Source organism: Levilactobacillus andaensis (genome assembly GCF_016861695.1).
Classification (GTDB): Bacteria; Bacillota; Bacilli; order Lactobacillales; family Lactobacillaceae; genus Levilactobacillus; species Levilactobacillus andaensis.
This window is the reverse complement of record NZ_BOLP01000004.1, coordinates 1-114,185: the sequence shown is the minus strand read 5'-3', so window position 1 is coordinate 114,185 and position 114,185 is coordinate 1. Positions and strand designations below refer to the sequence as shown.

Here is a 114,185-nt window from a genome sequence, read left to right as displayed (position 1 = left end):
CTTGACTAGTAGTGGGGCGATTTACGTGAAAAAAATCGTACCGGCACCTAGTGAAACGGGTTACGTCTTCGCAGCCGCCGCAACGGTCGATGAGTTCTCCGAACACTTGCGGGCCATTGCTGGCTTGCCGTTGGCTGAACCGCAGATTTTGACGCCAGCCGTGACGGCTTCATTTACCGCCGGTCAGTTGAACGCCATGCGGACGCAGTGGCAATTGAAGGCCAACTGGCACTTCAACTTCTATCACCTGCGTCACCAGCAAGACAACGAGACGATGGGGCACATCGCCGTTCAGGGGCCGTCAGTGAAGCCGATTTTGGATCAGCTTGACGACACCGGCATCTGGTCGGAAAACGCGGATAACGCAGAATAAGTTAAATAAAGTACGAAACACTGGGCGCTGTAGAATTCTCAAGTGAGAGTCCTTCTACAGCGCCCTTTATGTGGCTTTTAAGCGGTGGAATATCAGAATGTTTATCGTATTTTGGACGGGTATTTGTTAAGCTTAATGCGTAAATGCGTAAATGCGTAAATGCGTAAATGCGTAGATGCGTAAATAGAATCCGTTGACGACTTATTTATCTGGCCAATCCAGCAGTAGCGGGCGTCCAGATGACAAGCGGCCTGCGAGCGACAATGCTGCAGGCGAACACCACGTAAAATTTTAAAATATCGACCGGAGTCTCAGCAGAACGTATGTTTTTTTGGTATACTATTCAAGACTAATTACAGAGAGGATTGTGTTCAGGGTGGCAGGAGAAGAATTGTTAACTGGCATGAACGATAAACAAACGGAGGCCGTCCTTCAGACCGAGGGACCGCTGCTGGTGCTGGCAGGTGCCGGTAGTGGGAAGACCCGAGTGTTAACGCACCGGGTCGCCTACTTGATCGAACATAATAACGTGATGCCGTGGCGGATTTTGGCCATTACATTTACGAACAAGGCCGCTAAGGAAATGCGTGAGCGGGTCATTAAATTATTGGGGCCTGACGGTAACGATGTCTGGGTCTCCACATTCCATGCTTTATGTGTCCGTATTTTACGGCGAGACGCGGATAAGCTGGGCTACAACCGGGCCTTCACCATTGCCGATCCCGGCGAGCAACGGACGCTGGTCAAACGGGTCTTGCAACAGCAGAATTTAGACGTGAAGAAGTTCGATCCCCGTTCCGTTTTGGGTGCAATTTCTAACGCGAAGAACGCCTTACAGACGCCAGCGATGATGAAAGAAGCCGCTGGCAATCCCTTTGAAACAACGGTTGCCGACGTTTACGACAGCTACCAACGGGAACTATTGGCCAATCAAGCGATGGATTTTGATGACCTGATCATGTTGACCATCAAGCTGTTCAATCAGGACAAAGAGGTACTGGGCTATTACCAAGAAAAGTTTCAGTACATTCACGTTGACGAATACCAAGATACCAACGATGCACAGTACACTTTGGTTAACTTGTTAGCAAAGAAGCATGGCAATCTCTGTGTTGTTGGGGATGGGGACCAAAGTATCTATGGTTGGCGGGGTGCCAACATGGAAAATATCCTAAACTTTGAGCACGACTATCCTAACGCGCACGTGACGTTGTTGGAACAGAACTATCGGTCAACCAAGACTATTTTGAAGGCCGCCAACGATGTGATTCAAAAGAACGTGAACCGGAAGAAGAAGGACCTCTGGACGGAAAATCCTGACGGTGAAAAGATTTCCTATTATCGTGGGCAAAACGAAAACGATGAGGCCCATTACGTAGTAGCTAAGATTCAAGAGGAGAACCAAAAGAACCATCACGACTATGGTGACTTTGCCATCCTTTACCGGACCAACGCCCAATCGCGGGTGATTGAAGAAACCCTGGTTAAGGCCAACATTCCTTACACCATGGTCGGGGGCCACAAGTTCTACGATCGTAAGGAAATTCGCGACGTCTTGGCTTACCTGACGTTGATTGCCAATCCAGCCGACTCCATGAGCCTGGAACGGATCATCAACGAACCTAAACGGGGCATCGGGGCTACCAGCATTGAAAAGTTGCGCGATTTTGCGGACTTTAACGGCTGGACCGAGCTGGAAGCCACGCAGAACATTGCGTTGGCCACGAATCTGGGTGCCCGGATACGAAACGCCATGGAAAAATTCGGGATGACGTTGAAGGCTGTGCAGGATAAGGCGGCAACGATGAGTGTTTCCGATATTACCAATGAACTGCTGGATCAGACCGGCTACATGGCTGCTCTGAAGGCGTCCAAGAACCTCGAGGCCGAGACACGAATCGAAAACATCGAGGAATTCTTGTCCGTGACGCAAAAGTTTGATAGTGATTGGGACAATACTGACCACGACGAGGACCAGGACAACCGGTTGGTCGAATTCTTAGCTGACTTGGCCTTGGTTTCCGCACAGGATGACGTTGAAGAGGAGCCATCTGAAGTAACCTTGATGACGTTGCATGCCGCCAAGGGGTTGGAGTTCCCCGTTATCTTCTTGATGGGCTTGGAAGAGGGAATCTTCCCGTTGTCACGAGCCATGCTGGAAGACGACGAACTCGAAGAAGAACGCCGGTTGGCCTACGTAGGAATCACGCGTGCCCAGACCAAGCTTTACCTGACCAATGCTTACTCCCGGATGTTGTACGGTCGGCGTCAAGCCAACCCACAATCTCGATTTGTGACCGAAATTGATCCAGAGTTACTGCACTTAGATTACAGTGAAACCAAGTCCGGATTGACACCAAGTCGGCGCGACGTGCCATTTGCACGGCGGACGGCCAGCGCTGTGGCGAATCCATACCATGGCAAGACCGGGCGGGTCAGCGAACCCACTGGCACTGGTGCTGAAAAGGTCAGCTGGAATGTTGGCGATAAGGCCAGTCACAAGAAGTGGGGCGTTGGTACGGTGGTCAAGGTCAACGGTACCGGTGAAGACGCCGAATTAGACATTGCCTTTCCAGAACAAGGTGTTAAGCGGTTGTTAGCCGCCTTTGCACCGATCAAACGTGTTGAATAAAGAAAGTTAACGTGGGAGGAAGAAAATGACTGATCAACCCATTGATGCTTTAACTGAAGAACAGGCCGCTACTGAAGCAGCCGACTTGCGTCCCCAACTTTTGCAGTGGGGGCAACAATACTATGATGCCGATGCCCCGGCCGTTGAAGACGATGTGTATGACCGCGTCTATGCGCGCTTGGTTGCGCTGGAAACGGCCTTTCCCGCTATTGTGACGCCGGATTCGCCGACACAACGCGTGGGGGGGAGTACCCGTGGTGACTTGCCAAAGGTCACTCACGACATCCCCATGCTGTCGTTAGGCGATGTTTTTTCCATTGACGAACTCAAAGAATTTGATGAACGCTTACGGTCGAATGTTGACGATGACTTCGATTATAACTGCGAGCTTAAAATCGACGGTTTAGCCATTTCGTTGCGGTATGAAAATGGCGAATTTGTACAAGGGTCTACTCGGGGTAACGGCCAAATTGGGGAAGATATTACCGCCAATTTGAAGACGATTAAATCAATTCCGCAAACGTTGAGTCGACCGTTGACCATTGATGTGCGAGGCGAATGCTACATGCCTAAGGCCGCTTTCCTGGCGTTGAATGAACGGCGAGAGGCTGCTGGGAAGGCGCCGTTTGCCAATCCCCGAAACGCTGCGGCCGGGAGCTTACGCCAGCTCGACACGCAGGTTACCGCTGATCGTCAGTTGGCAACGTTTATGTATAACATTGCCGACTACGAGCCGTTGAACACGCGGACCCAGAGTGGATTGCTAGATGAGTTGGCCGAGCTGGGGTTCACCACGAACGCGACCTATCAGGTAGCACACAATATGGACGCCGTGGCGGCTTACATTGATCAGTATCAGGGAAAACGTTCCGACTTGTCCTATGGGATCGACGGAATCGTCATTAAAGCTAATTCGCTACCCTTACAACGGTCGATTGGCGCCACGGTCAAGGTGCCACGGTGGGCGATTGCCTACAAGTTTCCCCCTGAAGAGGTCGAAACGGTCGTTCGTGACATCGAATGGACGGTCGGCCGTACGGGTATCGTGACGCCAACGGCCGTGATGGACCCCGTTGCTCTGGCTGGGAGCACGGTTGCTCGCGCCTCCCTCCACAACCCAGATTATTTGGAAGCTAAGGATATTCGACTTGGCGACACCGTGTTGCTGCATAAGGCGGGGGACATCATCCCCGAGATCTCGCAATTTGTTGCGGCTAAACGCCCGGCGGATGCGCAACCGTATCCGGTACCAACACATTGTCCGTCCTGTGGCGCCGAATTGGTCCATTTGGATGAAGAGGTCGCGTTGCGTTGTATCAATCCGCGGTGTCCTGCGCAGCTGGCCGAGGGGATGAATCACTTTGCCTCCCGAAATGCCATGAATATTGCCGGGTTAGGGCCACAGATTGTGAGCCAGTTGTTTGACCGTAAATTGGTCGATGACGTGGCTAGTTTGTACCACCTAACGACCGACCAATTATTAACTTTAGATAAATTTGGGGAGAAGTCGGCCCAAAACCTCTTGACAGCCATTGATAATAGTCGCAATAATTCATTAGAACGTTTGTTATTTGGTTTAGGGATTCGTCACGTGGGCGCCAAGGCAGCCCGGTCGATTGCCGCTGAGTTTGGCGATATCGATCATTTAATGGCCGCCGATAGCGAAAGCATCTCTGCCATTGATACGGTGGGCGGCATCATTGCCGACAGTGTCGTGACCTACTTTGCCAGTGACCAAGTCCAACAACTGATTGCCGAGCTCCGCGAGGTGGGCGTCAATTTGACGTTTACCGGGGAGGTTCCAGCTAGTGATGGCGAGGGCCAGTTTGCTGGTCAACGGGTAGTTCTGACGGGAAAGCTGCAAGAGCTGACGCGTCCAGAGGCCACCGAATGGTTGGAACGACACGGAGCTACGGTCACGGGAAGCGTCTCAAAGAAGACGGACCTGTTGATTGCGGGCGAAGCCGCCGGTAGCAAACTGACCAAGGCCCAGTCGCTCAACGTTCCAATTTGGAATGAAGCGCAGCTGCAAGCCGCTATGGACGAAACGAAATGATGACTTTAGGAGGAAACAAGTCGTGAAACGGTTACGAACCTTTATTGCGTTAGCTGCGGTACCGCTCTTTTTGGCCGCATGTGGCAATTTAAGTAGTTCCAGTATGTCTGGAAGTTCTGGGAACAGTAAGAATGGAACTACCGAGTTGACTGGTCAGAGCAGCGATGGTGATTATGAAGGGGTCATTAAGAGTGGCCACTACCAGACGAGTAAATCGCGTGGGGTCACCAACAGCCAGGATTCAGGGAACACGTATAACCTGAAGAGCTTTGAAAATGGGATGTTGAACGTCTCTAAGAAGATGTATTCGACGAAGAAGTACGTCTTCCAAGAAGGTCAGTATTTGAGTGCCAACACGGTGCAGAACTGGTTAGACCGGAAGAGTAAGTCGAATGCGACCGGGTTAAACCCCGTCAGCAACGGCTCAACTTCCGCAACCAAGCGAAATCCCATTTACATTCAAGCCCTGGAAGAACAGGACTACATGATCCAAAAGAACAATAAGCTGACCTTGGGCGGCGTGACAATCGGTATCGCCGTGAACTCAGTGGATTACTACAAGAAGACCCAATACGGGGCCACCTTTGAAACGAAGATCGATAAAGCGACTGGTGAGGCTTACGCCAAGAAGGCAGCCAATACAGTTCTCCAACGGCTACGCAAGAAGTCAGCCTTGAAGAACGTGCCGATCACGATTGCCATTTACCGTCAGGCTTCTAACGATAGCCTGGTCGGTGGCGACTTCATCGCTTATTCCGAGAATAAGGCAGGAGCCACGAGTGTGTCGAGCTGGAAGGCCTTGGATGAAAAGAACTACGTCTTCCCAATCGAGAGTGGGTCAAGCAGTCCAAACAGTAACGATGAAACGTCCTTTACCAACTTCAAGACGCAAGTTCAAAACTTCTTCCCGAACCTGAGTGGTGTCACGGCTCAGGCTCATTACAACGGTAAGAATTTGACCGGGATGCACGTTAATATTCAGACGCAATTCTACAGTCAAACGGAAATCATTAGCTTTACGCAGTACCTACAAACTGCGGCACAAAAGTACTTGCCATCTGGGGTACCAATCGACATCACCGTATCTTCTACGGACGGTGTTCAGAGCTTCCTTTCACGTAGCACTGGCGACAAGAAGTTCTCGAGTCACGTCTTTAATAGTTACTAAACCGACTAGAGCCACAATGGTTACTGGTAGTTACGTGCTCAATATAAATTAGACTAGGTTGCTCGCTGCGCTTTTAGCAAGGCGGGCGGCCTAGTCTTTTTTAGATAATGATGATTATAGGTCGCCAATCATGGGCTGTGAGTTGCTATTTGCTAGACTGGTTTGGTATGATACAGATTCTAATCACCGAAATGAGGGGGATGCAACCCGTTGCCGCAGGCGAAAGCCAATTCGACGGGGCGTAACCCGGCTAGCTAAATGAAATTTAACAGATAATGTTTAGCCGATTCGTTACTTTGCAACTAGTTTTGCCGGTATCACCGCCATAATTTGCCAACAGAATCTTTGGCGCAAGCCAGATATATGGTAAAATAGCAATGTATGTTTATTCTCGACTGAGTCCGGGATAAACGGTGAATGCGGATAAATCAGAAAGAGGGATAATTGATGGCTAATCGAATTAATCGAGAACAAGTTCAACACGTTGCCGGTCTGGCAAAACTTGAATTTACGGATGCCGAGTTGGATGCGTTTACGCCCCAACTAGATGACATTATCGGTATGTTTGAAACGCTGAGTGAGGTCGATACTGATGGTGTCGAAGTGACCAGCAACGTTTCTGATCAACTCAACGTGATGCGTGAAGATGTCGCCGATAACTGGGGACAAAGTGCAGCGTTATTAAAGAACGCGCCGGACGCAGCACGGGGCTTTATCAAGGTACCGGCCATCATCGATGAAAGCGAGGATAACTAACAGATGAATTACTTCAAACAAGATCTCGCCAGTCTCCACGCCGATTTGGTGGCGAAGAAGATCAGCGCCAAGGAATTGACGCAGGCCACTTTTGACAATATCAAGGCCACCGATCCTAAAATCGATGCTTTCTTAACCTTAAATGAAGACGCGGCTTTAAAGCAAGCGGATGCCATTGATGCACAGGGTATCGCCGCCGACCAGCCTTTAGCTGGGATTCCAGTTGCCTTGAAGGACAACTTGGTCACGAAGGACTTAAAGACCACGGCCGCTTCAAAAATCTTAGAAAATTTTAACCCCGTCTACGATGCTACTGCCGTTAGCAAGTTAGCTAACGCCCAGATGGTCACAATCGGGAAGACCAACCTGGATGAATTTGCCATGGGTGGGTCAACGGAAAACTCCGCCTTCAAGACGACCAAGAACGCTTGGGACCAAACCAAGGTTCCCGGTGGTTCTTCGGGTGGTTCCGCTGCCGCAGTGGCTTCCGGTCAAGTGCCCGTTGCTTTGGGTTCCGATACCGGTGGTTCCATTCGGCAACCCGCTGCTTTCAACGGTATCGTTGGGATCAAGCCAACTTACGGCCGGGTTTCCCGTTGGGGCTTAATCGCGTTCGGATCTAGCCTCGATCAAATTGGGCCAATGACGCGCAGCGTGAAGGACAATGCCACGATTTTAAGTGCCATTGCCGGTCATGATGACCACGATTTGACCAGTTCCACGCAAGCTGTTCCTGACTTTGCTGCCGACCTGAATGACGCAACCAGCGTTAAGGGCCTGCGAATTGGTTTGCCTAAGGAATTCTTGGCCGAAGGGGTCGATGATGGGGTGAAAGCCGCTATCTTGGCCGCTGCTGACACTTATCGCAAGTTAGGTGCCACGGTCGATGAAGTTTCCTTACCGCACAACAAGTACGGGGTCGCTGCCTACTACATCATCGGTTCCTCCGAAGCCTCATCTAACTTACAACGGTTCGATGGGATTCGTTACGGTTACCGAGCAGACGACGTGAAGAACTTGGAAGACGTTTACGTGAAATCACGTTCCGAAGGCTTCGGCGAAGAAGTTAAGCGGCGCATTATGTTAGGGACCTTCTCCTTATCGGCTGGGTTCTACGACGCCTACTTCTTAAAGGCTGCCAAGGTTCGTACGGTCATCATCAACGACTTTAAAGCGGTCTTGAAGGACCACGACTTTATCATGGGTCCCGTTGCGCCAACTACGGCCTTTGGGATTGGCGACGAAATCAAGGATCCAATCACGATGTACATGAACGATGTCTTGACGATTCCTGTCAACTTAGCTGGCCTTCCAGGCTTATCCTTGCCTGCTGGCTTCAGTAACAATTTACCAGTCGGGATGCAACTTATCGGCCGGCCGTTTGACGAAAGCACGCTGTACAAAGCGGGTTACGCCTTCGAACAAAACACTGACTTTCATTTACAATTACCTACGTTAGGAGGCCAAAACTAATGAACTTTGAAACGACTATTGGGCTGGAAGTCCACATTGAGTTAAAGACCCATTCAAAGATCTTTAGCCCATCACCAGTTGCCTATGGGGCCGACCCTAACGCCAACACCAACGTAATCGACTGGGGATACCCAGGGGTTCTGCCAACCACCAACAAAGGGGTCGTTGCCGACGGAATCATCGCCGCACTGGCCTTACACGCCACGGTGGAAAAGCACACCCACTTCGACCGGAAGAACTACTTCTATCCGGATAACCCGAAGGCCTACCAAATCACGCAATCCGACAAGCCAATCGGTCACGATGGCTGGGTCGAAATTGACGTGGATGGTGTGAAGAAGAAAATCGGGATCGCCGAAATGCATATCGAAGAAGATGCCGGGAAGAACACCCATGAACGGGATTATTCCTACGTTGATTTGAACCGGCAAGGGACACCGTTGATTGAAATCGTGTCGAAGCCAGACATCGCTTCACCTGCCGAAGCTTATGCTTACCTGGAAGCCTTACGTCAACGAATCCAATTTACCGGGATCTCCGACGTGAAGATGGAAGAAGGGTCCATGCGGGTCGACGTCAACATTTCCGTCCGTCCTGTGGGCCAAGAAAAGTTTGGGACCAAGACTGAGCTGAAGAACTTGAACTCCTTTAACTACGTGCAACGTGGGTTGGAGTACGAAGAACAACGGCAACAACAGGTCTTGATGTCCGGTGGGGCTGTGCAACAGGAAACCCGGCGCTTTGATGAAAAGACCGGCGAAACCATCCTGATGCGGGTCAAGGCCGGCGCTGACGACTACCGTTACTTCCCAGAACCAGACTTACCAGCCTTGAACATCAGTGATGACTGGATCAAGGAACTGGGCGATGCCATGCCAGAAATGCCAACCAAGCGGCGTGAACGTTACGTCAACGACCTTGGCTTGACGGACTATGATGCCATGGTTATCACCCAGACCAAGGAAATGTCTGACTTCTTCGATGCCACGGTGGCCTTAAAGGCTGATCCAAAGATGGCGGCGAACTACCTGCAAGGGGACGTTAACGCCTACCTGAACGAAAAACAAGTCGACTTACAAGCAACGAAATTGACACCGGCTAACTTGGCTGGCATGATCAATTTGATTTCCGATGGGACCATTTCTAGCAAGATGGCCAAGAAGGTCTTCAAGGCGATTACGGATGGTGAGGAACCTAAGGCCTACGTGGAAGCACATGGCCTGGTTCAACTTTCCGATCCTGCTAAGCTGCAACCGATCATCGACGACGTGTTATCAGCCAACCCACAATCCATTGAGGACTTTAACAATGGGAAGAAGCGGGCAGTTGGTTTCTTAGTCGGTCAAATCATGAAGCAGACGCACGGTCAAGCGAACCCGCAAGTTGTCAACAAGTTGTTGATGGCGGCGTTGCAACAATAGAATTAATGGAGGCACATCATGCGTAAACGGGCACGGGTCATTTATAATCCAACTTCAGGACGCGAGGCGTTGAAGAAGGACCTGATCGATATTTTAGCGGTGTTTGAACGGGCGGGGTACGAAACGAGTGCCTACGCCACAACGCCGGCGCCAAACTCGGCGCGCGATGAAGCAACGCGGGCGGCTAAGGCTGGCTTCGAACTCATCGTGGCGGCTGGGGGCGACGGGACCATTAACCAGGTCGTCAACGGTATTGCTGGACTCCCTCATCGTCCCAAGATGGCCATTATTCCGGCCGGTACCACGAATGATTATGCCCGGGCGCTTCACATTCCGCGCGAAGATCCGTTGGCGGCAGCGAAGGTGGTCTTGAAGGACCAGACAATCAAGATGGATATTGGTGAGGCAGGTGATACCTACTTCATCAACATCGCCGGTGGGGGACTCCTAACCGAGTTGACCTACGACGTCCCATCGAATTTGAAATCGATTTTTGGTTACTTGGCCTACCTGTTAAAGGGGGCCGAGTTGCTGCCACAGATTAAGCCAATCGACATGGACCTGACTTACGATGGCGGTCATTTCCGCGGCAAGGCGTCGATGTTCTTGCTGGCGCTGACCAATTCCATCGGGGGGTTCGAACAGATTGTGCCGGATGCGGCGCTCGATGACGGGAAGTTCACGATGATCATCGTCAAGACGGCCAGCATGCCAGAAATCTTACGGCTGATGGGCTTGGTCTTAAACGGTGGGAAACACATCAACGACTCGCACATCATCTACGAGAAGACCAGTAAGGTCATTGCCCGGCCAGTTGAAGACCGGATGATGATCAACCTGGATGGCGAATACGGTGGTGACGCACCGATGAAGTTCCGCAACTTGCGGCAACACATCGAAATGTACGCCAACCTGGATGCCATTCCAGACTCCGCGGTCACCAGCGAATCTCCAGAGCTACTTGAGGCGGAACAAAATTTCGTTAAGCAAGTTGAAGAGTTGCCGGACACGGATCAAACAAAGGAAGATTAAGACGGAAGGGACTTTTGCACAACAGGCGGCAAAGTCCCTTTCTTTCACCACGATAGTCCGTTTCTATTGGCGGTCGACCGCTGTGGTGAAGGCTTTGGAAATTATAGGTGGTCGCGGTTATTGGTAATTAACCGTGTTACTCAGTCCGTTACTAATGACGATGAAAATCTATTAACCCGGTCATAGTTTCGCAGCTATCGGGTTCCAGTGGTAGACGTGGCGCCCGTTTCCATGTATGATGGCAGGTGCAGTGAAATTTGGCTCGACCGGTGATTGCAGTGGCCGGAGTCGATATTTCAGAATAAGTTGTCAAATATTGTCTTAGAACAAAAAGAATAAGCATTAAAGAAATTGAGGTTACTATGAAAATTAAAGCACCAGTAAGTAAAAACGAACAACTCGACGTATCGATTATGGATCTGACTTATCAGGGGATGGGTGTCGCTAAGGTCGATGACTTCCCACTGTTTATCGAAAACGCCTTACCTGGCGAAGAGTTGACGATTCAGGTCACCAAAGTTGCTAAGAACTACGGTTTTGCGCGCGCCATTGCTTGGAAGAGCGAATCACCTGATCGGGTCAAGGATGTCGACAAGACGTACCGCCAAACGGGGATTGCCTCTCTGCAACACTTGACTTACCCGGCGCAATTGAAGTTCAAGCAACATCAGATTGCGGAACTCTTTAGCAAGGCGCACCAAGACGTTGAGGTGGCCCCAACCTTAGGGATGGAAAACCCAACCCAATACCGGAACAAGGCGCAAGTGCCCGTTCGGATGATCAAAGGGCAACTGGAGACCGGTTTCTACCGTCAGCACAGCCATGACTTGATTCCATTGACCGACTTCTACATTCAAGATCCAGCCATCGATGCCGCCATCATCAAGGTGCGCGACTTGCTGCGTCAATTTGAAATTCCAGCCTACAACGAAATCAGTGACAAGGGTGTTCTCCGGAACATCATGGTCCGTCGGGGCTACTACAGTCACGAAATGATGATCGTCCTCATCAGCCGGACGCAAAAGATTCCAAGTCAGGCGCAACTGGTTGACCAGATTCATAAGGCTTTGCCAGAAGTGACAAGTATCGTGTTAAACGTGAACGCCAAGAAGACCAACGTCATCATGGGGAACGTTACCCGGGTCCTTTACGGGAAGCCAACCATCGAAGACACGTTGATGGGCTTAACGTTTGCCATTTCCGCGCGTTCCTTCTACCAAGTTAACCCACAACAAACCGAAAAGCTGTACCAAATGGCTATCGACAAGGCCGGCTTGACTGGTGAAGAGACCGTTATCGATGCTTACTGTGGTATCGGGACGATTTCATTGGCATTAGCTAAGCATGCCAAGCAGGTTTACGGGGTCGACATCGTGCCCGAAGCCATTGAAGATGCCAAGGTCAACGCTCAGAAGAACCATTTGACCAACGTGGACTTCTTCGTGGACAAGGCTGAAGACCAAATGATCCAGTGGCAAGCGGCGGGCGTCAAGCCGGACATCGTGGTGGTTGATCCGCCACGTAAGGGCCTGGCTGAAACCTTGATCGAATCCACTGCTAAGATGGGGCCTAAGAAGGTTGTCTACGTTAGCTGTAACCCAGCTACACTGGTTCGCGACGTGCAACACTTCCAAGACCTGGGCTACGTTATCGACGGCCCAATTCAACCCGTTGACCAATTCCCACAAACGCCACACGTGGAAAGTGTCACGGTACTGGTTAAGAAGTAGGACGACTTACCGCGAGAGTGATTCTTTCGGTTGTCGGTTCATTATATGAGCAAAAATGTGAGCAGTCATCTGAACCAAGGTGACTGTTTTTTTATTACGATTTTTTACATATAAAATTGAATTAAAAAGGATAGTATAATCCGATGGAAACTGCCTTCCTAGACAAATTGTAGTTTACAAGATTCTATTTTAATCTACATTTTTTTGTTTAGAAATTGTCATCTATTGATGCGGATGGGAACGCCCCCTAGCAAAATTGTTTGAAATGGTTGATAATGAAATAGGCACGTTTTAAGCATCTTTTTGAGAATTAGTTATTGGCATAAGGTATGCGAAAGTGACCACTGGTAAAATGGTTTCAATATATCTGAAAGCGGTTGCAATGATGGGAGGGACCTCTGGTGAATGTGGGAACGTTAGCCAGCACATCGTTTTTTAGTCAAGTTCACCCGGCAGTCGTTGCCGTTTATTTCATTGAATTATTTACGCTCTTATTAGTCTTCAATCATTTAATTTTATCTCTAGCATTGTTTGGTGGGTTATTAGCCATCAGCTGTTGGTACTTTAGCCACCAGCGAATTGTGTCAGTCCTGAAGGGGATTGGCTCACTGATGGCGGTCATCGTGGTGTTCAACCTGCTCCTGAATCAGAACGGGCGCGGCTTGCTCTGGCACTTGACGTTGGGTCCTATAACGTTTCGGTTGACCCGCACCGGCCTACTCTATGGTTGCACGATGGCGATTCTGCTGGGGGCCATGATTCTAGCATTTATTCTATTTAATGGTATTCTGACCACCCCCAAGCTCAGCTATCTTTTATTTCCAGTCGTTCCGCGGCTCGCAATGCTACTCACGATTTCCCTACGACTGGTCAGCCTGTTTACCCAGAAGTTTCGCCGGCTGGTCATGTTACAAAAGACGCGGGGGATTGTCGTCACCGAAGGGTCTTGGGGTCAACGGATTCAAAAGACCGGCCGCCTCATGCGTATTCTACTGATCGATTCCGTCTCGTCTGCGATGGAAACCGCGGTCTTGATGGAAGCACGGGGATTCGGTGCGCATAAGCGGAGTCACTATCAAACCTATTTCTGGCAGCCACTTGATGCCATCTTTGGGCTCGGCGGGTTGTTCCTATTTCTTATCATTATCAGTTTTCGGTGGCAAGGCTTCGGCTGGACCACGGATGTTTATCAGATGACCGCCAGTTCCAGCACAGATTGGTGGTTGGTATTGCCGTTACTCGTGTTTGTTGGTCTGCCAGTATTAGGTGAAGGGGTGTATCGTTTATGGGAGAATTAATTAAAATTGACCACCTCGCGTTCACCTATCCCGGGCAAACGAAACCAACGTTGAATGATGTCTCCTTGTCCATCAAGGCGGGGGCGTTCGTGACAATTGTTGGCGCTACCGGGAGTGGTAAGACGACACTCCTCAAGCAACTCAAACCGGAACTTCAACCGGCTGGCGAACAATCTGGAGAGGTTAGCTTTCACAATCAATCTCTGATGGCTCTTTCCAGTGATGCCAGTGCCCAGCAATTGGGCTACGTCGCGCAGGACCCGCAAACGCAGCCAATCATGGCAACTGTGATCGAAGAACTGGCCTTCCCCTTGGAAAACCTGGGTTTTGATTCGGCGGCCATGACCATGCGCATCGCTGAACTGTCGAACTTCTTGGGGCTAGATAAGCTGTTACATCAGTCAATAGACAGTCTTTCTGGCGGGCAACTGCAGCTGGTCAATCTGGCATCAGTCCTAGCACTTAAGCCAGAGGTCATTTTGCTTGATGAGCCCACGGCCCAGTTGGATCCGACGACGGCGCAGAACTTTCTGACCATTTTACAGCAGGTGCATGACGAGTTAGGAATCACGATCATCCTGACCGAGCATCGGTTGAGTCGAGTTCTGTCAATGGCCGATCAGTTGGTCTTACTGACGGCGGGGCAGGTCGCTTACGTTGGCCCAGTATCGGCGGGGTTACGTCAAATGCACCAAACGCCAGAGCTCCGGGCGTTCGTACCACCAGTGCCCGAATTCTTTCTGGCACACGACTTACCCGTTCAGCCCTTACCCTTAACCGTGACGGCTGGTCGTCAGGCATTGCAGGCGGGTAACTGGCAGTTTAGCGCCCAGAATGACACGACCAAGCTTAAGGTTGCGACCAATCCTTTATTGACGGCTAAGGAAATCACGCGGCACTATGATGGTGGCGCGGCCGTGCTCCGCCAACTCAGTTTGACCGTGAATACCGGCGACTGGCTGGCGATTATCGGAAAAAATGGGTCGGGAAAATCGACGTTGTTAACGATTCTAGCTGGTCTACAGAAGCCACAACACGGTAAAGCTCGGTTGAAGCAGCAAATCGTTTGGAAGCTGAAAAACAACGAGCGGCTCGCCCACATCGGCTACCTTTCGCAGAATCCCACAGAACAATTCAGCGGGGATACGGTGGCGTCAGAACTTACGGCCCAGGCCAACTTGCTGGGGCGGACCGATGTTGAGCAGGTCGTGCACGACATGTTGGTCACCTGTCATTTAACTCGGGTGGCTGATCAAAATGCCTTTGACTTGAGTGGAGGCCAGCAGCAATTGTTAGGGTTAGGTCTAGCGCTGATTGCGCAGCCGGAGCTCCTCTTGCTGGACGAACCCACGAAGGGCCTTGACCCGGACACCAAGCAACACATTGGCCGCATTCTGCAACAGGCACATCAGTCCGGATTAACGGTCGTTATGGCCAGTCATGACATGGACTTTTGCGCGGCGTTTGCGACCAGCTGTACGTTCATGTTTGACGGCCAGGTCAGTAAGCCACAGCCCACACGGACATTCTTCACAAATAACTTTTTATCGACGACGGCCGTCAATCGCTTGCTGCGACAGCAGGTGCCGAGTGCACTCTTTTGGCAGGACGTTCGGCGAACCACGAAGGGAGGTGAGTTACAATCGAACAACGACGACAAGTTAACTGGGGCCTGATTGTGCCGGTCACATTGATGCTGGTCTTGTTAGCGGGGATGCTCCTGTTAAAGGGGAAGCACTACCTCTGGTTCAGCTTTGGCTGTCTGGCGGTTAGCATTCTCCCGGCCTACTGGCACTTTGAGAAGCGAGAAATGAGTACGCGGTTGCTGGTGTTCTTGGCGGTGATCGTGGCATTGGGCGTCTTGGGACGGGTTCCTTTGGCCGCGATTCCGAACGTCCAATTGACTAGCTTCGTCGTCATCGTGAGTGCCGTAAGCTTGGGCCCGGAAATGGGTTTTGTGAGCGGCTCGATGATGGCGTTAGTGTCGAACCTGTTCTTAGGGCAGGGGCCGTGGACGCCGTGGCAAATGTTGGCGTGGGGCCTGATGGGCCTGACGACGGGATTATTACGGCGCAGTCAGCTTAAGGATAATGTCTGGTTACTGGTCGTCTGGGGAGCACTATGGGGATTTTGGTTTGGCTGGATCATGGATCTCTGGTACGCCTTGGCCTACGTCCGGCCGTTGCGCCTCACGAGTTTTCTGTTGGCATTTGCCGGCAGTTTTCTCTTTGACGCCCTCCACGCCGCCACCAATGCGGTCAGCATTCTCCTGCTTTACCGGCCATGGCGTCAACTCATGGACCGATTGATTACCAAGTATCAGATTTTACCTAAGAGCATGACGAGTGGTCATCAGCGTCACAGTTAAGCCGCATGTGCTAGTGTAGCGGGGAAATGACTACGCTGGCATGTGGGAAATGGGCGACTGTTGGATGGCCGGATATTGTTCTTGGTAAGTTCCACCGCTAGTTATTAGCGGGCGGGTCTAATGGTTGACTGGATAATTGATTAGTAGGCAGTAGCTATTGTCTTTTTTCGGAATTCAATCGTTGTTAGAACTGGTGTGGCAAACATTAAAAGGTAACACGTGGTTTACAACTACACTAATTGTAGTCGTAGGCTGATAGGTACGGAACCCTGTGGATGTCGTCTTAGACCGGAGACCGCATTTGGGCTCCAGGTCTGCCTCACAGGGTGGCGTATCTACCAGCCGTAGACGACTATGACCAGTGAAATTTAATTTAAAGGATGATGGGATAATGTTTAAGATGAATAAAGTAATGACGGCTTCACTAACTGCAGTATTGGCTTTGGGAACCTTAGTACCAGTCGTTGACGCAGGGGCTGCAAGTGTCAAGACTGCTAGCAAGAGTTACCGGACCAGCAAGACCAAGTCTGCAACTACATACGCAAAGAAAATGATGAAGGCCAACAAAGATGGCTTGACTAGCAAAGCTAAGATTTTTAGCAAGTCCGCTTATCCAACCACGGGTGCCGCTGCCGGTTACTCCGATTTCCTGTTGGGTTTGAAGAAGCAAGGCTACAAGTTTACGACTAGCCAGAAGAAGTTAGTTAAGAAGAACTTGGTCGTTTCCAGCAAGAGTGATCCAGCTACCTTGGCCAACGCCATCATCGGTTTACAGGCCATTGGCGTCAACCCAACGAAGTACACGCCAGCTGGTGCCAAGAAGTCTATGAACTTGGTCAGCACGCTGTACAAGAAGTCAATGAACAAGCAAACGGTTAACGTTCAAAGCACGACTTTGATTGCCGTTTCTTCTAACAAGACCTTCAAGAAGCCTAGCAAGGCCGCTTTCTCTAAGTCTTCATTAAGCTTGAAGATTGCTAAGAGCCAACAATCCAACAAGGGGTGGGCTTACAACAACACCGTTGCTAGTGTCGACAGTGACACGACTGCCGTTGCTGTCAATGCCTTAGCTATGGGCAAGAGCAAGAACAAGACGGTCAAAACCGCTGCAACTGCCGGCCGGAGCTACCTGAAGAAGGCCGTTTACAAGAGTGGTGCCTTTGGTTACGTTTACAACGGTAAGGAAAACCCCAACGCCAACTCGACTGCCGAAGCTATCATGGGCTTAGCAACGACGAAGGCAGCTTTCAAGAACATCAACAAGACGGCTTTGACTAGTGGTCAAACGGCAACGCCATTACGCGCAATGTTGAGCTACGTGAAGTCTGACGGTACTGTCAAAGATGCTTTCAGTATGACCTTAGCTTACGGTCAAGTGAGCTTAGCTGCTAGTGCCGCACATAACGGTACGTACACCAACAAATTGGTCTACACGTTCAAATAAAGGTTAAGGAGCGTCAGTCATGAAAAAGTCAGTCTGGATCATCGTGGCGGTCGTCGTCACCATTTTCACTATGGGAACGGCGCTGGCCATGCAGCAGCATGCACAGCAGTCCACGGCGCCACAGACGAGTTCGTCATCAAGTCGGAGTTCATCTGCAAGTCAGTCGGCGTCTTCTTCATCGCAGGCCAAAAAGGTTGCGGCGAAAAAGGACGCGCACAAGAAGTCATCGTCATCTAAGCGTAAGGCCAGTTCTAAGGCCAGTTCTAAGGCCCGTGCCAAGGCCACCAAAAAGTCTAAACGGTCGACCAAGGCCGCTAGTACGGCCAGCGTTAAGGCCAAAAAAGTGACGACGGCACGGTCCACTAAGAAGTCGACGGCGGCCAAAAAGACGGCTAAGGCGACGCAACCGACGACCAAGCGGGAAGCGGCTGCGACAACTAAGAAGTCAACGCCTAAGTCGCAATCGACTGGGAAGGTTCATTTGACGGTGTCGGGCTACAAGAAGACACTCTTCAATGACTCAGTGGCCATTTCCAAGAATGCCACGGCCTTCTCAGTCCTGAAGGCGTCTAAGCTGAAATTGGTCTATCAAAGTGGTGTGGCTGTGTATGTCAGCAGCATTAACGGTCTCGCTGAAAATGATGTAAAGGTCGGTAGCGGTTGGAAGTACAAGGTCAATGGTAAGTTCATTGATGAAGCCGCGAATGCCAAGCACGTGACCAACGGCGACGATGTGCACTGGTACTTCACGACAGCGGGGTACTAAGATGAAACGAGCGATGTTTATTGGTGCCATTGGCTGTGGTAAGACGACTCTTTTGCAACGGCTGAAGGATCTGACCATTCATTATGACAAGACGCAAGTGCTAGAATTTTATCAGAACATTGTTGATACACCGGGAGAATATATTGAGCATCGGCGGATGTATACAAGTTTGGCCACAACTGCGATGGACGTTGATGTGGTCGTTATGCTACAGAGCGCCACGGATCAACGTTTAATCTTTCCGGAAGCGCTCAGTACGATGTTTGCTCGACCGGTAGTGGGTGTGGTCACTAAAACAGATATTGCTGATCAGACTGCAATTGTTTGGGCGAGTGACCAGCTGAAACGAGCTGGCGCACAGCAAATATTCAAAGTGTCCGCTTTGACTGGTGAGCATACGGAAGCTCTTCGTAAATTCTTGGATGATTAACAGATTTTGTCTTTAAAATATTCAAAATCTGCCGTTTATTTGAGTTGCGTTCTTGATTAGTGCTCTACCAAAAAAGATATGGCATCCTCGACGTGAGGGTGCCATATCTTTTTTATCTAATTTATCTTCTGTGTACAGTCAACCTTAGTTTTTAGTGGAGGCTTATTAGCTTTGGCGTTGTACAACAAGAGCTAGTAATTGATAAATGGTTAGTCAATTTTAACAGGTGTGTCAGCTGGTTTACCATGAATCAGCTCACAGTTATTATCGAATGCTTTAAGTACCATGTTACGCACAGCATGTGTCGTGTAGAATGCTGTATGTGGTGTGACGAGAACATTTGAACGGTGAATTAAGTCTTCCAGGCGTTTGTCAGGGAAGGTCTTATTCCGCCAATCAGCGTTAAAGATACCGACTTCGTCTTCATACGTGTCCATAACGAAACCAGCAACTTTGCCCTTATCTAGGGCTTTAATCACAGCATCAGTATCAACTAAAGCACCACGTGAACAGTTTACCAAGACAACATCGTCCTTCATCTTGGCAATGGAACTACTGTTGATCATGTGGGTATTCTCTTTGGTAGCAGGGACGTGTAGGGAAATTACATCGGATTGTGCGTAAAGTTCATCTAAGGTATTTACGTAGTAACCTTTGGCTTTTAGTTCGGCGTTTTCATAAGGGTCAAAAGCAATGACTTTAGCGCCGAAGCCTTCCATAATTTGCATGTAAACACGGCCAATATGACCTGTACCGATGACACCAACAGTTTGGTCACGGACTTCACGGCCGATAGTTGGTGCCCAACGCAGATCACCATTTTCAATTTTTTCATCCAAAACCTTTGTTTGACGCAGAATCCGGGCAGTTTGAATAGCGGCGTGTTCTGCAATAGCGTTTGGTGAATAAACTGGTACGTTGGTGATTTCAAAGCCAAGTTCCTTAGCTTTATCTAAATCGACGTTGTCGACACCGACATTCCGCAATGACATCTTTGTAATCCCTTGATCTGCAAGTGCTTGAAGTGTTTCTGCTGTGTAGGAGAGTTGTTGATAAACAACGACCCCATCGGCGCCTTCAGCGTATTTTGCAGTTTTTGGAGAGAGCAATTCATCGGTATAGCCAACTTCGATTTCTGGATGACTCTTTGCCCATTCTTTAACATAGGGTTCTTCATCCTTACGAATACTAAAAGCGAAGATGCGTTTCTTACCGTTTGAATTGGAACTCTTTGCAGGAGACGAACTGACTTGGGATTTAGATTCAGCGAGAACTTGCTTAATCACTTCTCTGATTAGATCTTCATTTACATCTGACATTAAAAGTTCCTCATTTCTATTATTCAGTACATACCTAAAAAGCCAAGTATGATGTTACTAGTCGATTATTGTGCAGTATATCCACCATCGACTAAGAATTCTGAACCAGTGCTAAATGATGACTCGTCTGATGCAAGGAACAAAGCCATGTTTGCGACTTCACTTGGTTCAGCTAAGCGACCCATTGGGTGCAGTGAAACTAAGTGATCGGCAACCTTAGGATCAGTCTTTTCGAGGTTTTCAACTAATGGTGTGTTGACGTAGCCTGGGTGGACGGAGTTAATCCGAATATCATAGCCTTCGCGAGCACAATGCAATGCGGCGGACTTGGTCATCAAGCGAACGCCACCTTTAGAAGCATTGTAAGCGAGTAAGTCGGGGTCACCAATTAAACCTTCTACGGAACAAAGGTTGATAATGGAGTTCTTTTCGTGATTGTTCTTCATGACCTTAATCCCGTATTTGACACCCCACATTGTCCCTGTAAGATTAACGCCGATCGTAGAATTCCAGTTTCTCTCATCCATTTTTTCAATATCAGAAAAGACACCGATTCCGGCGTTGTTTACGATAATATTGATTTTGCCAAATTTTTTCATCGTAGCACTGATGACCCGGTCCCAGTCATCCTTTTTTGAAACATCCTGTTGCATAAATACCAGCCGGTTTGGAATTAATTCCTTTTCCAATAAGTCGCCAGCTTCTTTTTCAATCGCCGTAAATACGACTTTAGCACCCTCTTGAGCAAAACGTTCAACGATGGACTTACCGATACCCTTTGATCCACCAGTAACTAATGCAACCTTACCTTGCAAACGTCCCATTATAAAGCCTCCGTTCTAAAGTTTGTTACAAAGGTATTATATAGCACCCGATTATTGTATGTAAAGCGCTTTCTTTTTCGTAAAATCAGTATTTCTGAGCATTTTGCTTAAAAGAGATTGGTCGTCTATAGAAGGATTATGCGGCTGTAACGTTGTAATGGTAAGCGGTTTCAGACGGTGGATTGTGAAAAAAATAAGTTATTATTCTCGGATAACTCTAAAGTAATAATACTTGTTTTAAATGATAATTTGTCATTATTGTTAGTATTTTCAACGAAAAAATGACAAAAAAGCGACAAAATTTTCATAATTTCCGAAAATCTCACCACTTTTTTTGAAATACCATTTGTCTTAGGAGAGTGTGACGTAGATCCATTGGATGACAGATTTATTTTTAACATAAGTTTCGCTTGGAAAGATTTGAGGTTGAACGCCATCCACTAGGTAGATCCAGCCCTTTGTGTTGCTTAAAGAAGACAGACCATCGATGGCAACGATGCAAGGCCGGCCATTGATACTTTTTTCTTTTAAGACAATCCCTTCTTTTTGAAAGTAGTGTTGAGATGCAGCATAAACTGAAATATTGTCGTTCCACTCTAAGTCGCGGTTGATGGTGTAAATTTTCTGAGCACCGCTATACCGCTTGCGGAATTGTAATGGGGTTAGGCTGGTGGTTTCTTTGAAAACCTTGTTGAAATAGTTTGCTCGAGCAAAACCAATGGTATTCGAAATATCGCTGATGGGGTTGTCAGTCGAAATTAATTGTATCTGGGCTAGAGCAATTTTTCTGATTCGAATATAACTTGAAAAGTTAATTTTAAAATGTTCTTTGAATAGTCGGCTTAAATATGCTGGTGATAAATAAGAATTTTTTGCCACTGTGTCTAGTGTGAGCTTTTGATCGATATTTTGATCTATGTAAGATAAGGCGATGTCAATATCATTGATGCCTTTACTATTGTTGACGTCCTGGGATTGTTTAAGCTTGTTAGTTGGATTTTCAATTTCATTTGTCGATCCGGAGATAATTAAATTGAGGAGTTGACGGCCCTTCATCAAGTCCTCTTTGGTCAAGGGGGACAGGACGCTAATCTCTTGATAGTAAGCATTTAGGACACTGATGGCAATATTTTCCAAGGCCTCCTGATGTAAGGAAGTTGTATTAACAGGAATATTATTTTTATTTGTAACAAACAAGCCATTGAATTGCCCGTTTGTAGTCAAGGGAAAGAATAGTGAAAGATTTTTTTGGTGAAAAAAGGTGGTAACTTTGCCAGTATCTAGGAACACGCCATCGTTTGTGACAAGGTGTAATGAGGCGTCAATAAAGGCAAGATGGGTCTTCGTTAGCTGATAAAATAAAGTCAGAATCTGCTTGATACGAATGTAACGCGTCTCTTGTGAATTAAAATTCATAAAAAAGTCTCCTTTTAGAGGTCACTAACCTTGTTAGTGAGTACACAATAGCTTATTTTATGATAAAAATCAAATATCCGTACTAAATGAGGGTAATATCTTATGAACTGCCACAATTTATAAATGAAAATGACTAAGAAAATTTAAATCACTTGTTATATAATAGCCGTGTAATAAAAAAGTAAGCGTTTTCAAACGTTTACTGACATTAGGAGGCTTTCTTTATGGAACAAGAAGCGCTTGGTATGATTGAAACGAGAGGTTTAGTACCTTCAATTGAAGCAGCAGATGCAATGGTTAAAGCTGCAAACGTTGCCTTAATCGGTCAACAGAAAATTGGTGCCGGTCTTGTAACTGCCATGGTTCGTGGCGACGTTGGAGCTGTTAAAGCAGCTGTAGACGCAGGAGTTCAGGCTGCAGGGAACGTCGGTGAGGTTGTTTCCAGCTATGTCATCCCTCGTCCACATACGGATGTTGAGAAAATTCTTCCACACAAAGAATAAAGAATAGTCATTAAAATTGGTTCTTATTTTGTTTGAGTGGAGGACAAATAAGGACCTTTTTATTAGTAGTAAGCAATTTAATTGAAAATTCTCCGTTACAAAATATTAGGGGGCAGTCTTATGATTGACTTTTTGAATTCCACCAGTGTCGCACCGGAGTTCGTGGGTGCCGATGCAGCTGGGGATACAATTGGGTTATGTATTCCCAACGTAGATCCAGAGCTCCTAGAAAAGATGCACGTTAAAAAGCACTATTCAGTAATTGGAATCGTCAGTGACCGTACCGGTGGCGGCCCACAACTCTTCTCAATGGATGAAGGGATTAAGTCTACCAATACTGAAGTAATTGATGTTGAATGGACGAATGATACCAAAGGTGGCGGGGGACAAGGTTGCATGATCGTCATTGGTGGTTATGATCCATCAGATGTACGTGAGGCCATTAAAGTAACTTTTGAAAATCTGCATCACTACTTTGGCGATGTATATGGGAACGATGCCGGTTACGTGGAATTACAGTACACTGCTCGAGCTGCTGGCTGTTTAACTGAAGCCTTAGGTGCTGAAGAAGGCAAAGCCTTCGGAATCATCAATGCTTGTCCTGCTGCAATTGGTATTGTCATGGCAGATACAGCATTAAAGACCGCTGGTGTAAACATTATTTCGGTGGCAACGCCAAGTCACAATGGTAGTCCTTCCAACGAAGGGACGTTGACCATTAGTGGCGAATCGGGTGCAGTTCGTCAAGCCGTTATTGCTGCTCGCGAACGCGGACTAGAGTTGCTGGGACAAATGGGAGATAAGCCATCAAATGATTATCCCTCCTACATTCAGTAAAAACTTTATTCTAAGGAGGATTACTTAATGAAACGTCAAAAAAGATTTGAAAAGCTAGAACAGCGTCCAATCAATAAAGATGTCATTGTTAAAGAGTGGCCTGAAGAAGGATTCGTTGCGATGAAGAGTCCTAATGACCCTGAACCAAGTGTTAAGGTTGAAAATGGGATCATTACCGAAATGGACGGGAAAAAACGTGAAGACTTTGATTTGATTGATATGTACATTGCCAATTATGGGATCAACATTGAAAATGCTGAAAAAGTAATGGCAACGGACTCCGCTAAGATTGCTAAGATGTTAATTGATCCTAACGTTTCTCACAAAGAAGTTCTGAAGTACACGACGGCCATGACGCCTGCCAAGGGTCAAGATGTTATCTGCCAACTTGACTTTGGTGAAATGATCATGGGTGCTAAGAAGATGCGTGAACGGCGCAAGCCAGCTAACCAAAGTCACGTTACCAACTATATCGACAATCCAGTCGAATTAGCTGCTGACGCTGCTGAAGCTGCTTTGAGAGGATTCGCTGAAGAAGAAACGACCACTGCTGTTAGTCGGGATGCTCCTTTCAACGCGCTTTCAGTATTGGTTGGTTCGCAAACAGGCCGGCCTGGTGTTCTTCACCAATGTTCCGTTGACGAAGCAACCGAATTGCAATTAGGGATGCGGGGCTTGACCTCTTATGCCGAAACCATTTCTGTTTATGGGACTGACCGTTCATTTACCGATGGCGATGATACGCCTTGGTCTAAAGGGTTCTTGGCATCTTGCTATGCTTCTCGTGGAATTAAAATGCGCTTTACGTCTGGTTCTGGTTCAGAAGTTTTGATGGGCTACCCAGAAGGTAAATCAATGCTCTACTTGGAAGCACGGTGCATCTTGTTATCGAAGGCTTCTGGTGTACAAGGGCTACAAAACGGGTCACTCAGTTGTATTTCAATTCCAACGGCCGTTCCGAATGGGTTACGTGAAGTTTTAGGTGAAAACCTGTTGTGCATGATGTACGACTTGGAAGCCGCAACTGGGAGTGACCAATCGTTCTCTCACTCCTCAATGCGTCGGACTTGGCGTTTCATGGGTCAATTTATCGGTGGGACCGACTTCATCTGCTCAGGATTTGGTGCCGAACCAAACCCAGATAACACTTTTGCTGGTTCTAACGAAGATGTCTATGATTACGATGACATTCACTTCCTGTCACGGGATTATGGTCAATCATTTGGGATTCATTCAATCAAAGAAGAAGATGCCATTAACGTTCGTCGGAAAGCCGCTAAGTCGTTGCAAATCGTCTTCAAAGGTTTAGGTTTACCTGCTATTACCGATGAAGAAGTTGAAGCTGCAACTTATGCTGATGTTCATGAAGACATGCCAAAACGTGATAAGGTTGCTGATATGAAGGCTGCCCAAGATATGATGGACAGAGGAATTACAGCCGTTGACGTTATTAAGGCGTTAGTTGACGGTGATGTTAAGGATGTTGCGGAAGCCATTCTGAACCTTCAAAAGCAAAAAGTTGTTGGGGACTATCTCCAAACGTCGGCTATTTTCGATGACAAATGGCATGTTGAATCTGCCGTCAACGAAGGGAACGACTATCAAGGACCAGGTACTGGTTACCGTCTCTACGACGACCCTGAAGAATGGAAAAAGGTAACGGATATTCCACAAGTTATCGATCCAGAACACTTCGATATGTAAGGGAGGAGGTATTTTTATGACTGAAATTGATGAAAACTTAGTTCGTAAAATTGTCCGTGAAGTCCTAGCACAAACACAAACTGATCAAACCATTGATTTTCAGAAGAAAGGTAGCGCTGTAGCTACTTCTGAAAGCACTTCATACACTGGGGATGCAGTCCCAGAAAAGGACGTTGCTTGGTTCCAATCAGTTGGTTTAGCTAAGCCAGGTTATTCTAAGGATGAAATTGTGATTGCTGTAGCACCTGCCTTTGCAACGGTGCTGACTAAGACTGAATCTGGCGTTTCTCATCAGGAAGCATTACGTCAAATTATTGCTGGAATTGAAGAGGAAGGGCTAAAAGCACGGGTCATTAAAGCTTACGATACCTCTGACGTTTCATTCATGGCCGTAGAGGCTGACCATTTGTCAGGTTCCGGGATTTCCGTTGGGATTCAATCAAAAGGGACTGTGATCATTCATCAGAAGGATCAAGAAGCTCTAAACAACTTGGAATTATTCCCAGAGGCACCCGTTATCGATGCCAAGATGTTCCGTCAAATCGGTAAAAATGCGGCTCGTTATGCAAAGGGTGATTCTCCAGAGCCTGTTTCACAACCAAACGACCAAATGGCTCGGCCCAACTTCCAAGCAATCTCTGCCATCTTACATATTCGTGAGACGCACCAGGTTGTTCCTGGTAAGCCAGCAGAAGAGATCAAAGTCACATTTTAAGGAGAGGTATCAATGAGCGATATTAACGATTTAGTTGCAAACATTTTAAAGCAGGTTAATAATTCTGATACCGCGTCTACTGGATCAACTAATTCATCGAGTACCAGCGTTAGTGACGGTAAGCAGTATGGTGTCAAGGATTATCCACTATATGAAAAACATCGGGACATCATTAGAACACCTTCTGGTAAGGCATTGAATGATGTCACCCTTGATGACATTCAAAACAATCGGGTTGACCGGAAAGACTTACGGATCACGGCCGAAGCACTTAAGATGCAGGGGGATGTCGCCGGAGATGCTGGGCGGAAGACGTTGCAAATGAACTTTGACCGCGCGGCAGAATTGACTAAAATTCCTGACGACCGTTTGCTGGAAATGTACAATGCACTGCGGCCATACCGTTCTTCTAAGGATGAACTCCTGAGTATTGCCAATGAATTACGGACTAAGTACGATGCTAATATTTGTGCGGCATGGTTTGAAGAAGCCGCAAAATACTACGAAAGCCGTAAGAAGCTTAAAGGAGATAAGTAGGAAAAGTCGAAAAAGGGTGTTTAGGCATGGCAATGAAAAATGTGATTGGTGTTGATATTGGAAATTCGTCAACTGAAGTTGCACTAGCTAATGTTTCCGATAGTGGAGAGGCAAATTTTATTGGATCAGGGATAGCTGCAACAACGGGTATTAAGGGTACCAAAGAAAATTTAGTTGGTATTCGTGATTCAATCAATCAGGTGTTAGATAAGACTAATTTATCAATTAATGATATTGATTTAATTAGAATTAACGAAGCCACTCCGGTTATCGGGGACGTGGCCATGGAAACGATTACGGAGACAATTGTCACGGAATCAACCATGATTGGCCATAACCCTGACACACCAGGTGGCATGGGAACTGCATCCGGGGTTACAATTCCAATTTTAGATTTAGCTGAGGAAAATGATAAGAGTCGTAGTTACATTGTAATTGTTCCCAAGGAACTCGACTTTGAAAATTGTGCTAAGTTGATCAATGCGTACATCGCGGTTGGTTACGATGTAACAGCTGCCATTCTACAAAATGATGATGCGGTCCTTGTTGATAATCGGTTGAATAAGCAAATTCCGATTGTGGATGAGGTTGCTCTGATTGATAAGGTGCCAGTTCGAATGCTAGCTGCTGTTGAGGTGGCTGGACCAGGACAAGTTATTTCCCAATTAGCTAATCCATATGGGATTGCTACGCTGTTTAACCTTAATTCTGAAGAAACCCGAAATATTGTTCCCGTTTCGCGTGCTCTGATTGGTAACCGTTCGGCGGTCGTCATTAAGACGCCAGAAGGCGATGTTAAGGCCCGTGTAATTCCTGCTGGTAAAATTATCATTGATGGTGAGACTGGAAAAGAAGAAGTTGGTGTCTCAAGGGGTGCCGACGCAATTATGAAAAAGGTTTCCAATTTCCGCCACATTAAGGATATTACCGGGGAATCCGGGACAAACATTGGTGGTATGCTGGAAAAGGTTCGTCAGACGATGGCGACTTTAACTGGCAAACAGAATAAGGATGTCGCGATTCAAGACTTATTGGCAATCGACACTCAAGTTCCAGTAAAAGTTACGGGGGGCTTGGCAGGAGAATTCTTGAATGAATCAGCTGTTGGGATTGCTGCGATGGTTAAGTCTGATCACTTGCAGATGGAAGTGATTGCTAAACTGATTGAGAAGGAACTCAATGTTAAAGTCGAAATTGGTGGTGCAGAGGTTGAATCAGCCATTCATGGTGCGCTGACAACACCTGGCACGTCTAAGCCGATTGCAATTCTTGACTTTGGAGCTGGATCTACGGATGCTTCCATTATTGACAAGGAAGATAAGATGATTGCGATTCATCTTGCCGGTGCGGGTGATATGGTTACTATGATTATCAATTCCGAACTGGGCTTGTCTGATCCTTACTTAGCCGAGGATATTAAACGCTATCCATTGGCTAAAGTTGAAAATCTTTTCCAGTTGCGACATGAAGATGGTTCTGTTCAGTTCTTTGAACATCCTTTGCCATCCGAATTGTTTGCTCGAATTGTGGTCATTAAGCCAGATGGCTATGAACCGGTTACGGGTAATCCAAGCATTGAAAAGATTAAGTTGGTTCGGCAAAGTGCCAAGAAGCGTGTGTTCGTAACGAATGCCATTCGAGCACTAAAGTATGTCAGTCCAACTGGAAACATTCGGGATATTCCGTTTGTGGTTATTGTTGGGGGATCAGCGCTTGACTTTGAAATTCCACAATTAGTTACGGATGAGTTGGCCCATTACAATCTAGTTTCTGGTCGCGGAAATGTTCGTGGCATTATGGGACCACGAAATGCCGTTGCAACTGGATTGGTTCTTCGTTACGCTGAAGAGAGAAGGCTAAGCAATGGCTGATACGCCTGAACGCCCAACAATCGTCATTGGTGTAGATGGAGAGATTTCTACTGCACAGGCTCAATTACAACCGCTCTTGAATGGTATTGAAGAGGAACAGATTCCGAGTTCGATACAAGATATTGCAGTTAGTGATGTTGTTTCTCGGGCATATCAAGCAGCGCTATCTTCCAGATTATCGGTAGGAATTGCATACGATGATCATCGTTATGTGATTCACTATAAGAATTTGCCGGAACACGAGCCATTGTTTGATGTGACGATTGATGATGTGTCGACGTTACGAATGCTAGGAGCCAACGCTGCTCGGTTAGTAAAGGGAATACCCTTTAAGAAATTATCATGAATGGGGATAAAATTATGGAAGCGTTAGGATATGTAGAATGTAACGGACTGTCCAGCGCAACTGTTGCCGCTGATCGCATGTTAAAAACAAGCGACGTTAAACTTAGTAGAATTCGTAATGCTGAAAATGGTTGGATTACACTAGAGTTTACGGGTGACATAGCTGCGTTGAACGTTGCTGTTGAAACTGTCAAGCAGACTTTGCCCAAGGAATACATTGCTGGTCTGGTGATTGGTAGTCCTGCTGATGGATTGAATAAATTAGGAAGTTCGGGGGCCAGTGATGTGGCACCACAGGGCTTTAATCCTGAAAAGTATAATCCGGATGGCTCGATGAAGGAGTCAGCCATGTTTGGACCACATCCTGAGCACCATGTTATGAAGACTCAAAATGCAGTGCAAAAGGTGAATGTTGACCCCCAAGCGAAGACAGCGAGAATTAGTACGGATGATAGTCCGAAGACGCAAGCAACTGGTGAGTCTGGCGATGATCAACCTAGTGATCGGCCCACTTGTAACCTGTGTGGCGATCCAAAATGCCCTCGTAAGTTGGGTGAACCACATAACAAGTGTATTCACTATAATGAGCTGGAGCATAAAGTTGAACTGAATAAAAAGGATAAACCCAAGAAGAATTAGGAGGAAGAACAAATGAATAATGCTTTGGGAATGATTGAAACTAGAGGATTAGTACCTTCGATTGAAGCTGCAGATGCCATGGTCAAAGCAGCTAACGTTCAATTGACTGGCCAAGAAAAAATTGGTGCTGGCTTAGTTACTGTTATGATTCGTGGCGATGTTGGTGCTGTAAAGGCTGCTGTTGATGCAGGACTTCAAGCGGCTCAATCTGTTGGTGAGGTAGTTTCATCATACGTCATCCCTCGTCCACATAGTGAGGTTGAAAATATCTTACCGGTTGTTGCAGACATCCCTGCAGAATAACAATCTAATTATATTTAATGGGCTGGAGGTGTGCTGATGGATGACTTAGTTCAAAAAGTTATTAAGAAATTAAAGGAGAGACAAACTGCGAATACAGTTCTTTCCCTTAATGAGTTGCCATCTCCACAGGATAAGCAGGTGTTTGTTGACTATGGTAGTGTTATTTTAGACAATGTTTCCATCCAGTTCATCAAGGATCTCTATTCGCTAAAAACGGACAATGCCTCGGTGTTATGGGTCTTAAATGGCATTAATTATGGTGTCTGCTTCTATCTGAAAGTTAACGCACATGTCATTAATTTTATTCCTCGAGCAATGGTCTTAGACTGGCCAATCAAATTTATCGTTGGTCGTAATTCGCTTATTGTAGGAAGTTATCACAAAATTATTTCTAGAAGAGAAGTCGCTGCTTTACCAGACAATGCAATCCTGATTAAGACTGCCGGACAAGCTCTGACTGATGAGGGATTAGAAATTTGTGATAAGAAGAATATTAAAATAAAGATTAGGACTGAAGAAAATTGTATATGGCTAGAGTAATTGGTAGTGTTGTATCTACCCAAAAAGACCCGTCATTAGTTGGCAAAAAGTTAATGATTGTTCGTCCAATTGATTCGGAACAAAAAGAGATTCGGTTTGAACAAGTTGCTTCCGACACAGTCAACGCTGGTATTGGTGATAATGTATTGGTCACTAGAGGTGCAGGTGCTCGCAGGGCAGATGGTGATTCTCAACGGGATGCTGCGGATGTTAATGACTGTACAATCGTTGGTATCATTGATCGCTTTGACAAATAGAATTTGATGTTAAGGGGTGAGTCTTAGTGGCTATCTACACTAAAGGCGGTGACAAAGGTAAAACGAGTCTATTTGATGGTTTGCGAGTTGAAAAGGATTCTATTCGTGTAGAAACATACGGAACGTTTGATGAACTGAATGCGAATATCAGTCTGGCAGATAAGTTCTGTAAGAGCGAAAAGAATAAAAAAATTTTGCAGACTGTTGAATACCGCATGTTTTACCTTCAAGGCGAAATCGCCACCAAAGACACAGAAAAGTTCTTAAAGCAGAGTCAATTCATCACCGATGATGATACGCATGCACTGGAAAAGGTCATTGATGACTATACTCAGTCATTGCCAACCATCCATAGTTTTATTTTGCCTGGGTCGAGTAAAGCTGGTGCCCAGCTCCATGTTTGTCGAACCATTTGTCGGCGGGCTGAAAGATCGTTTGTCAAACTGTCTAAAAGTATTGAATTTCGTCCGGAGTTGGAAAGATACGTCAATCGGCTCTCAGACTTTCTCTATATCATGGCCCGGTCTGAAGACTATGAGGATTTAATTGACGATGTTACTGAGAAGGTCATTAAAGTCTATTCAAAAATTGAGGACGGTCGTAAAGATGAATGAAGATCAATTAAGCAGTGTGATTAAACAGGTAATTGCGAAGCAACAGACGAATCACTTCTCTTTGAGTAAGATGGAGAAGGTCATCGAAGCCGCTGTACAACGTGCGGATGAATTCAATATTGGTGTTACTATTGCTATTATGCGTAATGATCAAGTGCTTCAGATGAGTTATCATATGCCGAATGCGAACTTAGTAAGTAGTACGCTGGCACCTAAGAAAGCCTGGTCTGCGTTAGCAATGAAACAACCAACAATTGAGATATCCGAGCAGGTTCAACCAGGAGCTGAACTGTACCAGATTGAAACCATGATGGGCGGTCAGCTGACTTCCTTTGGTGGTGGAATCCCTTTAGAGATTAATGGCGAAGTCATTGGCGCCATTGGTGTTAGCGGTGGGGCTGTTAAGCAAGATCAGGCTATTTGTGAAGTGGCTGTTGATACTTTTGAGAAGGAGAGTGATTAGGATTATGGATCAAGGAAAAATGGAAGCGCTTATCCGTGACATTATTGCACAAGAAGCTGGCCGTAGCACGAACCAGCAATCTGGTGGGACTAGAGCCAATCTAGATGATAGCAATACATCACCACTGCTGAGAGACTTGCGTGATTCAGTACTGGAGAAGATTAAAGGTGAGTCTGCCGATGTGGATAACTCTCCTTTATTAGAGGGTATTAAGCAGGATGTAGAGAATAGTATCGGTTAGCGAGGGATGTTCTATGGGTCGTGATATTGAACGAACAATCCAGGAGTACGTGCCCGGTAAGCAAGTGACGTTGGCACACATTGTTGCTAACCCCACTCCTGATATTTATGAAAAATTAGGTATCCAGACACCGAAAAATGCACTGGGAATTTTAACGATTACACCTAGTGAAGCGGCAATTATTGCTGGAGATATTGCCACTAAATCTAGTAATGTGACGCTTGGATTTATCGATCGATTTAGCGGCTCGGTAGTTATTGTTGGTGAAGTCTCAGAGGTTGAATCTGCCTTGAAAGAGGTCATCACGAAGCTGCATGAGCTTCTAGGCTTCGACATTCCAAAGATTACGAGAACTTAAATAAGAGAAAAGGGCCACAGCGTTAGGCCGCGGCTCTTTTCTTATTGAATCTACTAATTGACGTGGGTGGAGTTAGTAATATGTGGCAGTGAGCAGTGTCTAAGGGGGGAATATCCATGCAAGTTGCGCAAGAGATTAAGTTGAATAATGGCTTCAATTGCCGTGATTTAGGTGGATATCAAGCCTCAAATGGATTGACAATTAAGCGGCATCAATTAATTCGTGCAGGTTATTTGTCCGATTTAGATAGTGCAGACCAAAAGGTACTGCATGATTATGGCGTGCGTAGTGTTATTGATTTGAGATCACCAATGGAAGTTATGAGGTATCCGGATCATCTGGGCGGAATCGCACGTTATTTACGAATTTCAGTTTCTAGGCAGGATTTGACGGAAAGTACAGCAAATCTGAGAAATTTGGCTAGCCAATTAAACGACAAAAAAGCTGGATTTCAGCTGATGATGCGTAGTTATCGACAATTAGTCGTCAGTACCGAGGCACAGCAAGCTTATCACCGGTTCTTCAAGTCATTACTCAGTGCTACTCCCGGAGGAATCCTTTTCCACTGTTCTTCTGGTAAGGATCGAACAGGGGTATTAACAGCGCTGATTTTAATGGTACTGGGTATTTCTGACGAAGTGGTTAAAGCGGATTACCTAAATAGTAATTGGGTTTCTGCAGTGAGAATCAATAACCGACTCAATGGTGCTAAACTAGTAAGTGACAATTTGGCTTATCTGCAATCGATTTTTGACTTGTCCATTGTTCGAGAAGAATACTTTGAACAGATGCTTTCAGTTATCAACAATGAGTACGGCGGGATTAGACCGTATTGTCAAGGCCAGCTGAAACTCAGTGAAGGTGACCTGACTAAACTCAAAGAACTTTTTTTAGAGTAAGATATGAAGGACCGTATCGATATTAAGAGCAGTTTTGCTAACAGAAGTAAGACTGCGTACATAGAAGAGCACAAGCACCAGCTAGACAACTACTAAGGAAGTGGCACTGATGACTAATATTGGCATATTGGTTGGGAGTCTTAGTCAAAAATCTTATAGTCAAAAAATTGCGAATCATTTGATGAAGATACAATTATCGGCAAAATTTGTTCAAGTGAATTATGAAATTTTACCGCTTTATAATCCAGATTTAGAGCAAACGCCGATTTTGGAATGGCAAATTTTCCGCAGTGTAATTGATCATATGGATGCTCTAGTTTTTGTGACACCAGAGTATAATTTTTCTATCCCTGGTGGACTAAAAAATGCGCTTGATGTGTTATCAGTGCCGTTACCACCATCGCATATTGTTCATAAACCAGCTTTGGTTATTACCGATTCTTCTGGTGAACGTGGGGGAGCCAATGCAAATGCCCACATTCAGCAGTTGCTACGTTATATGGGAATGAATGTTAGAAATGATTTTATCACCATTGGTAAAGTTCAAGAATCATTTGATGATCAGGATAGATTACTTAATCAGCAAGTGTCAAAGGAACTAAATGAAGCGATAAAAAACTTTGTCGATATGATAGAACTACAAAATAATTAGATAGATTAAGATGAGGTGACACGGATGGTTCAGCGTAATCGGAAATTATTGACACAGGCAAATCAGCAACTCCAACAGTTTGCCCAGGTGGTGAACAGTGATAAGGCAGTTCGTCCGGTCGGTAAGGATGAGTCCCTACGTGTGGGAGTTGACTTAGGGACTTCGAGTATTGTGATGGTTGTCTTGGATGAAGACAACCAAGTTATTTACGGTAACTTTGAATACGATCACGCTGTCCGAGATGGCTTAGTTGTGAATTTTATGGATTCTGTCCATATCTTAAGTCGATTAAAGAAACAAGCAGAGACTATTTTGGGAGTATCTCTAACTACTGCTTGTGGTGCAATTCCACCTGGAACGGGGGCTGGCAGCGCTAAGATTGTAGCAAATGTGATTGAATCGGCTGGATTCGTTTGTCGAGAAGTAGTTGATGAACCAACTGCTGCCGCGAAGTTTTTACGGGTGACAAGCGGAACAGTCGTAGACATCGGTGGGGGAACCACTGGAGTTAGTGTTTTTAAGAATAAAAAATTGATGCAGGTCAGTGATGAAGCCACTGGCGGATTTCATATGTCACTTGTAGTAGCTGGACATAATGGCTGGGATATGGATAAGGCTGAACAGGCAAAACGGGATCCAGTTCAAGAAGACGATGTGTTTGCATTAATCCGGCCAGTGGTTGAGAAGATGGCAGCTATCACCAGTGATGTTACCAAGGGGTCTCCGCAGAATCCAGTAATCGTCGTTGGTGGAGCCATCAACTTTAAGGACTTTATTGATACATTTAGTAAAGCATTGGGTACGCCAGCCTACAAGCCAGACTTTCCCCAGTTTGTGACACCGATTGGAATTGCAATGTACGATCATGAAGCATAATTGTTTGCCGTAAAAGACCACTTAATGGGTCGATAACGACGGTGTAAGTTAAGGCAGGTAGTTTTCCCAGATAGGGTTAGTTTACCTTTAAACCGGGTTTTATAGGCAGAAAAAGTAATTATGAATCGAATGAAAAAGTAGTAACGCCACGACCCCATCGGTCACCGCGTTACTACTTTTTGTCAGTCCTGATTCTGTTGTTTAAGCTGTTCCTGAGCGAAGAGGCGGACGGCTAATTGTCGACTGGGCGTCAGTTGTAGATAAGCGACATCGAACGCTGCATCCTGCGTGAACAGGGTGTCGCTGAAGCGTGGATCGATAGCCGATTTATGTACACCGAGGACGTCGGCAAGCAACTGTACGTTCTCTGGGCTGGGGGTTGATCGTTGTGCGAAATATCCCGAAAGTGTCGAGGAGGGAATGCCAGTTTTGGCGGCAAGGTCGCCTTGGGTCATGCCCCGTGAGGCCGTTTTTAAATTTTGAGCAATAAGTCGTCGAATATTTTTTTCGAATGAAGACAATTCATGGCGGGGCATCGCACTCACTCCTTTACGTATAAGTATGGGTCTAAAGGTTACTCGCTACTTTTGGAAACTAGATCTGCGCAAAGCCAGTCGTTTGTATAGAATAAAAGACTAACTTCAGTTCGGATAGTTGGCTAACAAACGGCACAGATTTGGCGACAGTGTGCGTCAATTTTAACCACGGCCAAGTGGCTGACTGATCCCATGACCAACAAGAAATTGGCCTTAAACAAGAGTAGCTAAAACTTTTGAACCTTTAGTTTGGTCAAGTAAAACATATAAATGGGTAACATAACAGCAAATTGCTTACGGCCAGTGCGTAGATAGTGCTCCTTGGGTTAACTGCTACGACGGAGGTGTTCGCAAGACCGGTCGTGAACGATGAGTTGTCATTTATGTGACCCGGAAACCGCATTTTCCAGACTGGGAAATAATCCGCTGTCGTCATTATAACGAATAGATTGCGCGCAAGCAAACTTATTTAGTTGATTAACTGCTGAAAGTAATTGACAAAACGAATAAACTCGCTTAATATACAAAAGTGTTTGTAAGGAGGTGTGCGTGATGGAGAAAGTGCAGATTACACTTGACGCCGCTCGCCACAATGCGGGTTACTCGCAAAAAGAGGCTGCGGCACGTTTGGGAATTCACTATCAAACGTTGGCATCCTGGGAACGTGATAGCTCCAACTTAGGTTTAGCCACCATCGAACGCCTATCTCAACTCTATCAAATTCCAAAGGCTGTCCTTTTTTTGGCAAGAAAAACGATTTTATTCGTTCTTTGCGCGAACGGGCTGCTAGGAACTAAATAGGCGTTCTAGGGGGGACCGGGCTGATCCGGTTACAAAAACAGAATTAGGATCACCGTCGCCGAGGAGCAGCTCCAAGGCGATATTTTTTTTGAAAAATTTTTGCTAAACAAATCGAGTAGGTTTAGGGTCAATCGGGTGAACTAGTTGGGCATCCCCAAACTCGGAGAAACGTTGTGGTTGTAGGATTGTTGTTAGTAAAACGATAAACCTAAAAAGCTATAAACTATTTGTGCGGTATCACACAATTCAGGGGGTTGCTGAACGGAAGTGCATAAAAAGGCTTTACAATTGTGCACGAATCCGGTATGCTATTGATGATAAATGAAAGGGGTTTCATACAATGACATTAACTACTGAACAACTCGCTAAATACATGGACCACACTAATTTAAAGGCAGATGCTACCGAAGCAAGCATTAAGCAAACTTGTGACGAAGCTGCAAAATTTAACACGGCTTCAGTCTGTGTGAACTCTTACTGGATTCCGTTCGTTGCTGAGCAATTAAAAGGCACAACTGTTAATCCAATCGCCGTTGTTGGCTTCCCACTAGGGGCAATGGCAACCGCTAGTGAGGTTTTCGAAGCGCAAAAGGCGATCGACGATGGTGCCGAAGAAATCGACATGGTGATCAACGTTGGTGAATTGAAGTCTGGTAACAATGATGTTGTTGAAGCCGACATTAAGGCATTAGCAACCGCCGTTCATGCTAAAGGTAAGTTGCTCAAAGTTATTCTTGAAACTTGCTTATTAACTAAAGAAGAAATCGTTCTTGGTTGCCAATTAAGTGAAAAGGCCGGTGCCGACTTTGTTAAGACGTCCACTGGGTTCTCCACTGCTGGTGCCAAACTAGAAGATGTTAAATTGATGCGCGAAACTGTCGGCGACCGTTTAGGCGTTAAGGCCTCAGGTGGGATCCACAGTCGCGAAGAAGCATTGGCCATGATCGATGCCGGTGCCAGTCGTTTAGGTGTTAGTGCGACGGTGGCTATCTTAACGGGTGACGCTGCAAGTGCTAAGGCTGGTTATTAGAATTTAATTTGTGAAAGCGGGGATACAGGTATGAAGTTCAAACGAGTTTTTGGTTTAGTTATGGATTCAGTCGGTGCAGGTGCTGCACCCGACGCCGCCAAGTATGGCGATGAAGGTTCCGACACTTTGGGCCACGTTGGTCACCATTTCGCTGGTAAGCTGGCACTGCCTAACTTAGCTAAAATTGGGTTATCTAACCTGCGGGACACGCCTATCGAAGGAGTTCCCGTAGCCGACGATCCTCACGCGTACTATGGTAAGATGCGTGAGATTTCTGCAGGTAAGGATTCGATGGATGGTCACTGGGAAATGATGGGCTTGCCGGTTCGCAAGGCTTTGAGCACGTTCCCTAATGGGTTCCCCCAAGACATCATCGATAAATTGGAAGCGTTTTCCGGTCGGAAGGTCATCGGTAACCGTCCAGAATCTGGGACCAAGATTATTGCTGAACTTGGGGAACAACAGATGGAGAAGGGCGATTTGATCGTCTATACCTCTGGCGACTCCGTTATCCAGATTGCGGCGCACGAAGATATTATCCCGCTCGACGAACTCTACAAGATCTGTGAGTACGCGCGTTCATTAGTTAATGGTCCAGAATACTTAGTTGGCCGGATCATCGCTCGTCCCTATGTTGGACCAGATGCCGATCACTTTACCCGGACGGCTAACCGGCGGGACTTCACGTTGGAGCCAACTGCTGAAACCGATATGGATCGTTTACAAGCAGCTGGCGTTCACGTCGTTGGTGTTGGGAAGATCAACGATATCTTCTCTGGCCATGGAATCGACGAAGGCTACCACAACGAAAGCAACATGGATGGAATGGACCACGTCGACCACGTCATGACGGAAGACTTTACTGGCTTTTGCTTCATTAACTTAGTTGATTTCGATGCCATGTACGGTCACCGGCGGAACCCAGAAGGCTTTGGGAACGCCCTGATGGACTTTGATAAACGGCTCGGCACCGTATTGGACAACATGAACGACGATGACCTCTTGATGATTACCGCCGACCATGGGAATGACCCAACATTTACGGGTTCAGACCACACGCGTGAACAGGTGCCATTACTGGTTTACTCACCAAGCTTTAAGCAAGGTGGGAGCTTAGGCGTTCGTTCTCCATTTGCTGATTTCGGGGCAACCGTCTTAGATAACTTTGGCGTGGCTGGTAACGGTGAAGGCCACAGTTTCTTAGCAGACTTGAAATAGTTAACCACAACCATTTTAGGAGGAACTAATCATGAGTAACCATATCGAAGCGAAAATGGGCGACATTGCTGATACTGTTTTGATGCCAGGAGACCCATTGCGGGCGAAATACATTGCGGAAACCTTCCTGGAAAATCCTGTTTGCTACAACAAGGTGCGGAATTGCTTCGGCTATACCGGGACTTACAAGGGCAAGCGGATCTCCGTTCAGGGGACCGGGATGGGGATTCCTTCAATCTCCATCTACACCAACGAGTTGATCAATGACTACGGCGTAAAAACCTTATTCCGGGTCGGCACTTCTGGTGGGATGAGTCCTGATGTCCATGTTCGCGACGTGGTCTTGGCGCAAGCAGCTACCACGGATTCTGCCATCATTCACAACACGTTTGGTGGCGGCATCTACTACGCACCAATCAGTGATTTCGGTCTGCTAGACACCGCTTACCACGTTGCCCAGGACCTGAAGATTCCGGTACAAGTCGGTAACATCTTGGCCGAAGACCGGTTCTACAACGACGAAATGGACCGGCAAAAGCTGATCGATTACGGTGTTATCGCTACCGAAATGGAATCCGCAGCGCTCTTCATGTTAGCAGCGAAGTACCATGTGCGGGCACTGTCCGTGTTGACCATTAGTAACCATTTGATTACTGGTGAATCTACTACTCCTGAAGAACGGGAAAAGTCATTTAACGATATGATCAAGGTTGCCTTAGACACAGCCGTTAAAGCATAACTAACCTGGCGGGTGCGGACAATTATGGCTGCACCCGCCGCTTTAGCTATTGTTGGCAGGATTAGTATTTGTGGCGGGTTTCTTCTACAGATTAGGTAGAGAGATAACTTTAAATGTCATAGACCTACAATCAGAGCCGTGAGGTCGGTAAATATGGGATCAGGCGCATCGTTCTGCTGGGCCAACGGGTGGTTTTCCCGCTGGTGTAGCAGAAGGCCAAGCTTGGAGACTCGGTTTCTTCGAGGCATCAAGTTGTGCCCGCACCGTTCCAGCCCATATTTACCGACCGGTAAGGCGGAAGGTTTTAGAAAATCAATTAGAGGGGGCAAGGACGTGGCAGAGACGACGGAACAACGGTTGGCACAAGGACTGACCGTCGCTAAGATGTATTATCAGGGCGACCAGAGTCAAAGCCAGATTGCCCAGAAGCTAGGAATATCACGACCAACCGTTTCGCGGTTGCTCCAGTTTGCACGGGAACAGGGTCTGGTACGGATTCAAATCGTCGACCCCGTTCAAGACGTCCAGACGCTGGAGCAAGCCTTGAAACGAGCGTATCACATTGAGGTGCACGTGGTCCCGACGCAGTTAACGACAGCCGGTGAGCTGCTCAACGCGGTCGGTCAATACGCTGCCCGCTATCTGGAAGACATTGTGACGGAACACGATGTTATCGGGATTGGCTGGGGCAAGACCATTTACGCCATTGGGTCCAATTTACAACCAGACACGCTAACGGGCATCGAGGTGATTCAACTCAAAGGGAGCGTGAGTTATTCCACGGAGCACACGTACGCGTACGAAAGCATCGACGCCTTTGCCAATGCCTTTCACGCGGTGCCCCAGTACTTGCCATTGCCGGTCATCTTTGACCACCAACAAACTAAGGAATTGGTGGAAGCTGAACGGCACATCCAGTACCTCCTGAAGTTGGGTGAACGGGCCAACATTGCGATCTATTCGGTTGGTACCGTGCGCAATACCGCGTTGGTTTTTCAGCTAGGCTACCTGCAAGAACAAGAAAAGCAGTTTCTCCAGGATCATGCCGTGGGGGATATTTTCTCCCGCTACATAGACGAAAATGGTGAAATCGTCGATCAGCAGTTGAATCAACGGACAATTGGCATTAATCTCGATAGTTTACGTGAAAAGGAACATTCAATTTTAGTGGCAGCCGGCGATGCCAAGGTTCCCGCAATAAAAGCGGCCTTGCTCGGGGGCTACCCGAACTGCCTCATCATCGATCAACATGCAGCAACACAACTACTGAAGCTTACACCGTCGGCCTAGAGCCGGTGGTGCAACTGACTTAGAAATGGAGTGGCTTAATTATGAGAATGGTTGATATTATTGATAAGAAACGTAACGGTGGCGAATTAACTAAGGAAGAAATCCAAACGTTCGTTGACGGCGTTGTTTCCGGTGAGATTCCTGATTACCAAACCAGTGCTTTCCTGATGGCAACTTACTTCAAGGACATGACGGACGCTGAACGTTCAGAGCTCACCATGGCGATGATGAAGTCCGGGGACCACTTGGACCTGTCCAGCATTCCTGGCATGAAGGTCGACAAGCACTCAACCGGTGGTGTTGGGGACAAGACGAGTATTCCACTAGCACCAATCGTTGCCGCATTAGGTATTCCAGTACCCATGATCTCTGGCCGGGGCTTAGGTCACACTGGTGGGACGTTGGATAAATTGGAAGCGATTCCAGGATACCAAGTTGAAATCAGCGAAGACGCCTTTATTGAACAAGTTAAGGACAAAGGCTTAGCCATCGTTGGAGCTACCGGGAACATTGCGCCTGCCGACAAGAAGATCTATGCCTTACGTGACGTGACTGACACCGTGGATTCAATTCCATTGATTGCCAGCTCCATCATGAGTAAGAAGATTGCTTCCGGGACCGATGCCTTGGTTATCGACGTTAAGACCGGTGCCGGGGCCTTCATGAAGACCTTGGATGATTCTCGTGAATTGGCAAAGGCCTTAGTTGGTATCGGAAAGGGTGTTGGCATGGACTGCATGGCCATCATTTCCGACATGAACCAGCCACTGGGGAACGCCATTGGGAACGCTTTGGAAATCAAAGAATCCATCGACCTGTTGAAGGGCGAAGCACCTGCCGACATTACCGACCTGGTCTTGACGTTAGGCTCACACATGGTTGTGATGTCGGGTAAGGCTAAGACCTTGGATGAAGCGCGGGCAATGTGTGAAAAGACCATTGAAGATGGCTCCGCATTGAAGAAGTTCGGCGACATGGTTGAAGCTCAAGGCGGCGACCGTAGCGTGATCGACCATCCAGAAATCATGCCACAAGCTAAGTACAAGATTCCATTGCCAGCCAAGGCTAGTGGGGTCGTTAGCAAGGTCGAAGCCGATGAAATGGGTATCGCCAGCATGTTGCTTGGTGGTGGCCGGCAAAAGGCTGACGACAAGCTCGACTACGCGGTTGGTATCATGATGAACAAGAAGGTTGGCGACACCGTCAAGGAAGGCGACACCTTGTTGACCATCTACAGTAACCGTGAGGACGTTGAAGACATCAAGAAGCGCTTATACGACAACATCGAAATCAGTGAATCAGCAGAACCATTTACGCTGATTCATGAGACGGTTCGTTAGACGGTAATGAAATAGTAACTGAGCTATTCTGCAGCAACTCCCCCCGGTCCTTCATGGATCAGGGGGAGTTGTTTTTTCTGCAGAGTGAGGCGGTACTTGTAACCTACCAAACATTGTCGATGTCAGGTCACTAAATAGCCATTTAAGGCCGTTCAGTATTGGCACAGTAAGTTAGGGACGGTGCTGATGAAATAACGCAGTGGCCGCCAATTTGTCAGAAGTGACTTTTTTTGTAAAAATTCGGACAATATCAGTGACAGAACGCCTGTTTTTGTTTACACTTTAGGTTAAGTCAAACATATTGAAGGTCAGGGGATGTTGCCGCCATGCTAGACAATTTATTAGCGGTTATTCGCGAAGAGAACTTATCAGAACAACTTTATCACAGTCTCGTGGGGCTTGAAATTGAAGAACAGCGAATTGACCAGCATGGTCGGTTGAGTCGCCAACCTCATCCAAGTAAGTTGGGGTCACGGACCTTTCACCCGTATCTTCAAACGGACTTTACTGAAACGCAGTTGGAAGTCATTACCGATCCCAATCCTAATATTGGCGGGACACTGGATCAACTGGATACCTTGCAAACGGTCGTGTACCGGTCGCTCGAAGGAGACGACCGCATCTGGCCGCTGAGCATGCCACCAGTGATGGATCCCGACGATTTGAAATTTGTGGCGGGACACTTTGATCGACCAGCAATCCGGCCATACCGGGAGTATTTACTGAAAAAATACGGCATTCAACATGGTTGTTTGACCGGCGTGCACGTTAATTATAGTTTGCCGGACCCCGTGATTCATCGGCTTTACAGTCACTATACCAAAGAGTTTGAGTCGCTAGTCGGGTTTAAAAATGCCTTGTACTTCCGAATCACCCAGAACTTTGTGCGCTATCAGTGGCTGCTGACCTACCTCTTTGGGGCGAGTCCCATCGCCGAAAAGGGCTTCTTTGAAACGGTGCCGGATGCGTTGAAGCGGCCGGTTCGAAGCATTCGCAACAGTCGCTATGGTTTCGTGAACTTTCCGCAGGAGCAGGTGACGTACGCCTCACTGCCAGCCCATCTCACGCAGCTCCAACACTTGATCGACAATGGCACCTATTTCTCCGCCCACGAATTTTATGGACCGGTGCGGCTCAAGGGACAGGGGAATGCCCGCGACTTCTTAACCGGTGGTATCCAGTATCTTGAGTTGCGGGACTTCGACAACACGCCGTTTACCGCCAATGGGGTCAGTCGGCACGCGTTGTATTTCCTGAAGATTTTCATGATTTATTTGTTGACACGTGACCTTCCCGACGATTTAAATGCCGCCTTAGATGCCGCCCGTGATCAGAATCAGGCGGTCGCCTTAGAGAATCCACTGGCGCCGACTCAGTATCAGGCGGCCGGTGAACGTGTCTTCAAGGAAATGCGGGCGATGGCCGACCAGCTTCAGGCACACACGGAGCAGTGGAGTGTCATCGATGACCTCGAAGAAGTCCTGATGCACCCCGAACTGACGCCGGCTGCCAAGCTGATGGAACACGTTGAGCAGGATAGTCTGATGACGTATGGTCAGGCGGTTGCTCGGCGCTGGTATCACGAACGATTAGGTACCGACCAGTTATTGCCGCGGCTCAAGCAGTTGAGTGACCATGCGCAACGTTTCGTGTTGGTTGCCATGCAAGACGGGATTCGCTTCTTCCAGGTTCGTGACGAGGATGGCGAGGACCTGTTGATGTTCACCTTTGATGGGGTCACTCAGGTCTTACAGGACCGCGATACCAAGGTCGCTGATCCAGACAAACGGTTACGACAGTTGTTCCCAGATTTGCCACCGTTGCCAGCACCTTTACACTATTAGAAATTAAAAAATCGAGAGTGAGACAGAAGGCGGTTAGTCAATGAGCATTAACGTCGATAGACGAATAATCCCGGTTTTGGATTGTTTGTCTATCGGGGTTAAGCGGAGTTGACTGCCTTTTGTCGCATGTTTCCGCCATATACGTTCGGAGCGCAAAACGGGTCTGGGACTTTTGTCCCAGACCCGTTTTTTTTAATTTGTGCGTTTTTGATGCCAGAAATAAATGGGCAAGCCAATCGCGGTGAGGGCGAGGCCCGTCACGGCCAGTCCCGTTTCGGTCACCAACGTCGTGACGATAATGAAGATACCACCAACCAGTGCAATCAGCGGAATTACGGGATACCATGGAACCTGGTAAGGCCGATTGAGTTCGGGTTCCTTGCGTCGCAATTTGAACACGGCCAGGAAGATGAGGCAGTTGAAGACCCACATGACGAAGACCAGCATGTCGGTCAAAACATCGAAGTTGCCCATGAACATCATGATCAGGGCAATGCCGAACTGAACGCTTCCCGCAAAGTAGGGCACATAGGTCCGCCGGGAGAGCCGCCGAAAGTATTTCGAGAATGGCAGGCTATCTTCTTCCGCCATGGCAAATGGCACGCGCATCCCGGTCAACGTATAGCCGTTGATGGCACCATAAACGGAGATGAGAATCCCGATGGTGACCAGTTTGCCGCCAAGTTGGCCAAATAGCTTCATGGAGGCGTCGGCCGCTGCATTTTGATTACCCGCGATCAGGTCGATCGGCAGAGTCTTCAAGAAGACCAGGTTGATCAGCGTGTAGACCACGGTGATCAGGGCCAACCCTAAGATAATGGCTCGTGGTAGGTCGCGTTCCGGATGCTTCATTTCACCAGCAATGTTCCCAATGCTGATCCAGCCATCGTAGGCGAACATCGTGGCCAACAGGCTGGAGGAAAAGGCACTGCCCCAACCGATATGGTCGCCAGTGCTAATGGGCCAAAGCTGAATCGTCGTCTGTGCCGGAGCGAAGAGTCCAAAGACGACAATGACGATGATGGGAATTAATTTAAAAATCAGGGCGATAGACTGGACGGTTCCACCGACTTTGGCACCCAGAAAGTTGAGGCCGGTAATACTGAGGCCACACAGAATAGCCACGGGTAGCTGCCAAGCCGCTGCCAAATGGAAGAGGGCAACGAACTGCACGCCAAAAATGATGGATAGCGCGGCAATGTTGGCCGGGTAGTAGACCAGCATTTGTGCCCAGCCCATCAAAAAGCCCACGGGTTTGCCGTAGGCGTACTCGAGGTACCGCATGGCGCCACCGGTCCGCGGAATAGCCGCCGCCAGCTCCGCACTGGTCAGACCAGCACAGATAGTCAGGAGGCCACCTAAGATCCAGGCGGCGAGGGTCATGTTAGCGGAGTGGTTGGCGGCCACCACACTAGCCGTTTTAAAGAATACCCCACCACCGATAACGGTTCCCATCACGGTCGCTAGGGCGGTAAACGTGCCGATTTCACGGCGTAACTCCTTTGCCAAAGTAAAACTCCTCTCTCTGCTCTCAAATGACTGATTCAACCATTATAGCACGTAATCTAAACGTCTTGCGGAGGACTTTGTGAAAATTCACTAAGAAATTTTGGTGATTGGTTCAGTGCGAGATTGACTAGAATTGTTCGCCTGCGTCTGCCAGGAATTACGCTTGCTGTGTGGGACGCTTCAGCCTGAGAAGCGGGCTTCAAGTCGAACGTGCTGTAAACTGGCCGAAAACGCCAGTTAACACCACCTCCATCTCTGGCCTCCTTCGGCTAAGGGTGAGCTTTACTGCGACCGAGCGTTAAAGATTAGGGGCGCGTTAATTTTCAAGATGTCTCTGGCAGTTTGATTGGTTTGCACTGATATTATTGTTATGGGAAACATTTTCAACTTGTACTACTAGTGGGGGTGATGGCCATATCGCTTGGGTTGCAGAGATGGTACGGCGCACACGGGGATTAACTGCATAGAGAACGGATAATTCACCGTTTAAATACGGCTGGTAATTATGGCTATGTGTGATATTGGTGACCAATTACCAATTCAAGTCAGAAATAGATAACACTATAAGAGGGGATGATTACCCAATAACTAGTCGACTAGTTAAGACCAATCTGTCGAGTGAAGGCGACCGACTTCTCATTTAAACTAGTTTATTGCGGACGTTCAATACGTATCTATCGAGTTGAAGCGGAACGGTTTAATGTCGGACTGACAATGGTTCTAACCCATGTTATGGTAGAGCACTATCAGAGCCAGAGGAGGACAGGGATGCAGCCAGCCGTGGTAATGGCGTTGGTCGGAATTCTTTTCCGACCTACACCATGGGCGTCTTTGAAGACACGTGGGTTTTACGTGGCTTCAAAACGAGCGAGAAGACTGGTGTTCTTCCAGGCTGAAGCGTCCCCACAGCAGGCGTAATCCTTGGCAGCCGGAGTGCGGCCATTTTTAGTCAATCCATCACTAACACCACCAAAAAAGGGTCAGGACCTTTGTCCCAACCCTCATAAACTCGAATTGATCTGTCAGAAATTAGAATTTAATGGAATGCCATGTTTAAAATCAGCACGATCAGTATCCCGACGATGGAAATCACGGTTTCCAGTACCGTCCAAATACTCAACGTTTGCTTAACAGTTAAATCAAAGTATTCTCTGAACATCCAGAACCCGGCATCGTTCACGTGAGATGCGGCTAAGGAACCAGCACCAATGGCCAGAACCATCAGAGCAGGGTCAACACCGGATTGGGCCATCAGTGGGGCCACAATCCCGGCAGCAGTCAAAGCAGAAACGGTTGCGGAACCCAAAGCAACACGGAGAACCACGGCGACTAACCACCCTAAGATCAGTGGGGACATGTTGGAGTCAATGAAGAGTTTAGCAACTTCTTTACCAACACCACCATCGATGAGGACTTGCTTGAAGGCCCCACCACCACCGATAACTAACAGCAGCATAGCGATTGACTTAACGGCGTTTTCCAAGGTTGCCATGATGTCTGCGGTCTTACGGTTCCGACCCCAGCCCATGGTAAACATGGCAACGAGCAGTGAAATCAACATCGCGATGGCTGGGTCACCAATCAAGGCAACGATTTGATCCAACAGCGAAGCGTTCTTGGTAGGTGTTGCCCCACCGTCGACCGTCATCTTGTAGATGGTCGTGATGGCCATCAAGATAACTGGGAAGAGGGAAGTCAGTACGGACAGGCCAAAGCTAGGTGCTTCGGAAGGCTTGAAGGTCTTAACTTCACCCAATGAAGATAAGTTACCTTTACGTTCAAAGGCAGCTGGTGCAAACTTTTGAGCAAGCTTGGTGAACATTGGCCCGGCAACAATGGCTGCAGGAATCGCAACGACTAAACCGAACAAGAGAACCTTACCATCGTTGGCGCCCAAGACTTGCGCAATGGCAACTGGGGCCGGGTGAGGTGGTAAGAAACCGTGGGTAACGGACAAAGCGGCCGCCATGGAAATCCCCAAGTAGAGAATTGGCACTTCGGCTTCAACGGCAATGGCGAAGACGATAGGGATCAACAGAACCATCCCAACTTCGAAGAACAAAGCAATCCCAAGAATAAATGATGCTAACATAATGGCTAATTGCAGTCGTTGTTTCCCGAATTTATCGATCAGCGTCGTGGCAATTACGTAGGCCCCACCGGCATCGGCAACTAACCGACCCAGCATGGCACCAAATCCAAAGACTAAGGACAGTTCGCCAAGTTGGCTCCCAATCCCAGCCTCAATCGTCGTGGCAATTTTGGTAAGGTCCATTCCCAACAGCATCGCTGTCAGAACAGAGGTAAGAATCAGGGAAACGAAAGTATTGATCTTAAATTTGATGATGAGGACCAATAAGAAGATGACCCCGATTAAAAGTGCTATAAGCTCCATTATAAGTAAGCCCTTTCATTTAGTAAATTTTGAAAAGCCAGCGTGAAAACACTGGCTTTTCAATGTGATTAACCACATTGTACTTGATTGGTAAAGTTTTGTATACAATTTAGTTTCAAAACCCATAATTTTATCGGGTTAGTTTTCTGAAAATACTAAATTGGCAAAACTATTTCTTCTCTGATTTGTGAACGTACTTACGCTGATATTCAGCGATGTTCTTGTATTCAGATTGTAACTGCCGACTTAGGCGAATGTAGATTGGAACCAAGGCCCGGTATGCGGGGAAGGTTTCTGGATTAGGGTGGTGGACGTTGGAGACACCGATGAAGTTCTTCACGGCGGACAAGTCATCGATCATTCCTAAGGCATACATGCCTAACGTAGCGGCACCCAGAGCAGTTCCTTCGGGACTCTCTGGAATCGTGACGTCTTGTTCGAAGATATCAGCTAACATCTGACGCCAAAGCGCAGAGCGGGCGAACCCACCGGTTGCTTGGATACTAGATGGCTTACCAACGACTTCTTCGAGGGCCAACATGACGGTGTACAGGTTGTAGACGATTCCTTCAAGTGCGGCACGAACCATGTGAGCCCGAGAGTGGGTCCGGGTCAAGCCAAAGAAGGAACCACGAGCATTAGCGTCCCAGATTGGGGCCCGTTCGCCACCCAAGAAGGGGTGGAAAATGAGACCGTCGGAACCAGCAGGAACCTTCGCTGCAATTTCAGTTAAGAGATCGTAGGAGTCAATCTGCATTTGTTCCGCCGTCAGCTTTTCTGGAGCGAAGAGTTGGTCACGGACCCAACGGAAGACGATCCCACCGTTGTTGACCGGCCCACCAACGACCCAGTGATCTTTGGACAGATAGTAGCAGAAGACCCGACCCTTAGGATCAATCTTCGGCTTATCAGTAACGACCCGGACAGCACCGGAAGTTCCGATGGTCACGGCAACGACACCAGGATCGATGGCGTTGACACCCAAGTTAGCCAGGGGACCATCAGAGGCACCCATGATAAATGGCGTTTGTGGGTCCATGCCGATCACACCAGCATAGTCGGCCTTCATCCCAGTAATCTGGTCAGTGGTGTCAACTAGCTTAGGTAATTGGTCACGGGTAATCCCAGCAACTTCGAGGGCTTGGTCATCCCAGTCCATGTTGAAGATGTTGAACAGCCCAGTTGCGTTGGCAATTGAGTAGTCTTCTTGTAAGACACCAAACAACTTGTAGATGACATATTCCTTGATACCAACGAACCAACGTGCTTGGTTGAACAGGTCTGGTTGTTCGTTGCGTAACCAGATCAATTTGCTCAACGGCGTCATTGGGTGAATTGGTGTCCCAGTCTTTTCGTAAAGTTGTTTGCCGACGCCGTTTTCGCGCAATTCATCTGCGTATTTAACGGCCCGGTTGTCGGCCCAAGTAATTGCTCGGGTCAAAGGCTTATGATCATCATCTAATAAGATCAAGCTGTGCATGGCAGCAGAGAAAGAAACGCCGTGTAGCGTGCCGTTCTTCAAGTCTGCTTTGCGCATTACCGTGGTCATCCCATCGATAATGGCGGAGAAGATTTCATCTGGATCTTCTTCGGCCATGTCGGGCACATCTTGATAGAGGGGATACAGGTTGTTTGAATAGCCTTGCATCTTACCCGCAGTATCGTAAAGTACGGTCTTGACACTGGTCGTCCCAATATCGACCCCAATCATGTAGTCCATAATGCTCTTCCTTTCGTGTTACGAGTTACAAGTGGTTTCTTTTAAAGGCTTACTTGTCAGCCTTGTCCATGGCGTGGCCACCAAAACCGTTACGTAAAGCTGAAACAACTTTACCAGTAAAGGTGTCATCTTGCATAGAACGGTAACGCATCATTAATGATAAAGCGATAACTGGCGTTGGTACGTGGCTGTCTAAACCTTCTTGAACAGTCCATTGACCTTCACCAGAAGCATGCATCCGACCAGCAATCTTGTCTAATTCTGGGTCAGCAGCGAAGGCTTCTTCAGCAAGTTCCATGAGCCAACCGCGGATAACTGAACCGTGACTCCAAACCTTAGCAACGGCTTCGTTGTCGTAGTCGAACTTGGAAGCTTCGAGGACTTCGAAACCTTCAGCGATGGCTTGCATTTCACCATATTCAATCCCGTTGTGGACCATCTTCAAGTAGTGACCTGAGCCGGCCTTACCCGTATAAAGGTAACCATCAGCTTCGGAAATATCGTCGTACAATGGACGAAGTTTCTCGAAGGCAGCGGCGTTGTCTCCACCGATCATGAAGTTCCCGTGTGAACGTGCGCCTTCCATACCACCTGAAGTCCCACAGTCAAAGAAGTCGATGCCCTTGGCTTTAAGGATTTCGTTGTGACGTAAGGAGTCCTTGTAGTAAGAGTTCCCACCATCGATTAAGATGTCACCCTTGCTTAACAAGTTGCTCAATGATTCGATCGTTGAGTCAGTTGGCTTGCCGGCAGGTACCATTACCCAAACAATCTTAGGAGAAGGTAACTTAGCAACCATTTCTTCCAAACTGTTAGCGCCTTCAGCACCAGCAGCGACAGCCTTGTCGACAAAGTCCTTGTTTAAGTCAAAGCCAACAATTTCGTGCTTATGGTCCATTGCGTTTTCTGCAAGGCTAAGCCCCATTTTACCTAATCCAATCAATCCGAGTTTCATGAAATTAATCTCCTTTGCAAGATGCGAAATTTTTCTGACAGGGAATATTATATGTAAAAAAGTTTCACATTTCAAGTCATATGATGTAAAATGTTTACAAAAGCTGAAATAATTTTAAAATTAATATCGAGGAAGGGGGGCGGCGACCATCGCACGCTCAACGACGGGGAAGATTCGCGGAACGTATGATCAGTTGTCCCGCACGGAAAAAAAGGTGGCCCAGCTGGCATTAGACAATCCAGCATTGGTCAGTGAAATGACCATCAAGGAGTTGGCTAGCGCCACCGGGGTGTCGACAGCCACGATTTCAAGGTTCGTTAAACGAATGAACTACGCTAACTACCGGGAGTTTACCATGGCATTGGCCCATACGGCAACCGAGGAGACTCCACAACAGCCTAGTTCGTTTCCAGAACTTGCAGAAGGGGATTCGTTGGCCATGATTGCCAACAAAACTTTTGGTTTCTCCATTAGTTCCTTACGCGCTACGAATGAAGCTTTGAACGAAAAAGATCTCGCCCGGGCGGTCTTAAAATTGATCAACTCCCGTAACGTGGCCTTCTTTGGTCTCGGGGGATCATCCGTGGCGGCATTGGACGGGTACCACAAGTTTATTCGGACGTCATTGAACGTCATGTATCATCCGGATTATGACATCCAGTTGATGCAAGCGGCTAAAATGACCGATGAAGACTGTGCGATTGTGATTTCTCATTCAGGTCGGAATCACGAAACGCTACATATTGTTAAGGAACTTCAACGCAGTGGGGTGACCATTATAGCAATTACTAGTTACAGTGGATCGCCGTTGGCCCAGGCTGCAGACGTGACTTTCCTCTCATTGACGGATGAAGTGAAGTACCGGTCAGAGGGGATGTACTCGTTGATTTCGCAGTTGACGATCCTTGACAGTCTTTTTATGATGACCATCTTGCGCATTTCTTCACGGACTGATAAGGTCATGACGCGGGTCCGCAATGTGATCGAACAGACCCGCCACGAATCCTAATTGGCATGGTATAATAGAAATATTCCGCTATCCGGTGACTAGGCCGGGGAGCGAGCCAGGTTAGGGGAACGGTGATTGACGGTGAAACGAAGCGACTATCAACCAATATATGAGAATACCTTTCATCGGCATCATCGACGTCGGTGGTGGGCCTTATGCGCCCTGATTATCGTCTTGCTGGTAGCTGGTTTTGGCTGGTTCCAGTGGCAAGCTCACCAGAAACAGCAATTGGCCAACTACCCGGTCCGTGGCGTCATTGTGAACCAGGATAGCGGCTATCTCGACTTTCAACAGTTAGCCAAGCACCATCAGTTCGTTTACCTGCAAGCAACCTCCGGGGCGACCTATACGGACGATGACTTCAGCGATAACTATTCGCGTTCGCAGGGGGCCGACATTAAGGTTGGCGTCATGCACACATTTAGTTTTACCACGACGGCGCAGCACCAATTTGAACACGTCGTTGAAACGGTTGGAACCGACTCGGGGTCGTTGCCATTGGCCATCAATGTGAGTTACTATGGCGATTACAATAGTGGCAACACGACCATGGCGGCTCAGGGACAGAAGTTAAAACGGTTGGTTGACTTGCTCCAGCAACATTACCAGCAGGGAATCGTCGTTTTAGCCAATCGTCAGGTGTTGAACCAGTTCGTGAAGCCGGTTCTCCCGCAACAGGACTACTGGATCGCCGGTGGTCACTTGGTCGGGCACGCCGCACAAATTCGGTTCATCGAATACGATGCCAACGCCTCAATTACACAGGATGGTCAGGAACACGCGGTGGCCGTCTCTGTTTTCAACGGAACGCATCAGGCCTGGACGAAGTATACGGAATAATTTAATTAAACAGATGAAAAAGGTGTTACTGAAGAGGTTGACTTCTTCAGTAACACCTTATTTTGTCTGAATAATTTTGAGCGGTAACCTTTTGTTTGAGCTGTAATCGGGAAAATGTAGAAAATTACGGGTGATCATTGATTGCCTATTCAGCTAGCAAACTGCGCGTGCTCCTAGGTTTTCAAAGTAGATAATGGTAGAAAACAATTTAATCCAATAAAAAAGTTAGAGCCTGAGACCCTAACTAGTCATCCTTGTCAGTCAGTGGCTTGACGGCGTAGGTGCAGTCGTCGGCTTCATCGAAGAAAGAAATTGGTTGGCGCTCGTTGGCGTGAATCGTCAAATGATAGCCAAATTTATCCTGAAACGTCAGCTGCTGCTCGTTGAGGTCCTGAACCCGCACCTGTAACTGGTGATCATCGATTTGCACGTCAAGATTAGGACTAATTTCTAACCGGTGACGCCGTTGATTGTGGGGGTCAACAAACTGCCACGTGCCCACATAAAATAACGGTGACTCGCTTGGCTGGGGCTGCTTTTTCTTCCGTAACGAAAAGCCACCCGTTAAGCCAGCAACGAGTGAAATGCCAAACAGTGCGATTTCCCGACCTTTCACCGGTAATCCCTCCCTTGAATAGATTTCCATCTTCAATATACCATTTTTAACCGCGAATGCCTTAACAATTACCCCGGTTTAGCGGAAAATTAATTCTAAAGCTATCGCGACGCCGGTCCGACTGTTAGAATAGAAAAAGACACCTAGTTCTGTGGCTGGATAAGTTCAGCAGGTCACCGTGATGAGACCATTCTGGCAATGGTCAACGGGACTAAATTGAAGCACAGCTAGGTGAACGACCTGTCTTTCGGCGACTTGGTTTTCACGACAGGGCAGGGGCACTGCAAAAGGTTAACAACATCTAAAAGAAATAGTCAATTCTGGAGGGATTATGATGATTCGAATTGGAACGGTAGGGACTAACTGGATCACGCAGCAACTGGTTGAAGCGTTGGCTTTGTCGCAGCAGTTCGCGTTAGCCGCCATCTATTCACGCCACGCAGAGACGGCGGACGCATTTGCTACCAAGAACCACGCCGAAGCGAGCTACACGGACTATGATGACATGTTAGCGCAGGCCAACTTGGATGCCGTCTACATTGCTTCGCCCAACAGTCTGCATTTTGACCAAGCCATGGCCGCAATTGCTAAGGACATCTCGGTCATCGTTGAAAAACCAGCGTTCAGTAACCAACGAGAAATGATTGCCTTCAAGGCAGAACTGGCTAAGCATCCGGCCGTACGATTCTTTGAGGCGGCGCGGCACGTGCACACGCCAAACTTCAAGGCGATTGAGACGGCACTGTCAGGACTGCCGACCGTTCAGGGAGCTAGCTTCACCTATATGAAGTATTCTTCCCGTTACGACAAGGTCTTAGCCGGCGACCGACCAAACATTTTCACCCGGGAATTTTCCGCCGGGGCCTTACAAGATGTCGGCGTTTACCCCATTTACGTGGCCGTGGCCTTGTTTGGTCAGCCAAGTCACGTCGACCTGTTCCCCACGTTGGTTGAGACCGGTGCGGATGGCAAAGGGGTCGCAATTCTGCGGTATGGCGACTTCGACGTGACCGTCAGCTTCGGTAAGACCAGTAACGCGTACGGCCTCTCTGAAATTTATGGTCTCAAGGAAACCATCACTATTGATAGCGCTGGGGAACTGACCCACGTTGAACAACGGGCTGCGGATGGCCAAGCAACGGATCTGAGTCAAGGTGACTTGGCTAATCCGATGTTGCCAGAGGTCATGGACTTCGCCCGGGTCTTGCAAGCACCAGATGATCCGCAAAATGTGCGTGATTATCAACGGTGGTTGCAGTGGAGTCTGACCGTCAATCAAGTGCTTTACAGTTTGCGGGTTTCGGCGAACCTGAGTTTTCCAGCCGACGCGCACTAACAGAAAGGAAACTGTATGTTAAAACAATATGAAGCTCATTTTAAAGATTTGGGCTACACGGAACAAACGGCCATTCAAGCTGCGGTCTACGAACCGTTAGCCGGTGACCACAACGTCTTGGGGCTAGCCCCAACGGGTTCCGGCAAGACGGTGGCGTTTACGTTGCCCGCCTTGGCGAACCTTTTACCCGGTGATGGGACCCAACTGATCGTGTTGGAACCTTCACAGGAACTAGCGATTCAAACCAGCCGGGTCATGCGTGACTGGGCAAAATTACTGGATTTACAGGTGCTTGCCCTGACCGGTGGTGCCAACGTTAAACGGCAGACGGAACGGTTGAAGAAGCGGCCAGAAGTCATCGTGGGGACGCCCGGTCGGGTTCTGAACCTGGTAAGTGATCGGAAATTAAAGCTTCACTTGGTATCGCTACTGATCATTGATGAAGCCGACGACTTGTTAACGGGGGACACGTTGGATACGGTTCGCTCAATCGCCCAAGCCGCACCAGCAGAAGTGCAATTAGGCTTCTTCTCGGCCACCGACACGCCAATCTTACACGAGCTCGACCAGTGGTTTGGCCAAACGGTGGAACGGATCGACGTTCGCCAACAAGACCAGACACAAGGGGTCGTTCGTCATGGTTTACTTGAAGTCGGAATGGGCAAACGGGACCAAATGTTGAAGCGGATGTTGGCGATGCCTAATTTCCGGGCGTTGGTCTTCTTCAAACAAGCCAATACCTTGCGTCAAACGGCGACCCGTTTCTACCATGAACACATGTCAGCGGCCAGCTTAACCAGTGACTTGCGACAGGTGCAACGGGAAAAGGCGTTACAGGACTTCCGGTTGGGCCGTATTCGCTTGCTGTTGACCACCGATGTTGCGGCGCGGGGCTTGGACATTCCCAAGTTACCAGCCGTTATCAACTATGATTTGCCTGGCTCCGTGAACGAATATGTTCACCGGGTCGGTCGGACTGGTCGGATGGGTGAACCAGGTCAGGTCATCAGTTTGGGTGACGACCACGATTTGCGGGACCTGAAGAAATTATTAAAGGACACGGACTATGATTTAGTGCCCGTCTACTTCAGCGGCCGGACGTTGACGACAGAACGGCCAACGGCACCAGCTAAGGCGCCAGTGGCAATACAAGCGCAGAGCCAAGCTGGTGCGGCAGAAACTGCCAAGACCGACGTATCGGCAACCGCATCAGTAGCGTCACAGTCCACTGATCAACCAACGACGAAGAAGGCTGCTAAGCCAGCTAAGGCCGTTGTCAGCAATCCTAGCAAGAAAAAGAAACATAAAAATCGGCACACGAAAAACAAGGGGATGCGCAAGAAGTGGCGGGACCACGATGAGCAGAACCAGAAGTAACTCTTTACAATTTGAAAGATCCGTGTGAAAATTGGAAGCGGATCTTTTTTTATGGCCCTATAGCACAACTGGATAGGGCACTCGCCTCCTAAGCGAATGATCCCGGTTCGAGTCCGGGTGGGGCCATATTTCTTAAACTGGTGTCGTCCTAAACCGTTTCAAATCGTTGATTTGGAGCGGTTTTTGCTTTTCCTAAATAGCTAGAAAACGGTACAGATAGAGATTTTGGTGAACAATTTGGTGAACATCACCCGTTTTTAGCCCTTTTGTTCGCCAACTTGTTCACCGGACGGTCCATCTCGCTTAGAGCCACAAGGGTTTTGTCAGCCTCGACTTTTTCCATTTCTCGAATCATATGGGAATACACTCGAATAGTTGTTGAGTAATTTGCATGTCCCAGTCGTTCAGAAATATAGTAGATTGAGACACCTTTATAAATTAAATATGAAGCGTGGGTATGCCGCAATCCATGGAATGTAATATCTTTTGCACCAATTGTTTTTAGCACCCGATGAAGTGTTTGATTAGCAGCAGTATCGTCAGGGACCTTGCCGATTTGACTCAGAAAAATTAAATTGAGTGGGTTATCGATTTCAAGTTCTTCTAACTTAATTAGTTGGAGCTTGTGGTAGTTTCGTAGAATCTCACTCATATGGGGCGTGATTTTAATGACTCGCTTCGACTGTGGATTCTTGGTGTCGGTGAAGTCCTTTTTACCAAGGGTATCCCAGGCCTTATTAATTCGTAACGTGTTGAACTTCTCTGAAAAGCAGTCCCAAGTTAGGCCGGCGACTTCACTAAATCGTGCTCCAGTCTGTAAGGAGACTAGAGCCATGAGTTTGGTAAGGTGGGCAATATTGATGTCGGATTCTAGAGCTCGGGTAAGCTTGTCAGCGTCACCAGCGTCTAGGTACTTCATCTCCTTAGGTTTTTCCGGGCGGCCACTTATCTTAGTGTGAGCAGTGAAATCACGCTTGATTAGGCCATCTTCAACGGCATCGCGCACGGATGCCCGAATTTGGACGTTAACCTTTTCAGAACTACTTAAAGATCGTTGCTTCTTTTCTTTGCCGTCTACTGAGAGGGGATTGGCGTATTCGTTTAGAAATTGCTGATACTCACTTCTAGTGATTTCATCGAGCCGTTTGCCTGCAAAGTTGTTCATGATGATACCAATAGTGTACTGGTAGCGTAGTCGGCTTGATTTAGCCAGAATTGGCTTCTTATACGTTTCATACCAATTCAAAAAGTAGTCGGTGAATAGTTGCTTACCGCCCTTGAGATTACTGCCATTTGAAATGTCTAGTTCATTCTCATTGGCCCAGTACTGGGCTTCTTTCTTAGTTCGAAAGCCACCCTTTGTTACGAATTCGCGAACGTCGTCCTTATAGTAGCTAATCTTTGCGGTCCATGTTTTACCGCGCTTTTGAAAACTTGCCATTTTGATTATCTCCTTAATTTATAAATTCACCTAGGCGGGTAGATTTACGGTTAAGGTTGTGGCAACACCTCCTTTAGTTGTAGAATTGATGAAAAGGGTACAGCTATGTATTCTTAAAACAGCTTGTAGATTCGTCCACAGGCTTATATGTTTTGGCGAGCGCATCCAACTTCTTGGCGGGAGGGGATGCGCTTTTTTATTTTCTGAATTAAATATCGAGAAGCTGGGCTTTCTTTTTATCGAATTCTTCTTGGGAGATTACTTCGGTTTCGAGTAGTTCTTTGAGGCGCTTGAGTTCAGCTACTGTGGTGTCATCTAGCTCATGATGATGGGTAACAGGACTGGTAGTTTTAAAGTTCAAAAAGTCTTGGTAGTCTTTTTGAAGTGCCGAAAGACCAATAGTGATGTTGTCGTCATTACTTTTGTTGTGAAGCACAAGAGTTAAATTAGCTGGCACTTCAACAGTTTTAGTTGTCGTCTGACTTTTACTGCTTGTTTTATCCTTGCCCATACCATGGCCAGCAACCGCACCGGCAACAGTACCAACTCCCGGGGCAATGGCAGTTCCAATTACTGTGCCAGCTAATCCGTGACGTTTCTTTTTAGTTTGACCGTTACCCGTTGTCTCAGTTACTTCCTGGTATTGCGGTCCCTCAAAGGTGATATTGTTCAAGTCAAAATGTGTAGGATCGGTCAAGGTAAAGATGACCTCATCATTGTTTAGCTGAAATATTTTGCCAGTGGAAGAATGGCTAGGGTCTACTAATTCTTTCCCAGATATGAACGTAATCTTCTTTTCCTTAACCACCTCATCCTTTAGTGATTTCACAGCTTCTTGATTTGCCTTCATCGTTGCAACCGTTTCTTCACGATTAAACAACAGTCCTTGAATCTGTGGGAAGTACCAGTATGCGAATGCAGCTATGATGGCAACAATCGTAACGAGACTCGATCCGCTACCGTTAATCAGGTATGAGACGATTTGAAAAACGACATCAATAATCAAAAGAACAGCAATACTTCCTAAAATACTACCTCTTTTTTTCTTCATGGTGTAATCCTCCTGAATAGGGTTATGTATTTTGCAGCTTTTAGAGCCGTCAGCATGTTGGGCTAGAATCTACAGAGCTTTGGTCAGTTCCTCGCGACACATTTTCTCAAGATGCGAGGGGACAACAAAAATATTCATGAACTCGTTTACATTTACGTGTTCCCTATCACGGTCGGCTAAGTAATAGGGGATGAGCATTTTAATTGCAGTCCGATTAGCATTCAATTCCATCTTGTAGTCAGCTTGCAGTGGGCTGAAATATAGAGGATGGGTAGCATGATCGCCATTAATGATATGAGCAATTTCATGTGCTAAATGCAAAGGCAGTTGTTGTGGAAGATGCCAGTTAGTATTAATCAGGATGCTCCGTGTTTCAGAATCAGCCACAGAGGGTGTGTATGGTGACAGTTCAGAGGACAGTTTGACCGTTATGTGTTTCTCCCACATAGCGTAGTTTATTAGTTCTGTCATGATATTATCCATAATCACTTACCTCGCAGTAGTCGTTTTATTAGTTCTCGGTCTTCTTCGGGAATCGGTCGACCCTCAAACGTAAGGAAGGCGTCGTCATCGTTCAGGTCGACAGACTTTTTAGATTCGTTACGTTCCTCAGTGTTTCCAAGCAAGTAGTCTACAGAAACATGGAGTACATCGGCAACTTTTTGTAGATTTTCAGTACTTGGGGTCTGATTCTTCCATTTGTAAATGGCATTTTTACCTAAGTGAGCAGTATCGTTTAGCCTTAAAAGGCTGATTCCTTGTTCCTTCGCTAAAGTTTTAACTCTTTCTAACAGCGTCATATCAGTATTCTCCCTAACATGACAAATTAAATTTAGATAATTAGCTTGATTTATTTAGCCAATTGTCTTATTATGAATTCATCAAGTAATTAAGCAATCAAAAACGAATGCTTACCACGAACACTTTGGCGGGTGATGATTGATAAGATAGTTTTTAAATGCTTATTTCGTATGCACTTATTATAGACGATTGTCTAAAATAATGCAATAACTTGATGAATAAATAACGTTAAGGAAGTGAGTGAAAGTGACAGAGCAAAATTTAGTAGATGGCGTTGAAGCGATTTACACGCAAATTAAGATTGCCTTGTTTAAGAAACATATGAGTCAAGTTGAACTAGCAAGCCTTATCGGCGAAGGGCCCCAGCAATTAAGCCGAGCCATTCACGGTGACATGCAGCCAAAGTCTAAAGAGATTCGGCAAAAGATTTATCGAGTCTTAGACATCAAAGAATAGGGGGTTAGAAGATGAATGATTTAGTAATTATGAAAAATCAGCAAGCAGTCACTAGTAGCCTACAAGTAGCAAAGACGTTTGGTAAGAACCATCAGCACGTTTTACGTGACATTGATTTATTAATTTCAAAATCAGAGGGGGTGTCCAATTCTGGACAGACCCTCATGGACTCACCAATGTTTTCCCATTCAATGTATGTTCATCCACAAAATGAACAGAAGTACCCAGTCGTTTACATGAATCGCGATGGCTTCACACTGTTAGCAATGGGGTTCACCGGATCGAAAGCATTGGAGTTCAAACTTAAATATATTCAAGCATTCAATGAAATGGAGAAGCAAGTCAACCGGTTCGAGGTTCCAACAACCTTACCTGAGGCTTTACGAATGGCAGCTGATCAAGCAGAGCAAATCACCATCATGAAGCCTAAAGCAGACTATACCGACCAGATGCTTGCTAATCCGGGGTTGGAAGCAACTTCAGTTATTGCTAAGAACTACGGCTACTCAACGCGAGAATTCAATAAGCTACTCCACGGACTGGGTATCCAGTATAAGCAAGGTAAGACGTGGCTACTGTACGCGACATACCAAGACAAGGGGTATACCCACATCGAACCATTTCCGTACAAGGATAGTCACGGGTTAGAACAAGTCAGAAACACGATGAAGTGGACACAGGCTGGGCAGAGATTCTTGTACGACTTTCTTAAGTCAAAGGGTATCGTTCCCAAAGTCGAGCAAATCACTCAGGAGGCATAGTCATGGTAATACTAATGAGATTCGCCTTGGTCATGCTCATCGGCTGGCTAGTCGGTCACTATGGCAACGAACTTTTCGACTAGGAGGTGTTGAACTATGAATGACTTAGTCCAAGGGCTAGCCGCTCTATTCAAACAGGCTTACCTGAAAGGTGTTGAAGACGGTCGGAAGGAAGTAACTGTCAGCACGAAACTTCTTGATCGCAAGGATTTGTACCCGGAGTTTGGCATCAAGCCAGATACGGCCGACAAATACTATCTGTACCAGCCGGATTTTCCATTCGTGCAGCAGGGCAACAACCGAAAGTATTATGCACCAGCAGTACATCAATGGTTTCTTGACCATCAGCAAACAAGCAACTAATACCTAGGCGGGTAGTGATGGTTAAGAAAGATTGGAGGCTACGCATTGGAAGCAGTACTAATTTTTGTAGCAGTGTTCGGACTAGGCGGCTTGCTGAGAGTCGGATATGAAAGGTGGCGAAAATAATGGAGCCTAAGCTTAAGTTTACAATTAGAAACTTGGATGAGTTGAAAAAGCTGCTCATTCTTGCTGAAGAGCAAACAAAGCAGCTAGATGAAACCATTAATAAGATCAAAGAGTTTGAACCAGTTATCAAATCCTAACTTGTTGGTGATGAAAGGTGGCGAAAACAATGGATTTTGAATTACAGCACATTGTTAGAGACTACTTGGTTTCGTTGATTAAGACCGAAAATAAAAGCCCCGAGATGGCTGCAACCATCACGAAGCTTTATGAATTGTTACGTTAGAGTTCAAAAAAACGGAAGGGGCTAATCACTTGATAGAATATCTAGCATTGATTGTGTCAATAATTTCTCTGGTTGTAGCAATTCTGGTTTTTCAAGAAAACAATCACTAGGTAAGAATTTGAATTCAGCACTTTTCATAAAATCTTTCCGGAACAACTTCATTACTGGCCACAGCAATCTACGTTTTGCATACTTCCAGTGGATAGATAAAGGTGAAACGCTGTTCAGTTTGTTCCAGTCAGATACCTGAAAGAAGACCTTGACATCAATTACGCCATACGCTGGTACGACAAAATCTGCATTTTCATACAAAGGTAGAGACAGTAATTTTGATTGTTCAAGGTCATTCTTGCTCAAAGCAAGATATAGTTTATCTTTTTGAGCATTTCCAGCATTGGAGGTTAGCAGTGGAGAAAAAAGTGCTGAAGAAAATTTCTGATTAACACCTAGGTCATATATATTAATTGCCTTCGAGGATGGGTTAACAACTTTAAGCTGGACAAGTATTCCTGAATCGAAGAAAAAGAAAGAATCACCGCTATTGATGCGAGATGCTCTGTACGAAAATAATCCATGTTTTGGAACTTTATCAATGTGGGTGCTTAGAACGATTGGAACGGGACTGTCTCTGAGATATGAAAGAATTGCAATTGTTGCTGCAATTGTTGCAATTATCAGGCTGAGTAAACTGATTTTCATGCTACTAATCACTCCATACTATGTTTACGAGAAGTATATCACAAGAGAAATGAGGAAAATTAATATCACAATTTTAACGAAACATTTGTGGATAATTGCACTCCAAGCGTTCAATCCACAGACGAAGAAAAAGCCCGTTAGCGTTGCACCGCTAGCGAGCCTGAGAAAAACATTTATTTATCACTATCGTAATCGAAAGCGAGGTATTTTTCAATGAAGAAAAGTGAATACTGGTACCAGAAATTCTTAAGAACCCCAGTCGGGTATGAGAACTTAGCCGCTTACCGGTTTCAGCAATACGAAAAGTATTCGAAGGAGGAACATGTATGGCTAACGAACTAGCAATCGTTGAACCGGTAATTGACGTAAAGCCAATGCCAATCACAATCAACAACTTAGATCAGGTCCAACAGGCGGTTACGGCAATTGTCTCCAAGTACAACCAAGATTTTGTGGTTACTGTGGACAACGTCAAAGACGTTAAAAACATGCGGGCCGAACTGAACAAAGTGTCTAAGGCGATTGATGAAAAGCGTTTAACTATCAAGCGGCAGTACGCGGAACCGGTCAAGACGTTTGATGCTCAAATGAATTTGTTCAAGGAGCAGATTGATTCAGTAATCTCACCACTCGATACAAAGATTCGTGAAGTCGTTGCCCAAGAGCGGGCGGCTAAGCAAGAACGGGTTGAAGGGTTGATTGCTGAAATGGCTCCCAACTATGGTGTGGAAGCTGAGTCGGTTGATATCGAACCATCATGGCTAAATAAGTCAGCTACCAAGAAGCAGATTGTGGAAGGCATTGCCGGCACCATGACGCTGATGAAAAAACATGCTGACCAACTAGCAGCCGACTGCTCAACCATCACCAAGTATGCCGAAATTCAGAAAGTTGACCCGGCAGGTTGGGTTGACCAAGTGAAACAGGGACAAGACGTTGAATACCTGATGAGAGCTATCGACAACCAAGTAGAGCGGCAAGCCGAGAAGCAACGTAAGCTGGAAGCCAAGGCCGCTGAGGAACGCACCCACCAGCAAGCTAAGGGGGACACGGTAGTTGATACCAACACTGGCGAAGTGGTCTCACGAGCCGTTGTGCTGAAGATTACAGCTACCATTCCACAGATGAAGTTGCTCAAGAGTTATATGGATTCTGAGAGTATCAAGTATGAACGGGAGGGATAGCCGTGGAAATCCAACACGCAACTGATATTAAACGCGGTGAAGATTTCTCAGTGCTGATTTATGCGCAACCTGGTGTGGGTAAGACTTCCACACTACGTTATCTCCCCGGTCGAACACTAGTCATTGATGTTGATCGAACGACCAATGTTTTAGCAGGGGTACCCAATGTTGATGTGGTTAAGCTGGACACGAAGCACCCGCTAGAAGGGGCCCGCAGTTTGCTTGGCGAAATCTATAAGACGCAGCTCAGCAATTACGATAACATCGCGTTCGACAATATCAGCGAGTTTGAGCAAGCATGGCTAGGCGAAAAAGCCAATGAAGCTAAAACCAAGTCGGGTGCCGATATGGGTATCCCCCAAATGAATGACTACAATCAGTTTGGCTTCTATCTACCTGATATGATTCGGTTCATCAATTCATGGCCGGGAGTCAACAAGGTCTATACGGCTTGGGAAACTACCCGACAAATTGATACGCCGACCGGTCAGACTTACAACCAGTTCGTGCCGCAAATGCGGGAGAAGTTAGTGACTAACGTGATGGGATTGATGAATGTAGTTGGTCGCATGGTTATTTCTGATAAGACGGGTGCCCGGGGATTTATTCTCAAACCGTCAAACGCCGCCTTCGCTAAGAATCAGTTAGACGACCGGCAGTTTGCACTACCTGAGACACTCTTTACTGAGATTGGTGGTGATGTGAATGTATCAACTCCATCCGTACCAGACAAAGCTAGTCAATCAGGCACGACAGGCACTAGCAAAGGGCAATAAATAAGTGTTACTGCAAAGTCCGGCCGGGTCCGGTAAATCGGTTATCATTGCAGAAATAGCGCGGCTAACGGTAAGTAAGGGCGGTTCAGTGATGTTTATGGTCCACCGTAAGGAACTAGTTGAGCAGATAACTAATTCGTTCCGAGAGAATGAGGTTGATCTCACTCGATGCACGATTCTGACGGTTGGTAAAATTGCTAACCGATTAAGGATTCTCCCACGGCCGGCGCTGATAATCACTGATGAATCGCATCATTCTCTAGCTAAGACCTACCGAAAGATTTATGACTACTATGCGGGGGTGCCACGACTAGGCTTTACTGCAACGCCGTGGCGTCTAAACGGTAAAGGCTTGCATGATGTTTACGATGATATGGTTCTAGGCCCGTCAATTGATTGGCTGATTGAGAATCACTATCTGGCCCCCTACAAGTACTTCTCGGTGAAGCTGGTCAATGATGAAAAGTTGAAGAAGTCGAGTACCGGTGACTACACCAACAAGTCGATTGATGATGCGGTGGGCCGGACTATCTTTGGGGATGTTGTTAAGACCTATCAGGAGAAGGCAGCGGGCCAGCAGGCTATCGTTTACGCTCACTCGGTAGAGTTTTCCAAGGAAGTGGCGGAAGCCTTTAGAAGGGCTGGTATTGGTGCTGAACATGCCGATGCTAAAACACCCGCAGCAGAGCGAGAGAAAATTATGGCTGATTTTAAGTCTGGTGAGCTCAAGGTTCTCTGCAATGTAGACCTGATCAGTGAAGGCTTCAACGTTCCTGACTGTTCGGTGGTTATCATGCTCCGACCAACCGAGTCACTGGTGCTCTATATTCAGCAGTCGATGCGGTCAATGCGCTACCGACCGAACAAGACGGCGACCATCATTGATCACGTTGCAAATTACTCGCGGTTCGGGCTACCAGATGATGATCACACTTGGACGCTTGACGACCGAAAGAAACGTAAAAGCAAGACGAGTGATGCCCCACCAATCAGAACCTGTGAGTTCTGTTACGCGGTGATTCCAGCTTCGTCCACAGTCTGTCCGGTGTGTGGAAAAGCTATCCAGCGGACGGAAACAGAGATGGAGGTTGACCATGAAGTGAAGCTTGAACAGATTCATGGTCGGCTCGATATGAAGGCCGAGTACAATTCGGTCCGGTATGGTCGAATGAAGCCCAGTGAGGCGCAGACCATGGAAGACTTGCGGGGAATTGCGAAAGCCCGGGGTTATAAGCCAGGCTGGGCATGGTTCCAAGCTAAGCAAAGAGGATTAATTAAAAACTAGGAGGATACACGATGCAGAAAAACACAATTGCCCACTTAAGAATCGATGTTGTGGGCGTTGCAATGCTGCTACTGGCTTCAAAGATTGAACGACTCAATGTTGGCCAAGTGATGACGGAGAGAGATGTTTCGAAGCTAAATGAATCACTTCAACTTTTAGAGAATGCACTTAAGGAGGAAAAATAATATGGCAGATTTTATGAACACGGATTACTCAAATAACACGGGTGGCGACTATGATGCACTTCCCGCAGGCAACTACGAAATGATCATCAACAATGCGAAGGAAGACGCCACTAAGAACGGGGCGGAAACTTTGCAGATTGATTTGCTAGTGCGGAATGACTTGGACAAAGTGCCAGATTTGGCTGAAACCAATGCCAAGTTTCACAACCGTCACATCTTCGTGGATAACTGGAAGCGTAAGGCAACCAACCAGTACGACCTAGATGGATTCCAGTACATTCTGCAAGCGGCGGGAGTGCCGGAAAATACGCCACTACACACGGTAGATGACTTTATCAAGCTCATCAGCGGTGCAGCAGTGCGAGTGTTCGTCAAACAAGAAGATAACACGTACAACGGCACCACGACCACGGTCAATCGGGTCGCTCCATGGAACTTTGAGGTTACGCAATTCCCTCAAGTACAGCATACGTACAAGGATAAGAAGAGTGGACCTACAGCAGGAAAACCAACGCCACCACCCGCTACGAATACTAGTGACCCATTCGCTAATACTGGCGATTCGATTGATATTCCTGACGACGATTTGCCCTTCTAAGGAGGAGTGCTGATGTATGAACGAATTCCCGAGGAACTCAAGTCCCTAAAAAGGTGGGGGCTTTACAAACTCAAATGGCAACCAGAGAAGAACAAGTATGCCAAGTACCCTAAGAATCCATACAACGGTGGGGATGGGAAGTCCAACGACCCGTCTACATGGTCGGATTTCGATACAGCGTTGCAAGCAATGGGTGACTACGGCATGGACGGATTGGGATTTTACTTCCAGCCTCCCTATGTGGGAATCGATGTTGATCACTTGGAACAAGACCTAGAGCGTTGGCAACGTGGCGAGACGGATGATAACGAGGTTCAGCACTTCCTAACTATCACCAAGTCTTACGCCGAAACTAGCGTATCTGGGACTGGCATCCACATCATCATTAAGGGCGAGATTCCTGGTGACCGGCGGCGGTCAGGAAATGTAGAAATGTACACTTCTGGCAGGTTCTTTGCCATGACGGGTAACCAGATTGGACCACATGACGGTATCAACCAGCCAGAACCCAAGCTGATTAAGCTACTGTATGACCGGTACCTAAAGCCCACTAATGTGGTAGCAATGCCGAACAACCAGCTTCCACAAATGAATGACCTGTCTGAAACGGAAGTCATCGCACGAGCCGAGGCGTCCCAAACAGGTCAGCGATTCAAACTTTTCATGGAAGGTGGCTGGGAGCAATTCTATACGTCACAATCCGAAGCAGACCTAGCGTTTGCTAACGACCTAGCCTTTTGGACAGGCCGGGACTTCGCGAAGATGGATAGTATTTTCCGGCAGTCTAGCCTACTCCGAGACAAGTGGGATGAGAAGCATGGTAAGACGACCTATGGGGTTGCCACTCTGAACAAGGCGATTAACGAAACGCGAGACGTTTTCAATCGTGGTAAGGCACCACTCAAATATGATTTTGAATTTGCTAACCAGGCAGAAATGAAGAAGGATGCACCGCCCCGTAGCTGGGACGACACGGGGAATGCAGATCGCTTTATGGACCGATATGGCGAACTCATCAAGTATTCCTTCACAGATAAGACGTGGGTAGTCTACAACGGGAGTTACTGGGCAACCGATGAGACTGGGCAAGTCCACAGCTTGGTGGACAGGGTAGTTGATGACCTTAAGCACGAAAATTTAGTTGTACCACCTGACAGTGGATTAACTGAGAAAGATGCGGAGAAGAAGTTTCAAACGCACATCAAGAAGTCTCGTTCTAATGCGGGTAAGAAAGCCATGATGGAAGAGCTGAAGCACCGGGTTCCTGTTCTCCACGGTGAGTTTGATAGTGACAAGACGCTTCTCAACGTAGCCAATGGTTATGTGGACCTATCAAGTGGGATTTTGAAGGATCACGATATCAAGAAGCTATTCTCACGACAGGCGGCGGTAGAGTATACCGATACGATTGACGCACCGGAGTGGACACAATTTCTTGACCAGATTTTCGACAGTGATTCGGAGCTGATTGACTATGTGCAGAAGGCGGTAGGCTACTCGCTTACTGGTTCCACAAAAGAGCAAGTCATGTTCATTCTTTATGGGAACGGCCGTAACGGTAAGTCAATTTTTATTGATACCATTGCAGATACACTGGGCAACTACGCCCGGTCGATGCAGGCCGATTCAATCATGGTCAAGAATAATAGTTCCGCTGCTAACTCTGACATTGCCCGACTTGAAGGAGCCCGGCTAGTCACATCTAGTGAACCTAATGATGGGTTGCGATTGGATGAAGGGTTAGTGAAGCAACTGACTGGTGGTGACACCGTGACGGCCCGTTACCTTTACGGGAAAGAATTTGAGTTCAAGCCAGAGTTCAAACTATGGCTGGCGACCAACCACAAGCCAATCATTCGGGGAACTGATGATGGTATCTGGCGGCGACTCATGCTGGTGCCATTCGCAGTTAAGATTCCGGACAACCGAGTGGACAAAGATCTCAAGTACAAGTTACAGCGCGAAGAGGTCGGCATTCTTAACTGGGCTGTCGAAGGTGCGCTTAAGTGGCAACGCGAGGGATTGAAACCGCCAGAGAGTGTGGTTCAGGCTAGCCAAAGTTACCGAAACGAAATGGATGTAACGACCGAGTTCATGGAAGAATGCTGTGTGGTTGGTAAAGGAGAGATGGCGCGGGCTTCCGAGCTGTATCGACGCTATAAATCTTGGGCTGATGATAATTCTCAGTACTTGATGAATTCGACTAAGTTTGGCAAGGAGATGGCTGACAAATATACCAAGAAACGTGATTCACAGGGCGTTTACTACGTCGGAGTTAGCTTAAAAGCTTTCATAAAACCGTTTGATATAGTAACTAGCCATCCCCGAAAACGATGAATGTAGGGTATGTAGGGTTGTGTAGCCATGTGTAGGCACTCGAACCCCTTGTCCCCGTTGAGCTGTGTATAGTTATGTATACTTTCTTCTATATATCATTAATTAATAATAATAAACGTATATAAAAGAAAAGGATAAAAGTGACTACATTCGCTACATTGCCTACATAGTCCATGTGTACCAAGGGATACAGGCTGTGTAGGCACTAAATTAGCCCTGCATTCGGCTACACGAAATGGAGGTAATCCTATCGAAAGTGAGGAAAAGTGGAGACCGATTGACGGTTTTCCAGATTATGAAGTTAGCAACAAAGGAAGTGTTCGAAGTAAGGGGATGTATCGGCCGTCTAAGAATGGATCATTTTCTTTTCATCGAGGAACGGTACTGCACCCGGCCACATTGAGGACAGGGTACCAAAATGTACTTCTTTACGGCCATGGAAAACGCAAAAACAAGACGGTGCATAGGCTTGTTGCAGAAGCATTTATTCCAAATCCTGAAAATAAAATACAAGTGAATCATTTGAATGGTGACAAAACCGACAATCGGGTGGTTAATTTGGAATGGGCAACACGCTCTGAAAATATTGTTCATGCTGTTAAAAATCACTTAACTTCTAAACCCAAGACTATACTGAAATTTACGCTTGATGGTGAATTCGTGAGTAGCTACTACTCGTTACGAGAAGCGGCTAGAAGTATGGGAGGACAATCTTCCGGTATTTGTGATGCTGCTAAAGGCAAGAAACGTGGTCATCGGTATAAGGGCTTTGTCTGGAGGTATGAACATGGAGAGTGAACATTCCTTGCAGAATAGAATCATGTTGGCACTATCGCAGAACGGCTTTACCGTTTTTCGCAGCAATGCTGGCCGAGTTCGGACTGAGTCAGGAGCGATGATCATGTTATTTCCCAGAGGGTTCCCAGACCTCTGTGGGTTCCGTCATTCGGATGGTCGATTCTTCTGCCTAGAGATTAAAAACGAAAAGGGGCGGTTGCGCCCAGATCAGAAGCTATTTGCACAATTTATTAAACCTTTTCCGGTATTGTACGGAGTGGCTAGGAGTGTGGATGATGCCCTGACAATCGTTGGAGGTGATTGACATGTCACTGAACGCAGAACTATTGGCCCACATCCAGGCAGCTGAGGACGAGTACGGCCATGTAAGCAATTGGCCGGATTCGGTGTTGAAAAAGGCTCGTAAGCTGGCTGACCGCTACGGAAACGAGGCGGGGTTCAAGCTGGAGGAACTTGCGGACGTTCGTAACCTGGCGGAACGGGGATTCTTTGTCACACACATCGGGATCAAGTTACACCACAGCAGAGGTTGGGTGTTGAACCGTATGCCAGAAGACTTCGAGTACACTGCTACTGAGGAAGACCAGCGATTGCTGGAAATCTATCAGGACAAGAGCGTGAGAGAAGTTGGCAGGCTGCTGCACCGCGATTTGAGCTGGGTGCGGGAAATGAGACGTAAGTACGGGTGGACGCAGGAACAGTTAGCTCAGGAGGATGAATAAAATGGCAAAAAAATATTTGTTGATTAACGAATTTAAATTGAAAAAAGTAACCGTGCCGGTCACGAAGGCTATTGTTATTGAGCAATCCAGTGTGGATGGAGCAATTGCTAGTTTAGCTTATGAATTGACCACCAGTGATTCACTTTTAGCGCAGGAGGTTCGGAGTGGTGACGCGACCAGTGAAGTGACGGCAGCTTATGAGCTAGCATCTGATCGTAATCTTTTGGAGGAGGTGCAATGATGGAAAGCTTAAAGGAAGCACCACAGCAGTGGGATAAGCACCCCTGCCCCTACTGTGGGGGCAAAGTTGTGTACGCCAGTAACGCTAATATTTACGGGGGCCGGGAGTTCGGTAATGGTCGCTGCTACTTCTGCCTCAATTGTCAGGCAAGTGTGGGAGTTTACAGCGATGGGGCCGCCAAGCATCCAACGCGTATGCCGCTAGGGATTTTAGCGACGCCGGAGATGAAGGAGTTGAAAATGCTATGTCATTCTCGGTTCGATAAAGTCTGGCGGTCACACTGGCTATCACGGAGTCGCTGCTACAAGCGGATGGCCCACCTTATAGGCATTGACTTAGATTGCTGCCACTTCGGGTATTTCAACGAGACTGACCTAATGCGGGCACTAGCGATTATGGAAACTAATGACTGGTGGGATAAGGACCGTGAAGATTAAATCAAGGAATGGAGCTGGTAAGCATGAATAACCAAGGCATCCAAAAGTACTATAAATTATGTGGTAATCAGAAGATTGAAATTGTCTTAGACAAGAGCGGAATACACCCAAAAGGGGCACAGAATATTGCGGCCCCGGTGATGATTGGATATTACTTGATAGACTACTTTAGAACTAATCCATCTGGGATTGGAGCAGAGTCGATGATTGGGGTACTTATCCGAGTTCTTGCAGGATTTAATTTAGAGGTGAAGTGATGATTGTCTACAATCACTTGTACGCCGGGTCCGGCCGCCGGGTTCAGGCGCTCGATGAACTGCCATTCTTAGTTTCTAAGCTGTGCGCAGAGATTGGTGATCCTATCCGAGATATTCGGAAGATAGAGCATGGTTTCAGCCACCGGCTCTCGAAGGAGTACCCAACGTATGAGTTTGAAGCAATTCACGAAAAGAAACTCATTGATGGTCGGCTATTCCGTGAGCATGTGGTATTTGAAGTGATTAGTGATGAACGTTGAAAACGTATTACAAACCATGATTGAAAAGGGGCAGGAAAGTGATTCCAGAAACTGGGAAAATATTTACGCTAAAGGCTGACAACTCGATTTTTATCATGGTGGATGACAGGTCCTCAACAAAAAAGGTGACACCACTGGTCTTTATGAGGCCCGAGGGATTCTGGATGAATCTGACGCCAAGAGGAAAGTCTAACTTCTGGCATCGTCAGCTGAGTAAGGGATTCGAGTATCTAAGTGTGGAGCAGCTAGCTAAGCGAGCTGCAGACGAACATTGGGCAGACAATTTGGGCAATTTACTGGAGGAGTTCTAATGAGCAAACAGCGAAAACATACGAAAAAATCAACTTTACGCAAGAAAAAGCGGCGTATGGCGGAACACGCACGGGAACACGCGAAAGGGGAGCGGACTAATGTACAGTTACAGTAGTCGGCCAAGCTGGATTATGACTGAGGACAACAATGGCAATCGAGTGTGGGTAAACCTAAGTAAAATCAGTTACGCAGTCGAAAACAATACTGGTTGGACGATGCTTCTTATCGGTGATATCAAACTACTGGTCAATATTAGTTTTGACAAGTTCGGCAAAGTTTTAGTAGGGGGGGCAGACAAGTGAAATACGCTGAGTTTAAAGAAATTGCGTTGTCAGAAGGTTTTGAGCCACACGTTGCGCCGGCAGAAATTGTAATGTTTGAAGACATGGGGCGCTGGGTAGTTACCATCAGCAAGGATAAGTGCAGTTACTGTGTCCGCTCATTTTACTGGAAGCAAGTATCACCCGAGTTTGCGGCGACCATAGCGGAGTTTGCTGGAACAAACTGGATTGACCGTGAGATGCCAGATGAGGAGGAGGGGGAACCTGAATGACACAGTACGAACAGGTAGCGTTAACTGAACCTAAAGTGATTGAGAGCACGCTAGGCATCGCGGACAACCACGATGGCACTTACACAGTGACAGCGGCCAAGCAATTTACACGGAAAAATGATCAGGTTCTTTCGATGAAGTTCACGAAGAATGGACTAGTAGTACTGACCGGTTACCTGAGAATGATTACGGAGACAGAATAATTAGCAGAAATTCTTATTTTATGTAGGAGGAAAAATCATGAAAAAGTATTTGGTGATTAACGAGTTTACACGGCCTGACGTAGCAGACAAGGCCTTTACGAAAACAATGGTAGTCGATGCTGATGACGCCAATGGGGCTTTGCTACAGGTGGCCCATGATGCCCTGTTCAATAAGAACGGTGACAAGTGGGACATGGCAGCTAACGATGGCAGACTGGATCAGTCTACCGTTGGAATTTACGAACTAGTATCGGGCGAGAATGAACTGCCTGCAATGGTTGAATAAAATTTCTGATTTACCTAGGAGGGAAGCTAATGACAACCGAAGAATTCACTAAAGCCATGAGAGCGTTTGGCTATGAGGTGGTACCGTCGGGCAATGACCTATTGTTTGAGAAACGTGATTGTTGTCCGGCACCGTATGGCTTCGTTGACACACGTTCAGTCAATGGGTTCGAGGTGCGAGAAGTTCCTAGTCAGGTTTTGCAAGTAATCTTAAAGTATGCCGGTACTGCTATTGCAAAACGAAGTCATATTTAAAGGAGGTACTAACAATGGGTGATTTAATTAAAGAAATTCAACTGTGGTCAACCGAACGCGGTCTGAATAAACAAGCACCAGCCAAGCAGCTACTCAAACTAGTTGAAGAGGTTGGCGAGCTGTCAGCGGCCTACAACAAACGGCATACTTTGGACGAAATCGACAGTGTAGGTGACATTCTGGTGGTGCTGACTATCTACTGCCAGCAACGCGGATTATCCATTGAAGACTGCTTAGAAGCTGCCTACGAAGAGATTAGCGAGCGTAAGGGAAAGATGATTGACGGGGTGTTTGTAAAAAATGCAGATTTGGGGAAATGAAACTAAGTGTATTCGGTGTGGCACAGATATTGCAGAAGAAGCCACTCCCAAGAATGACTTTCACTACAAGTTGATGTCGGTACGGGAAAAAGGAACTGACGACTATCAAGCTGTGGAAGAAACATCAGCTCACCTGTGTCGGAAATGTTCTTATGAGTGCCTAGCGTGGCTAAATAAGGGGGTAGAACGATGACTAATGATCAGATTACGTTTCGTAAGTATCTGCTACACATTTTCGTTGACCAGCGTCACGATATCATTAGCTCGCTAGTTTGGATTAGCAACCACTACTATCGGCTACCGTATCATTTTCAGTCGGCTTATCGGGCGTTGAGTGTCGATGAACGTAATGCAGTGATCAGGGAGGTGCTAATGAATGGCGATTGATTTGTCGGACGAAACTATTGGGAAGATTGTGGATGGACTGATTACACGGGGGCACAAGTTCTCTAAGGTTGAGTCTGAGGAAGAGCTGCGGAATACGAAGTCATTATTGTCGCACTACCAGCTTTTAGAGAATCATCTGACGGTAGAGCTACCGGAAGTGGACGAAGACGTGCCATTATCACAGTATGAGCGGAGTCTTTACTCTTTGCTTGGGTATCGGGTACGGTCTAAAGAGATGATGGAGTTCGTCAATAACATTCTTACACGGTATCAGGAAATCTGTACGGCGGGGACGTTTGAAGACCAGCGCCGGTATGACGTGATTAAGAAGCTGTATCTAATTGATGGTAAGCAGACACGGTTACAGCTTGCGGACTTTTACCGAGTTGATGAGAAGACCATTCGGCGGGACGAGCGTAAGGCTATTGATGATCTGTCGATTATGATTTTTGGCATCGATGCGTTTAATGATATGTCCAAAACGCGCCGAACAGGTGTCCAGAAAAGTCCGAACTAAAGAGTTACTATGTTAGTGTGAGATAAATTAAAAAAACGATAATGCGTATCGCGGTGGCGGAATAGGTAGACGCGGCCGATTATGGAACTGAAACATATTTTCAGCACTTTCGTATGTTGTAATTTCTATAGACGGTTTGCAGCTGTAGGGTGCAAATCCTTACCCGCGATGTTGCTGTGATTGATAACCACGGCAAAAGATGATACTAAGTTGAGAAGGCCTAGATGCGTAGGCTAGAAATACCACGACGGTGAGAATTAAGGCTTGGTATTACCCACGTGGCTGTAGTAGGTATGTGGAAGGTTCGAATCCTTCCAGCCATATTATGTTCAGTATTCAAGACTGAACGTTACAATAATTGAGATACATCTCCTTCAGACTGACCCTAGCAGTAATGCTGGGGTTTTGTTATGCTTATATTCAGTATAAACATGCAAGGGGGATAACGTATAGTGTCTTGGAAAACCTTTATTCAACCGGCGGTCGTTTCGATCATTGTTTCTGCAATTACAACTTGTTTTGTTGCTCCGTGGGCAGCTTCAAAGTTTAGTAGGAAAAACACTAAGGATCTTGAGAAGAAAAAAGCACTTATTGATACAATTGGCCAATTGATTGGCATAATGGAAAAGATTAATGCTTATTTATTTAGGTTCGAAGGATATGCTATGAGTACGATTCGTGTGAAAGGTTATCGTGAACCAATGATAGACGCTGAATTTGTGGAGCGATTTGGGGAATCCGTATCAGAACTAACTATCCTAGTTTCTAATGCTTCTCTATTTTGGAAAGAACATGAGGATTATTTTGAAAATATTGGCGACGAAAAAATTATTAAAGAAGTTAACAGATACTTAAAACTTGTGAGAGAGATAAGGAGAGACGTCCATACCGGGGTTGACGATGTTGCTGGGAAAAAGAAAGAAAAAGTTCTTTACCCGGAGATTCCGCCCGATATTTTCTTGTTTGAACCATCTGTCTTATTGGGTAAACTCAGATGGAGACTGATTGATAAATATTAAAAAGGAGGCCTGCAAAATGCAGAAACTAACAGTAAAACAGCAGAAGTTTGCTGACGAATACATCATTAGCGGCAATGCAACGCAGGCCGCTTTGAAAGCCGGTTATGCCAAGCGAAGTGCTCGATCTGTTGGGAACGAGAACCTGACAAAACCTGACATCCGGACTTACATCGATGCGGGGCTCAAAAAGCTTCACGCTGAAAAAGTAGACTCCCAAGAACAGATTATGGAGTTCTTGTCAGCTGTTCGACGTGGCGAAGTCACTGAGTCAGTCGCGACTGCTAAGGGCGTCTTCGATGATGTGCCTGTCGGTGTGCGTGATCGGGTTAAGGCAGCCGAGCTAATCGGCAAGCGTTACGCTATGTGGACGGAGAAGCGTGATGTAACCGCCACTGTCGGTCCCGTACAGATTACCGATGACATCCCCGCTGGGAGTGATGAAGATGGCTAGAATCAGTCTCGCACATTCAATGGCACCGAGCTTCTACCAGCTTCACCAAGACATCAAGCACCACAAACATTCAAATTATTGGCTATCAGGAGGACGTGGGTCGACCAAGTCCTCTTTTATTTCGCTCGAAATTGTGTTGGGTATCATGAAGGATCCAGACGCCAATGCTGTGGTTATGCGGCGGTACGCGTCTAACCTTCGCGAATCAGTCTACGACCAGTACTTATGGGCGATTGACACTTTAGGCGTCTCTAGCCTGTGGGCAGACTCAGTGAGTCCTATGCAGCTGACGTACATCCCCACAGGTCAGCAGATACGTTTTAAGGGTGCCGACAAGCCGGAGAAGATTAAGTCACAGAAGTTCCGGCACGGCTACACGAAGTTCAAGCACTTTGAAGAAGTTGCTGACTTCAAAGGTTGGAAGGAAATCCGGAACATCAACCAGTCTCTCAACCGGGGTGGCTCAGATATTGTGACTTTCTACAGCTACAACCCGCCAGCCTCAGTTAATTCATGGGTCAATCAAGCTCGCGAGGAGCAAGGTCGACGTGATGACACATTGGTGCATGAGAGCGACTACCTTAGCGTGCCTAAACAATGGTTGGGGAAAGAGTTCCTAGCTGACGCCGAGCAACTTAAGAAGGACAATCCGAAGGCCTACGCCCATGAGTATCTGGGTGAAGTTACAGGGACGGGCGCTGAGGTCTTCAACAACTTAACTATTCGTGAGATTACAGACGAAGAAATTTCACACTTCGATAAAATCTATCACGGCATGGACTTCGGTTTCGCCCATGATCCACTAGCCTACGGGGATGCGTACTGGGATTCAGCGCGTCGCCGCATTTTTCTGTTCAATGAAATTTATCAGGTTGGCATGACCAATCGTGAAGCAGTGGCTGCTATCAAGAAGCTTAATCCGATGAATGAAGTTATCACTGCTGACTCTGCTGAGCCACGGACGATTGCTGAGTTCCGAGACTATGGGCTTAACGTCGTTGGAGCTCGCAAGGGACCGGGGAGCCGTGAGCACGGGTTCAAGTGGCTGCAAGACCTACGTGAGATTGTGATTGACCCGGTTCGGTGTCCTAATACGGCCCGTGAGTTTACCAGCTATGAGTTAGCTCGTGACCCTAACGGTAACTTCAAGGCTGGCTATCCTGATGGGAACGACCACTCGATTGATAAGACCAGGTACGAACTCGAATCACTTATGAAGAAGGGAGGATTCAGACCGTGGAAATAGATGCAATGAAGAAGCTACTAAAGAACACAGATAGTCGACGGGTTAAGTTTGCTGCCAATTTCAATAAGTCGTTACATTACTACTTCAACGAGAATGACATTACCAACAGAAATAACGGTGAGTCTAAGTTGAATGGGGATGGAAAGGACGAACCACTACGCCGGGCAGACAACCGGGTATCAAGCAACTTCCACCAACTTTTAGTGGACCAAGAAGCGGGCTATGTTGCCACTGTGCCACCTACTATTGATGTAGAGGACGATACGCTTAACGATAAGATTAAAGACACGTTGGGTGACAACTTCAACCTCCGACTCAACCAGATGGTAGTGGATGCTGCTAATGCGGGAGTTGCTTGGCTGCATTACTGGATTGATGAAAACGGTCAGTTCCGTTATGGCATTGTACCGCCTGATCAGGTTGTGCCCATCTATTCTAGCGACTTAGACCGCAAATTACTGGCGCTGAGACGGACGTACAAGCAGCTTGACCCCAAGACTAGCAAGTTCTTCAAGGTTCACGAATACTGGACTGACAAGGACGTGACTGTGTTTAAATCCGAGATGGCAGACTACAGCGACCTATCGCTATATGATGACCGCTTCACTCTCTATGATGTGATGACCGGGGATGAGACGGGGACTGGAGCAGTCCTGGAGCACAAACTGGAACGGATTCCATTCATTGCGTTCCCTAAGAATAAGTACCAGCGACCAGACCTATTGAAGTACAAGGGCCTGATTGATGTGTACGATAACGTCTACAACGGGTTCGTGAACGATGTTGATGATATCCAGCAGGTTATCTTAGTATTGACTAATTACGGTGGTGAGTCGCTCTCTGAGTTCATGAAGGCACTCAAAGAGGACCATGCCATCAAAATGGATAGCATTGGGCCTGGTGATAAGTCAGGCGTTGACAAGTTGACCATTGATATTCCCGTGGAAGCACGGAACTCGCTACTGGAGGTCACTAAGTCAGACCTATTTGTGGAAGCTCAAGGGATTAACCCGACTGACTTCAAAGAGATTGGCAATGCATCAGGCACAGCCATTCGTGCGCTGTACGGGCACCTAGAGTTGAAGGCATCTATCACTGAGTCTTACTTCCGGGATAGTCTCACTGAGCTGGTGCGGGCTATCCTTCAATGGCTAGGCGCCGCTGACGCCGATGGCCGAAAGATTACGCAGACGTGGACTCGGACAGCCATTCAGAACGACCTGGAACAGGCGCAGATTGTGTCACAGCTCGCTCAGTACACAAGTGATGAAGCTGTCGCCAAGGGCAATCCATTGGTTGATGATCCACAGCAGGAGCTACAAGACCGGCAAGACGATGTGGTGAAGCATGACGGCTACGATAACCCGAAGGCACTCGATGACGTAGGCGGTGAAGAGGATGACGAAGAAGCTTAGTTACTGGGAGCGTCGGCACCTCCAGACCAAGGCCAAAGAGATTAAGTCTACTGAGGCCTACGAGAAGGCGTTGCAACCCGAACTAAACGGCTTATACCGTGAGCTGCATGGTGAGATGGAAAAGTGGTACGTCCGGTATGCCAATACAGGGGGTATCGGCAAGGATGAAGCCAAGAAAGCTATGGCTGGCATTAATACTAAGCACTGGCAACTAACGCTCAAGCAGTTTGAGGAGCGAGCCAAGTCTGGTGGGTACCAAGACCAGTTGGACGCCGAGTATTTCCGTAGCCGAGTTGCTCGATTGCAGGACTTGGAACAGCAGTTACGGCAATTAACACAGTCTTTTGCCAATCATCGTACCGAAGTTATGCGTGATGCATTAGCCAATCAGTATGACGATACCTATATGCGGACTACCTACAACATTCAAGCTCAAAAGGGTGCGTTCACTGCTAACTTCGCTCACTTCAACGAAGCACAACTGTGGATAGCCGTTTCCCAGCCATGGGGGCAGGATGGCAAGGACTTTTCCAAACGTATCTGGAAGGATTATCAACAGGAACTTCCGAGTTATCTAATGGATGCCGTTCTTCGTGGCACAGTGCTTGGTTGGAGTCCACAGAAGGTCACCCAGATGTTTCATGCCCGTTTTCAGGATGTTAAGCGGAACGATATTCACAGATTAGTCGTTTCTGAAATGGGGCATGTTGCCGAAGAGGCGGCTTTTCAGAGTTACGAAGAAAATGAAATTGAGCAGTATGAGTATATGGCAACATTGGAATCTCATACCTGTACAACTTGTGCAGTGCTCGATGGCAAAGTATTCAAGGTGTCTGAGCGAGTCGTTGGTGTTAATTATCCACTCATACACGCTCGTTGCCGCTGTACAACAGTGCCTTACATTGAGGACTTACCTGACGTAACTGAACGCTGGTCCCGGGACCCTGAGACTGGTAAGGGAAAGATGATCAAGGACGTTAAGTTCAACGAATGGAAGCGGATGGTCGTTCGTGAACGTGAAATGGCTTCAAGTTCTGGTGAGTATGGAGCCAATTTGAATTATGTTCGTAGTCAACAATTTGTGGATAAACTAAAGCGCAACCCCAGAACGGCGCCCATAAGCGATTCAGTAGCAACAGTCGCTAGGCATATGCTTCAACATCGTAATGGGACACCGTTTGAGGATTACTACTTGTTAGACAGTGAGACTGGAAGAACAATTGCTGTGTCTAATCAAGCTAGAAAAACTAAGGGTGTTGTGTACAATGGTCAAGTCAAACAAGCGTTTCGGGACGGACGAGAGGGACAATATGTTTCCATTCACAATCATCCGTCAGGTTTTCCACCATCGCTAAGTGATATTGCTACTTTATCGTTGAAATCAAAGGAAGGCACAGTTGGTTTAGGATTAACGATTGGTCATGATGGGAGTGTCTACTGGTATACTGCAAATAAAATTCCATTCAAAATATTTGATGGTCAGCAATACGATAAAACGATTACAGAATACGTGAAGATGGGCTATAATGAAGTTGGAGCGCAGGAGCTGGCTTTAGATAACTTTGCGCGAAAATTTAAATTTGAATTTGGAAAGGTGGATTGAGTAGTGATGGTGAGTAATGAAAGAAAAAAGTGGATTTTAAATCAAGTTCGGCACACTAAACAATCTGACTTGCCAAGCTTTGAATTTGAGGACGATAGTCATGAGAGACCAAAGTGGCTTGATGAATTAACGCTAGAAGAGCTTAATTGGTATGGCGAATGGCTTGATAGTATTACAGAAAATGAATTTAAAAATATGTTAATGAAAGAGTAAGGCACCCGACAAAAACGTTGAGTGCTATTTTTATACCCATTTTGTCCTCAGCATGACGTAAAACTGCTTTTTGTTTTGCCTCAATTCGTGGTCGCACCACGTAAATCTAGCGAGAGAGGATGTTTGAAATGAAACGAGAATTTTTAAAGGGTTTGGAATTGTCAGAAGAACAGATTAACGCCATCATGGCTGAGCATGGTAAAGATGTGGAGGCCTCGAAGTCACAGCTGGCTGAATTGACCACTGAAACTGAGAGCCTAAAGACTCAGATTGCCGACCGTGATAAGGATATCAAAGGGCTCAAGAAAGACGCCGGCGATAATGAAGGCTTGTCTAAGCAATTGACCGACCTTCAAGACAAGTACAAGACAGACACCGAGACCTTAACCCAACAGTTGAGCCAAACTAAGCTAAACGGGGCGCTGACCACAGCACTGACGGGTGCCAAGGTTCGTAATCCTAAGGCCATTGAAGGTTTGCTCGATATGGATAAGGTTAAGCTGACTGACGATGGCAAGCTGGAAGGCCTGGACGACCAACTCAGCGCGCTTAAGAAGTCTGACGGGTACTTGTTCGATGGTGGTAAGCAAGCTAACTACGACCCCGCTGGTGGTAATGGCTCTGACGATAATAACCAAGTTCAAACCCTAGTTGACGCATTCAAATAACGGAAAGAAGGAAATGAAATATGGCAACAATTAATTACGCTGAGGCTTATCAAGCCGCAACTCAGCAAGCATTCTATGATGGGCACTTGTTCTCAGCTAGCCTGTGGAACTCCCCATCTAACAGCACTATCAAGTTCGACGGTGCCAAGCATATCAAGGTACCTCGCCTGACAATCGATGAAGGTCGTCGCGACCGAGCTCGGCGGACTATGACACAACCAGCTGCTAACTACTCCAACGATTGGGATTCATATGAATTGAAGAACGAACGGTACTGGAGCACGCTGGTTGACCCATCCGATGTGGACGAATCCAACATGGTCATCTCTATCGCCAATATCACTAAGCAATTCAATCTTGACGAAAAAATGCCTGAAATGGACCGTCAAATGTTCTCCAAGCTCTATCAGGAAAAGGTAGCAGCCGCTGATGGTGGTATTCATACTGACACGCTTGATGAAAAGAATATCCTGACTGCTTTCGACGACATGATGGTTAACTTCGATGAACAACGTATTCCGCAAAATAGCCGGGTGCTGTACCTGACGCCTAAAAACAACGCCATCTTGAAGCGTGCCGAAGCTATGAACCGTGAGCTGAACCTGAAGGATCCTAACAACGTTCAGCGCACGGTCTACAGCATTGATGATGTGACGATTGTGGTTGTGCCATCTGACCTCATGCAAACGGAATTCGACTTCACTGTCGGCTCTAAGGCTGTGGATGACGCCAAGCAAATCGAGATGTTCCTAATCTACAATGGTGTTCAAATTGCACCACAGAAGTACAGCTTCGTTGGTTTCGACGCCCCTAGCGCCGCAAACTCTGGTAATTACCTGTACTACGAACAGTCTTACGATGATGTTCTGCTGTTGAAGACTAAGACAAAGGGTATCGAATTTGTTACGTCTGATAAAGTCGCAGCCCCAAAAGCTTAGCGGCTCCCACCACAATTAGTGTGAGTCCAAGTGAGGGTGGAGCCGATTTTACAGCAAGCCTATAGGCAGGAGGTAGATTATGATTCTAAACGTATATCAGGGCGAGACCCTGGTTGGTTCGGGTGAAGGTAAAGTTCACGTTGATTTGCCAGCTAAGGCTTATGCTGCTGGTGAGTTCACTGGGGAACTAGTCGATGGTGATGGCACCAAGACTGCTCGATTCGATTTCCCGGCAGTCACTGTCACAGCACCAGCTGTTTTTGATCCATCCGGTGACACTAAGCCAACCGACAGCAATACGGTGGCTGAGATTACCAGCTGGCTAGACTCTCACAGCATCGACCATAGCGGTAAGACGTTGAAAGCCGACTTGCTGGCGTTAGTGGGGTGATCTGATGGATAAGCATCCACGGAGAGAAGAATTGCTGAAACAACTTGGGCTGTTTAACCCTGACGATGGGAGTAATCCTAGCTATCAGGTCATCCTGGAGTTTGCTTTCGACAAAGTAGTTCAGGATGTCGCCAACTATACGCACTTGCCAGTTACTGAGCTCCCTGTTGAGCTTGATACGGTTCTGTTGGGCTTATGCCAGCAGTTCCTAGCCACTCACCAGTTGTTGACGCCGGTAGCCGACCGTGACGGAGATGTGAAGAGCCTCAATGAAGGTGACACGTCCGTTACCTTTAAGTCAGTTGGTGAGGTGTACGCGGAGCTACAGTCGGTAAACTCACTGACTGATAACTACACCGCCCAACTCAACAGTTTTAGGGTGGTGAAACGATGAAAGCTGCATTTAATCGAATGGGCGGCCAGCTCACTAAGCTATGGTTTGACCGAGTGACCATTACCGGTGTCAAGACGGTCAGGGACGGTGCCTTCACTGACACTGTGCCTGTGACTATCGTTGAGAATGAGCCAGCTAAGGTGATTCTCAAAGGACTCAAAGCTAGTGATCAGACGTTCTTCGGAACGGACGCTTATGACGCCAAACTACTCATCAGAAATGGCTTAAAAATCCCCGCTGGTGCCGATATAGATGTGACTAATGTAAATGGTCAGCTCACTCACTACAAGCGTGCCAGCAAAGGATATGCCGGGTATGCGAGCCATCAAGAAGTAGCGATGGATCGGGATGAGAAAGCAACTGAGGAGGCGGAATAGATGGGAGCATTCAAGATTGACGATGCAGAGTTTCAAGCATGGGCTAAAGAAGTCCAAGCTAAGGCGTCCAATCCCGCACAGCTAAAGTCTGAATTACAGCAATCGCTTAAGAGAGTTGGGGTTCAGGCTATGAGACGTGTTAGCAATTCTACTCCCGTTGATACTGGTAACTTGCGGCGAGGATGGACCATTGAGGGGCCATTCATTGGTGGAGCTATCATTTCACTTCAACTGTCCAATAATGTTGAGTATGCGCCGTTCATCGAAAATGGTCACCGAACGAGAGGCGGGGGCGGTTGGGTCGAAGGGCGGTTCATGTTACGCGATACCGTGGAAGCTATTTCTGGTGAGCTGCCGGGGCTATTGACCCCAGGGTTTATGCGGGCGATGGAGGGGCTGCTGTAAATGAATATTATCGAACGAATTGGACAGCTGCTGGGAACTATTGCTCCAGAGCTACCCGTTTATCGTGAGAATCAGAAAGGCGGTTTTAAGGAACCGTCTTTTTATGTGTCGGCGATTGGTACCCGGAGTAACCCGGAGCTGTTTGACCGGCAGAGACGGACGCATGGCTATCAGGTAGTTTACTTTCCAGATCCTAACAAGCCGAATCAGGACATGGAGGCGATGGAGCAACTACTACTAGACCGTTTTTTGACTCTCCCTGAGTTCGCCCATATTCGGAATCGTAACTTTAACCGGGTGGATGGGACACTGACAGTAGATTTCAATGTTGTGCTCTGGGCCAAACCTGTGGAAGATGATACGAAGCTCAAGTCTATGGAGTATCACGGAGGTGTTGTATATGACAAAAAGCTTTAGTAAGGCATCGTTGATTGACAGCAAAGTGTTCAAGCCTATCGAACGCGATATCCTTTCGATGAAACTTGTAGATAGCAAACAGTACTCAATCAATGAAGCAAAGAAGATTATTGAGAAATTTAAAGGAGGCATTTAAGTATGGCTGGAGGAACATGGACTAAACAAAACAAGCAACGCCCTGGGGCTTATATCAACACCAAGGCGATTGCACAGGCCAAGCCCGATACTAGCTTGGGTCGGGTCTTGCTGATTGGTGCAATCCAAACTGGTTGGGGTGCTCATGGGGTAATCCCACTGGAAATTGAAAGTGACTTCAAGGCGCTCTTGGGGACCACTATCGATGACCCTCGGTTGGTTGCAGTCAAGGAGGCATTGAAGGGTGCGGTCACAGTACTTTACGTGAACATGAACCCTGGTGAGAAGGCAAAAATTACTGACGCCGCCTTACCATGGAACTTCACTGCTAAGTATGCTGGTACCAAGGGTAACGACCTGACCATTTCGGTGGAAAAGGATCCCAACGATGAGACTTTAATCAACGTAAATACCTTGTTTGGCACGGAACTGGTTGCTCAACAACAGGTACGGACGACTACCGCTAGTGGCCTAGAATCTAATCCCTATGTGGACGTTGAATTCACTGGCGATGCTACCGAGCCAATTGGTGACGTGTCTGCTACCACTGGTGGTGCTGATTTCTCAGCCACAGCAGGTAAGGATAAGCTAGAGGCTCTGGCTGCTAGCACAACGTACACGCTGACTGGTGGGACTACTGAAACAGCGGAAGATGAGCTTGACTTGGTCGATGAAGCTATGAGTACCGAAGCTTATAACGTGGTCACAACTGCCGGAATCGCAGCTGACTCTGCAATCCACCAACTTGTAGCAACGACTACCGAACGTCTCCGAGAAAAGGAAGGCTACAAGATTCGTGCAGTTGTGCCAGCTCTGGAAGGTGGCACTAAGTATGACTACGAAGGGGTTTCAGTGGTCAACAATGGGGTAACGCTGGCTGACGGGACTGAGTTGACTACTACACAAGCAGCTGGCTGGTTTGCCGGGGCTTCTTCGGCTGCCAACGAAACAACCTCGCTCACTTACGTTGCCTATCCTGATGCTGTGGCAGCTAATCCTAAGCGGAGCAATGAACAGACGATTGATGCACTCAATGCGGGGCAGGTCGTCTTCACTACGCGACGCGATGGCACTGTAGTTGTCGAACAAGACATCAATTCCCTGGTCACTGAGACTAAGGATAAGTCTAAGGATTTCCGAAAGAACCGGGTGATTCGTACACTGGATGCTATTGCCATGGATACCAGCAACGCTTTTGAATCGCGCTTTCTTGGCAAAATTGCTAATAACGCGACCGGCCGTGACCTTTTCAAGTCAGACCGGGTATCTTACCTGAAAGACTTGCAGGCCGCTGGTGGTATCGACTCGTTTGAACCAGCTGACTTGACGGTTAGTCCCGGTGATGACAAGGATGCCATTCTGGTAACCCTCGGCATTACTCCTGTGGACGCGATGGAAAAACTGTACATGACGATTACGGTCGGATAGAAAGGAGCTGCATACAATGACAATGGACGAATCTGTATCTACGATTGGTCAATTCCTAAATGGGCGGGACACCATCTCCACTAAGGATGGCAAGCTTTTTGTTCGAATGGGAGACAAAATTTGGCCAATGATTGAGGCCAACCAAGTTAAGGCAAAATTAGAGAAAAACAAGGAAGATGTACAAACCCTTGGATCTCGCTGGAAGCATAAGAAGACTACCAGTGTGGAAGGGACCGGGACGGTCGGGGGATACCTGATCAGCTCTAACTGGCTCAAGTATGCTTTACCATATATTCAAGGTGGCAAGGACTTGTACTTTGAGTTAATGCTAGTGATCGAAGACCCAACTTCAAAAGCTGGCAAACAAACGGTTCTCTTAAAGGACGTGAACCTCGATGATATTCCAATTGCTGACTTCGAAGCTGACGATGGCGTAATGGAATGGGAATCAGACTTCACGTTTGAAGGTTTTGATTTGGTGGAACCATTCACTGGTTTTGAAGAATAGGAGGCCACAAATATGGCAGAACAAGTATCTATCAAGGACTTTTTACGTAAGCGGCAAATGGCGAAGAAGGAAATTAAATTTAAGGGGTTCGAAGCCCCATTCGTAATTGAAGAAATTTCCAACGAGGAGAACGAACAGCTCCAGAAACAGGCTACCAAGACGACCAAGAGCCGTTCTGGTCAAGTCATGCAAAATATCGATCAGGATAAGTACGCACAAAACCTCATCTTAAAGTCCGTGGTTCAACCTGATTTGAACTCCGAAGAACTTCAAGAGTTCTACGGCACGTTGGCTGACCCTTATGGCACTTTGAAACGGATGCTCTCAATCGGTGAGTTGGCAGCGCTGGTTCAAGCAGTCAATAACCTTTCTACTGTGGACCAGACACTGGACGACAAGGTAGACGAAGCAAAAAACTAATTGATTCTGGTAGTGGCAGTGAACTCTGGTATTACCACTATGCCATGTTCGAGTTTGGCTGGTTGCCAGCACAGTGGGTGGCCCTAGACATCGATGAAAAGGCACTAGTCATTGCCGGAATCGATAACCGTATTGTGGCCGATGAGAAACAACAGAAGGAGATGGAACGAAAGGCCAGGTCTTAATTGATCTGGCCTTATTTTATAGAAAGGAGGGGAACGAATGGCAGGCACAGTTAGTGCAACGATTAAAATCAACGATGCCTTTACGGCTACCTTTAACAAGTTGAAGTCCGGTTTAGCAGGTAGCACTGATGCCATGAATAAACTTAAGAGCAATGCTGGTTCAGCCGGCAATGGTGGCATGTTCAAACAGTTCTTAGGAGCCAACGTAATTGGCGCTGGGATTACTAAAGGAATCAGTATGGTTGGCGCCGGAGTTAGTAGCATGGTTGGTGAACTAAATGAGTCGAGCAAAGCCTGGCAGACATTTGAAGGCAACATGAATATGATTGGAAAAAGTCCGGCACAGATTGCTCAAACTAAAGGTAGTTTACAGAAGTTTGCTCAGCAGACAATCTATTCAGCGTCCGACATGGCCTCCACATATAGTCAGCTTGCCGCTGTAGGTACCAAGAATACTGGAAAACTGGTTAAAGGATTTGGTGGCTTAGCCGCCGCCTCATCCGATCCACAGCAAGCTATGAAAACTCTTAGTCAACAGGCTACTCAAGCTGCTGCCAAACCTCAGATTCAGTGGCAAGACTTTAAACTGATGATGGAGCAAACTCCTGCTGGTATGGCGATGGTAGCCAAAACAATGCATCGAAGTATGGGGCAATTGGTCAAGGATGTTCAAGGCGGAAAAGTTAAGACTAAGGATTTCTTCGCCGCCATTGCCACAACAGGTACCAACAAAAACTTCAGTAAAATGGCTACGCAATATAAAACAGTTGGTCAAGCCATGGATGGATTAAAAGAAACACTGGCTGGTAAACTTCAATCAGCATTTGATAGGGTTGGAAAGGTTGGTATCAACGCAATTAGTGGAATCACTGATTTGATTGGTGATATTAATTTCGATGGAATTGCCGATGGAATTCTAGGACTAGGTCCAAAAATAATGGCCGGTATTCAGCCACTAAAGATGGTAGCACCGTATGTACTAGCCGCGGTCGGAGCATTTGCAGGCCTATCAGCCATTTCAAGTATTCTGACTAGCGTTTCTGCTGGTGCTGAAGCGGCTGGTATGGGATTGATAACCTTTGTGACTAAGCTACAAGCCATGCCAGCACAAATTATGTCGGTGTTTAGTACGATAGGCAGTGCTTTCGGTGCTATCGGGGCGCCAATCATCATTGCTTTAGCAGTGGTTACAGTGGCAATTGTAGCTGCCGTTTATGCATGGCAGACAAACTTTATGGGTGTAAGAGACTTTCTTAGCAGTGTCTTCAGCAATATGGGAAGCATATTTGCACCATTAGTAAGTGCGTTCGATGAGCTAAAATCTGCGTTGGCGCCGGTAGCAAGTGTGTTTCTTCCGATGCTAGGCCAAGCACTGGGCATGATTGGTGTTGGTGTAATCGTTAGCATTGCTCTAGGATTTGCGGCATTGGCTGATGCTTTAAGGATTGTGGTTAGCGTAGGAGCGGCAGTGGTAAGTGCCTTTATGGCGATTGCTTATGGTGCTAAAGCTGTATTCCAAGCGCTGACCGGCAATTTTAGTGGATCATTTAAATCATTGGATAAAGCTAAAGATAGTATCAATGGCATTGGAGATGCACTGAGCCATATTGGTGGTCAATCTGCTACGAAGCAGGTTATAGCGTCCTTAGATGAGCTTGGTACTAAGGCTACTACCACTAAGAGCAAGCTCAGTAACATTCAGGTTAAGCCCAAGTTAGATACCTCAAACGTGTTCTCTCAAATGGATTCGATGACAGCTAACAAGACAGCCAAAGTCAACGTTAAGCCAGAAATTCAGGCGGGAGCCAATCCGTTTGCAACGATTCAGGCACAAGCAGCGGCCAAGCCAGCTAAGGTCAAGGTTGAAGCTGACACTAGTGGCACGGGCAACCCAATGCAGAAGATTCAGACGCAAGCTACTGCCAATCCAATCAAGGCCAAGGTACAGGCCGACACGACTACCACTGGTAATCCGCTCGAGAAACTCAAGCAGCAGGCTGCCACAACAACCATTAAGCCTAAGGTGGCAACGCCAAAGGTACCAGCGGCAACCATGCCAAAGGGACAGACAATGCACGTCAAGGTAGCTAAACCTAAGGTGCCAGCACCAACGATGCCTAAGGTTCCTACTCTGCATGTCAAAGTGGCAACGCCAAAGATTCCAACACCGACAGCCCCGAAGATTAGTACAATTTCAGCACCACATGTTTCTAAGCCGTCAATGGCTGGTGTAGTTTCATCAGTTGGTGCTGGTATGCGGGGTGCAGCGGCGGCCGCTCGTTCTGGTGCGGCTGGAATTTCGTCTGCCGTGCGTGCAGCCGTTGCGTCCGCTGTAGCTGCTGCACGTTCGGGTGCTGGAGCAATGCGTTCAGCCGGGGCCATGATTGGCGCTGGCCTAGCTGGTGGTATGCGTTCCCAAGTTGGGGCCGTCGCCGCTGCCGCTAACGCACTGGTCGCTCAAGCTGACCGTGCGGCCCGGGCCGCTGCTAAGATTCACTCTCCATCTCGTGTGTTTGCCGAAATTGGTGATTACATGGGGCAAGGGATGGCAGTTGGGATGGACGGAACTAGTTCGCTAGTAGCCGATTCCGGTGCCAGCATGGCGCATTCTGCTGTGGGTGGAGCTCGAGGGGCAACAATGCCTGGGGTCAATCCTAACGCGTCCACACCTAGCCATTCGCCGTTTGTTCGTGGCGTTATGCCGGCTGCTGGTACAACGAACTATGCAACTAGCAATACTAACCAGCAATCGGGTAGTACTATTCACATCACGTTTGCTGCTGGTGCCATTCAGGTTCAAGGAACTGGTAACGCTGGCTACGATGGTGAAAAAATTGCAGCCGCGTTGGAAACGCATTTAGTCAATCTTAACGAACGGAGGGGATAACCAGTGAAATTTAATTTAACGGACAGTAAGAACAAGACGTTTGCTTTGCCGGTTAACCCCGCCGAAATTAATGTAGAGTCAACGACGGACGATAAGACTGTGACTGTGGTCAAACTGGGAGAGATTAGTCTGATTGGCCCCGAGAAGGTCAAGACAATTGAAATTACTAGCACGATTCCAGTCAAAACAGCCGGTGTCCACTATCTCAGCACCTCGAAGCCATATAAGAATGGGCAGACCTACATCGACAAAATTTTGAAGATGTACAAAGCCAAGAAGCCTATCCGGCTGGTAGTCACTACCACGAAGATTAGCTTCAAGGGTACGATTTCTGACTTCAAGTATGGCATGACGGGTGGAAACGCCGATGAGTACACTTTCACTCTCAAGCTGACTGAGTACAAAACTCATAAGGCCAAGAAAGTGAAGTCTAGTAAGAAAAAGAAGACCGCTAAGAAGGGAAAATCCCGTTCAGCTCCACCGAAGAAGGTGGGTCGCGGCTCAAAGGTGGTCGTCAATGGTCAGCTGCATCGTAGTTCGGCTGGTAGTGGCCCGGGCGCTACCGAACGTAATGCTACACGGAAGATTACGCTGGTGGCCACCGGTGCTAAGTATCCCTATCACGTAGCAACGCTTAGTGGCGGTGCTCGCGGCTGGGTGTCCAAGTCAGCAGTAAAGGCGGTGTAGGTATGGCAGTTACTTTCTTTCAGTCACAGACACCGGGCAGTAAGACCAAGTGGGATTTACGCGAGATTTTGGAGTCGGATATTCAGTGGGTCACAGACATCGACTTCTCGGCTGGTCAGCTAACTTTTAAGCTAGTTGAAGTGGACGAAGGGTACACGCCTAAGAATGGGGATGTAATCTGGTTCAACTGGGACCATGATCACATCTTCAAGGGGAAAGTTTTTAAGGTCGATTACGATGAGTCGGAAGTCTTTAGTGTGACGGCCTATGACTCGCTCAGATACTTTAAGAATCAAGACTCACTGGTGTTGCCAGTGTCGACTATCTCTCAGCGTTTTACACGGGTGGCCAAGCTAGCTGGTGTGAAGCACAAGGTAGTCAACAACTCTACTCACAAACTGGTGGCAGAGGTCGCCGACAGTAAAAGCTATTTTGATATGCTGAAAGCTTCCTTTAAAGCGACACGGTTGGCTACCGGACACCGCTACTTCTTGCGGGATAACTACGGGACAGTGGAATTGCGCCGAGCACCGTACAAAAGGCTAACGAACATCATTGGTGACCAGTCGCAGCTGACTGGTTTTTCTTTTACAAAATCCATCGATGACGCGGTTAACGTGGTGCGGGTGGTCCGGACTGACAAAAAGAAGAAGCAACAGACTTCTTCCACAGCCAAGACTAAGAAACAGACCGCGGCACAGAAAAAGGCAGCCGACGTAGCCAATACTAAGCTGACTACGGTGACGGCTGCTGGCGGTTCAGTTGAACGCTGGGGGAAACTACAAGTTGTCGAGAAAGCCAAGGATAAAGCCAACGCCGCTCAGATGAAACAGAAAGCCAAGGATATTCTTAAGTCGAAGAATAAGCAGGCCTATACGTTGAAACTGACCACGATGGCTAACCTGAATGTGGTCGCTGGCAATGAGGCTATGGTCAAGGTGAAGAGCCTCAAAGATATTGGCTTGGGTAGCAAGTACCTGTTGATCACGAAGGCGACCCATACCTTTACTGGGACGACCGATACGGCAGAGATTGAAATGAAGGTGAGAATCTAATGGCTGGTGAAATCCTACTAGAGATGATTAACTCACGTGGCGGCTCAGATAGTGACTACTCGGATATCATTTTCGGCATAGTTGTTGATGACGCCCCACTTAAGATTCAGATATCCAACCAGATGACGCTGACAGACGCCTTCCTAAACCTGGGGACCGCAGTCACTAAGCACAAGGTGTGGATGAAAACTACCGGACGTAAGCGAGATGACCTCAAAGAACCAATTGAGGACGGCACACCGGCTACTAAGTACACCGAGTACGAAGTCGATGGTCGTCTCAAGAAAGGTGATGGGGTAGCCATGATTCGCCAGGACGGTGGCCAGCAATTTTATGTACTAGAAAAGTTAGGAGGTGACGTAGATGGATGATGAAGTAGACGAAGTTGAGACCGAGGATGTTGTTGACGAGGTGCCAGACGAACTGGAAGAAGAGACTCTCCCCAGTTACACCTACCTGATTAAAAATGGACACATTATGTCGATGACAGACGGCCGCGAAGCCATGGTTCAGGCTGTGGACAAGATTCTTCGGACGGAACGGTTTGTTTACCCGATTTATGATGATCAGTATGGGAATGACTTTGAAGAGTTGCTCGGCAAGGACTTTGATTATGCCGAAGTCGAAGTAGACCGTATGCTGACCGAAGCTCTGGAAGCCGATGACCGGGTGACCGATGTGTCTATTGACTCAATTGAGAAAATTGATTCGACGACTCTGAAAGTGGTCGGAAGCTGTGAGACCATTTACGGCACGATTCCAGTAGAAAGCGAGGTGGGGTTAGATGAATCCGGAAGCACTGGCGACTGAGCTAGAGTCACATGACTTTGATTACTTTATGAGCGACATGTTAGACCAAATTTCTGACGACAAGGATAAGCGGCAAGGTTCCATCATCTATGACGCGATGGCCCCGGCGGCTACCAAATTGGCTGAAGAGTCTCTGTCGTTGGCCAACATTGTACGATTGACCTGGACACAGACAACCAATTCAGAGTTCTTAGATTGGCGGGCGGCTGAGCGCGGGGCTTCTCGGCAACTTGCGACTGCCACAGAAGTAATTGCCAAGTTCCTCGATTCGGACGGCAACCCTATCAGTAACGTTCTGGTTGGCGACCAATTTGCTAGCGTTGGTGAAGAACCTATCTTCTATCACGTCAAAGAGGTCAACGCAGACCTGACAGCACTACTGGTAGCCGATGAGACCGGCACCCGACCAAACGGATATCAGGGACAGATTTTACCAGTTACACCGAATCACTCGTTGAGTTGGGCTGAGATTACTTCGGTAGCTGTACCGGCCAAGGATGATGAGACTGACGACCACTTACGGGATCGGATTCTCTCGCCTGATGCATACAACGCATACGGCGGCAATATCGCAGACTACTTGGACATGCTGAGCAAGATTGAATCTGTGGGTGCCGGTCAGGTCTACCCGACTTGGCGCGGCGGTAGTACGGTCAAGCTGGTCATCGTGAACAACGACCTAAGGGCTGCTAGCGATGAGCTACTGAGTCAGGTCAAAGAAACTATCGACCCAGCAGACGCCGAAGGTCAGGGCTATGGCCTAGCGCCGATTGGGCACGCGGTCACGGTGGTCGCTCCCACAGAAGTGAAGGTGGCAATCGAAACGACTGTATCAACGGCAACCAACACGACTTTGGAGGCCGTCAAGCCACAGATTTTAGCCGGAATTGAGTCCTACTTCGATTTACGGCGTAAGGCTTGGGACGATGTGAATCAGAAAACAGGCCGGGGCTATTCCCTGACGGTCTACCGCTCACAGATTTTAGCGGAGGTCATGCGAGTTGACGGTGTGATCAATGCAACTCTGCCAGTTCTGAATGGGACTGAGGACGACGTGGTGATGGTCTTCAATGATGATACTTCCCAGTTGCCGGTAGTTGGTGAGGTGACGCTCAATGAGTAAACTAGTTGACTATCTGCCAGATTACTACGAGAAAGTAGTTGAGATGCAGAAATTGCTGGCCGGTGAACAGCCGGTCTTTGACTCTGTTAGTGAGCAGACTGATAGGATTCTGTTAAATGAGTTTGTGATGGCTGCTGATGTGGATGGATTAAGTATGTTCGAGAATCAGTTTGGTATGGTGGCTAGACCAACTGCTACAGTCGAGTCACGTCGGTATGACATCCTGGTACGTATGCTACCACCCAGACCAATTACGATTCAGTACTTTAAGGAACTGATAGCTTCGTTTGCTATTCCAGCCACAGTGGTTGTTGATTCGGTGAAGAGTCGGATTGATACGTTGAGCGAAGCGCATGTCATCACGAAGGAACAGGTTGAGCGACTAAAATACCTGTTGAACGTTTACACGCCAAGTAATCTGGAACAGCATATCAGAACTAGCTATGACACAGAGAATCATTTACCGGTGTACTTCGGTCAGGCGGCTAGTATATGCATTAGCTCGGCAGTCATGGCGCAAACAGTCAATTTTAGTTAGGAGGTAAAAGATGTCAAAATATAATGAATCAGTGCTGACCACAGCAGGCCTAGCGTTGGCTACGCGGGCCTTCCGTGGTCAAGCTAAGTTCACCATCACCCGGACAGCTACCACAGCAGATACGCTAACTGAGGTTGGAATCAAGGGACTGGCGAAACTTCCTAATGAGCAGCAAACAGGAACGCTGACTAGCTCGCTTGATACGCCGGACGGGGACGAACGGATTGCAGGGACTAGGGTGCTGTATACCAATGAAGGAGTAAGCAAAGGGTACAACATTACGGCCATTGGCCTGTACGCAAAAGAAGAGGGCAAGGACACTGAGTTCCTGTATGCAGTGACTTTGGCAGCTGAGCCAGAGTACATGCCGGATTTTAGTGACAAGGTATTGTTCGAGTTCGGCATGAGTATTTTTGTGATGGTCGGGCAGAAACAGAACGTGACCATTCAGCTTAATCCACAGTCGCTAGCGACGATTGAGTATGTGGACAAGGCGATTGCTGACCACCAAGTAGTTTTTCCATCGGACCTAGCGTACTTGGATAAAGACCAAACGGTGACTGGTAAGTGGAAGTTTGGTCAGAACCCTGTCGATAAGGACGGGGACGAGTATGTAACTAAAAAGGTAGTTGCAGATTCCGTCAAGTGGGGTGACCAAGTTGGCGGACGAAATCTCATCGTACATTCTGGTGAGCTTGAAAAGCAATTTCTGGATGCTTCTGGAAAACTTATGAAGAGTGAAGTTAACAATACGATGGCTGAGATGATTTCGGTTACGCCGGGCGAATGGCTCACATTTCAACAGGATATGACAAAAGGAGACCAGATGTTTCGGTGGAAATGGTACGATTCGAATAAGCTATTTATTGATCATAGCTACAATTCTGATTCAGTCATCAGATGGCAGGTACCAGATGATGCCTACTATATCCGGGTGTCCTACCCCAACACAGGTCACGTATGGCTCAAACGGGGGAAACTCACAAGCGACTGGACGCCAGCGCCGGAGGATAAAGCAGATGATAGTAAGGTAGTTCACAGTACAGATATGCGTAAACCTGCTAGTGATGTAGCGGGAATTGAAGAGGTTAACGCCAAGCAAGATAAAATTGGTTACACCCCTGCTGACGATTCCAAAGTTGTTCATTCAACTGTAACCCAATTAAATTCAACTGATATGAATACTGTTTTAACTGTTGGATTTTATAGGTTAGCTAGTGGAACTAATGGGATGCCTAATGCGGATGCGTGGACAATTTATCAAGTAATTAATTTTAATGATTCAAATGGTGTTCAAGTTGCATACGGAACAAATAATGTTATTTTAGGAATGCGTTATTGGCATTATGGTGGTGTTAGCAATGTCCATATTTTTGGTAGTTGGGTTCAGTTTGCTGATGATTCCAAAGTAGCTCACCTATCTGGTGCTAACAACTTTAACACTGTTCCAACTGTTAACAATAATCCGTTATTACTAGCAAGCAGTTTGCCATCCGACCTTGCACGAACAGGACAAGACGCCAACTTCACTGGTAAACTTCAGCAGAATGGTCAAGATGTCGCACTTGCCAATAATACGATTGCCTGCAACCCTAATACTGGGGTTGTTTCTACACCTACTGACTTCACCAAGCTTACTGTGAACGGAGGTAAATCAGTCGCTACCAGCGACGATTTAAATAATTATTATCATGCTAACGCTAGTGACGATGCAGCATTAGCAGCAGCAAAAGTGGCGACAGTTCCTGGCATTTTCTGGTTTGAGGAGGTGTAACATGGGTCTTTACGTTCAAGGTGGAAAAAAAGTAGGCGGTATGTATATGGCTGATGGCCGAGGCAATGCTACAAAAATTGGTGGTATGTACTATGCCGATGGGAAAGGCAATGCTAAAAAAATATATTCTAGTTTCCTGCCTGCTGGTACCGTATTATATGATGGAAGTAGCCAAGCGGATTGGCATAAATTAACTTCTATTGGCCTTCAGCAATATCAGTTAACCAAGCCGTTAGAAAAATTAAAAAATGGCATAAAAGTGACTTATGGAGATGCATACCAAGGTGGTGTTCCTGGATATAATGAGGCTTTCACCGAAGATTTTGTTAAACAGGATCATACAATTGAAAAATTATATCCGATCAGTCAATTAAACAATAATATACTCGTCCTAACATCAACAGACATCTTTGGACGAATAGGCAATACTGCAAGTAAAAATGAAGATGGGAAAATTTCATTTAATTTAAACTCAAATGTATTTTCGTATCAATCTCCCGACAATCTGTGGCATGCATGGACTACTACGTATAATGCTCAAATATTTGAATATGCACCAATTTTAAAAATTGAAGCATACTGAAAATAAGGAGGAATAACAATGCCAATTTATTACGTAAAACCAGATTCAGATAACCAATTTCCAGACAAGGACACCACACCCGTACTTGAGCCAGCAGATGGCTTACGGGCGGTTAATATCCCGACTACCTCGATTCAATACTTCACTCGCTACTGGTGGATGTACGCATTCAAGAGTGATGATTCGCAAGAAGTCACAGCACCAGGGAACTTACCCAATTTGGATATCGACTACTTGCAAGGATTGATTGACCAGCAAGGGACTCAACTCGAAGGTGCAATCAAGACTAATAATGACCTAAAAAAGCTTGCTAGTGACTTAACCTTGCAACAGGCACAGCTTAATCAGTCGGTCAATGAATCCAAAGAAACTATCAAGTCATTACAGACTTTGGCGGGTCAACTGACCCTAACAGTTACACAACTTCAAGTTAGCCAACCTACTGTTGCACCGGCTACCGGCACTGACACCAGCAAGGCTGATACGGCAGGTACAACTGACACAGAAAAGGAGGCTGAATAGTATGATTTTTCCAACAATTGACACAGTTAAAATGCTATTTTCGTGGGGTACGGACATTAAGCCTTATGTGAGTTTGAAGGTTATTACCGCAGAGGAGTACCAGACTATCACCGGCGAAGCATATGTAGCGCCAACAACTCAAGCAACGACCAGCACCGCACCGGTAGCCTCTACAAGTGATTCAGTGGCGAGTTCGTTAAGCGAGTCGACCTCCACAAGCGAATCAGTTGCTCAATAAGGAGGGTGCTTTAAATGAAGCAATTTCTGGAGCACTACAAAAAGAATCAGGGCTGGTTCTGGATGGCGATTGAAACCTACGCGGTGGCATTGGTCTTCATCGTACAAGCTGGTTTCTTTGATATTAAACCACCCGGTCACACGGTGATCGGTATGATGGACGACCCCGCAATTATTTTTGGGATTGCGGTGATAGGGACGTTTGCGTTGACTTACTCAATCTGGGACTTTCATTGGTTCTACGCCCGGCCTATTATGATTGGGTTATTGACATTAGTGTGGTCAGCGGCGTTTATTGCCTTCTTAATTCACGACATGGAAATGGGGCTGTTGATTAGCCCTGGATCAGTTTTGGCAGGAGGTGTAGTTTGTCGCATTGTAAGCTATGCCTTCACAGGAGATGATTAGAAGTGAGTGACAAGGTGATTACGGCCATTCTCTCAGCAGTCTCAGCGATTGCGGTCGGCTACGTGCCTGTATGGGTGGCTCGAATCAACACAGCCAAGCCACCCACTAAGAACGATGAAATCAAGCGACTCAAGCGAGAGAATGAGCGATTGAAAAAGGAAAACCAAAAATTGAAGGAACGAGGTGAGTAGCATGGACTATATCCAGCAACTCAATCTAGGAACGGCGGCCGAGTTGGCATTAACCACTTTAGTCGTTTTTGTTTTGACACAGGCAGTGAAGCAAACGAAGGTACCTAACCAGTGGATGCCGTGGCTGTCGATGGCGGTTGGCGTAGTGGTCGGCCTGTTGTCGGTATTCGTGACGGCTGACCACAACTTCCTGTCAGGAGCCGTTATGGGGCTGCTAGTAGGTGGCTTCACGTCTGGTCTATTCGATGGGTTCAAGGGTTTCAATATTAAGGAGGACGACAAGTAATGGCTTACTCATTCAACCACAGTTACGAGTTAGCTGCTAATGCTGGCGATAACCGCAAGGCGGCACACAAGTACATCATTGCCCATGATACCGGGAATGATAACAACCGGGGCGTTGGTTCTGGGAAGAACGAAGCCAGTTACATGCGAGGTCACTGGTCCGCAGCGTACACGCATGCAATCGTGGATGACCAGGGAATCTACATCGTAGGGACGCCAGGTTATGTCGCGTACGGCGCTGGGACCGTAGCTAATATCAATTCACCGTTCCAAGTCGAATTGGCACACGTCAACAGTCAGAAACGTTTCAACGAGAGCTACAAGCGGTACGTGTGGGTGCTCCGGTACTACGCGAAGAAGTATGGTATTCCACTGACGCTGGACGGGTCTGGTGCTGGTATTAAGTCTCATAAGTGGGTGTCAGATAATATCTGGGGGGACCATCAGGATCCTTATGGATATTTAGCTAAGTGGGGTATCAGTAAGAGTCAGTTTGCTAAGGACTTGAAGAATGGTGTCGGTGGGAGTTCGTCCACAGTAGCCAAAAAGGCCACCTATTTGAAGGCGGTCAAGCAAGTTAAGGCGAGGACTACTGTGACGCGATATCACGACAAGGCGTTCAAGAAAGCTGAGAAGAAGTTTACCAAAGGGACTGTCTTCGATGTCGAGTCTGTAGTTAGTTATGGGAAGATTACTCGGTTGAAGCTGGGTAATGGGCTGTACATTACTTCCAACACTGACTACGTTAAGAAACTCAAGTAAGCAACCGGTGTCTGCCGTGCGTTCTTTGAACTAGTTTAGTTTGTCTATGCTAGTGTAGGCGCTGGGCAAACAAAGGGCCATGCTAGCAACAACGTCGTTTGTTCAATTAAAGCCACTCTATCCATTGCGGGTAGGGTGGCTTTTTTTATGGTAAGTACAATATGTAGGAACCCGCCTAGGTTTTGGTGAACAAATGGTGAACAAGCGGATAGTAAATGCTGATATAACGGGCTTACAGAGGCCCCTATAGTCCGGGTGGGGCCATATTTCTTAAACTGGTGTCGTCCTAAACCGTTTCAAATCGTTGATTTGGAGCGGTTTTTGCTTTTCCTAAATAGCTAGAAAACGGTACAGATAGAGATTTTGGTGAACAATTTGGTGAACATCACCCGTTTTTAGCCCTTTTGTTCGCCAACTTGTTCACCGGACGGTCCATCTCGCTTAAAGCCACAAGGATTTTGTCAGCCTCGACTTTTCCGTCTATCTAATCATGTGGGCCAATCTTATATGAATTGTTCGCTTATGAAATGTTCTAGATTACGATTTAAGACACTTTCGTCGCTCATTACTAATCCGTTAGATATGGGCTGGAAAGGTACGATTGAGCATATATTTGCCGACGTTTCAGCTTACATTCGTGTTCCATGGAAATTCAGTTGAAAAATTGTGATGAGTCACGCTGAAAATTCAAGGAATGAATGGGTTTTGACCCTTGTTTTGGCAATGATCAATCAGAGCCGGAGTGCGGCCATTTTTAATCCAACTGATTTTCCAGTATTCAACTCCCCAATAGAATCGTTTTCCGTTATAATGAGGGTAGTCAAACAAGTGAGGAGGAGTTTCTTAATGGATAACACAGAATCAATGAATCCAAAGAAGTTTACCCGTATCCTAGTGGGGGTGGATGATTCACCTGATGCGCAATTGGCGTTTCGTTACGCGATGAACCGGGCAAAATTTGATGATGCCGAACTGGTCATCTGTTCGGTCCTGGAATCGGACAACATGAACATTTATCAGGCCTTGAGTAAAGACTACGTTCACGGCCAACGCACTGACATGCAGAAGCACTTGCAGCAATACCAAAAATTGGCGGAACGTTTCGGCATCACTAAGGTTAAGATCATCATTGGTGAAGGGGATCCCGGGGAGACCATCGTCAAAAAAATCATTCCAGAAGCTAAGCCAGACCTGCTAGTCGTGGGGTCGCTGTCACAATCTGGTGTTCGTAAGTATTTCGGGAGCCAGGCGGCCTACATGGCAAAATATTCTCCAATTTCCGTAATGATTGTCCGTTAGCGGTTTCACAACGATTTAACGAACTTATATGAAAATAATGTTCAATTCTCCCCTTGCAAGTTGAAAATATTTTTCATACAATGGTTCTTATGCGAGTTGCTAGTTTTGCTACGGCAGGCGAAATTAGTAGAATCAGCATAAGAAAAGAGAGAATAAGAATGCAGTTCGTGATTTTATTGTTGGGTATTTTACTGTTACTCTTCTTGATTATTCGAGTAAAGTTAAATACCTTCGTTTCGCTGATTGCTACGTCTATTTTAGTAGCGCTTGGTTTAGGCATGAACCCCGCAAACATTGCGGATTCCATCAAAAACGGGATCGGTAGCTCCATGGGCGAACTGATTATCGTCTTTGGTTTTGGAGCGATGATTGGCCGGTTAGTCTCTGACGCCGGTGGATCGTACCGAATTGCCCGGACCTTGATCAGTATCTTTGGGAAGAAACGTTTACAGGTAGCCATTGTGGTGGCTTCCTTCTTAATTGGGATTTCCCTGTTGTTTGAAGTGGGTCTGGTTTTGGTCACGCCAATCGTGTTCGCGGTTGCGCTGGAAGCCGAAGTCCCATTCCTCTACTTAGGGATTTCCATGGCGGCCGCACTGTCGGCTACGCAAGGTTTTCTCCCACCCCAACCATCTCCAACCGCCGTTGCGACCGCTTTAGGCGCCAACGTTGGTGAGATGTTGATGGTCGGGATCATCGTGGCTATTCCGTGTGTGATTGTCGCTGGTCCAATTTGGACGCGAGTCATTCGTCGGTTTAACCCAGATTTGTTCGTCATTAAGCGGTCCTTACCCGCCTTTGGTGAAGTGAAGGAATTCGATTTGAAGGAAACACCAGGCTTCGGTTTAGCCGTCTTCACGTCATTATTCCCAGTTGTCTTCATGATTTTGGCAACGATTTACCAAATGGTCGTTAATGGGGGGACTGCGCCGAAAAATCCGCATGGCTTAGATGCCGTGATCACGATGCTCGGAAATCCGGTCATTGCCATGGTTATCGCACTCCTCTTTGCTATCTGGTCCATGGGTTTCCATCGTGGCCGGTCCATGAAGGAAATCAGTGCGACTTTGGAAGACGCCATCAAGTCGATTGCGATGCTATTAATGGTTATCGCCGGCGGCTCTGCATTTAAGCAGGTGCTGATCGATGGTGGGGTTGGTAAAGCGGTTCAGCAGATGATGATGCACTCCAAGTTCTCACCAATCCTGTTAGCTTGGTTGATCACCGTTATTCTGCGGATTTCTCTGGGGTCAGCAACGGTTTCTGGGATGACGGCTTCCGGGCTGATTACGCCACTGATGCACACGTTGGGCGCCGACCCGGTCATGATTGCTTTGGCAATTGGTGCCGGTTCCTTGGCTGCCTCTCACGTGAACGATGCTGGATTCTGGATGTTCTCCGAGTACTTTGACTTGAGTGTTAAGCAGACGTTCCAAGTTTGGACGACGCTGGAAACGGTCATCTCGGTAGTCGGTCTGCTCATGGTCTTATTGATGAACATGATTATCCACTAATTGCATCTTTTAATTAATTGTTAGATATTATGGTGCACTGAGATTAATTTGGTGCTAAAAAAGTAGAGCGCCGTGTCCGTCCTCCAATTGGGGGGCCGACACGACGCTTTTTATTTGATCAGGCTTATTTTTTTTCACGGATAATAAACTTTGGCCGATGCTTCGTTTCGAGGTAGATCTTATTGATATATTGTCCAAGGATTCCTAGACAAAAGAGTTGAATCCCACCGATCAGTAGGACGATGACCACTAAGGACGGCCAACCGGCAACGGAACCACCCACGGTCAGGGCTCGGACAAAAACGAAGATTAGTCCAATTAGTGACAGCACAAAGGAAATGCCACCGACCCAAGTTGCGAGCCGCAATGGTGCACTGGAAAAGTCGATGATGCCCTCAATCGAGTACGAGAACAACTGTCGCAGATTCCAATGCGTCTTGCCAGCTGCGCGGGGCTGGCTTTCATAGGTCAGGTAGGTCGTCTTGAAGCCGACCCAACTGAAGATCCCCTTAGAAAACCGGTTAAACTCCGGTAGCGATAAGACGGTATCGACGAATTGACGCGTCATGAGCCGATAGTCTCTGGCATTCGGTTCAATGCGGACGTCAGACAAGCGGTTGATGACCCGATAAAAGCTGGATGAGAGAAACGCACGCAGGCGGCTTTGTCCGCGCCGCTCCTTTTGAATCGTGCCCACACAGTCGTAACCGTCCTGTTCAATCAGCTTGAACATTTTCGGTAAGAGTGCAGGTGGGTCTTGTAAATCGACGTCCATGACGGCCACCACGTCCCCAGTCGTGGCTTGCAGGCCGGCAGCGAGCGCCGATTCCTTCCCAAAGTTTCTGGAGAACGACCGGTAGTGGACCGTCTCTGGAAACTGTTGATGTAAAGTCTTCATTTCTTCGAGGGTGCGGTCATCAGAGCCGTCATCCACGAAGATATACTCCGGTGTTACCGTCGGGGTAGGGGTGTTCATAGAATCGATCACCTTGCTAACGGTTCGGTAAAACAGTGGAATTGATTCCTCCTCGTTATAGCAAGGAACGACCAGACTAATTTTTTTCATCACAGACATTCCTTTCACAACGATACTATCTTACCGCATTTGATTCGGGCTGGCCATTAAGTTTCCCTTACAGTCCAGCCATGATAGTATCTTTAAATTGATGTAATTGATTGCACTACGGTTGTTAGGAATTCCGGCTGCCATGTAAGCTGAGAAGAAATCTCGGCTTACGTTGTTGACACGGCTGGCTACATCCTTGGCAGCTATAGTGCGCCAGTTACAACCTACTTAAAATTTAGCACAACCTGTGGGTCAGATAACCGTTGACGTGTCCACCATAGCTAGTTAAGGAGGTGGCCTTAACATGCCCATATCCGTTGTGGGGAGCAACTAATTAGTGACAAGAAACCAAGCGAGGTTATTTTAGGTGATGGGTCGGATAGCGTAACACTCGGCGGCGGTATCTGCTATAATTGACCTTAATTAGCATCATCATTGGAGGGGAAATTGTGACGAAACCAATTAAAGTCATGACCATTTTTGGAACGCGGCCTGAGGCAATTAAGATGGCCCCAATTATTTTAGCGATGCAGCAACGACCAAGTGAGTTTACACCCATTACGGTCGTGACGGCGCAACACCGTGAAATGCTCGACCAAGTTCTGGAAATTTTCCACATTAAACCGGATTATGATTTAAATATTATGAAACCCAAGCAGACTCTGAGTGAAATCACCACGCGGGTCTTAACGCACCTGGACGACATATTGACGGCAGCTCAACCCGACATTGTCTTAGTCCATGGGGACACGACCACGACCTTTGCGGCCAGCGTCAGTGCCTTTTACCATCAAACATTACTGGGTCACGTAGAAGCGGGCTTACGGACCTGGAATAAGTATTCGCCGTATCCCGAGGAAATGAACCGGCAGTTGACGGATATCTTGAGTGACCTGTACTTTGCGCCAACCGAGCTGTCCCGGGCTAACTTATTGAAGCAGGCGCATCCGGACAAAAAAATCTTTGTGACCGGAAACACGGCCATCGACGCCTTGAAGCAAACGGTCGATGCAAACTACCATCACGCGGTCTTGGACCAAGTCCAGGCCGGACACCGGTTGATTCTACTGACCATGCACCGCCGCGAGAACCAAGGCGCACCAATGCATGCCGTTTTGCATGCTGTGCGGCAAGTGGTTGAAGCGCATCCGGACGTCGAGGTTATTTATCCCGTTCACTTGAGTCCCGCCGTCCAGAGCGTGGCGCATGAAGAACTGGATGGCATGGATCGGATTCATTTGATCGATCCACTGGATGTCGTTGATTTTCACAACCTGTCCGCCCGGAGTTACTTCATCATGACCGATTCCGGCGGCGTACAGGAAGAAGCCCCGTCATTAAACAAACCAGTCTTGGTTTTACGGGACACCACGGAACGGCCTGAAGGGGTCGACAATGGCACGTTGAAGCTGGTGGGAACCGATCCCCAGCAGGTCACGGCGGCCATGGAGAGTTTACTGACGGATCAAGTCGCCTACGATAAAATGGCCCAAGCCAAGAATCCCTATGGTGATGGTCACGCAGCGGACTACATTTTGGATGCGATTCAGAAGACAATTGGAGGCAATGCTAATGGCTGAGACGGCGTATGACCGGGCCGAGATTAAGACCACTGAACAGTTATCAGAAATTATGCGGGATATTCATTTAGACGCGAAAAAGAAAAATGAACGGTTTGACTATAAAATTTTACGGAACGTTCACTTTGCCAATAAGGTCAAGAATCCCGTCACGCAGGAAATGAACGATGGGGACTCCTGGCGGGTGATGCAGATTGACAACTTGCTAGTGACCTCGTTTGGTGTCATTAACGTGGAGAGTAAGTACTGGCGGGGAATGATTTTCCATGATCTGTCGGAGGAAATGTTCTCATCGAGTTTGGACGACTTTTCGGCCGTGAACTTGTCTTCGCGGGAAAAGGAGAAAGAAACGTCACAGATGCTTACGAATCGACTGGACCGCTTCTTCCTGCCGAACTTATCCGAAGAAAATGAATCCTTGACGCAGGGGTATACGATGAGCTTGGAACAGGAAGGCCGCGGGCAACGGACAATTACCATGCACACGGGCATCAGCAACCCGGCAACACAGGCCGAGCTTTCGTCGAAACTGTTGGTGCGTTACATCAACAGTGAAATTACGATGCACAAGCAATTAGAAAATAAAAATGACCGGACCATCGACTTTGTGAAGCCGTTGGTTTACTATAATTACTACGACCGTTACGACCGTAGCAACTCATTAGTTGTCGGTAACAAAACGAAGTTGAATGCAAGCGACGCCTATAATTGCACGGCGGTCGCTAATTACGAAGACTTGAAGACCTTCATCGAAGCCTTTCGTCAGGCCAAACGGGTTCGTTTCAGTCGTAAAACCCTTGAAAAAATGATTGGCACGTTAAAGTTCGCGGAGGACTACGGGTCATTTTAAACGAAAGGAGCCCGGTGACCGTGACTAGTCAGTGGCGCAAACGCTTTGCACCCACCATGCGGGTGATTCAAACCATCGCTAAGCACTTTCAAATGGCGAACGTTTCCGACTCAGCCGTCGTCTTGGCTTATTATGTCTTGATGTCGCTGTTTCCGGCGTTGCTGGTCTTGGCCAGTCTGCTCCCATTTTTACACATCGACACGACATCCGTGCTTGATAGTATCGAGCCAATCGTTCCTGAAAGTATCTTTACCATGTTAAAACCGATCATCCACTCGTTTTTAAATAACAAGAGTGGGAGTGTCCTGTCCATTGGGGTAATCGTGTCGCTGTGGTCCTCATCACGGGCCGTCGCGGCATTCCAACGGACGGTCAACGGCGCATACGGGGTCTCCAAGCAAAATGCGTTCGTGGGTCGAGTGGTGGCGTTTTTCTGGATGGTGGCTTTAATCGTGTTGCTGTTCGTTTTAATGTTGTTCTTCAGTTTTGGTCAAATTGTTTTGGAACAACTGACGCCACTGCTTCACTTGCCAACGCAATTGATTGCCTACGTCAACGCCATCAAATGGCCGGTGACATTTCTGGTCACGTTCTTTGTCTTGATGATTCTGTTTTACTTCGTGCCTAGCGCTAAAATCAAATGGCGCTATGTGTGGCCGGGAGCATTAACGGCAACGTTGGGCTGGTTATTTCTATCGCAAGCTTTCTCGCTGTACGTGAAGTATTTTGTCCACAACATTGACAGCTATAAGACCATTGGAACGTTTATCGTGTTGATGTTTTGGCTGTACTTTACGGGGATGATCCTGATGTTTGGGGCCGTGTTGAACGCGGCCATTCAGGAGCTCTGGGAAGGGGACATCGCGGAGCAGTCCACGATTCCCCAGTTGCTGAAGTACCGGATCAAGAAAAAATGAAGTGTCAAAAAACGCACGCAATCAACCTAATCGTTGACTGCGTGCGTTGGTGACTCCGGGTGATTTCAATCCTTATTGGTTTAATTGGTTGTTTACTTCGAGTCGGATTGTTTTTGGAACGTGGTAACCAGTTTCTGAGCAAATTGATCGAGTTGGTTAATGGCCGCTTGGTCTGGTTCCAAGTTGATCTTCACGTTGTCCGCACCGCGAGTGGCACCGGTCATTTGGAAAACGTGATCAAAATGGTCGACCGTGGTGTTATAGTATTCCCCGTAGAAGGTATCACCGGATCCAGCAACGCCGTACACCTTATCGGCCAGGTCGAGTTCTTGGAGGTCTTCGTAAAAGTCCATGCCTTCGTCGGGGAGCGACCCTTCATCGTAGGTGTATGCACAAACCACACAGATATCGGCGGTTTCAAACTCCGCCGCATCGGTTTGCGAGATCTCCGTTTCGGTGACCTGACAGCCCAGATCTTCTAATTTTTCCGTGACGATATCCGCCACGTCTTCGTTGTTGCCCGTAATTGTGGCAAATACCACGTGTGCCGTTGCCAATCTGACCACTCCCTTGTCTGTATGCCGTTAATTATAGCAGGTCGACCGCTTGGTGGCTAGGGACCGTGATGGCTGGACACGGTGTCGCGGGGGAAAAGATGATGGCTTAACTAATTACCCGTTAAGCCCAGCATTGTGTCTAGAGAACTGGTAGAATAGTTGCGAAGCTTGAAGAATAGCCAGAGTGGTCGGGTCACGGCCGCCAGAAAGGCCACTTGTGATGGTAAAGGTCGTCGTTTAACACGCAGCTTTTGTTACAGGCCAAACCATAACAATTTGTATATTATTATCGTTGCCACAGACTAACAAGGTAAGCCGAGAGGTCGGCAGATATGGGCTCAGGCGCGTCGTTCTACTAAGCTTGTAGACTCGGTTCTTTCGAGGCTTCAAGTTGTGTTCGCACCGCTCCAGCCCATATCTGCTGGCCGGTAAGGCGAAGGAACACAATGTTTTCTATTAGAATAAAAATAACGTAAAGGATGTGACTTGCATGGCTGAAATTACCATGATTGAAGCGCAAAAACGCAGTGGTCGGTTTAATATTTACGTTGACGGGCACTATGCCTTTCCTGTCAGTGAGAGCGTGCTGGTCGACTTCCGGCTCTTTAAGGGGATGGAGGTCGATAAGGACCTCGAAAGCCAACTGGCGGCCGCTGATGACGTTTCTAAGGCTTACAATCGGGCACTAGATTATTTATCCAATCAGCTACGGACGGAAAAAGAGGTTCGCGATAAATTAGGGACGTTGGAGATTCCACCAGAGACGATTGACCAGACGATGCAAAAGCTCCGTGAGATGTCACTAGTCGATGATGGTCAGTACGCAGGTAGCTACGTGCGAACCATGATGAACGCGAGTGACAAGGGACCGCGCGTGATTCGCCAGAACCTGCGCCAAAAGGGTGTAGGTGAGCAGGCCATCGATGATGCGTTGAAACAATACACGCCGGCGGAACGCATGACCGTGGGGACGGCTGTGGCGGAAAAACTGGCTAAACGCTATCATCGGCAGGCCTTTGGCACGCAACAACAGAAGATTCGTCAGGGCCTGATGACCCGGGGGTTCGACAGCGACGAGGCGGGGGCCATGTTAGAGTCGTTGGAACTCACGCCGGACGTTGATGAACAACAGGATTTGCTGGCCAAGCAAGGCGAAAAGATGTGGCACCGTTACCGGGCGTTATCGGCGTCGGAACGGGCCTATAAGACCAAACAGGCACTATATCGTAAAGGATTTAAGCTCGATGATATCAGTCGTTGGTTGGCCGATTTTGGGGAATCGGATTAAAGACTTAATCAGGTAGGGGGCACCTGTTATGAAAAATAGAGTATGGGGTACTGTCATTGCAATGGGGATGATCGTGGGTATCGGTCTGGGGCTAGCTTGGTGGTTCAACAGCCAGACTCAGTCTCAGGCTGAGCAGGAGTCGTCCAGCAGCAGTTCGGTGGTCAAGCCAAAGCCGAAGCGCGTTGAGGTGCCGAAGAAAAAGAAGCCGGTGACACCCAAGGCCACCGCAGCGACCCGCGAAATCGACGCCATTTTACGGGCCAACCGTTTCGTGGGCACGGCCTTAGTTGTTCACAAGGACAAGGTCATTTACCAAAAGGGCATGGGGTACGCGGATGCGGCGTTGCAAAAGAGAAATGGCGTGAACAGCGTCTATCAACTGGCTTCAGTGCAAAAGTCGTTTACCGCGGGCTTGATCATGAAGCTAGCGGCTGAACAGAAGCTGTCGCTTGGAGACACGCTGGCCCAGTATTACCCGCAGATTGCCGGGTCCAAGAGTATTACGCTGCGTGATATGTTGGATATGAAGAGTGGCCTCACGCTGGAGGCTTTTCCGAATAAGTTGGCTTCCGAAAACGGAATGCTGAAATTTATCTTGAAGAATATCATCAGTCGGCCAAGCCAAATTGGTAAGTGGGATTACTCGCCGGTCAACTTCATGCTACTGGCGGGAATCATTCAGCAGGTCACTGGGGAAAGCTACCGTCAGTACTTTACGGAGAATATCATCCAGCCTTGGGACTTGAAACATACCGGGTTCGTCTTCAAGATGGCACACAGTAAGACTTACTCGCAGGGGTATCAAAATAATAATGATAATAATGTAGCAGCGGACTATGCGAGTCGCTATCCAGAGTCGCGGGCATCCATGTATTACCAGTTTGGGACCGGGCAAGTTTACATGTCTGCGCACGACCTGTATGTCGGCGAGCGCAACATGTTGCTAGGAAAGTTGTATCCACAGAATGATGTCAACGTGCTGCTGGCACCGGGGTCCTCATCCATGTACGGTGGTGGTGCGTACGTTTATCCGAACTACATCCGGGTTCACGGCTTGGCATATGGGTACGAAGCCACAGCCATGCTGACCAAGAACGGTCAGGATGGGGTTATCTTGTTGACCAATTACTACCGACCAAACCAGTTAGCCCAAACGGCAGCCGTGCAGATCTGGAATCTGTTAGAGGCTGGGGAATTGAAGTAAAAAAGACGGTTAGCTTAAAAGAAAAACACGTGGTCCAGTCACCCGCTGAATGAGGGATGACTGGACCACGTGTTTTAGTTATTTGTTAGGTCGACTGCCATAAGCCCGTTTAGACTTATAGCCAGCCGCTAGAATCTGTCGCATATCAGCAATATGACGTTGCTTAGTGTCCTCGGCCTTAGCACCGAATACATAGCGTGCCCACTCGCGTTGATAACCCACGGTCAGATCATTAAAGAAAGCCAATACTGTTGCGTCATCGGCCAGTAGTTCGGCCACCTGGGGGATCATTGGTTCAAAGGTAGTTAAAGGAGCTTGTGCCATAATTCATTCACCTCGTTAGTTAGTATGTTGCGTAAATATTGAAAAATCCTGACTTTCTGCCATGCTTAGTGGGAGAATAGATAACTGATATTATCTGTATCCTACTTGAATACCTAGTTTTAGTTGAAAAACATTAGCAACAACCAGCTTGTATCCACAACACCGTTAATAATCAAACTTAAACTTCAGAATGATTTCGGCCTGGAGACTCATGATTGGCAGCGGGCAATTGGCGTCGGAGCGCGGCTGTTTTTAGCGAGTTTGGGAACGCTACCCATCCATACAATCTATACTTTACCTTAAGTTTTGTAACAGACCCAGCACTTTGTTGAGGAATCGGTCTGAACCTATTCATTAATAGGGCCTAATCTGGTATAATATTGAGTGAATTTTTATAGTTACCCGTTACTTAGAAAGTAGGGTTTATACATGACGCGCGAAGCTAGAGGACCTAAGGAAGGCGACTTCATTACGATCAAAAGCTACAAGCACGACGGAAGTTTGCATCGAACTTGGCGCGACACTATGGTACTCAAAACAAGCGAAAACGCCCTCATTGGCGTCAATGACCACACACTGGTCACCGAAGACGATGGCCGGCGGTGGGTGACTCGTGAGCCCGCAATCGTTTATTTTCACAAGCATTATTGGTTCAACATTGTTGCGATGATTCGAGACAATGGGGTTAGCTATTATTGTAATCTGGCTTCTCCCTACGTTTTGGATAAGGAAGCACTCAAATATATTGATTATGATCTCGACGTGAAGGTCTTTCCGGATGGTGAGAAACGCCTGCTCGACGTTGACGAATATGAAGATTTCAGTCAACGGTGGCACTATGGCGCAGAAACCGACCAGATATTAAAGGCCAACGTGTTAACGCTCGTCGATTGGATTAACCATAAAAAGGGTCCCTTTTCTCAAGCCTATGTTGACCTCTGGTATCAACGGTATCAGGAGTTACTGCGGCGCTCGAATGATCAGTAAGAGTTGTCTTCCGCACCACCAGGAGCAAGTCCATTCGTGGCTGGCTCCTTTTTTTAAAGAAAACGGACTTCATTGAAGAAAAAGGGGGAAGTGCCAATGAAATGGGTCGCCAATTCGCGCGTCATGTTCTGGTCACTGGAACTATTGATCGTCGCTGCTTTGATTTGGGTCTGCACGCAGATTAGTTTCTTATTCTCGCCGATTGGGGTGTTTCTCTCCACGATATTCGCGCCATTGTTACTCTCAGGCGTGTTGTTTTACCTGTTGAATCCCATCGTGAAGTTGTTAGAGAAGGTCCGTTGGAAAAAATTTCACATCAACCGGACGGCGGCCGTGGCCATCGTCTTTCTCTTGTTGGTCCTCTTGCTGGTTGCCGGCGGGATGTGGCTCGTGCCCCGACTGGTCACCCAGGTTTCCAATCTGATCGGTAACATTCCTGACTTTGCAAAATCGAGTGAAGCCGTTATGGCTAAGCTGATCAACCATCCAATCTTTAAGGACGTTGATTTTTCCAAATACTTAACGCAGATTCAGAGTGCTTTTTCCAAATACGCTGAGAGCTTCATGAGTGGCTTGACCAACGGTATTGGGACCATCATCGGCACGGTGACGACGGTGACCGTAACGGCGGTGACCGTTCCCGTGATGCTATTTTACATGCTGAAGGACGGCGAACGGTTCATGCCGGCAGTTCGGCGCTGGTTGCCAGCGAAACATGGGGAACAGACGGCCGAATTATTGGGCCGGATGAATAGCACGATTGCCCGCTATGTGGGTGGTCAGATCCTCGAATGTGTTTTCGTGGGGACCTTCACGGCGCTGGGGTATATGTTGATCGGCGAGAAATACGCGCTACTTCTCGGTGTCTTCGCCGGTCTGTGCAACTTGATTCCGTATGTCGGTCCCTACATTGGGATTTTGCCAGCCATGATCGTTGCCTTTACCATCAGCACGAACATGGTCATCTACGTGATTATCGTGGTCGTCGTCGTTCAGCAGATCGATGGGAACCTGGTCTACCCGAACATCATCGGTAAGAGCTTACAGATTCATCCGTTGACCATCATTATTATTTTACTAGCAGCGGGAAATATTGCTGGGCTGCTGGGGATGATCCTCGCGGTGCCGCTGTATGCCGTAGTCAAGACCGTGGTACAGTACCTATATAGCATTTGGCAGTTGGCCCATCCAGACAAACCAGCGCCAAAATTGGACGATAATTTATCAAGAAAAGACTAACGTTTGCGGTTTGAAGTTGACGTGACCGCTGAATATGCTACTATTTAGATTGTTATTGGATTTTTTAGCGCCCCTGACTGGCGACGGTAGGGGAAATTAACCAGATAAAGTAGGAGATTCTACATGAAAAAAGTAATTACGTACGGGACGTTTGACCTATTACATAAGGGTCACATTCGGTTATTAAAGCGGGCCAAGGCCTTAGGTGACGATTTGACGGTATGTGTTTCCTCCGACGAATTCAACGCCGAAAAGGGAAAGCGGGCTTACACGTCTTACGAAGACCGAAAGTACATTTTGGAAGCCATTAAATACGTGGATCACGTGATTCCCGAAACGACTTGGGACCAAAAGATTCGCGACGTCCAAGAAAATGACATCGACATCTTCGTGATGGGTGATGACTGGAAGGGTAAGTTTGACTTCCTGAAGGACTATTGTGAAGTTATTTACTTGCCACGGACTGAAGGTATTTCAACGACCAAAATCAAGCACGATCTCGGCCTGTCAGAAGAAGACGACTGGAAGGAAGAAGAGTAGTGTTGGCAATGATCCTTAGTCGCAGACTAGGGATTTTTTTTAGAGCGGAGACGGAGGCAAACGCATGCAGCAACAGATTATTTTCTTAGTGACGTCCTTAGACGGGATGCACAAGCCCAATTTTTCGACCCAATTGATGAAAGCCTTACGCCAGGGGCATCGCGTGAGCGTACTGGTTGCCATGGTGAACTTTGAAGCGGTATGGACGGTGCGGGAGTACCTTAACCGACTCGCGGAAAAAGAAAATCGGGTGGCCAACTTAAACCTGGTCACCTTAGCGGATCTTTTTGAAGACGAATCCGGTTTGACTCTGACCGAGGATGAACGCCACGCGGTTGATTTGACGAATTTTGACGAGCGCCTATTTGCGGACAATCAAGAACAAGTTAAACGTTACCTGAGTGCGGGTCACCTGGTGGCTGAATTGCGCCAGTTAGATGACGAGACGCCAATGGTTCTTCGTCAGTATCACAGCGACCAATTGACGCAGATCGATACCTACGGCTTGAATGGTCAGGTCGTTAGCGTGGAAAAGATGCAGGGTGAAGTTGCCCAGACCAGTTACCTCCTGAACAAAAAAGGGGAAGCTGTCTTGCGTTTTGTTCGGCATGAGCGTCCGATTGAACAGGTGCTTAACCTGAGTGACTCATCGGCCATGATTGCGACGAAATTCGCTGAGGCTAAGCAGAGTGCTGCCGCGGCCAACATGACGAAACGCGAACTGACAAAGGCAGAAGCAGCCGCAGTCGATCACACGCAAATTGTAACGACAACGGAAGCCTACTATGGGGTGTTGGCTTATTCCAACTACCGGCGTTTCGATGACGTTTACGCCTTTTATCAGGCCGTCATCGGTCGCTTATTGACGCCCGACACACGCCTCTACGTGGATTTGGCGGTCAACGCCGTCTTTTCACCACAAATGCCGAACCAGCTGATTTTTAACTACTAAGGAGTTTTTCCATCGTGCGTGCGATTTTATCTGGATTACATCATAAAAAGAATTTACAGGAACTCGAGCTCGAACTGATCGACGTACCGGAACCATTTGACGATTTAGCGGTCACCTTCCTGGAAAAGCAGACGAAGGCATCGCTGACGGTTCCCATTAGCAAAGTCGTCAGCTCAGAGGTCGTGCGGTTACGGATCAATGCCGCCGACCTGCAGTTTGCCGCCGAAGGCCAGAGCGAGTTTAGCTGGGAACTGTACTTAAACATTCAACAGCAGACGACCCGGGGCTTAATTCAGGTTGAAAGTGAATACCTGAGTGACCGGCACCAGTTCACGCTGACCAGTTACTACCAGTTGAACAGTGATGCTAACGGGATGGCCTTATTTAACATGCATACGCAACAGGCTGAAGACGAGTTTTCAATCAACGCAATCAACTTGCAAGATGACCAATTACAGATCATCGGGCCAAGTCACATCAACAACCAACCCATTACCAATCAACGGTTAGTGTTGAAGAACGTCACGGAGGATAGCTCCGCAGAGTGGCCAATCACCAAGATGAGTCTGCACGGCTTATTTACGGCGGCCATTCCGCTGTCTGATCTGGCGGCCAATACGACGCAACAACTCTTCATTCGCTCAACTGTGGCGGGCGAAGACCTTGAACAACGGGTGGTATTGTCTAAGTCGCTAGCCGGCCAAGTGACACAAGCTGTTACGGGCGATCATCGACTGATCTTAATTGAGAAACGGTTCGATAACGGGATTCGGGTTCAAGAAATGGCAGCCCCAACCTTGCCTCAACGTTTAGCTGGGGTTCCCGCCAAGTTAGGGAGTGCTTCCAAGTTATTTAATCTGTTGATGGATAAGATCAACTTGGTCTACATGCGGCGTTTGTTTAAACGTGGGCACCGGCCATTTGAACAGCCAACCCTGATCTTCGAAAGCTTCGGTGGACGGCAAGTCAGTGACTCACCGTATGCTATTTACCAGTTGTTTACACAACTCTATCCCGGATTCAACTTCATCTGGTCGATCGACCGGTCACAGAAGAAGTTCTGTAAGGAAAATGGGATTCCATTTGTCGTGCGTCGGACGGCTAAGTGGGTCCGGACGCTGGAAAAGGCCAGCTTCTGGATCAGTAACGCGCGGTTCCCGGCTTGGGTTCGTAAGCCCAACTACGTCACTTACATTCAAACTTGGCATGGGACCCCATTGAAAAAGTTGGGTCTGGACATTGAAAATGTCTCCATGCCCGGAACGACGACGGTCAAGTATCACGCGAACTTCGTCAAGGAGGCCAATCGTTGGGATGCATTGGTTTCACCTAACGATTACTCCACGCGAATCTTCCGGTCGGCCTTTGGCTTTAACAACCAGATCCTGAAGGTCGGATATCCTCGAAACGACGAACTACTGAACAGTACGCCGGACGACATTGTGACCTTGAAGCAACAATTGGGCATCCCGTTGGATAAGAAGGTCGTCTTGTACGCGCCAACTTACCGGGATAACCAATTTGCCGAGAAGGGGAAGTACACGTTTGAACTGCCATTCTCACTGGATGAATTCCGTGAGAAGTTTGGTCAAGACGCCGTGCTGGTCTTACGGATGCACTACTTGATCTCCAATGCATTGGACATCAGTGGGTACGAAGGGGTCGTCTTTGACTTCTCCAACCATCCCAACATTTCGGACCTGTACCTGATCAGTGACATGCTGATCACAGATTACTCCTCTGTCTTCTTCGACTTTGCCTACCTCAAGCGGCCAATCCTGTTCTACCCGTACGATTACCACATGTACAAGGACGAACTGCGGGGCTTCTACCTCGACTATGAAAAGGACCTACCAGGCGAGATTGCGCATAACGAGACGCAACTGCTGGACCTGATCGGCGAGAAGATGCAGACGCCAGACATGAGCGATAATCAGAAGTTTATGGACTTCTACCGCCGTTTCTGTGCGATCGACGATGGGTTGAGTTCTTTGAAGATTGTGAACTATGTGGTTCAACAGATTGAGAAAAACGGGTAGTATAAAATTGTCGCACTGCGGCTGCCAGGGATTCCGCCTGCTATGGGGAACGCCTCCAGCCTGAGAAGCGGGCTTCCAGCTCGCCTCAAAGCCACGAAAACCGCGTGTCTCTGAGGTCGTCCCACGATGTAAGCCGAGAAAGAACCTCGACTAACATCGTCGATACAGCTGGCTCCATCCCTGGCCTCCTCCGGCTCTGATTGCGCTCTGCCATATCAGTAGGTTGAATTACAGGTGTTCCTTAGCTGCAGATGAAGCATGTATCAATTCCGTTGACGTTTTAATCTTGCCACAAAACTACTGTGTAAGCCGAGAGGTCGCCAGATATGGGCTCAGGCGCGTCGTTCTGCTTAGTCGGCGTTTCTTGCCGGCTTAGCAGAAGGCCAAGCTTGAAGACTCGGGTTTTTCGAGGCTTCAAGTTGTGCCCGCACCGTTCCAGCCCATAT

The 114,185-nt window shown here is 47.4% G+C and carries 131 protein-coding genes, 1 tRNA gene and 1 pseudogene (1 of these 133 running past the window's edge); 116 read left to right on the top strand and 17 right to left on the bottom strand.

Annotated features, from left to right (window positions below; all coding sequences use genetic code 11):
• From JUF10_RS03015 to JUF10_RS02945, 15 genes are all read left to right on the top strand, one after another.
• A protein-coding gene (locus JUF10_RS03015; RefSeq protein ID WP_203640767.1) for an ATP-grasp domain-containing protein crosses the window boundary here: on the top strand, window positions 1–373 show its 3' end. The gene continues 773 nt to the left of window position 1, outside the view; the window shows 373 of its 1,146 coding nt (coding positions 774–1,146); its start codon lies beyond the left edge, outside the window; its stop codon occupies window positions 371–373.
• A 403-nt stretch (window positions 374–776) separates the two neighbouring features.
• Window positions 777–3,005 (top strand): DNA helicase PcrA, encoded by a 2,229-nt coding sequence (gene pcrA, locus JUF10_RS03010; RefSeq protein ID WP_373301277.1) that lies wholly within the window; start codon window positions 777–779, stop codon window positions 3,003–3,005.
• A 25-nt stretch (window positions 3,006–3,030) separates the two neighbouring features.
• Entirely contained in the window at window positions 3,031–5,061 is a 2,031-nt protein-coding gene (ligA, locus tag JUF10_RS03005; RefSeq protein WP_203640765.1) for an NAD-dependent DNA ligase LigA, read from the top strand.
• Window positions 5,062–5,083: 22 nt separating this feature from the next.
• A complete protein-coding gene (locus JUF10_RS03000) occupies window positions 5,084–6,229 on the top strand; it encodes a CamS family sex pheromone protein (protein ID WP_236008145.1) in 1,146 nt (381 codons plus the stop codon).
• Between the two features lie 447 nt (window positions 6,230–6,676).
• On the top strand, window positions 6,677–6,985 hold the full coding sequence (gene gatC / locus JUF10_RS02995; RefSeq protein WP_125688096.1) for an Asp-tRNA(Asn)/Glu-tRNA(Gln) amidotransferase subunit GatC: 309 nt from the start codon (window positions 6,677–6,679) through the stop codon (window positions 6,983–6,985).
• A gap of 3 nt (window positions 6,986–6,988) precedes the next feature.
• Entirely contained in the window at window positions 6,989–8,458 is a 1,470-nt protein-coding gene (gatA, locus tag JUF10_RS02990; RefSeq protein ID WP_203640763.1) for an Asp-tRNA(Asn)/Glu-tRNA(Gln) amidotransferase subunit GatA, read from the top strand.
• The gene (gene gatB / locus JUF10_RS02985; protein ID WP_203640762.1) at window positions 8,458–9,879 is read left to right on the top strand and encodes an Asp-tRNA(Asn)/Glu-tRNA(Gln) amidotransferase subunit GatB; all 1,422 of its coding nucleotides are present in this window, start codon (window positions 8,458–8,460) and stop codon (window positions 9,877–9,879) included. The genes gatA and gatB overlap by 1 nt, the downstream gene beginning before the upstream one ends.
• Before the next feature lie 18 nt (window positions 9,880–9,897).
• Window positions 9,898–10,911 carry a diacylglycerol kinase gene (locus tag JUF10_RS02980; RefSeq protein ID WP_203640761.1) on the top strand — a complete coding sequence of 338 codons (1,014 nt, stop codon included), beginning with the start codon at window positions 9,898–9,900 and terminating at the stop codon, window positions 10,909–10,911.
• A 362-nt stretch (window positions 10,912–11,273) separates the two neighbouring features.
• Complete coding sequence (gene rlmD, locus JUF10_RS02975; protein WP_203640760.1) at window positions 11,274–12,641, top strand: 23S rRNA (uracil(1939)-C(5))-methyltransferase RlmD; 1,368 nt, start codon at window positions 11,274–11,276, stop codon at window positions 12,639–12,641.
• Window positions 12,642–13,042: 401 nt separating this feature from the next.
• Window positions 13,043–13,939 carry an energy-coupling factor transporter transmembrane component T gene (locus JUF10_RS02970; RefSeq protein ID WP_203640759.1) on the top strand — a complete coding sequence of 299 codons (897 nt, stop codon included), beginning with the start codon at window positions 13,043–13,045 and terminating at the stop codon, window positions 13,937–13,939.
• The gene (locus tag JUF10_RS02965) at window positions 13,927–15,615 is read left to right on the top strand and encodes an ABC transporter ATP-binding protein (RefSeq protein ID WP_203640758.1); all 1,689 of its coding nucleotides are present in this window, start codon (window positions 13,927–13,929) and stop codon (window positions 15,613–15,615) included. The genes JUF10_RS02970 and JUF10_RS02965 overlap by 13 nt, the downstream gene beginning before the upstream one ends.
• Window positions 15,616–15,632: 17 nt before the next feature.
• A complete protein-coding gene (locus JUF10_RS02960; protein ID WP_203641082.1) occupies window positions 15,633–16,307 on the top strand; it encodes an ECF transporter S component in 675 nt (224 codons plus the stop codon).
• A 391-nt stretch (window positions 16,308–16,698) separates the two neighbouring features.
• Entirely contained in the window at window positions 16,699–17,751 is a 1,053-nt protein-coding gene (locus JUF10_RS02955) for a prenyltransferase/squalene oxidase repeat-containing protein (RefSeq protein WP_203640757.1), read from the top strand.
• Between the two features lie 19 nt (window positions 17,752–17,770).
• The gene (locus tag JUF10_RS02950; protein WP_203640756.1) at window positions 17,771–18,517 is read left to right on the top strand and encodes a DUF4430 domain-containing protein; all 747 of its coding nucleotides are present in this window, start codon (window positions 17,771–17,773) and stop codon (window positions 18,515–18,517) included.
• Between the two features lies 1 nt (window position 18,518).
• Window positions 18,519–18,947 (top strand): EutP/PduV family microcompartment system protein, encoded by a 429-nt coding sequence (locus JUF10_RS02945; protein ID WP_203640755.1) that lies wholly within the window; start codon window positions 18,519–18,521, stop codon window positions 18,945–18,947.
• A 209-nt stretch (window positions 18,948–19,156) separates the two neighbouring features.
• Here JUF10_RS02945 and JUF10_RS02940 read toward each other — a convergent pair whose 3' ends face one another.
• The 3 genes from JUF10_RS02940 to JUF10_RS02930 all read right to left on the bottom strand — a co-directional run bounded on the left by JUF10_RS02940 (window position 19,157) and on the right by JUF10_RS02930 (window position 22,506).
• Window positions 19,157–20,266 (bottom strand): D-2-hydroxyacid dehydrogenase, encoded by a 1,110-nt coding sequence (locus JUF10_RS02940; RefSeq protein WP_203640754.1) that lies wholly within the window; start codon window positions 20,264–20,266, stop codon window positions 19,157–19,159.
• 65 nt (window positions 20,267–20,331) lie between these two features.
• A complete protein-coding gene (locus JUF10_RS02935; RefSeq protein ID WP_203640753.1) occupies window positions 20,332–21,090 on the bottom strand; it encodes a glucose 1-dehydrogenase in 759 nt (252 codons plus the stop codon).
• 351 nt (window positions 21,091–21,441) lie between these two features.
• A complete protein-coding gene (locus JUF10_RS02930) occupies window positions 21,442–22,506 on the bottom strand; it encodes a helix-turn-helix domain-containing protein (RefSeq protein WP_203640752.1) in 1,065 nt (354 codons plus the stop codon).
• Window positions 22,507–22,730: 224 nt separating this feature from the next.
• Between JUF10_RS02930 and JUF10_RS02925 the strand changes: the two genes are divergently transcribed.
• The 18 genes from JUF10_RS02925 to eutJ all read left to right on the top strand — a co-directional run bounded on the left by JUF10_RS02925 (window position 22,731) and on the right by eutJ (window position 34,860).
• Complete coding sequence (locus tag JUF10_RS02925) at window positions 22,731–23,009, top strand: BMC domain-containing protein (RefSeq protein ID WP_048735679.1); 279 nt, start codon at window positions 22,731–22,733, stop codon at window positions 23,007–23,009.
• 120 nt (window positions 23,010–23,129) lie between these two features.
• Entirely contained in the window at window positions 23,130–23,846 is a 717-nt protein-coding gene (pduB, locus tag JUF10_RS02920) for a propanediol utilization microcompartment protein PduB (protein WP_048735680.1), read from the top strand.
• A gap of 27 nt (window positions 23,847–23,873) precedes the next feature.
• Complete coding sequence (locus tag JUF10_RS02915; protein ID WP_203640751.1) at window positions 23,874–25,550, top strand: propanediol/glycerol family dehydratase large subunit; 1,677 nt, start codon at window positions 23,874–23,876, stop codon at window positions 25,548–25,550.
• A 16-nt stretch (window positions 25,551–25,566) separates the two neighbouring features.
• Complete coding sequence (locus tag JUF10_RS02910) at window positions 25,567–26,265, top strand: propanediol/glycerol family dehydratase medium subunit (RefSeq protein ID WP_203640750.1); 699 nt, start codon at window positions 25,567–25,569, stop codon at window positions 26,263–26,265.
• A 12-nt stretch (window positions 26,266–26,277) separates the two neighbouring features.
• Complete coding sequence (locus tag JUF10_RS02905) at window positions 26,278–26,802, top strand: diol dehydratase small subunit (protein ID WP_203640749.1); 525 nt, start codon at window positions 26,278–26,280, stop codon at window positions 26,800–26,802.
• Between the two features lie 26 nt (window positions 26,803–26,828).
• Complete coding sequence (locus JUF10_RS02900; RefSeq protein ID WP_308440199.1) at window positions 26,829–28,673, top strand: diol dehydratase reactivase subunit alpha; 1,845 nt, start codon at window positions 26,829–26,831, stop codon at window positions 28,671–28,673.
• Window positions 28,666–29,019, top strand: a complete 354-nt coding sequence (locus JUF10_RS02895) for a glycerol dehydratase reactivase beta/small subunit family protein (RefSeq protein WP_203640748.1) — start codon at window positions 28,666–28,668, stop codon at window positions 29,017–29,019. Before JUF10_RS02900 ends, JUF10_RS02895 begins: the two co-directional genes overlap by 8 nt.
• Before the next feature lie 14 nt (window positions 29,020–29,033).
• On the top strand, window positions 29,034–29,657 hold the full coding sequence (locus tag JUF10_RS02890; protein WP_203640747.1) for a BMC domain-containing protein: 624 nt from the start codon (window positions 29,034–29,036) through the stop codon (window positions 29,655–29,657).
• Between the two features lie 12 nt (window positions 29,658–29,669).
• On the top strand, window positions 29,670–29,960 hold the full coding sequence (locus JUF10_RS02885; RefSeq protein WP_203640746.1) for a BMC domain-containing protein: 291 nt from the start codon (window positions 29,670–29,672) through the stop codon (window positions 29,958–29,960).
• 36 nt (window positions 29,961–29,996) lie between these two features.
• Window positions 29,997–30,500 carry a PduM family microcompartment protein gene (pduM, locus tag JUF10_RS02880; RefSeq protein WP_203640745.1) on the top strand — a complete coding sequence of 168 codons (504 nt, stop codon included), beginning with the start codon at window positions 29,997–29,999 and terminating at the stop codon, window positions 30,498–30,500.
• A complete protein-coding gene (locus JUF10_RS02875; protein WP_505737543.1) occupies window positions 30,482–30,757 on the top strand; it encodes a EutN/CcmL family microcompartment protein in 276 nt (91 codons plus the stop codon). Before pduM ends, JUF10_RS02875 begins: the two co-directional genes overlap by 19 nt.
• A 26-nt stretch (window positions 30,758–30,783) precedes the next feature.
• The gene (locus JUF10_RS02870; RefSeq protein WP_203640743.1) at window positions 30,784–31,371 is read left to right on the top strand and encodes a cob(I)yrinic acid a,c-diamide adenosyltransferase; all 588 of its coding nucleotides are present in this window, start codon (window positions 30,784–30,786) and stop codon (window positions 31,369–31,371) included.
• Window positions 31,364–31,834: a GlcG/HbpS family heme-binding protein gene (locus JUF10_RS02865; RefSeq protein ID WP_203640742.1), complete on the top strand. Its 471-nt coding sequence runs from the start codon at window positions 31,364–31,366 to the stop codon at window positions 31,832–31,834. Before JUF10_RS02870 ends, JUF10_RS02865 begins: the two co-directional genes overlap by 8 nt.
• A 4-nt stretch (window positions 31,835–31,838) precedes the next feature.
• Complete coding sequence (locus JUF10_RS02860) at window positions 31,839–32,075, top strand: hypothetical protein (RefSeq protein WP_203640741.1); 237 nt, start codon at window positions 31,839–31,841, stop codon at window positions 32,073–32,075.
• A 13-nt stretch (window positions 32,076–32,088) separates the two neighbouring features.
• On the top strand, window positions 32,089–32,433 hold the full coding sequence (locus tag JUF10_RS02855; protein WP_048735691.1) for a BMC domain-containing protein: 345 nt from the start codon (window positions 32,089–32,091) through the stop codon (window positions 32,431–32,433).
• 116 nt (window positions 32,434–32,549) lie between these two features.
• On the top strand, window positions 32,550–33,332 hold the full coding sequence (locus JUF10_RS02850) for a tyrosine-protein phosphatase (RefSeq protein ID WP_203640740.1): 783 nt from the start codon (window positions 32,550–32,552) through the stop codon (window positions 33,330–33,332).
• Between the two features lie 109 nt (window positions 33,333–33,441).
• Window positions 33,442–33,984 carry an NADPH-dependent FMN reductase gene (locus tag JUF10_RS02845; protein ID WP_203640739.1) on the top strand — a complete coding sequence of 181 codons (543 nt, stop codon included), beginning with the start codon at window positions 33,442–33,444 and terminating at the stop codon, window positions 33,982–33,984.
• Between the two features lie 24 nt (window positions 33,985–34,008).
• Window positions 34,009–34,860 (top strand): ethanolamine utilization protein EutJ, encoded by an 852-nt coding sequence (gene eutJ / locus JUF10_RS02840; RefSeq protein WP_203640738.1) that lies wholly within the window; start codon window positions 34,009–34,011, stop codon window positions 34,858–34,860.
• A gap of 182 nt (window positions 34,861–35,042) precedes the next feature.
• On the opposite strand, the gene JUF10_RS02835 is transcribed toward eutJ, so the two are convergent.
• Complete coding sequence (locus JUF10_RS02835; protein WP_203640737.1) at window positions 35,043–35,396, bottom strand: helix-turn-helix domain-containing protein; 354 nt, start codon at window positions 35,394–35,396, stop codon at window positions 35,043–35,045.
• A 552-nt stretch (window positions 35,397–35,948) separates the two neighbouring features.
• Here JUF10_RS02835 and JUF10_RS02830 point away from each other — a divergent pair.
• The 7 genes from JUF10_RS02830 to JUF10_RS02800 all read left to right on the top strand — a co-directional run bounded on the left by JUF10_RS02830 (window position 35,949) and on the right by JUF10_RS02800 (window position 43,658).
• Window positions 35,949–36,197, top strand: a complete 249-nt coding sequence (locus JUF10_RS02830) for a helix-turn-helix domain-containing protein (RefSeq protein ID WP_236008144.1) — start codon at window positions 35,949–35,951, stop codon at window positions 36,195–36,197.
• A gap of 340 nt (window positions 36,198–36,537) precedes the next feature.
• Window positions 36,538–37,227, top strand: coding sequence for a deoxyribose-phosphate aldolase (gene deoC / locus JUF10_RS02825; RefSeq protein WP_203640736.1), 690 nt, complete (start codon window positions 36,538–36,540; stop codon window positions 37,225–37,227).
• A gap of 30 nt (window positions 37,228–37,257) precedes the next feature.
• Complete coding sequence (locus JUF10_RS02820; protein ID WP_203640735.1) at window positions 37,258–38,445, top strand: phosphopentomutase; 1,188 nt, start codon at window positions 37,258–37,260, stop codon at window positions 38,443–38,445.
• A 31-nt stretch (window positions 38,446–38,476) separates the two neighbouring features.
• Window positions 38,477–39,184, top strand: a complete 708-nt coding sequence (deoD, locus tag JUF10_RS02815) for a purine-nucleoside phosphorylase (RefSeq protein ID WP_203640734.1) — start codon at window positions 38,477–38,479, stop codon at window positions 39,182–39,184.
• Between the two features lie 333 nt (window positions 39,185–39,517).
• The gene (deoR, locus tag JUF10_RS02810; protein ID WP_203640733.1) at window positions 39,518–40,474 is read left to right on the top strand and encodes a DNA-binding transcriptional repressor DeoR; all 957 of its coding nucleotides are present in this window, start codon (window positions 39,518–39,520) and stop codon (window positions 40,472–40,474) included.
• 41 nt (window positions 40,475–40,515) lie between these two features.
• The gene (locus JUF10_RS02805) at window positions 40,516–41,814 is read left to right on the top strand and encodes a pyrimidine-nucleoside phosphorylase (RefSeq protein WP_203640732.1); all 1,299 of its coding nucleotides are present in this window, start codon (window positions 40,516–40,518) and stop codon (window positions 41,812–41,814) included.
• A gap of 326 nt (window positions 41,815–42,140) precedes the next feature.
• Window positions 42,141–43,658, top strand: coding sequence for a gamma-glutamylcysteine synthetase (locus tag JUF10_RS02800; protein WP_203640731.1), 1,518 nt, complete (start codon window positions 42,141–42,143; stop codon window positions 43,656–43,658).
• Between the two features lie 192 nt (window positions 43,659–43,850).
• On the opposite strand, the gene JUF10_RS02795 is transcribed toward JUF10_RS02800, so the two are convergent.
• The 4 genes from JUF10_RS02795 to gnd form a co-directional block, all read right to left on the bottom strand.
• Complete coding sequence (locus JUF10_RS02795) at window positions 43,851–45,113, bottom strand: APC family permease (protein WP_236008158.1); 1,263 nt, start codon at window positions 45,111–45,113, stop codon at window positions 43,851–43,853.
• Window positions 45,114–46,203: 1,090 nt separating this feature from the next.
• Window positions 46,204–47,562 carry a gluconate:H+ symporter gene (locus JUF10_RS02790; RefSeq protein ID WP_203640729.1) on the bottom strand — a complete coding sequence of 453 codons (1,359 nt, stop codon included), beginning with the start codon at window positions 47,560–47,562 and terminating at the stop codon, window positions 46,204–46,206.
• Between the two features lie 169 nt (window positions 47,563–47,731).
• Entirely contained in the window at window positions 47,732–49,282 is a 1,551-nt protein-coding gene (gene gntK, locus JUF10_RS02785; RefSeq protein ID WP_203640728.1) for a gluconokinase, read from the bottom strand.
• A gap of 49 nt (window positions 49,283–49,331) precedes the next feature.
• Complete coding sequence (gene gnd, locus JUF10_RS02780) at window positions 49,332–50,237, bottom strand: phosphogluconate dehydrogenase (NAD(+)-dependent, decarboxylating) (RefSeq protein WP_203640727.1); 906 nt, start codon at window positions 50,235–50,237, stop codon at window positions 49,332–49,334.
• Between the two features lie 148 nt (window positions 50,238–50,385).
• Here gnd and JUF10_RS02775 point away from each other — a divergent pair, with 148 nt between their 5' ends.
• Together JUF10_RS02775 and JUF10_RS02770 are read left to right on the top strand one after the other, a co-directional pair.
• On the top strand, window positions 50,386–51,246 hold the full coding sequence (locus tag JUF10_RS02775) for a MurR/RpiR family transcriptional regulator (RefSeq protein WP_203641080.1): 861 nt from the start codon (window positions 50,386–50,388) through the stop codon (window positions 51,244–51,246).
• An 81-nt stretch (window positions 51,247–51,327) separates the two neighbouring features.
• Window positions 51,328–52,086 (top strand): GH25 family lysozyme, encoded by a 759-nt coding sequence (locus JUF10_RS02770; protein ID WP_203641079.1) that lies wholly within the window; start codon window positions 51,328–51,330, stop codon window positions 52,084–52,086.
• 244 nt (window positions 52,087–52,330) lie between these two features.
• Here JUF10_RS02770 and JUF10_RS02765 read toward each other — a convergent pair whose 3' ends face one another.
• Complete coding sequence (locus tag JUF10_RS02765) at window positions 52,331–52,702, bottom strand: DUF4828 domain-containing protein (RefSeq protein WP_203640726.1); 372 nt, start codon at window positions 52,700–52,702, stop codon at window positions 52,331–52,333.
• A gap of 334 nt (window positions 52,703–53,036) precedes the next feature.
• Between JUF10_RS02765 and JUF10_RS02760 the strand changes: the two genes are divergently transcribed.
• The 3 genes from JUF10_RS02760 to JUF10_RS02750 all read left to right on the top strand — a co-directional run bounded on the left by JUF10_RS02760 (window position 53,037) and on the right by JUF10_RS02750 (window position 55,541).
• Complete coding sequence (locus JUF10_RS02760; RefSeq protein WP_203640725.1) at window positions 53,037–54,038, top strand: Gfo/Idh/MocA family protein; 1,002 nt, start codon at window positions 53,037–53,039, stop codon at window positions 54,036–54,038.
• Between the two features lie 15 nt (window positions 54,039–54,053).
• A complete protein-coding gene (locus tag JUF10_RS02755; protein ID WP_203640724.1) occupies window positions 54,054–55,415 on the top strand; it encodes a DEAD/DEAH box helicase in 1,362 nt (453 codons plus the stop codon).
• A 53-nt stretch (window positions 55,416–55,468) separates the two neighbouring features.
• A tRNA-Arg gene (locus JUF10_RS02750) sits at window positions 55,469–55,541 on the top strand.
• A gap of 121 nt (window positions 55,542–55,662) precedes the next feature.
• Here the strand turns inward: JUF10_RS02750 and JUF10_RS02745 are convergent.
• From JUF10_RS02745 to JUF10_RS02730, 4 genes are all read right to left on the bottom strand, one after another.
• Window positions 55,663–56,856: a site-specific integrase gene (locus tag JUF10_RS02745; protein ID WP_203640723.1), complete on the bottom strand. Its 1,194-nt coding sequence runs from the start codon at window positions 56,854–56,856 to the stop codon at window positions 55,663–55,665.
• Window positions 56,857–57,064: 208 nt separating this feature from the next.
• Window positions 57,065–57,907 carry an SHOCT domain-containing protein gene (locus JUF10_RS02740; RefSeq protein ID WP_203640722.1) on the bottom strand — a complete coding sequence of 281 codons (843 nt, stop codon included), beginning with the start codon at window positions 57,905–57,907 and terminating at the stop codon, window positions 57,065–57,067.
• 69 nt (window positions 57,908–57,976) lie between these two features.
• Window positions 57,977–58,390: an ImmA/IrrE family metallo-endopeptidase gene (locus JUF10_RS02735; protein WP_203640721.1), complete on the bottom strand. Its 414-nt coding sequence runs from the start codon at window positions 58,388–58,390 to the stop codon at window positions 57,977–57,979.
• A 2-nt stretch (window positions 58,391–58,392) separates the two neighbouring features.
• On the bottom strand, window positions 58,393–58,707 hold the full coding sequence (locus JUF10_RS02730; protein WP_203640720.1) for a helix-turn-helix domain-containing protein: 315 nt from the start codon (window positions 58,705–58,707) through the stop codon (window positions 58,393–58,395).
• A 247-nt stretch (window positions 58,708–58,954) separates the two neighbouring features.
• Here JUF10_RS02730 and JUF10_RS02725 point away from each other — a divergent pair, with 247 nt between their 5' ends.
• From JUF10_RS02725 to JUF10_RS02705, 4 genes are all read left to right on the top strand, one after another.
• Window positions 58,955–59,164: a helix-turn-helix domain-containing protein gene (locus tag JUF10_RS02725; RefSeq protein WP_203640719.1), complete on the top strand. Its 210-nt coding sequence runs from the start codon at window positions 58,955–58,957 to the stop codon at window positions 59,162–59,164.
• Between the two features lie 11 nt (window positions 59,165–59,175).
• On the top strand, window positions 59,176–59,925 hold the full coding sequence (locus JUF10_RS14060) for a Rha family transcriptional regulator (protein WP_236008142.1): 750 nt from the start codon (window positions 59,176–59,178) through the stop codon (window positions 59,923–59,925).
• A gap of 96 nt (window positions 59,926–60,021) precedes the next feature.
• The gene (locus JUF10_RS02710) at window positions 60,022–60,288 is read left to right on the top strand and encodes a hypothetical protein (protein WP_203640718.1); all 267 of its coding nucleotides are present in this window, start codon (window positions 60,022–60,024) and stop codon (window positions 60,286–60,288) included.
• Between the two features lie 125 nt (window positions 60,289–60,413).
• A complete protein-coding gene (locus tag JUF10_RS02705; protein WP_203640717.1) occupies window positions 60,414–60,551 on the top strand; it encodes a hypothetical protein in 138 nt (45 codons plus the stop codon).
• Between the two features lie 167 nt (window positions 60,552–60,718).
• Here JUF10_RS02705 and JUF10_RS02700 read toward each other — a convergent pair whose 3' ends face one another.
• The gene (locus JUF10_RS02700) at window positions 60,719–61,396 is read right to left on the bottom strand and encodes a hypothetical protein (RefSeq protein WP_203640716.1); all 678 of its coding nucleotides are present in this window, start codon (window positions 61,394–61,396) and stop codon (window positions 60,719–60,721) included.
• 213 nt (window positions 61,397–61,609) lie between these two features.
• On the opposite strand from JUF10_RS02700, the gene JUF10_RS14185 reads away from it, so the two are divergent.
• The 57 genes and pseudogenes from JUF10_RS14185 to JUF10_RS02425 all read left to right on the top strand — a co-directional run bounded on the left by JUF10_RS14185 (window position 61,610) and on the right by JUF10_RS02425 (window position 100,196).
• Window positions 61,610–61,738 carry a hypothetical protein gene (locus tag JUF10_RS14185; RefSeq protein WP_258115617.1) on the top strand — a complete coding sequence of 43 codons (129 nt, stop codon included), beginning with the start codon at window positions 61,610–61,612 and terminating at the stop codon, window positions 61,736–61,738.
• Window positions 61,723–62,580: a DUF1351 domain-containing protein gene (locus JUF10_RS02695; RefSeq protein WP_203640715.1), complete on the top strand. Its 858-nt coding sequence runs from the start codon at window positions 61,723–61,725 to the stop codon at window positions 62,578–62,580. Before JUF10_RS14185 ends, JUF10_RS02695 begins: the two co-directional genes overlap by 16 nt.
• A gap of 2 nt (window positions 62,581–62,582) precedes the next feature.
• Window positions 62,583–63,356 carry an AAA family ATPase gene (locus tag JUF10_RS02690; RefSeq protein WP_203640714.1) on the top strand — a complete coding sequence of 258 codons (774 nt, stop codon included), beginning with the start codon at window positions 62,583–62,585 and terminating at the stop codon, window positions 63,354–63,356.
• Window positions 63,286–64,641 (top strand): annotated as a pseudogene (locus JUF10_RS02685) (DEAD/DEAH box helicase). The gene JUF10_RS02690 and the pseudogene JUF10_RS02685 overlap by 71 nt, the downstream one beginning before the upstream one ends.
• A gap of 11 nt (window positions 64,642–64,652) precedes the next feature.
• On the top strand, window positions 64,653–64,826 hold the full coding sequence (locus JUF10_RS02680) for a hypothetical protein (RefSeq protein WP_203640713.1): 174 nt from the start codon (window positions 64,653–64,655) through the stop codon (window positions 64,824–64,826).
• A gap of 1 nt (window position 64,827) precedes the next feature.
• Window positions 64,828–65,424: a DUF669 domain-containing protein gene (locus JUF10_RS02675; protein ID WP_203640712.1), complete on the top strand. Its 597-nt coding sequence runs from the start codon at window positions 64,828–64,830 to the stop codon at window positions 65,422–65,424.
• A gap of 12 nt (window positions 65,425–65,436) precedes the next feature.
• Window positions 65,437–67,761, top strand: a complete 2,325-nt coding sequence (locus JUF10_RS02670) for a phage/plasmid primase, P4 family (RefSeq protein WP_203640711.1) — start codon at window positions 65,437–65,439, stop codon at window positions 67,759–67,761.
• 216 nt (window positions 67,762–67,977) lie between these two features.
• Window positions 67,978–68,559 carry an NUMOD4 motif-containing HNH endonuclease gene (locus JUF10_RS02665; protein ID WP_308440208.1) on the top strand — a complete coding sequence of 194 codons (582 nt, stop codon included), beginning with the start codon at window positions 67,978–67,980 and terminating at the stop codon, window positions 68,557–68,559.
• A complete protein-coding gene (locus JUF10_RS02660) occupies window positions 68,489–68,863 on the top strand; it encodes a VRR-NUC domain-containing protein (RefSeq protein ID WP_308440207.1) in 375 nt (124 codons plus the stop codon). Before JUF10_RS02665 ends, JUF10_RS02660 begins: the two co-directional genes overlap by 71 nt.
• 1 nt (window position 68,864) lies before the next feature.
• On the top strand, window positions 68,865–69,281 hold the full coding sequence (locus JUF10_RS02655; RefSeq protein WP_203640708.1) for a hypothetical protein: 417 nt from the start codon (window positions 68,865–68,867) through the stop codon (window positions 69,279–69,281).
• 1 nt (window position 69,282) lies between these two features.
• A complete protein-coding gene (locus tag JUF10_RS02650) occupies window positions 69,283–69,522 on the top strand; it encodes a hypothetical protein (protein ID WP_203640707.1) in 240 nt (79 codons plus the stop codon).
• Window positions 69,522–69,959, top strand: a complete 438-nt coding sequence (locus JUF10_RS02645) for a zinc-finger-containing protein (protein ID WP_203640706.1) — start codon at window positions 69,522–69,524, stop codon at window positions 69,957–69,959. The genes JUF10_RS02650 and JUF10_RS02645 overlap by 1 nt, the downstream gene beginning before the upstream one ends.
• A gap of 23 nt (window positions 69,960–69,982) precedes the next feature.
• Entirely contained in the window at window positions 69,983–70,216 is a 234-nt protein-coding gene (locus JUF10_RS02640; protein WP_203640705.1) for a hypothetical protein, read from the top strand.
• Complete coding sequence (locus JUF10_RS02635) at window positions 70,216–70,476, top strand: hypothetical protein (RefSeq protein WP_203640704.1); 261 nt, start codon at window positions 70,216–70,218, stop codon at window positions 70,474–70,476. Before JUF10_RS02640 ends, JUF10_RS02635 begins: the two co-directional genes overlap by 1 nt.
• A 38-nt stretch (window positions 70,477–70,514) precedes the next feature.
• Window positions 70,515–70,787, top strand: coding sequence for a hypothetical protein (locus JUF10_RS02630; protein ID WP_203640703.1), 273 nt, complete (start codon window positions 70,515–70,517; stop codon window positions 70,785–70,787).
• 299 nt (window positions 70,788–71,086) lie between these two features.
• On the top strand, window positions 71,087–71,341 hold the full coding sequence (locus JUF10_RS02625) for a hypothetical protein (RefSeq protein ID WP_203640702.1): 255 nt from the start codon (window positions 71,087–71,089) through the stop codon (window positions 71,339–71,341).
• Complete coding sequence (locus JUF10_RS02620) at window positions 71,338–71,544, top strand: hypothetical protein (RefSeq protein WP_203640701.1); 207 nt, start codon at window positions 71,338–71,340, stop codon at window positions 71,542–71,544. The genes JUF10_RS02625 and JUF10_RS02620 overlap by 4 nt, the downstream gene beginning before the upstream one ends.
• A 37-nt stretch (window positions 71,545–71,581) precedes the next feature.
• Window positions 71,582–71,830, top strand: coding sequence for a hypothetical protein (locus JUF10_RS02615; RefSeq protein ID WP_125686005.1), 249 nt, complete (start codon window positions 71,582–71,584; stop codon window positions 71,828–71,830).
• 29 nt (window positions 71,831–71,859) lie between these two features.
• Window positions 71,860–72,084: a hypothetical protein gene (locus JUF10_RS02610; RefSeq protein ID WP_125686003.1), complete on the top strand. Its 225-nt coding sequence runs from the start codon at window positions 71,860–71,862 to the stop codon at window positions 72,082–72,084.
• A 14-nt stretch (window positions 72,085–72,098) separates the two neighbouring features.
• Window positions 72,099–72,404: a MazG-like family protein gene (locus tag JUF10_RS02605; RefSeq protein ID WP_203640700.1), complete on the top strand. Its 306-nt coding sequence runs from the start codon at window positions 72,099–72,101 to the stop codon at window positions 72,402–72,404.
• Window positions 72,405–72,593: 189 nt separating this feature from the next.
• Window positions 72,594–72,791: a hypothetical protein gene (locus JUF10_RS02600; protein WP_203640699.1), complete on the top strand. Its 198-nt coding sequence runs from the start codon at window positions 72,594–72,596 to the stop codon at window positions 72,789–72,791.
• A complete protein-coding gene (locus JUF10_RS02595; RefSeq protein ID WP_203640698.1) occupies window positions 72,781–73,308 on the top strand; it encodes a hypothetical protein in 528 nt (175 codons plus the stop codon). Before JUF10_RS02600 ends, JUF10_RS02595 begins: the two co-directional genes overlap by 11 nt.
• A gap of 452 nt (window positions 73,309–73,760) precedes the next feature.
• Window positions 73,761–74,327, top strand: coding sequence for a hypothetical protein (locus JUF10_RS02590; protein ID WP_203640697.1), 567 nt, complete (start codon window positions 73,761–73,763; stop codon window positions 74,325–74,327).
• Between the two features lie 16 nt (window positions 74,328–74,343).
• Window positions 74,344–74,778, top strand: coding sequence for a terminase small subunit (locus JUF10_RS02585; protein ID WP_203640696.1), 435 nt, complete (start codon window positions 74,344–74,346; stop codon window positions 74,776–74,778).
• On the top strand, window positions 74,771–76,024 hold the full coding sequence (locus tag JUF10_RS02580; RefSeq protein WP_203640695.1) for a PBSX family phage terminase large subunit: 1,254 nt from the start codon (window positions 74,771–74,773) through the stop codon (window positions 76,022–76,024). The genes JUF10_RS02585 and JUF10_RS02580 overlap by 8 nt, the downstream gene beginning before the upstream one ends.
• Window positions 76,015–77,439, top strand: a complete 1,425-nt coding sequence (locus JUF10_RS02575) for a phage portal protein (protein ID WP_203640694.1) — start codon at window positions 76,015–76,017, stop codon at window positions 77,437–77,439. Before JUF10_RS02580 ends, JUF10_RS02575 begins: the two co-directional genes overlap by 10 nt.
• On the top strand, window positions 77,423–79,042 hold the full coding sequence (locus JUF10_RS02570; RefSeq protein ID WP_203640693.1) for a minor capsid protein: 1,620 nt from the start codon (window positions 77,423–77,425) through the stop codon (window positions 79,040–79,042). The genes JUF10_RS02575 and JUF10_RS02570 overlap by 17 nt, the downstream gene beginning before the upstream one ends.
• A 3-nt stretch (window positions 79,043–79,045) precedes the next feature.
• Complete coding sequence (locus JUF10_RS02565) at window positions 79,046–79,255, top strand: hypothetical protein (protein ID WP_203640692.1); 210 nt, start codon at window positions 79,046–79,048, stop codon at window positions 79,253–79,255.
• Window positions 79,256–79,383: 128 nt separating this feature from the next.
• Window positions 79,384–79,923, top strand: coding sequence for a phage scaffolding protein (locus tag JUF10_RS02560; protein WP_203640691.1), 540 nt, complete (start codon window positions 79,384–79,386; stop codon window positions 79,921–79,923).
• A gap of 20 nt (window positions 79,924–79,943) precedes the next feature.
• Entirely contained in the window at window positions 79,944–80,861 is a 918-nt protein-coding gene (locus JUF10_RS02555; protein ID WP_203640690.1) for a capsid protein, read from the top strand.
• 79 nt (window positions 80,862–80,940) lie between these two features.
• Window positions 80,941–81,252: a hypothetical protein gene (locus JUF10_RS02550; protein ID WP_203640689.1), complete on the top strand. Its 312-nt coding sequence runs from the start codon at window positions 80,941–80,943 to the stop codon at window positions 81,250–81,252.
• 4 nt (window positions 81,253–81,256) lie between these two features.
• On the top strand, window positions 81,257–81,646 hold the full coding sequence (locus tag JUF10_RS02545; RefSeq protein WP_203640688.1) for a head-tail connector protein: 390 nt from the start codon (window positions 81,257–81,259) through the stop codon (window positions 81,644–81,646).
• A complete protein-coding gene (locus JUF10_RS02540) occupies window positions 81,643–82,023 on the top strand; it encodes a hypothetical protein (RefSeq protein WP_203640687.1) in 381 nt (126 codons plus the stop codon). The genes JUF10_RS02545 and JUF10_RS02540 overlap by 4 nt, the downstream gene beginning before the upstream one ends.
• On the top strand, window positions 82,024–82,428 hold the full coding sequence (locus JUF10_RS02535; protein ID WP_203640686.1) for an HK97 gp10 family phage protein: 405 nt from the start codon (window positions 82,024–82,026) through the stop codon (window positions 82,426–82,428). It abuts the gene before it with no gap.
• On the top strand, window positions 82,429–82,845 hold the full coding sequence (locus tag JUF10_RS02530; protein WP_203640685.1) for a phage tail terminator family protein: 417 nt from the start codon (window positions 82,429–82,431) through the stop codon (window positions 82,843–82,845).
• Entirely contained in the window at window positions 82,829–82,981 is a 153-nt protein-coding gene (locus JUF10_RS02525; RefSeq protein ID WP_203640684.1) for a hypothetical protein, read from the top strand. Before JUF10_RS02530 ends, JUF10_RS02525 begins: the two co-directional genes overlap by 17 nt.
• Before the next feature lie 2 nt (window positions 82,982–82,983).
• A complete protein-coding gene (locus JUF10_RS02520; protein ID WP_203640683.1) occupies window positions 82,984–84,408 on the top strand; it encodes a phage tail sheath family protein in 1,425 nt (474 codons plus the stop codon).
• A 16-nt stretch (window positions 84,409–84,424) separates the two neighbouring features.
• A complete protein-coding gene (locus JUF10_RS02515; protein WP_203640682.1) occupies window positions 84,425–84,916 on the top strand; it encodes a phage tail tube protein in 492 nt (163 codons plus the stop codon).
• Between the two features lie 12 nt (window positions 84,917–84,928).
• Window positions 84,929–85,336, top strand: coding sequence for a phage tail assembly chaperone (locus JUF10_RS02510; RefSeq protein WP_203640681.1), 408 nt, complete (start codon window positions 84,929–84,931; stop codon window positions 85,334–85,336).
• Window positions 85,337–85,398: 62 nt separating this feature from the next.
• The gene (locus JUF10_RS14180; RefSeq protein WP_268911960.1) at window positions 85,399–85,521 is read left to right on the top strand and encodes a hypothetical protein; all 123 of its coding nucleotides are present in this window, start codon (window positions 85,399–85,401) and stop codon (window positions 85,519–85,521) included.
• 37 nt (window positions 85,522–85,558) lie between these two features.
• Window positions 85,559–88,408: a tape measure protein gene (locus JUF10_RS02505; RefSeq protein ID WP_203640680.1), complete on the top strand. Its 2,850-nt coding sequence runs from the start codon at window positions 85,559–85,561 to the stop codon at window positions 88,406–88,408.
• A gap of 3 nt (window positions 88,409–88,411) precedes the next feature.
• Complete coding sequence (locus tag JUF10_RS02500; RefSeq protein WP_203640679.1) at window positions 88,412–89,095, top strand: hypothetical protein; 684 nt, start codon at window positions 88,412–88,414, stop codon at window positions 89,093–89,095.
• Between the two features lie 2 nt (window positions 89,096–89,097).
• Window positions 89,098–90,150 carry an XkdQ/YqbQ family protein gene (locus JUF10_RS02495; protein WP_203640678.1) on the top strand — a complete coding sequence of 351 codons (1,053 nt, stop codon included), beginning with the start codon at window positions 89,098–89,100 and terminating at the stop codon, window positions 90,148–90,150.
• A complete protein-coding gene (locus tag JUF10_RS02490) occupies window positions 90,150–90,521 on the top strand; it encodes a DUF2577 domain-containing protein (RefSeq protein ID WP_203640677.1) in 372 nt (123 codons plus the stop codon). The genes JUF10_RS02495 and JUF10_RS02490 overlap by 1 nt, the downstream gene beginning before the upstream one ends.
• Entirely contained in the window at window positions 90,514–90,960 is a 447-nt protein-coding gene (locus JUF10_RS02485; protein ID WP_203640676.1) for a DUF2634 domain-containing protein, read from the top strand. Before JUF10_RS02490 ends, JUF10_RS02485 begins: the two co-directional genes overlap by 8 nt.
• On the top strand, window positions 90,935–92,083 hold the full coding sequence (locus JUF10_RS02480) for a baseplate J/gp47 family protein (protein WP_203640675.1): 1,149 nt from the start codon (window positions 90,935–90,937) through the stop codon (window positions 92,081–92,083). The genes JUF10_RS02485 and JUF10_RS02480 overlap by 26 nt, the downstream gene beginning before the upstream one ends.
• The gene (locus JUF10_RS02475) at window positions 92,076–92,621 is read left to right on the top strand and encodes a putative phage tail protein (protein ID WP_203640674.1); all 546 of its coding nucleotides are present in this window, start codon (window positions 92,076–92,078) and stop codon (window positions 92,619–92,621) included. Before JUF10_RS02480 ends, JUF10_RS02475 begins: the two co-directional genes overlap by 8 nt.
• 10 nt (window positions 92,622–92,631) lie before the next feature.
• Entirely contained in the window at window positions 92,632–94,395 is a 1,764-nt protein-coding gene (locus tag JUF10_RS14055) for a pyocin knob domain-containing protein (protein WP_236008141.1), read from the top strand.
• Window position 94,396: 1 nt separating this feature from the next.
• A complete protein-coding gene (locus JUF10_RS02465; protein ID WP_203640673.1) occupies window positions 94,397–94,978 on the top strand; it encodes a hypothetical protein in 582 nt (193 codons plus the stop codon).
• Between the two features lie 18 nt (window positions 94,979–94,996).
• Window positions 94,997–95,500 carry a hypothetical protein gene (locus JUF10_RS02460; protein WP_236008140.1) on the top strand — a complete coding sequence of 168 codons (504 nt, stop codon included), beginning with the start codon at window positions 94,997–94,999 and terminating at the stop codon, window positions 95,498–95,500.
• A 1-nt stretch (window position 95,501) separates the two neighbouring features.
• Entirely contained in the window at window positions 95,502–95,738 is a 237-nt protein-coding gene (locus JUF10_RS02455; RefSeq protein WP_203640672.1) for an XkdX family protein, read from the top strand.
• A gap of 14 nt (window positions 95,739–95,752) precedes the next feature.
• On the top strand, window positions 95,753–96,145 hold the full coding sequence (locus tag JUF10_RS02450; RefSeq protein ID WP_203640671.1) for a hypothetical protein: 393 nt from the start codon (window positions 95,753–95,755) through the stop codon (window positions 96,143–96,145).
• Window positions 96,146–96,147: 2 nt separating this feature from the next.
• Window positions 96,148–96,336, top strand: a complete 189-nt coding sequence (locus JUF10_RS02445) for a hypothetical protein (protein WP_203640670.1) — start codon at window positions 96,148–96,150, stop codon at window positions 96,334–96,336.
• Window position 96,337: 1 nt separating this feature from the next.
• Window positions 96,338–96,622, top strand: coding sequence for a holin (locus JUF10_RS02440; protein WP_236008139.1), 285 nt, complete (start codon window positions 96,338–96,340; stop codon window positions 96,620–96,622).
• A complete protein-coding gene (locus JUF10_RS02435) occupies window positions 96,622–97,383 on the top strand; it encodes a DUF5776 domain-containing protein (protein ID WP_203640668.1) in 762 nt (253 codons plus the stop codon). The genes JUF10_RS02440 and JUF10_RS02435 overlap by 1 nt, the downstream gene beginning before the upstream one ends.
• An 846-nt stretch (window positions 97,384–98,229) precedes the next feature.
• Window positions 98,230–98,682, top strand: coding sequence for a universal stress protein (locus JUF10_RS02430; protein ID WP_203640667.1), 453 nt, complete (start codon window positions 98,230–98,232; stop codon window positions 98,680–98,682).
• Window positions 98,683–98,840: 158 nt separating this feature from the next.
• Complete coding sequence (locus JUF10_RS02425) at window positions 98,841–100,196, top strand: gluconate:H+ symporter (RefSeq protein WP_203640666.1); 1,356 nt, start codon at window positions 98,841–98,843, stop codon at window positions 100,194–100,196.
• A 124-nt stretch (window positions 100,197–100,320) separates the two neighbouring features.
• Here JUF10_RS02425 and JUF10_RS02420 read toward each other — a convergent pair whose 3' ends face one another.
• Window positions 100,321–101,262 (bottom strand): glycosyltransferase family 2 protein, encoded by a 942-nt coding sequence (locus tag JUF10_RS02420; protein WP_203640665.1) that lies wholly within the window; start codon window positions 101,260–101,262, stop codon window positions 100,321–100,323.
• A 449-nt stretch (window positions 101,263–101,711) separates the two neighbouring features.
• On the opposite strand from JUF10_RS02420, the gene wecB reads away from it, so the two are divergent.
• The 3 genes from wecB to JUF10_RS02405 are packed head-to-tail and all read left to right on the top strand — an operon-like array spanning window position 101,712 to window position 104,609.
• Entirely contained in the window at window positions 101,712–102,842 is a 1,131-nt protein-coding gene (gene wecB / locus JUF10_RS02415) for a non-hydrolyzing UDP-N-acetylglucosamine 2-epimerase (RefSeq protein ID WP_308440198.1), read from the top strand.
• The gene (locus JUF10_RS02410) at window positions 102,835–103,692 is read left to right on the top strand and encodes a nuclease-related domain-containing protein (RefSeq protein ID WP_203640664.1); all 858 of its coding nucleotides are present in this window, start codon (window positions 102,835–102,837) and stop codon (window positions 103,690–103,692) included. The genes wecB and JUF10_RS02410 overlap by 8 nt, the downstream gene beginning before the upstream one ends.
• A gap of 20 nt (window positions 103,693–103,712) precedes the next feature.
• The gene (locus JUF10_RS02405) at window positions 103,713–104,609 is read left to right on the top strand and encodes a YihY/virulence factor BrkB family protein (RefSeq protein ID WP_236008138.1); all 897 of its coding nucleotides are present in this window, start codon (window positions 103,713–103,715) and stop codon (window positions 104,607–104,609) included.
• A 92-nt stretch (window positions 104,610–104,701) separates the two neighbouring features.
• On the opposite strand, the gene JUF10_RS02400 is transcribed toward JUF10_RS02405, so the two are convergent.
• Window positions 104,702–105,166, bottom strand: coding sequence for a flavodoxin (locus JUF10_RS02400; RefSeq protein WP_203640663.1), 465 nt, complete (start codon window positions 105,164–105,166; stop codon window positions 104,702–104,704).
• 490 nt (window positions 105,167–105,656) lie between these two features.
• Between JUF10_RS02400 and recX the strand changes: the two genes are divergently transcribed.
• Both recX and JUF10_RS02390 read left to right on the top strand, forming a co-directional pair.
• Window positions 105,657–106,454 (top strand): recombination regulator RecX, encoded by a 798-nt coding sequence (gene recX, locus JUF10_RS02395; protein WP_203640662.1) that lies wholly within the window; start codon window positions 105,657–105,659, stop codon window positions 106,452–106,454.
• Between the two features lie 28 nt (window positions 106,455–106,482).
• Window positions 106,483–107,658, top strand: a complete 1,176-nt coding sequence (locus JUF10_RS02390) for a serine hydrolase domain-containing protein (protein WP_203640661.1) — start codon at window positions 106,483–106,485, stop codon at window positions 107,656–107,658.
• A 78-nt stretch (window positions 107,659–107,736) separates the two neighbouring features.
• On the opposite strand, the gene JUF10_RS02385 is transcribed toward JUF10_RS02390, so the two are convergent.
• On the bottom strand, window positions 107,737–107,982 hold the full coding sequence (locus JUF10_RS02385; RefSeq protein WP_203640660.1) for a YdeI/OmpD-associated family protein: 246 nt from the start codon (window positions 107,980–107,982) through the stop codon (window positions 107,737–107,739).
• A 429-nt stretch (window positions 107,983–108,411) separates the two neighbouring features.
• Between JUF10_RS02385 and ntdP the strand changes: the two genes are divergently transcribed.
• From ntdP to JUF10_RS02360, 5 genes are all read left to right on the top strand, one after another.
• Window positions 108,412–108,969, top strand: a complete 558-nt coding sequence (gene ntdP, locus JUF10_RS02380; protein ID WP_203640659.1) for a nucleoside tri-diphosphate phosphatase — start codon at window positions 108,412–108,414, stop codon at window positions 108,967–108,969.
• Between the two features lie 96 nt (window positions 108,970–109,065).
• Complete coding sequence (locus JUF10_RS02375) at window positions 109,066–110,208, top strand: AI-2E family transporter (protein ID WP_203640658.1); 1,143 nt, start codon at window positions 109,066–109,068, stop codon at window positions 110,206–110,208.
• A 123-nt stretch (window positions 110,209–110,331) separates the two neighbouring features.
• Complete coding sequence (tagD, locus tag JUF10_RS02370) at window positions 110,332–110,748, top strand: glycerol-3-phosphate cytidylyltransferase (RefSeq protein WP_048735721.1); 417 nt, start codon at window positions 110,332–110,334, stop codon at window positions 110,746–110,748.
• A gap of 64 nt (window positions 110,749–110,812) precedes the next feature.
• The gene (locus tag JUF10_RS02365) at window positions 110,813–111,700 is read left to right on the top strand and encodes a hypothetical protein (protein ID WP_203640657.1); all 888 of its coding nucleotides are present in this window, start codon (window positions 110,813–110,815) and stop codon (window positions 111,698–111,700) included.
• Between the two features lie 14 nt (window positions 111,701–111,714).
• Window positions 111,715–113,739, top strand: a complete 2,025-nt coding sequence (locus tag JUF10_RS02360) for a CDP-glycerol glycerophosphotransferase family protein (protein ID WP_203640656.1) — start codon at window positions 111,715–111,717, stop codon at window positions 113,737–113,739.
• The last annotated feature ends 446 nt before the right edge of the window (window positions 113,740–114,185 follow it).

Bases quoted from the DNA above. Each gene is read 5' to 3' on its own strand.
- JUF10_RS02660 (WP_308440207.1), top strand. From the start codon at position 68,489: ATGCTGCTAAAGGCAAGAAACGTGGTCATCGGTATAAGGGCTTTGTCT.
- JUF10_RS02855 (WP_048735691.1), top strand. From the start codon at position 32,089: ATGGGTCGTGATATTGAACGAACAATCCAGGAGTACGTGCCCGGTAAG.
- JUF10_RS02635 (WP_203640704.1), top strand. From the start codon at position 70,216: ATGATTGTCTACAATCACTTGTACGCCGGGTCCGGCCGCCGGGTTCAG.
- JUF10_RS02950 (WP_203640756.1), top strand. From the start codon at position 17,771: ATGAAAAAGTCAGTCTGGATCATCGTGGCGGTCGTCGTCACCATTTTC.
- JUF10_RS02940 (WP_203640754.1), bottom strand. From the start codon at position 20,266: ATGTCAGATGTAAATGAAGATCTAATCAGAGAAGTGATTAAGCAAGTT.
- JUF10_RS02545 (WP_203640688.1), top strand. From the start codon at position 81,257: ATGGATAAGCATCCACGGAGAGAAGAATTGCTGAAACAACTTGGGCTG.
- JUF10_RS02425 (WP_203640666.1), top strand. From the start codon at position 98,841: ATGCAGTTCGTGATTTTATTGTTGGGTATTTTACTGTTACTCTTCTTG.
- JUF10_RS02580 (WP_203640695.1), top strand. From the start codon at position 74,771: ATGGCTAGAATCAGTCTCGCACATTCAATGGCACCGAGCTTCTACCAG.
- JUF10_RS02620 (WP_203640701.1), top strand. From the start codon at position 71,338: ATGACACAGTACGAACAGGTAGCGTTAACTGAACCTAAAGTGATTGAG.
- gntK (WP_203640728.1), bottom strand. From the start codon at position 49,282: ATGGACTACATGATTGGGGTCGATATTGGGACGACCAGTGTCAAGACC.
- JUF10_RS02450 (WP_203640671.1), top strand. From the start codon at position 95,753: ATGAAGCAATTTCTGGAGCACTACAAAAAGAATCAGGGCTGGTTCTGG.
- JUF10_RS02410 (WP_203640664.1), top strand. From the start codon at position 102,835: ATGGCTGAGACGGCGTATGACCGGGCCGAGATTAAGACCACTGAACAG.
- JUF10_RS02480 (WP_203640675.1), top strand. From the start codon at position 90,935: ATGAATCCGGAAGCACTGGCGACTGAGCTAGAGTCACATGACTTTGAT.
- JUF10_RS02705 (WP_203640717.1), top strand. From the start codon at position 60,414: ATGGAGCCTAAGCTTAAGTTTACAATTAGAAACTTGGATGAGTTGAAA.
- gnd (WP_203640727.1), bottom strand. From the start codon at position 50,237: ATGAAACTCGGATTGATTGGATTAGGTAAAATGGGGCTTAGCCTTGCA.
- JUF10_RS02495 (WP_203640678.1), top strand. From the start codon at position 89,098: ATGGCAGTTACTTTCTTTCAGTCACAGACACCGGGCAGTAAGACCAAG.
- JUF10_RS02930 (WP_203640752.1), bottom strand. From the start codon at position 22,506: ATGAATTTTAATTCACAAGAGACGCGTTACATTCGTATCAAGCAGATT.
- pduM (WP_203640745.1), top strand. From the start codon at position 29,997: ATGGATGACTTAGTTCAAAAAGTTATTAAGAAATTAAAGGAGAGACAA.
- JUF10_RS02745 (WP_203640723.1), bottom strand. From the start codon at position 56,856: ATGGCAAGTTTTCAAAAGCGCGGTAAAACATGGACCGCAAAGATTAGC.
- rlmD (WP_203640760.1), top strand. From the start codon at position 11,274: ATGAAAATTAAAGCACCAGTAAGTAAAAACGAACAACTCGACGTATCG.
- JUF10_RS02735 (WP_203640721.1), bottom strand. From the start codon at position 58,390: ATGGATAATATCATGACAGAACTAATAAACTACGCTATGTGGGAGAAA.
- JUF10_RS02375 (WP_203640658.1), top strand. From the start codon at position 109,066: ATGAAATGGGTCGCCAATTCGCGCGTCATGTTCTGGTCACTGGAACTA.
- JUF10_RS02455 (WP_203640672.1), top strand. From the start codon at position 95,502: ATGATTTTTCCAACAATTGACACAGTTAAAATGCTATTTTCGTGGGGT.
- JUF10_RS02640 (WP_203640705.1), top strand. From the start codon at position 69,983: ATGAATAACCAAGGCATCCAAAAGTACTATAAATTATGTGGTAATCAG.
- JUF10_RS02540 (WP_203640687.1), top strand. From the start codon at position 81,643: ATGAAAGCTGCATTTAATCGAATGGGCGGCCAGCTCACTAAGCTATGG.
- JUF10_RS14185 (WP_258115617.1), top strand. From the start codon at position 61,610: ATGAAGAAAAGTGAATACTGGTACCAGAAATTCTTAAGAACCCCAGTC.
- pcrA (WP_373301277.1), top strand. From the start codon at position 777: ATGAACGATAAACAAACGGAGGCCGTCCTTCAGACCGAGGGACCGCTG.
- JUF10_RS02515 (WP_203640682.1), top strand. From the start codon at position 84,425: ATGACAATGGACGAATCTGTATCTACGATTGGTCAATTCCTAAATGGG.
- JUF10_RS02755 (WP_203640724.1), top strand. From the start codon at position 54,054: ATGTTAAAACAATATGAAGCTCATTTTAAAGATTTGGGCTACACGGAA.
- JUF10_RS02520 (WP_203640683.1), top strand. From the start codon at position 82,984: ATGGCTGGAGGAACATGGACTAAACAAAACAAGCAACGCCCTGGGGCT.
- JUF10_RS02895 (WP_203640748.1), top strand. From the start codon at position 28,666: ATGGCTGATACGCCTGAACGCCCAACAATCGTCATTGGTGTAGATGGA.
- JUF10_RS02555 (WP_203640690.1), top strand. From the start codon at position 79,944: ATGGCAACAATTAATTACGCTGAGGCTTATCAAGCCGCAACTCAGCAA.
- JUF10_RS02740 (WP_203640722.1), bottom strand. From the start codon at position 57,907: ATGAAGAAAAAAAGAGGTAGTATTTTAGGAAGTATTGCTGTTCTTTTG.
- gatB (WP_203640762.1), top strand. From the start codon at position 8,458: ATGAACTTTGAAACGACTATTGGGCTGGAAGTCCACATTGAGTTAAAG.
- JUF10_RS02915 (WP_203640751.1), top strand. From the start codon at position 23,874: ATGAAACGTCAAAAAAGATTTGAAAAGCTAGAACAGCGTCCAATCAAT.
- JUF10_RS02435 (WP_203640668.1), top strand. From the start codon at position 96,622: ATGGCTTACTCATTCAACCACAGTTACGAGTTAGCTGCTAATGCTGGC.
- JUF10_RS02700 (WP_203640716.1), bottom strand. From the start codon at position 61,396: ATGAAAATCAGTTTACTCAGCCTGATAATTGCAACAATTGCAGCAACA.
- JUF10_RS02605 (WP_203640700.1), top strand. From the start codon at position 72,099: ATGGGTGATTTAATTAAAGAAATTCAACTGTGGTCAACCGAACGCGGT.
- JUF10_RS02905 (WP_203640749.1), top strand. From the start codon at position 26,278: ATGAGCGATATTAACGATTTAGTTGCAAACATTTTAAAGCAGGTTAAT.
- JUF10_RS02965 (WP_203640758.1), top strand. From the start codon at position 13,927: ATGGGAGAATTAATTAAAATTGACCACCTCGCGTTCACCTATCCCGGG.
- gatC (WP_125688096.1), top strand. From the start codon at position 6,677: ATGGCTAATCGAATTAATCGAGAACAAGTTCAACACGTTGCCGGTCTG.
- JUF10_RS02390 (WP_203640661.1), top strand. From the start codon at position 106,483: ATGAAAAATAGAGTATGGGGTACTGTCATTGCAATGGGGATGATCGTG.
- JUF10_RS02945 (WP_203640755.1), top strand. From the start codon at position 18,519: ATGAAACGAGCGATGTTTATTGGTGCCATTGGCTGTGGTAAGACGACT.
- JUF10_RS02695 (WP_203640715.1), top strand. From the start codon at position 61,723: ATGGCTAACGAACTAGCAATCGTTGAACCGGTAATTGACGTAAAGCCA.
- JUF10_RS02610 (WP_125686003.1), top strand. From the start codon at position 71,860: ATGACAACCGAAGAATTCACTAAAGCCATGAGAGCGTTTGGCTATGAG.
- JUF10_RS02365 (WP_203640657.1), top strand. From the start codon at position 110,813: ATGCAGCAACAGATTATTTTCTTAGTGACGTCCTTAGACGGGATGCAC.
- JUF10_RS02645 (WP_203640706.1), top strand. From the start codon at position 69,522: ATGGAAAGCTTAAAGGAAGCACCACAGCAGTGGGATAAGCACCCCTGC.
- JUF10_RS02465 (WP_203640673.1), top strand. From the start codon at position 94,397: ATGGGTCTTTACGTTCAAGGTGGAAAAAAAGTAGGCGGTATGTATATG.
- JUF10_RS02570 (WP_203640693.1), top strand. From the start codon at position 77,423: ATGACGAAGAAGCTTAGTTACTGGGAGCGTCGGCACCTCCAGACCAAG.
- eutJ (WP_203640738.1), top strand. From the start codon at position 34,009: ATGGTTCAGCGTAATCGGAAATTATTGACACAGGCAAATCAGCAACTC.
- JUF10_RS02420 (WP_203640665.1), bottom strand. From the start codon at position 101,262: ATGAAAAAAATTAGTCTGGTCGTTCCTTGCTATAACGAGGAGGAATCA.
- JUF10_RS02600 (WP_203640699.1), top strand. From the start codon at position 72,594: ATGACTAATGATCAGATTACGTTTCGTAAGTATCTGCTACACATTTTC.
- JUF10_RS02550 (WP_203640689.1), top strand. From the start codon at position 80,941: ATGATTCTAAACGTATATCAGGGCGAGACCCTGGTTGGTTCGGGTGAA.
- JUF10_RS14055 (WP_236008141.1), top strand. From the start codon at position 92,632: ATGTCAAAATATAATGAATCAGTGCTGACCACAGCAGGCCTAGCGTTG.
- tagD (WP_048735721.1), top strand. From the start codon at position 110,332: ATGAAAAAAGTAATTACGTACGGGACGTTTGACCTATTACATAAGGGT.
- ligA (WP_203640765.1), top strand. From the start codon at position 3,031: ATGACTGATCAACCCATTGATGCTTTAACTGAAGAACAGGCCGCTACT.
- JUF10_RS02530 (WP_203640685.1), top strand. From the start codon at position 82,429: ATGAATATTATCGAACGAATTGGACAGCTGCTGGGAACTATTGCTCCA.
- JUF10_RS02955 (WP_203640757.1), top strand. From the start codon at position 16,699: ATGTTTAAGATGAATAAAGTAATGACGGCTTCACTAACTGCAGTATTG.
- JUF10_RS02460 (WP_236008140.1), top strand. From the start codon at position 94,997: ATGCCAATTTATTACGTAAAACCAGATTCAGATAACCAATTTCCAGAC.
- JUF10_RS02525 (WP_203640684.1), top strand. From the start codon at position 82,829: ATGACAAAAAGCTTTAGTAAGGCATCGTTGATTGACAGCAAAGTGTTC.
- JUF10_RS02485 (WP_203640676.1), top strand. From the start codon at position 90,514: ATGGATGATGAAGTAGACGAAGTTGAGACCGAGGATGTTGTTGACGAG.
- JUF10_RS02655 (WP_203640708.1), top strand. From the start codon at position 68,865: ATGTCACTGAACGCAGAACTATTGGCCCACATCCAGGCAGCTGAGGAC.
- JUF10_RS02535 (WP_203640686.1), top strand. From the start codon at position 82,024: ATGGGAGCATTCAAGATTGACGATGCAGAGTTTCAAGCATGGGCTAAA.
- JUF10_RS02560 (WP_203640691.1), top strand. From the start codon at position 79,384: ATGAAACGAGAATTTTTAAAGGGTTTGGAATTGTCAGAAGAACAGATT.
- JUF10_RS02820 (WP_203640735.1), top strand. From the start codon at position 37,258: ATGAAGTTCAAACGAGTTTTTGGTTTAGTTATGGATTCAGTCGGTGCA.
- JUF10_RS02795 (WP_236008158.1), bottom strand. From the start codon at position 45,113: ATGGGAACCGTTATCGGTGGTGGGGTATTCTTTAAAACGGCTAGTGTG.
- JUF10_RS02935 (WP_203640753.1), bottom strand. From the start codon at position 21,090: ATGGGACGTTTGCAAGGTAAGGTTGCATTAGTTACTGGTGGATCAAAG.
- pduB (WP_048735680.1), top strand. From the start codon at position 23,130: ATGATTGACTTTTTGAATTCCACCAGTGTCGCACCGGAGTTCGTGGGT.
- JUF10_RS02860 (WP_203640741.1), top strand. From the start codon at position 31,839: ATGGATCAAGGAAAAATGGAAGCGCTTATCCGTGACATTATTGCACAA.
- JUF10_RS02805 (WP_203640732.1), top strand. From the start codon at position 40,516: ATGAGAATGGTTGATATTATTGATAAGAAACGTAACGGTGGCGAATTA.
- JUF10_RS02850 (WP_203640740.1), top strand. From the start codon at position 32,550: ATGCAAGTTGCGCAAGAGATTAAGTTGAATAATGGCTTCAATTGCCGT.
- JUF10_RS02800 (WP_203640731.1), top strand. From the start codon at position 42,141: ATGCTAGACAATTTATTAGCGGTTATTCGCGAAGAGAACTTATCAGAA.
- JUF10_RS02650 (WP_203640707.1), top strand. From the start codon at position 69,283: ATGGCAAAAAAATATTTGTTGATTAACGAATTTAAATTGAAAAAAGTA.
- ntdP (WP_203640659.1), top strand. From the start codon at position 108,412: ATGACGCGCGAAGCTAGAGGACCTAAGGAAGGCGACTTCATTACGATC.
- JUF10_RS02730 (WP_203640720.1), bottom strand. From the start codon at position 58,707: ATGACGCTGTTAGAAAGAGTTAAAACTTTAGCGAAGGAACAAGGAATC.
- JUF10_RS02890 (WP_203640747.1), top strand. From the start codon at position 29,034: ATGGAAGCGTTAGGATATGTAGAATGTAACGGACTGTCCAGCGCAACT.
- JUF10_RS02980 (WP_203640761.1), top strand. From the start codon at position 9,898: ATGCGTAAACGGGCACGGGTCATTTATAATCCAACTTCAGGACGCGAG.
- JUF10_RS02670 (WP_203640711.1), top strand. From the start codon at position 65,437: ATGTATGAACGAATTCCCGAGGAACTCAAGTCCCTAAAAAGGTGGGGG.
- JUF10_RS02710 (WP_203640718.1), top strand. From the start codon at position 60,022: ATGAATGACTTAGTCCAAGGGCTAGCCGCTCTATTCAAACAGGCTTAC.
- deoC (WP_203640736.1), top strand. From the start codon at position 36,538: ATGACATTAACTACTGAACAACTCGCTAAATACATGGACCACACTAAT.
- JUF10_RS02865 (WP_203640742.1), top strand. From the start codon at position 31,364: ATGAATGAAGATCAATTAAGCAGTGTGATTAAACAGGTAATTGCGAAG.
- JUF10_RS14060 (WP_236008142.1), top strand. From the start codon at position 59,176: ATGAATGATTTAGTAATTATGAAAAATCAGCAAGCAGTCACTAGTAGC.
- JUF10_RS02790 (WP_203640729.1), bottom strand. From the start codon at position 47,562: ATGGAGCTTATAGCACTTTTAATCGGGGTCATCTTCTTATTGGTCCTC.
- JUF10_RS02760 (WP_203640725.1), top strand. From the start codon at position 53,037: ATGATTCGAATTGGAACGGTAGGGACTAACTGGATCACGCAGCAACTG.
- JUF10_RS02505 (WP_203640680.1), top strand. From the start codon at position 85,559: ATGGCAGGCACAGTTAGTGCAACGATTAAAATCAACGATGCCTTTACG.
- JUF10_RS02835 (WP_203640737.1), bottom strand. From the start codon at position 35,396: ATGCCCCGCCATGAATTGTCTTCATTCGAAAAAAATATTCGACGACTT.
- deoD (WP_203640734.1), top strand. From the start codon at position 38,477: ATGAGTAACCATATCGAAGCGAAAATGGGCGACATTGCTGATACTGTT.
- JUF10_RS02900 (WP_308440199.1), top strand. From the start codon at position 26,829: ATGGCAATGAAAAATGTGATTGGTGTTGATATTGGAAATTCGTCAACT.
- JUF10_RS02830 (WP_236008144.1), top strand. From the start codon at position 35,949: ATGGAGAAAGTGCAGATTACACTTGACGCCGCTCGCCACAATGCGGGT.
- JUF10_RS02615 (WP_125686005.1), top strand. From the start codon at position 71,582: ATGAAAAAGTATTTGGTGATTAACGAGTTTACACGGCCTGACGTAGCA.
- JUF10_RS02960 (WP_203641082.1), top strand. From the start codon at position 15,633: ATGCTGGTCTTGTTAGCGGGGATGCTCCTGTTAAAGGGGAAGCACTAC.
- JUF10_RS02440 (WP_236008139.1), top strand. From the start codon at position 96,338: ATGGACTATATCCAGCAACTCAATCTAGGAACGGCGGCCGAGTTGGCA.
- JUF10_RS02845 (WP_203640739.1), top strand. From the start codon at position 33,442: ATGACTAATATTGGCATATTGGTTGGGAGTCTTAGTCAAAAATCTTAT.
- gatA (WP_203640763.1), top strand. From the start codon at position 6,989: ATGAATTACTTCAAACAAGATCTCGCCAGTCTCCACGCCGATTTGGTG.
- JUF10_RS02680 (WP_203640713.1), top strand. From the start codon at position 64,653: ATGCAGAAAAACACAATTGCCCACTTAAGAATCGATGTTGTGGGCGTT.
- JUF10_RS02675 (WP_203640712.1), top strand. From the start codon at position 64,828: ATGGCAGATTTTATGAACACGGATTACTCAAATAACACGGGTGGCGAC.
- JUF10_RS02595 (WP_203640698.1), top strand. From the start codon at position 72,781: ATGGCGATTGATTTGTCGGACGAAACTATTGGGAAGATTGTGGATGGA.
- JUF10_RS02490 (WP_203640677.1), top strand. From the start codon at position 90,150: ATGGCTGGTGAAATCCTACTAGAGATGATTAACTCACGTGGCGGCTCA.
- JUF10_RS02585 (WP_203640696.1), top strand. From the start codon at position 74,344: ATGCAGAAACTAACAGTAAAACAGCAGAAGTTTGCTGACGAATACATC.
- JUF10_RS02885 (WP_203640746.1), top strand. From the start codon at position 29,670: ATGAATAATGCTTTGGGAATGATTGAAACTAGAGGATTAGTACCTTCG.
- JUF10_RS02385 (WP_203640660.1), bottom strand. From the start codon at position 107,982: ATGGCACAAGCTCCTTTAACTACCTTTGAACCAATGATCCCCCAGGTG.
- JUF10_RS02510 (WP_203640681.1), top strand. From the start codon at position 84,929: ATGGCAGAACAAGTATCTATCAAGGACTTTTTACGTAAGCGGCAAATG.
- JUF10_RS02475 (WP_203640674.1), top strand. From the start codon at position 92,076: ATGAGTAAACTAGTTGACTATCTGCCAGATTACTACGAGAAAGTAGTT.
- recX (WP_203640662.1), top strand. From the start codon at position 105,657: ATGGCTGAAATTACCATGATTGAAGCGCAAAAACGCAGTGGTCGGTTT.
- JUF10_RS02910 (WP_203640750.1), top strand. From the start codon at position 25,567: ATGACTGAAATTGATGAAAACTTAGTTCGTAAAATTGTCCGTGAAGTC.
- JUF10_RS02430 (WP_203640667.1), top strand. From the start codon at position 98,230: ATGGATAACACAGAATCAATGAATCCAAAGAAGTTTACCCGTATCCTA.
- JUF10_RS02925 (WP_048735679.1), top strand. From the start codon at position 22,731: ATGGAACAAGAAGCGCTTGGTATGATTGAAACGAGAGGTTTAGTACCT.